At 51.7% G+C, this 95590-nt stretch carries 78 protein-coding genes; 27 read left to right on the forward strand and 51 right to left on the reverse strand.

What is annotated here, in order from left to right:
- Both V7051_RS07975 and V7051_RS07980 read left to right on the forward strand, forming a co-directional pair.
- On the forward strand, window positions 1-1790 hold a 1790-nt coding region (locus tag V7051_RS07975; RefSeq protein ID WP_333874490.1), incomplete at its 5' end, for an RHS repeat domain-containing protein.
- Window positions 1781-2107: an Imm58 family immunity protein gene (locus V7051_RS07980; protein ID WP_333874489.1), complete on the forward strand. Its 327-nt coding sequence runs from the start codon at window positions 1781-1783 to the stop codon at window positions 2105-2107. The genes V7051_RS07975 and V7051_RS07980, both read left to right, overlap by 10 nt.
- Before the next feature lie 356 nt (window positions 2108-2463).
- Here V7051_RS07980 and V7051_RS07985 read toward each other — a convergent pair whose 3' ends face one another.
- Entirely contained in the window at window positions 2464-3489 is a 1026-nt protein-coding gene (locus V7051_RS07985) for a zinc-dependent alcohol dehydrogenase family protein (protein WP_333874488.1), read from the reverse strand.
- A 406-nt stretch (window positions 3490-3895) separates the two neighbouring features.
- Between V7051_RS07985 and V7051_RS07990 the strand changes: the two genes are divergently transcribed.
- The 4 genes from V7051_RS07990 to V7051_RS08005 are packed head-to-tail and all read left to right on the forward strand — an operon-like array spanning window position 3896 to window position 7164.
- A complete protein-coding gene (locus tag V7051_RS07990) occupies window positions 3896-4579 on the forward strand; it encodes a protein-L-isoaspartate(D-aspartate) O-methyltransferase (protein ID WP_333874487.1) in 684 nt (227 codons plus the stop codon).
- Between the two features lie 13 nt (window positions 4580-4592).
- Window positions 4593-4805 (forward strand): adenosylhomocysteinase, encoded by a 213-nt coding sequence (locus V7051_RS07995; RefSeq protein ID WP_333874486.1) that lies wholly within the window; start codon window positions 4593-4595, stop codon window positions 4803-4805.
- 36 nt (window positions 4806-4841) lie between these two features.
- Complete coding sequence (locus V7051_RS08000) at window positions 4842-5471, forward strand: DUF6781 family protein (protein ID WP_333874485.1); 630 nt, start codon at window positions 4842-4844, stop codon at window positions 5469-5471.
- A gap of 16 nt (window positions 5472-5487) precedes the next feature.
- The gene (locus V7051_RS08005; protein WP_333874484.1) at window positions 5488-7164 is read left to right on the forward strand and encodes an ABC1 kinase family protein; all 1677 of its coding nucleotides are present in this window, start codon (window positions 5488-5490) and stop codon (window positions 7162-7164) included.
- 8 nt (window positions 7165-7172) lie between these two features.
- On the opposite strand, the gene V7051_RS08010 is transcribed toward V7051_RS08005, so the two are convergent.
- Window positions 7173-7502, reverse strand: a complete 330-nt coding sequence (locus V7051_RS08010; protein ID WP_333874483.1) for a DUF2845 domain-containing protein — start codon at window positions 7500-7502, stop codon at window positions 7173-7175.
- Window positions 7503-7866: 364 nt separating this feature from the next.
- On the opposite strand from V7051_RS08010, the gene V7051_RS08015 reads away from it, so the two are divergent.
- The 3 genes from V7051_RS08015 (at window position 7867) to V7051_RS08025 (ending at window position 9791) form a co-directional block, all read left to right on the forward strand.
- Window positions 7867-8148 (forward strand): type II toxin-antitoxin system TacA family antitoxin, encoded by a 282-nt coding sequence (locus tag V7051_RS08015; protein WP_333874482.1) that lies wholly within the window; start codon window positions 7867-7869, stop codon window positions 8146-8148.
- On the forward strand, window positions 8145-8642 hold the full coding sequence (locus tag V7051_RS08020; protein WP_333874481.1) for a GNAT family N-acetyltransferase: 498 nt from the start codon (window positions 8145-8147) through the stop codon (window positions 8640-8642). The genes V7051_RS08015 and V7051_RS08020 overlap by 4 nt, the downstream gene beginning before the upstream one ends.
- A 309-nt stretch (window positions 8643-8951) precedes the next feature.
- A complete protein-coding gene (locus tag V7051_RS08025; RefSeq protein ID WP_333874480.1) occupies window positions 8952-9791 on the forward strand; it encodes an SHOCT domain-containing protein in 840 nt (279 codons plus the stop codon).
- Here the strand turns inward: V7051_RS08025 and V7051_RS08030 are convergent.
- The 7 genes from V7051_RS08030 to V7051_RS08060 all read right to left on the reverse strand — a co-directional run bounded on the left by V7051_RS08030 (window position 9786) and on the right by V7051_RS08060 (window position 23397).
- A complete protein-coding gene (locus tag V7051_RS08030) occupies window positions 9786-10340 on the reverse strand; it encodes an HMA2 domain-containing protein (protein ID WP_333874479.1) in 555 nt (184 codons plus the stop codon). The two genes, V7051_RS08025 and V7051_RS08030, sit on opposite strands and share 6 nt — an antisense overlap.
- Before the next feature lie 211 nt (window positions 10341-10551).
- The gene (locus V7051_RS08035) at window positions 10552-14517 is read right to left on the reverse strand and encodes a hypothetical protein (protein WP_333874478.1); all 3966 of its coding nucleotides are present in this window, start codon (window positions 14515-14517) and stop codon (window positions 10552-10554) included.
- A 201-nt stretch (window positions 14518-14718) separates the two neighbouring features.
- Window positions 14719-16932 (reverse strand): hypothetical protein, encoded by a 2214-nt coding sequence (locus V7051_RS08040; protein ID WP_334181132.1) that lies wholly within the window; start codon window positions 16930-16932, stop codon window positions 14719-14721.
- Window positions 16929-18719 carry a cytochrome c3 family protein gene (locus V7051_RS08045; protein ID WP_333874476.1) on the reverse strand — a complete coding sequence of 597 codons (1791 nt, stop codon included), beginning with the start codon at window positions 18717-18719 and terminating at the stop codon, window positions 16929-16931. The genes V7051_RS08040 and V7051_RS08045 overlap by 4 nt, the downstream gene beginning before the upstream one ends.
- A 6-nt stretch (window positions 18720-18725) precedes the next feature.
- A complete protein-coding gene (locus V7051_RS08050; protein ID WP_333874475.1) occupies window positions 18726-19628 on the reverse strand; it encodes a hypothetical protein in 903 nt (300 codons plus the stop codon).
- Window positions 19628-22039, reverse strand: coding sequence for an NAD(P)-binding domain-containing protein (locus V7051_RS08055; RefSeq protein WP_333874474.1), 2412 nt, complete (start codon window positions 22037-22039; stop codon window positions 19628-19630). Before V7051_RS08055 ends, V7051_RS08050 begins: the two co-directional genes overlap by 1 nt.
- A gap of 2 nt (window positions 22040-22041) precedes the next feature.
- Window positions 22042-23397, reverse strand: a complete 1356-nt coding sequence (locus tag V7051_RS08060) for a multiheme c-type cytochrome (RefSeq protein ID WP_333874473.1) — start codon at window positions 23395-23397, stop codon at window positions 22042-22044.
- Between the two features lie 542 nt (window positions 23398-23939).
- Between V7051_RS08060 and sodC the strand changes: the two genes are divergently transcribed.
- On the forward strand, window positions 23940-24461 hold the full coding sequence (sodC, locus tag V7051_RS08065; protein ID WP_333874472.1) for a superoxide dismutase [Cu-Zn] SodC: 522 nt from the start codon (window positions 23940-23942) through the stop codon (window positions 24459-24461).
- Window positions 24462-24562: 101 nt separating this feature from the next.
- On the opposite strand, the gene V7051_RS08070 is transcribed toward sodC, so the two are convergent.
- The 5 genes from V7051_RS08070 to V7051_RS08090 form a co-directional block, all read right to left on the reverse strand.
- Window positions 24563-25732 carry an ExeA family protein gene (locus V7051_RS08070; protein ID WP_334181133.1) on the reverse strand — a complete coding sequence of 390 codons (1170 nt, stop codon included), beginning with the start codon at window positions 25730-25732 and terminating at the stop codon, window positions 24563-24565.
- Entirely contained in the window at window positions 25732-26394 is a 663-nt protein-coding gene (locus tag V7051_RS08075; protein WP_333874471.1) for an OmpA family protein, read from the reverse strand. The genes V7051_RS08070 and V7051_RS08075 overlap by 1 nt, the downstream gene beginning before the upstream one ends.
- 848 nt (window positions 26395-27242) lie before the next feature.
- A complete protein-coding gene (locus tag V7051_RS08080; RefSeq protein WP_333874470.1) occupies window positions 27243-27989 on the reverse strand; it encodes a DUF72 domain-containing protein in 747 nt (248 codons plus the stop codon).
- Window positions 27990-27996: 7 nt separating this feature from the next.
- Window positions 27997-29427 (reverse strand): RtcB family protein, encoded by a 1431-nt coding sequence (locus V7051_RS08085; protein WP_333874469.1) that lies wholly within the window; start codon window positions 29425-29427, stop codon window positions 27997-27999.
- Between the two features lie 12 nt (window positions 29428-29439).
- A complete protein-coding gene (locus V7051_RS08090) occupies window positions 29440-29874 on the reverse strand; it encodes an archease (RefSeq protein ID WP_333874468.1) in 435 nt (144 codons plus the stop codon).
- Between the two features lie 281 nt (window positions 29875-30155).
- On the opposite strand from V7051_RS08090, the gene V7051_RS08095 reads away from it, so the two are divergent.
- Together V7051_RS08095 and V7051_RS08100 are read left to right on the forward strand one after the other, a co-directional pair.
- Window positions 30156-30659, forward strand: coding sequence for a DUF1269 domain-containing protein (locus V7051_RS08095; protein WP_333874467.1), 504 nt, complete (start codon window positions 30156-30158; stop codon window positions 30657-30659).
- 106 nt (window positions 30660-30765) lie between these two features.
- A complete protein-coding gene (locus tag V7051_RS08100) occupies window positions 30766-31866 on the forward strand; it encodes an inorganic phosphate transporter (RefSeq protein WP_333874466.1) in 1101 nt (366 codons plus the stop codon).
- A 29-nt stretch (window positions 31867-31895) separates the two neighbouring features.
- Here the strand turns inward: V7051_RS08100 and V7051_RS08105 are convergent, their stop codons facing one another.
- A complete protein-coding gene (locus V7051_RS08105; protein ID WP_333874465.1) occupies window positions 31896-32432 on the reverse strand; it encodes a MarR family winged helix-turn-helix transcriptional regulator in 537 nt (178 codons plus the stop codon).
- A complete protein-coding gene (locus V7051_RS08110) occupies window positions 32429-34843 on the reverse strand; it encodes a sucrose synthase (protein ID WP_333874464.1) in 2415 nt (804 codons plus the stop codon). The genes V7051_RS08105 and V7051_RS08110 overlap by 4 nt, the downstream gene beginning before the upstream one ends.
- 318 nt (window positions 34844-35161) lie before the next feature.
- On the opposite strand from V7051_RS08110, the gene V7051_RS08115 reads away from it, so the two are divergent.
- From V7051_RS08115 to V7051_RS08125, 3 genes are read left to right on the forward strand one after another with little or no spacing between them, the layout of a single operon-like run.
- On the forward strand, window positions 35162-37621 hold the full coding sequence (locus V7051_RS08115) for a sugar phosphate nucleotidyltransferase (protein ID WP_333874463.1): 2460 nt from the start codon (window positions 35162-35164) through the stop codon (window positions 37619-37621).
- A complete protein-coding gene (locus V7051_RS08120) occupies window positions 37618-38424 on the forward strand; it encodes an HAD-IIB family hydrolase (RefSeq protein ID WP_333874462.1) in 807 nt (268 codons plus the stop codon). The genes V7051_RS08115 and V7051_RS08120 overlap by 4 nt, the downstream gene beginning before the upstream one ends.
- 12 nt (window positions 38425-38436) lie before the next feature.
- Window positions 38437-39711, forward strand: a complete 1275-nt coding sequence (locus V7051_RS08125) for a glycosyltransferase (RefSeq protein WP_333874461.1) — start codon at window positions 38437-38439, stop codon at window positions 39709-39711.
- Window positions 39712-40060: 349 nt separating this feature from the next.
- Here V7051_RS08125 and V7051_RS08130 read toward each other — a convergent pair whose 3' ends face one another.
- From V7051_RS08130 to V7051_RS08160, 7 genes are all read right to left on the reverse strand, one after another.
- The gene (locus tag V7051_RS08130; protein ID WP_333874460.1) at window positions 40061-41356 is read right to left on the reverse strand and encodes an MSMEG_0569 family flavin-dependent oxidoreductase; all 1296 of its coding nucleotides are present in this window, start codon (window positions 41354-41356) and stop codon (window positions 40061-40063) included.
- Between the two features lie 246 nt (window positions 41357-41602).
- The gene (locus tag V7051_RS08135) at window positions 41603-41890 is read right to left on the reverse strand and encodes an MSMEG_0570 family nitrogen starvation response protein (RefSeq protein WP_333874459.1); all 288 of its coding nucleotides are present in this window, start codon (window positions 41888-41890) and stop codon (window positions 41603-41605) included.
- A gap of 39 nt (window positions 41891-41929) precedes the next feature.
- A complete protein-coding gene (locus V7051_RS08140) occupies window positions 41930-42910 on the reverse strand; it encodes a sll0787 family AIR synthase-like protein (protein WP_333874458.1) in 981 nt (326 codons plus the stop codon).
- On the reverse strand, window positions 42907-43407 hold the full coding sequence (locus V7051_RS08145) for an MSMEG_0567/Sll0786 family nitrogen starvation N-acetyltransferase (protein WP_333874457.1): 501 nt from the start codon (window positions 43405-43407) through the stop codon (window positions 42907-42909). The genes V7051_RS08140 and V7051_RS08145 overlap by 4 nt, the downstream gene beginning before the upstream one ends.
- Before the next feature lie 43 nt (window positions 43408-43450).
- Window positions 43451-44554 (reverse strand): MSMEG_0568 family radical SAM protein, encoded by a 1104-nt coding sequence (locus V7051_RS08150; RefSeq protein ID WP_333874456.1) that lies wholly within the window; start codon window positions 44552-44554, stop codon window positions 43451-43453.
- Window positions 44547-45638 (reverse strand): Nit6803 family nitrilase, encoded by a 1092-nt coding sequence (locus V7051_RS08155; protein WP_333874455.1) that lies wholly within the window; start codon window positions 45636-45638, stop codon window positions 44547-44549. The genes V7051_RS08150 and V7051_RS08155 overlap by 8 nt, the downstream gene beginning before the upstream one ends.
- Before the next feature lie 155 nt (window positions 45639-45793).
- Window positions 45794-46276 carry an MSMEG_0572/Sll0783 family nitrogen starvation response protein gene (locus V7051_RS08160; protein WP_027149996.1) on the reverse strand — a complete coding sequence of 161 codons (483 nt, stop codon included), beginning with the start codon at window positions 46274-46276 and terminating at the stop codon, window positions 45794-45796.
- A gap of 594 nt (window positions 46277-46870) precedes the next feature.
- On the opposite strand from V7051_RS08160, the gene V7051_RS08165 reads away from it, so the two are divergent.
- A complete protein-coding gene (locus tag V7051_RS08165; RefSeq protein WP_333874454.1) occupies window positions 46871-48304 on the forward strand; it encodes an aminotransferase-like domain-containing protein in 1434 nt (477 codons plus the stop codon).
- Window positions 48305-48319: 15 nt separating this feature from the next.
- Here V7051_RS08165 and V7051_RS08170 read toward each other — a convergent pair whose 3' ends face one another.
- The 16 genes from V7051_RS08170 to V7051_RS08245 form a co-directional block, all read right to left on the reverse strand.
- On the reverse strand, window positions 48320-48565 hold the full coding sequence (locus V7051_RS08170; RefSeq protein ID WP_305270228.1) for a DUF2442 domain-containing protein: 246 nt from the start codon (window positions 48563-48565) through the stop codon (window positions 48320-48322).
- 5 nt (window positions 48566-48570) lie between these two features.
- A complete protein-coding gene (gene dhiT, locus V7051_RS08175) occupies window positions 48571-48819 on the reverse strand; it encodes a type II toxin-antitoxin system toxin DhiT (protein ID WP_333874453.1) in 249 nt (82 codons plus the stop codon).
- A gap of 306 nt (window positions 48820-49125) precedes the next feature.
- Window positions 49126-49563, reverse strand: coding sequence for a hypothetical protein (locus V7051_RS08180; RefSeq protein WP_333874452.1), 438 nt, complete (start codon window positions 49561-49563; stop codon window positions 49126-49128).
- A gap of 1 nt (window position 49564) precedes the next feature.
- Complete coding sequence (locus V7051_RS08185) at window positions 49565-49891, reverse strand: STAS-like domain-containing protein (RefSeq protein ID WP_333874451.1); 327 nt, start codon at window positions 49889-49891, stop codon at window positions 49565-49567.
- Window positions 49888-51060, reverse strand: coding sequence for a hypothetical protein (locus tag V7051_RS08190; protein ID WP_333874450.1), 1173 nt, complete (start codon window positions 51058-51060; stop codon window positions 49888-49890). The genes V7051_RS08185 and V7051_RS08190 overlap by 4 nt, the downstream gene beginning before the upstream one ends.
- A gap of 40 nt (window positions 51061-51100) precedes the next feature.
- The gene (locus tag V7051_RS08195; RefSeq protein WP_333874449.1) at window positions 51101-51478 is read right to left on the reverse strand and encodes a type II toxin-antitoxin system VapC family toxin; all 378 of its coding nucleotides are present in this window, start codon (window positions 51476-51478) and stop codon (window positions 51101-51103) included.
- Window positions 51462-51713: a type II toxin-antitoxin system Phd/YefM family antitoxin gene (locus tag V7051_RS08200; RefSeq protein WP_333874448.1), complete on the reverse strand. Its 252-nt coding sequence runs from the start codon at window positions 51711-51713 to the stop codon at window positions 51462-51464. The genes V7051_RS08195 and V7051_RS08200 overlap by 17 nt, the downstream gene beginning before the upstream one ends.
- A gap of 241 nt (window positions 51714-51954) precedes the next feature.
- On the reverse strand, window positions 51955-52731 hold the full coding sequence (locus V7051_RS08205) for an HpcH/HpaI aldolase family protein (RefSeq protein ID WP_333874447.1): 777 nt from the start codon (window positions 52729-52731) through the stop codon (window positions 51955-51957).
- Window positions 52715-53941, reverse strand: coding sequence for a type III PLP-dependent enzyme (locus tag V7051_RS08210; protein WP_333874446.1), 1227 nt, complete (start codon window positions 53939-53941; stop codon window positions 52715-52717). Before V7051_RS08210 ends, V7051_RS08205 begins: the two co-directional genes overlap by 17 nt.
- Window position 53942: 1 nt before the next feature.
- Window positions 53943-55766, reverse strand: coding sequence for an IucA/IucC family protein (locus V7051_RS08215; RefSeq protein ID WP_333874445.1), 1824 nt, complete (start codon window positions 55764-55766; stop codon window positions 53943-53945).
- 17 nt (window positions 55767-55783) lie between these two features.
- Window positions 55784-56956, reverse strand: a complete 1173-nt coding sequence (locus tag V7051_RS08220) for an MFS transporter (RefSeq protein WP_334168734.1) — start codon at window positions 56954-56956, stop codon at window positions 55784-55786.
- Window positions 56953-58770, reverse strand: coding sequence for an IucA/IucC family protein (locus V7051_RS08225; protein ID WP_333874444.1), 1818 nt, complete (start codon window positions 58768-58770; stop codon window positions 56953-56955). The genes V7051_RS08220 and V7051_RS08225 overlap by 4 nt, the downstream gene beginning before the upstream one ends.
- The gene (locus V7051_RS08230; protein WP_333874443.1) at window positions 58770-59975 is read right to left on the reverse strand and encodes an ATP-grasp domain-containing protein; all 1206 of its coding nucleotides are present in this window, start codon (window positions 59973-59975) and stop codon (window positions 58770-58772) included. The genes V7051_RS08225 and V7051_RS08230 overlap by 1 nt, the downstream gene beginning before the upstream one ends.
- 8 nt (window positions 59976-59983) lie before the next feature.
- The gene (locus V7051_RS08235; RefSeq protein WP_333874442.1) at window positions 59984-62119 is read right to left on the reverse strand and encodes a TonB-dependent receptor family protein; all 2136 of its coding nucleotides are present in this window, start codon (window positions 62117-62119) and stop codon (window positions 59984-59986) included.
- Between the two features lie 437 nt (window positions 62120-62556).
- Window positions 62557-64989, reverse strand: coding sequence for an SAM-dependent methyltransferase (locus V7051_RS08240; RefSeq protein ID WP_333874441.1), 2433 nt, complete (start codon window positions 64987-64989; stop codon window positions 62557-62559).
- Window positions 64990-65002: 13 nt separating this feature from the next.
- Entirely contained in the window at window positions 65003-65749 is a 747-nt protein-coding gene (locus tag V7051_RS08245) for a protein-L-isoaspartate(D-aspartate) O-methyltransferase (protein ID WP_333874440.1), read from the reverse strand.
- A 318-nt stretch (window positions 65750-66067) separates the two neighbouring features.
- Between V7051_RS08245 and V7051_RS08250 the strand changes: the two genes are divergently transcribed.
- The gene (locus V7051_RS08250) at window positions 66068-66538 is read left to right on the forward strand and encodes a YbhB/YbcL family Raf kinase inhibitor-like protein (RefSeq protein ID WP_333874439.1); all 471 of its coding nucleotides are present in this window, start codon (window positions 66068-66070) and stop codon (window positions 66536-66538) included.
- 51 nt (window positions 66539-66589) lie between these two features.
- Here the strand turns inward: V7051_RS08250 and V7051_RS08255 are convergent, their stop codons facing one another.
- The 8 genes from V7051_RS08255 to V7051_RS08290 form a co-directional block, all read right to left on the reverse strand.
- A complete protein-coding gene (locus tag V7051_RS08255; RefSeq protein ID WP_333874438.1) occupies window positions 66590-67588 on the reverse strand; it encodes an IS701 family transposase in 999 nt (332 codons plus the stop codon).
- A 15-nt stretch (window positions 67589-67603) separates the two neighbouring features.
- Window positions 67604-68209 carry an alpha-ketoglutarate-dependent dioxygenase AlkB family protein gene (locus tag V7051_RS08260; protein WP_333874437.1) on the reverse strand — a complete coding sequence of 202 codons (606 nt, stop codon included), beginning with the start codon at window positions 68207-68209 and terminating at the stop codon, window positions 67604-67606.
- A 37-nt stretch (window positions 68210-68246) separates the two neighbouring features.
- Window positions 68247-68660: a bacteriohemerythrin gene (locus V7051_RS08265; RefSeq protein ID WP_333874436.1), complete on the reverse strand. Its 414-nt coding sequence runs from the start codon at window positions 68658-68660 to the stop codon at window positions 68247-68249.
- A gap of 196 nt (window positions 68661-68856) precedes the next feature.
- Complete coding sequence (locus V7051_RS08270) at window positions 68857-70278, reverse strand: TolC family protein (protein ID WP_333874435.1); 1422 nt, start codon at window positions 70276-70278, stop codon at window positions 68857-68859.
- Between the two features lie 75 nt (window positions 70279-70353).
- Window positions 70354-73422, reverse strand: a complete 3069-nt coding sequence (locus tag V7051_RS08275) for an efflux RND transporter permease subunit (RefSeq protein ID WP_333874434.1) — start codon at window positions 73420-73422, stop codon at window positions 70354-70356.
- A 180-nt stretch (window positions 73423-73602) separates the two neighbouring features.
- Window positions 73603-74700, reverse strand: a complete 1098-nt coding sequence (locus tag V7051_RS08280) for an efflux RND transporter periplasmic adaptor subunit (protein ID WP_333874433.1) — start codon at window positions 74698-74700, stop codon at window positions 73603-73605.
- A 131-nt stretch (window positions 74701-74831) separates the two neighbouring features.
- On the reverse strand, window positions 74832-76010 hold the full coding sequence (locus tag V7051_RS08285) for a hypothetical protein (RefSeq protein WP_333874432.1): 1179 nt from the start codon (window positions 76008-76010) through the stop codon (window positions 74832-74834).
- Between the two features lie 168 nt (window positions 76011-76178).
- Window positions 76179-78149, reverse strand: coding sequence for a sensor histidine kinase (locus V7051_RS08290; protein ID WP_333874431.1), 1971 nt, complete (start codon window positions 78147-78149; stop codon window positions 76179-76181).
- 26 nt (window positions 78150-78175) lie between these two features.
- Here V7051_RS08290 and V7051_RS08295 point away from each other — a divergent pair, with 26 nt between their 5' ends.
- The gene (locus tag V7051_RS08295; protein ID WP_333874430.1) at window positions 78176-78790 is read left to right on the forward strand and encodes a response regulator transcription factor; all 615 of its coding nucleotides are present in this window, start codon (window positions 78176-78178) and stop codon (window positions 78788-78790) included.
- Window positions 78791-78821: 31 nt separating this feature from the next.
- Here V7051_RS08295 and V7051_RS08300 read toward each other — a convergent pair whose 3' ends face one another.
- From V7051_RS08300 to V7051_RS08310, 3 genes are all read right to left on the reverse strand, one after another.
- On the reverse strand, window positions 78822-79442 hold the full coding sequence (locus tag V7051_RS08300) for a glutathione S-transferase family protein (RefSeq protein WP_333874429.1): 621 nt from the start codon (window positions 79440-79442) through the stop codon (window positions 78822-78824).
- 30 nt (window positions 79443-79472) lie between these two features.
- Window positions 79473-79937: an amine oxidase gene (locus V7051_RS08305; protein WP_333874428.1), complete on the reverse strand. Its 465-nt coding sequence runs from the start codon at window positions 79935-79937 to the stop codon at window positions 79473-79475.
- Window positions 79938-80122: 185 nt separating this feature from the next.
- On the reverse strand, window positions 80123-80668 hold the full coding sequence (locus tag V7051_RS08310) for a flavodoxin (protein ID WP_333874427.1): 546 nt from the start codon (window positions 80666-80668) through the stop codon (window positions 80123-80125).
- A gap of 369 nt (window positions 80669-81037) precedes the next feature.
- Here V7051_RS08310 and V7051_RS08315 point away from each other — a divergent pair, with 369 nt between their 5' ends.
- Window positions 81038-81844 (forward strand): symmetrical bis(5'-nucleosyl)-tetraphosphatase, encoded by an 807-nt coding sequence (locus V7051_RS08315; protein WP_333874426.1) that lies wholly within the window; start codon window positions 81038-81040, stop codon window positions 81842-81844.
- A gap of 22 nt (window positions 81845-81866) precedes the next feature.
- On the opposite strand, the gene V7051_RS08320 is transcribed toward V7051_RS08315, so the two are convergent.
- On the reverse strand, window positions 81867-82220 hold the full coding sequence (locus tag V7051_RS08320; protein WP_333874425.1) for a hypothetical protein: 354 nt from the start codon (window positions 82218-82220) through the stop codon (window positions 81867-81869).
- Window positions 82221-83248: 1028 nt separating this feature from the next.
- Between V7051_RS08320 and treZ the strand changes: the two genes are divergently transcribed.
- From treZ to V7051_RS08360, 8 genes are all read left to right on the forward strand, one after another.
- Window positions 83249-85201 (forward strand): malto-oligosyltrehalose trehalohydrolase, encoded by a 1953-nt coding sequence (gene treZ / locus V7051_RS08325; RefSeq protein ID WP_333874424.1) that lies wholly within the window; start codon window positions 83249-83251, stop codon window positions 85199-85201.
- On the forward strand, window positions 85191-87254 hold the full coding sequence (locus tag V7051_RS08330) for an amylo-alpha-1,6-glucosidase (RefSeq protein ID WP_333874423.1): 2064 nt from the start codon (window positions 85191-85193) through the stop codon (window positions 87252-87254). Before treZ ends, V7051_RS08330 begins: the two co-directional genes overlap by 11 nt.
- Window positions 87255-87992: 738 nt before the next feature.
- Window positions 87993-88205: a hypothetical protein gene (locus V7051_RS08335; RefSeq protein ID WP_333874422.1), complete on the forward strand. Its 213-nt coding sequence runs from the start codon at window positions 87993-87995 to the stop codon at window positions 88203-88205.
- A 62-nt stretch (window positions 88206-88267) separates the two neighbouring features.
- Window positions 88268-90490: an FAD-dependent oxidoreductase gene (locus V7051_RS08340; RefSeq protein WP_333874421.1), complete on the forward strand. Its 2223-nt coding sequence runs from the start codon at window positions 88268-88270 to the stop codon at window positions 90488-90490.
- Between the two features lie 5 nt (window positions 90491-90495).
- A complete protein-coding gene (locus V7051_RS08345) occupies window positions 90496-92277 on the forward strand; it encodes a glycoside hydrolase family 2 protein (RefSeq protein ID WP_334168733.1) in 1782 nt (593 codons plus the stop codon).
- Window positions 92264-92728, forward strand: coding sequence for a hypothetical protein (locus tag V7051_RS08350; protein WP_333874419.1), 465 nt, complete (start codon window positions 92264-92266; stop codon window positions 92726-92728). The genes V7051_RS08345 and V7051_RS08350 overlap by 14 nt, the downstream gene beginning before the upstream one ends.
- Window positions 92725-93807 (forward strand): galactokinase, encoded by a 1083-nt coding sequence (locus V7051_RS08355; RefSeq protein WP_333874418.1) that lies wholly within the window; start codon window positions 92725-92727, stop codon window positions 93805-93807. Before V7051_RS08350 ends, V7051_RS08355 begins: the two co-directional genes overlap by 4 nt.
- A gap of 505 nt (window positions 93808-94312) precedes the next feature.
- A complete protein-coding gene (locus tag V7051_RS08360; RefSeq protein ID WP_333874417.1) occupies window positions 94313-94759 on the forward strand; it encodes a DUF4383 domain-containing protein in 447 nt (148 codons plus the stop codon).
- The last annotated feature ends 831 nt before the right edge of the window (window positions 94760-95590 follow it).

Genomic DNA, 95590 nt, shown 5'->3' on the forward strand with positions numbered 1-95590 from the left:
TCAATCGTATCAGCCAGATTGCCTACGACGACCAAACCGTCAACTACACCTGGGACACTTGCGCCAACGGCATCGGCCGCCTGTGCAGCCTCGGCAATAACAACAGCAGCATAACCTATAGCTACGACAACCATGGTCATATCACCAGTAAAACTCAAAGCCAAAACCAAGGCACAACCCAGCTGACCGTCAGCCACAGCTACAATGCCTCAGGACAACGCACCGCCAGCCGCAGTCCCGGCGGTCAACAGATCGACTACCAGTGGAATGGCAACCGTATCAACGCAATACTGATCAACGGCCAGCCGCTGCTCAGCCAAATCAGTTACGAACCCTACGGCCAAGTCAACGGCTGGCTCTGGGGCAACCACCAACAGAACGAGCGCTTTTACGACCTCGTCGGTCGTCCCGTGATCATCAGCATGGGTTTCGATGCTCAAGCCCAACTGCCCGACAGCCGCTACTACGGCTATGATGCTGCCGGGCGGCTGATCAACACCATCGCCGATAGCGATCCTACATTAAACCAGCACCACGAATACGACGAACTCGACCGGTTGATCGGCAGCCAACGCGGCGAACCGGAGCAAAGCCGGATCAGCTACAGTTACGACCTCAGCGGCAACCGTACCGGTAAGCTGAAAGACAACATTACCCAGTACACCTACACCACCGACCCGGACAGCAACCGGCTGCAAAGCCAGAGTGGTGCACAGATCGTCAACTACAGCTACTACCCAGCCGGCAACCTGACCGGCGACGGCACCTTCATCCACAGCTACAACGCGGCCGGACGGCGCATCGCCACTACGAACACCGCAACAACGCAAACCAGCTACTACAGCTACAATGCCCTCGGCCAGCGCGTGACCAAAACCGTCAACGGCAACACCATCCAGTACTTCTATGACGAACAAGGCCACCTGACTGGCGAATACGACGCAGCCGGGCAATTGCTCCAGGAAATCGTCTGGCTCGGTGACTTGCCGGTCGCTGTGCTGAGACCTGCGACCAGCCCAACCGCAACGCCGGACATTTACTACATCCATGCCGATCACTTGGGCACGCCGAGAGCCATCACCCGGCCCAGCGACAATCGAGTCGTCTGGCGCTGGGAGTCCGAAGCCTTCGGCAATAATTTGCCGGATCAGAATCCTTCTGGACTCGGCAATTTCACCTTTGACCTGAGGTTTCCGGGGCAATATTATGACCAAGAAACCGGGCTGTTTTATAATTACTTTAGGGATTACAATCCGGCTACTGGGAGATATATTGAGAGTGATCCGATTGGGTTGCGGGGCGGAATTAATACCTATGGTTATGTGAGGAGTAATCCATTAAATTCAATTGATCCGTTTGGATTAGATGCTATTTATATCAATTACGACTACTATCCTGTAACTACACCGTTTGGAAAAGTACCTCTGGGGCATGGTGCGGTTGTTTCTGTTGATCCTAGCTCTGGAGATACCAAATATTACGAATTTGGCCGTTATGGTGACGATAATGGAGTCGTTCGTGGCGGAAAAATTCCGAACGTTTCCTTTGGAGAAGATGGTTTACCTACAGAAGACTCACTCGACCATCTTTACGATTTCCTATCGCATAACTTTGGGCATGATGTTCATGTAACTGGAACGTACTATCCAAACTCTGATTACAAAGGAACAATTAATTTTGCTGAAAAGTTTAAGCAACAGCATCCTAAATACGATTTGTTTAACAATAATTGTAAAACTTTTAGCAAAGCGGCTGCTACCGCTTGTCAGGAGGGCGCTTCATGCAAGTAAGTATGCGTATTTTTTGGGTTATATGTGTTCTTCTAACTGGGATTATTCTTTGGTTGATTTTTATAATCATTGATCAATCTGTGACACTTGATTATCAAAACCAGCATGCAAGTCGCATCGTCGAGCAACGCAATCTGTTAGTACAAGTTGTAAATTCAACCTGTATTGGTACACCAGAGAGCAAAGTGCGCGATTTGATTAACTCGTTGGTAAAGGATTCCAGTTTCGAAAAAGGAAAAAATGAGATAGTAGCAGGGCAAATTATGTTTTTCTTTAAAGAGGGTAGGTTTATTCGCATTGAAGCTGATAGTGAGTAAAGTAACAAGAATGTGGGATGAAGCTAGAAAATTTAGGTTTGACACTGCGTCAGCAGGTTTAGCCAACAAGTTACACAGACTACAAGGACATAGAGAGGGCCGTAGGGCGGATTCGCATCAGCAATCCGCCATGATCGGGATAATCAAATCCGGTTTGTGATCGGACTTTTCCAAGCGAATGTTCTTTACGGCCAATTGTTTTCTATGTTGTGCGTAGATTGGCGGTTTGCTGCCGCAAATCCGCCCTACAGTTCTACTTAAGCATTTGTGACAGATATGCCATGAAGCCGCATATAAAAAAATACGGTGTAAAAGGTATCTTGATACGAATATGAGATTCAAACGTTATAGTTGAGTCAATCAATCTTCAGCACCTTGGCTCCGCGAATTTTTCCGGTTTTCAGTTCAATCAGCGCTTCATTGGCCTGTTCCAATGTAAACGCCTGAATTTCAGGCTGGAGTTTCATTTCAGCCGCCAAGTCCAGGAATTCAGTTACGTCAGTTCGAGTGATATTGGCAACACTCTTGATCTCTTTTTCCTGCCAAAGATGCAGGGGATAATCCATATTCAGCAAGCTTCGTTTGTCGCCTTCCTTGCGGATCGCATTGATCACCAGCCTGCCGCCGGAGTCCAGGTTTGCCAAGGCTTCAACGACAGGTTCCCATACCGGTGTGGTGTCGATGATAGTGTCCAGTTTATGCGGGGCTCGTTCGATAGTATCGCCTGTCCACACTGCGCCGAGTTCTTCGGCAAACGCTCTTTCTTTGGCGCTTCGGGCAAAAACATAAATTTTGCAATTCGGATATTGGTGCTGCGCCATTTTTAACACCAGATGCGCTGATGCGCCAAAGCCGGTCAGTCCCAGCCTTTGGCCGTCTTTTAGGCCCGTCAAGCGTAGTGAGCGATAGCCGATTGCACCGGCGCAAAGCAAAGGGGCGGCTTGCAGGTCGGAAAAAACTTCAGGAATTGCATAGACGAAAGCTTCATCAACAGTTATATATTGGGCATAGCCGCCATTGGCATCGCGACCTGTCGCTTTGAAATACAGGCACAGGTTTTCACGGCCTGTCAGGCAAAATTTACACGCACCGCAAGCAGAGAAAATCCATGCAACACCGACCCTGTCACCCAATTTAACAGTGCTGACTTTACTGCCGACGGCTTCGATCCGGCCTACCACTTGATGTCCGGGAATTATCGGTAAATGCGGCGGCGGAGTGCGTCCTTCAATTTCGTCCAATTCGGTATGGCAAACCCCGCAAGTTAAAACTTTCAGCAAGACTTCCTGTTCACCGGGAACCGGAACCGGCATATCCATCAATTCCAGCGGCGTGGGATGTTCTTGAAGGTTACAGAGCGCTTTTAATACCATGGCTTTCATTAATCTCACTCCATACGCATTAATTTTAAGCGTGAAATCCATTTATTCAACAAAGTCTGTTTGCGGCCTAGACTTTACTGGCGTTTCAACTCCTGACTGTTCAAAGCAAGCTTTGAACTCCAGCAATAATAGGCGTCAAAGTTCGCTTTGGATATACAAATCTGTTTTGTTTCGCAGCAACAAGATAAAACCGAATGGCCGGTTTGTTCAAGTGATTTAATCTTTAGCTGCATTTTGCTACGGCTTTGTGTTCAAAGCCATAAGTAATGTCACCAATTGAAACTTTATTGGAGCCATGTTTGAATCACGGTTCGTGTTGCTGGAAATAACCATTCATGCCGTGAATGGTTATAGAGCATTCCCACGAAGACCGTGAGAACGATAAATACACCCGGGAGCACAATTGATGAGCGGTCTGCAACGCATGCTGGACGATATCGAAATGGAAGTTAACCTGACCCGTCATCTGATCGGCAAGGATGCCTTGGACGACAGAGTCATGGCGGCTATAAAACAAGTGCCGCGGCATAAGTTTTTGCCTGCGAATCTTCGCTTTCTTGCCTATGATAACAGCCCGGCACCGATCGGTTCGGGACAGACCATTTCCCAGCCTTATATTGTTGCGCTGATGACCGACTTATTGAATACTCAGCCTACCGATACCGTTTTGGAAATCGGTACCGGTTCCGGCTATCAGGCGGCGATTCTTTCGAAACTGGTTAAACAGGTTTATTCGCTTGAAGTCATAGAAGAGCTGGCCGATAAAGCCAGTCTCCGATTTAAAAAGATGGGCTATAACAATGTCACGGTTAAAACCGGCGACGGCCACTTCGGCTGGCCGGAACATGCGCCTTTTGACGGCATCATGGTTACCGCAGCTACGCCGGATATTCCACAGCCTCTCATTGATCAATTGCGCACAGGCGCTCGCCTGATTATTCCTGTCGGTTCGCCTTACAACCATCAGGAATTAACGGTTATAGAAAAACAGGCCAACGGTAAAACTAAGAACCGTAGTATTTTGAGTGTCGGTTTTGTACCGCTTACCGGCGGTCATTACACGGAAGCAACCGGTAAAGATACGGACTGAGGTGACCTGCATTATGAATATTGATCATGATATAAAAAAACCCTCGCTGGCCGAGCAAGGACGTGAACGTATTGAGTGGGCACTGACTGAAATGCCGGTAGTGAGCGCGATTCATGACCGCTTTGCCAGACAACGGCCATTGGCGGGCGTCAAGATCAGCGGTTGCCTGCATATCACTAACCTTAATTCCGAAGCAGACAGGGTGAGTAGCCCCGATATTTTGTAACTTTTAAAAGTTTTTATATCAATCAGGAGAACGACTATGACTCAAATAAACCAAGAACAAAGCGTTACAGGTGATGTACGGGAAGCGGTTAGGTCTGGAACCGATGTTCACCAGCAAGTTAAGGATATAACGTTAAAAGCGCTGACCAACGGGGAGCTGGATATGAAAAATATCAAGAACGTTACTGAAGCGGTTGCTAAAGGTATTGATGAAGGCATAGCGGGCCAGGATGAGCATGCCAAAGGAACTTTTACCCATGCGGTCACGGCATTGGACGATGCGCTGGCGATTGCGACAGAAGCATCGACACTGGCCATTCAAGAAGCGGCTTCCAAAGTGACTTCCCAGCATGATTTTAAGGATGCGATTAAAGACATACAGAGCATGGAACACTTGTTTATCGATACCTTGGAGAAAGTCGCCAAAGGCGGCACTCAGGTTACTGCCGACATTGTTAACGATTTTATTGCTCATGCGCATAAAAGCGGAACGGCAGTCGGCAAACAAACATTCACCGCCTTGAAAGCGCTTAAAGACTTGCCGGATATCAGTACGGAAGTCATTATCTCCGGTACGGTTGCTACGGCTTCAACTCTAGCCAAAATAGGTAGCGGTATTTTATTGGGCATTGCAGAAAGCCTACAGCCGACTCATTCCAAAAAATAAAATTCAGCAGTGCAGCATGTTATGGGAAATGTTTAACGCAGTCAGGGATCTGGGCAGGGCTCATGATATTGCGTCGGTATTAATCCGCTACGGCTTCGGCGGCTTTGTTCGCGGATTGGGAATGGGCAAGGCAATAGAACGCGCGGGCAGGATGCTGCATTGGGAGCATGTCGAAGACTATGTAAAACTCGATACGCCGCAACGCATACGTCATGTGCTGGAAGAGCTGGGACCTACTTTCATTAAGTTGGGACAAATTCTTGCGACACGCGTTGATTTATTCTCCCCGCAATATATCGCCGAGTTTGAAAAGCTCCAGGACCAAGTGCCTCCGATGTCGCTTGAGGAGCTGCTGCCCCAGCTTGAAGAAGACCTTGGCGGTAGTATTGATGAAATTTTTTCAGAATTCGAAAGAGAACCGGTGGCGGCAGCTTCAATTGCCCAAGTTCATAAAGCCGTGCTCAAGGACGGAACACCGGTTATTTTAAAAGTTCGCAGACCCGGTTTGCGCAAACTCATTGAGGCCGACTTACGCCTGTTACACCGTATTGTTGACATTGCCGAATCCGAATCGCCTGAGCTTCGCCGGTTTCATCCGAAAGAAGTCCTGCGCCAGTTTAACCAGTCATTACGACGGGAGCTCGACCTTGCCGCTGAATGCAGGAATGCGGAGCGGGTAGCCGCCAACTTGGTCGATGATCTGAATATCAAGATTCCTAACGTCTATTGGCAATGGACTTGCGAAAGGCTCAATGTGCAGGAATATATTCAAGGCATTCCAGGCCGGGATCTTGCGGCTGTCGAACAAGCGGGGCTGGATAGGAAACTGCTGGCCGAGCGAGGTGCCGGAGCGGTCATGAAAATGATTATGGAAGACGGTTTTTTTCATGCCGATCCGCATGCCGGTAACGTATTTTATCTGGACGATAATAAACTCGCATTTATCGATTTCGGCATGATCGGCCGTTTAACCGAAGATCGCAGGGAGCAGGTTGTCAGCTTGCTGTACGGCATGACCAATCACCTGCCGGTTAAAGTAGCCGAAATACTGGAAGACTGGTCGGACAATATTCATACCGATGAGCAAGTGCTGACTATCGATATAGAAGCTTTTGTCGATCAATACAGCTCGCTGGCGCTCAAAGATTTAAGTCTTACCGGTATGATGAGCGACCTGATGGCCATATTAAGAGATCATAAACTGATACTGCCGGCCGACCTTGCCTTGTTGATCAAAGCATATATCACTATGGATGGTTTCGGCAGGCATCTTAATCCGGAATTTAATACACTGATTTTTGCCGCTCCCTATCTCCAAAAAGTCATGGCGGAACGGTATAAGCCGGAAGCTATGGCTCAACGCGGATGGCGCAACCTGATCGGTGTTGTCGATCTGTTATCAAGCCTGCCCAAAGACCTGCGTAAATTGTTGCGGGCATCAAGGAAAGGGGCCTTTCAGATTGATATCAACGTTAAGCGTCTGGGGCAGTATGTTAGTTATATCGATAATGCGATTAGCCGGTTAACCATGGGCATAGTGACAGCCGCGCTTATTATCGGCTCTTCGATTATTATGACGGTCGAAGGCGGGCCGAAATTATTCGGCTTACCGGCATTCGGGTTTCTGGGATATTCTTTTGCCACTATAGGAGGAATCTGGTTACTGTTTTCCATCTGGAAAAGCGGGCAATGATCCTTGTTTTAATATCCGCGTCCCAAACTTTTAATTTCTTTCAATCTGCCATTTTCGAAACGAAGGTATTGCTTGAATCGGAGGGAACCGAAATTGTATATCCACTCTTCTACTTGAACCTCTTCATATTCTTGCAGATAAAGGGTTCCGTAGGGGTAATTCATCGTTCTGCCGACTATTTTAGAGTGAGTTTCAATTGAATCCGGTTGCCCACAGCGGGCGATTACATCGCTTTTACGGTAGCCCGGCTCAACCAGCTTTTGTCCGCATCGCATAGCAAACGCGGCATCAATACAACATAAACTCAGAACTAAAACCCATGTAGCGCTAATTTTCATTGCGTATACCTTAAAGGATTAGAGTTGACCGCCAAGATGGGCACGATGACAGGAAAACCGGAAATTCATTCCATATTGAAGCAGAATGCCAGTAATGAGAGCATGCCTGACCGGTAGGACTTGATCAAGGAATTTATGCCGGATATTCGAGTGGAAAATGGGATCTACCTTCATAAGGCTCTTTAAGATCATTCCTCCCAATGACAAGACATAGGGATCAAATTATGTTTATCGATGTATGGCGGATAGTAGTTGGGGAGGTGGGGCAAGTGCTTTTCGTTGGCCAATATTTCGACTTGAGACAGATATTGCAATGTCCGTACAAACGGTGCACAATTTGATGTATTGGATTAGGAGATTCCCAATGAATACAACAACCGTCAAAGAAAATCGTCTCAATATTCGATGCGATAATCACGCCAGACAAATGCTTAATAAGGCGGCCGCTTACGCCCATGTCAGCGTTTCAGAGTTTATACTTTCCCATGCCTTGGCTTCAGCTGAACAAGTGATCCAGGCGCATGAATCGATTACTTTAGACCCGGCAGATTTTGAAGCTTTTCTTGCCGCTCTCGATGAACCTGTTCAAGCCAATGCCGCTTTAAACCGTGCATTCGATCGCCATAATGAACAGGTTGAGCGTTGACGACTTATATCATCAGGGCTCATGATGGAAAAGTTAATACAAAAGCCTTTAGTTGCGGACAATTGGCACTGGATGATTATATTCATCGGTATGCTTCACAGGATGTAAAGCGTGATCTTGCAAGAGTTTTTGTCGCTTCGCCGACGGATGATTCAGGCAGTCTGGCCGGTTTTTTCACATTGAGCGCGGGTAGTGTCAATTGCTCGGATTTACCCGAAAAACTGGCGCACAAATTACCGCGATATCCTGTGCCCGTGGCTTTAATAGGTCGTTTAGCAGTCGATCAAGCTTTTCAAGGTAAAGGTCTGGGCTCAATTTTGCTGGCCGATGCGTGCCAAAAAGTAAGACGGGCAAGAAACACTTTAGCTGTGGTTGGGATCATTGTCGATGCGAAAGATGATTCAGCCGCTGCATTCTATCGGCATTTCGGATTTATGGATCTTTTGGGTAAGCCTGGCCGTTTATTGCTGCCTGCCGCAGCGTTTTGCCAGTAAAAGTCGGCTAAGGAATTAAGCAGGGTAGGATACGCTCCGCATATGATTTCCCAATCGCCGCGAAATTAAATAAAGGCACGCAGAGCGTACCCTACCGGCTGATTTGCAGCCGGTATCTATCCGGCTAAAAACGAGCAATGGCAATTGAATGTAACTAGCGTGGTCAATTTACCCCGTAGGATTACTTAATGCTTTTAAGCGGTAGTTCATTTAGACTGGCTATAAATCCAAGCCCGGCTACAACCAGTAATTCCGGTTGTTTCCGAATCATTTTTTGTAACTTCCACCTTAACCAAGCGGACATTTCCAATGAAACAGCTCACACCGGAAGGCCAACAAATAATTAATAACATTGCACAGCGCTACAATTTTAGCCCCGATGCGGTATTCAGCATGTTGCAATCGGTAATCAACGGCAATGGTTCCATGGCCCAGTTTAATCATCCTGAATTTGGCGGCTCCGGCCAATGGATGAAAGGCGGCATGATTATGCTGGGCGATATGTTCAATAATAGCTTGAAAAACAGTGTATCCGGATTGTGCCAGGAACTCTCCAACCTGATAGCCAATCAACCGGACCTCATTCAAAGCGGCAGTTTTCAGTCGCAGCAGCAAGGCTCCCAGCAACAAAACAACTCCGGGTATCATCAACAACAAAATAATTCAGGCCCTACAGGAGCGGTCAGTTTGTTTGTGCCTCCGCCTGCCGGTAGTTCAGGCAATTGGTGGCCCGCAGGCCTGCAATTCCCGAACAGCACCGGTGCGCAAAACAATGTGCGTTATGCGTACTTTGCGACTATTCGACGCCTGGCTATCGAAGTCAACGGCCATGTAACGCTATACGATACACTGGACCATCAGATTGGCGGTTTCTCCCAGCAACAGTCGGTAGGCGGCTCTATTACATTTACCAGCCAATATGGATTGGTTGATGTTAATACGCTCCCAATCATTTCTATCGATAATGTGCCCCTGCAAACGCCGACGCAATCCGAACCGTCTGCTGCAAACCCAGTTCATACAAGCGTTACAGGGCAAGAGGCGGATATTTTCAGCGCTATCGAAAAATTGGCTGGTCTGAAAGATAAAGGCATATTGACCGAGGCTGAATACAATGCCAAGAAAGCGGAGCTGTTAGCCAGGTTATAAGTTTTCCGGTTTATCCGGACGAGCTGAATGCAGTTTTACGAACATATCGAAAGCAAGCCAGAGAAACAGCAAGCCGGGAACGCTTTCGATCATCAAGCCCTTTTTGCTTATCGACCAGGCGCCGGCACCGACGAACGCCAGAGGAAGCACCAGTTTCAAATCGACAGGAAGCCCGGTGGTTACATGGATGCGCCGATTCAGATCGTTTACGGCCGCAACAAATTCCGGAACTTCGCCGTCGTGCCCGGCATATTCATTCTCGTCAATGTTCGGTAAATGCCCTATGGAGTCAATAATCAGATCCATATCTTCCAGCAAACCCAGAATGCCGGACATCGAATGGCGATCGTGATCGTAGCGAACGGTCATGCTACCGCAAGCCGGATTCAGACGGACATCGTTTATTCCCTCTTGCGCCTCCAGATTTTTCCTTATCTCTTCCATTGTTTGTTTATCGCGGTTTTGCGAATGAAGTTTGACGCGGATGCGCCCCGGTATATGGCTCGCCACAATGGCAGATTTGTGTTTGTGGTGTTTGGCATGGTTCATTTCATTCTCCGAAACCTTGATGATAAAAAAGTTCGTCGCTCGGGCAGAATAAGGATTCCAGCATATTGGTCGTATCCGGCTATACAAACAATAAGCTTGATTACGTAAGAGAATGTCTTTGGTTATACAGTCACGCAGGGCAAAAGATGGCAACATTTTTGTCGCCCAATAGGGAAGTTTCCGCAAAAACTTTCAATTTGCCGGACTCTGATTATTTTTCATGTTCTGCTTTGAACTGATCTTTCTCCACGTCGTCGGTTACAGTCCAGACTTCTCCTTTATCATTCAGGTACAGGCGCTTCATTTCTTCCGAAGTGAATGGCCGTGAGCCGATTCTACCCATCACAGCGATTTGCCCACCGGTTTCGTCCACGGCCCTATCACGATCCAGGCCTTTGGATAGCGACAGGGCAGGGCTATCGGAAGGATAGGTGGCGATCAGTTCCGGGCGCGGCTCGGGGCTAAAGCCGTAGAAGCCCGGCTGCGAATCAGGCGAGGTGAGTTGCAGGACGCGCAGTCCGTTTTTCCCGTCGGCGATATAGGCAAACAATGACGCATTGGTCGTGCCGACAACGACATCCCTGGCGTCGTTGATCTGCCCGCCTGCGTTGAATTTTTGCATCAGTTTCGGCCGTTCCGGTTTTTCCACGTCGACAATGGCGAGTCCTTCGGAACCTGCGGCCACATAGGCATAAGTCCGGGCTACATAAATCCGGTTGGCTTGCTTGAGCGGCACCCGCGCATCTTTAACAAATCGCGGTTTGGCCGGATCGGTCACGTCCACAACCTTCAAGCCTTCCGCGTCGGTGACGAACAGGTAGCGAAACTGTAAGGCCGATGCCCGCACGTCGCGCATTGGAATAACCGCTTCCACTTTCGGCTTCAGCGGGTTATCCATATCGAGAATGACCATTCCGACATCAGCGGCGATATAAAAGTAACGGCCGCCGATTGTCAGGTGGCGGGCTCCTTTCAGGATGCCGCTCTCATTCCAGGTCAGCGCGCGTTCAAGAAAATTGTTGCGCGGCTCGCCGTCGGACAGCGTGTTGACGTCGGTCAGTATCAAGCCTTCTTCCGCGTCGGTGATGAATGCGTAATTGTAGATCGGGTGAAACTCCTGCTCCTGGTTGGTCTTGGCTATCAACTCATGCATCTTGTCGCCGGTCATGGCGAAGTTGGGTAGATTCCGGCGTTGTGGATGGATAGGCTGGTTCGTGGGCAGGACCACGCAGGTGGCATTCTTGCTGGCGATACGCGTGCTCTGGCCGAGCGGCGAAACCGGCGCGGTAACGATGCGCTGGGAAACGCCCTTGTTGGCAATGTTGGCGACATCGTAAACCCGCATGCCGTCTTCGCCTTCCGCGATGAAAAGATACTCGCCCCGAAGTTGCAGGCATTGCGCCGGGCCTGAATCATGACCATAAGCATCTTTCAGCACGCGGCCGTTTTGCTGATGCTGCCGGTACCAGTCGGGATAAGCGTATTTATCGAGGAAGCTTCCGACTACCGCCTGGGGTTCGTCCCATTCCGTGACTCGCACCGCAGTGATTTCGTCTTCTGTCCCCAGCCAGGCGTTATAGCCGATGAAGTTGACGAAGTTGGTGCCCTGGAGCAGCAGCTGGGCCATGATCGCGTTATTGTCATTATCTTTGGAGATGTGACAGTCGGTGCAGGTCTTGGTCTCGGTTTTGCGCTCGGTATGCGGGTAATGCGGTGCAAAAGCTTGCGAACTGAAGCCGCTGGCTGCAATCGGCGGTTGCTGTATGTAGAGCATCTCGCGGTTGGCGTTCTGGACACTCAGAACCAATGCCGATGAGGAACGCACCGGCGCGATGCGTCCGCCCTTGGCGGGGCCGTGGCGGCCGAGCTGGAACATCTCGTCGCGGGCCACCTGCGGGTTGTAGGTGGCGAAGTTGCGGGTTTCCTCGAAGTCATAATGATGCCGCCTGGTTTTCCAGTTGGCCTGCATCGATAAATGGCAGCCGCCGCAGCTCGTGGTCCATGAGGTATGGCAGGTGTAGCAGGTCATCTTCTCGTTTTGGTGCGCGCGGTCCTCCGGCGCGACGCCGGGCCCCCAAGCCTGGTTGTCCTTGGCGATGGTCTTGGCCCGCGCGGCTTTCGGATTGTAGTGGGGATGTTCGGGATTGACGCTGTCCTTGACCAGCGAAACCTCCCATTCCTTATCCGGCCACAGCGCCGAGCGTTGGAACAGTTTGCCGCCCAACCATTGGAATCGCGGCCGTCCATCCTGCGTGCGCAACGCGCTCAGGTCGGTGCCGCCCGGTGGAGCCGCGGGGCCGGAAGTTTTGAGGGAAGGGTAGTTGTCGGTCGTGCCGTGACAATCCACGCATTCGATCTCCACCGCTTGCGCGACTTCGCCGTAAAGGTGGCCGTTGCCGTGCGCATCCTGCTCGAAATGGCAGTCCACGCAATGCATGCCTTTGTCGACATGGATAGAAGACATATGCACCGCTTTTTTGAACTTATCGGGATCGTTGTCGGCAACCACTTGACCCTCCTTATCCAATAGTTGTCCCTTGCGGTCGCGCTTGAAAATTGCCCGGAAGTTCCAGCCGTGACCGTGATAATCGGCGAACTGGGTGTCCTTGTTCTTACTATTGTTGTCCCAGACTTTTTTCAGGAAATCCACGTCGCCCCAAAGCCCGCGCTGGGCCGCTTCTTCCGGATTGCGCATCGCGATATCGAAAGCTTTTTTATGTCCGATAATCTGGTCTTTGTCGTGTTCAACTCCGTCCGCGTTCCATTCGCTGACATAGCGCTGCTTTTTCGGCCACATATTCGGTGCGTCCGATTCGTAGTCCCACATCGTATAACCGAGAAAAGTATTCACGAAGGAGTTGGGTTGGTGCATGTGGCAGATAATGCAGGTGCTGGTCGGAATAGCTCGGCTGAATTCGTGCTTCAGCGGATGGCCGGACTCGCCCTTGGGTATGGTGGGATCGACCGATGCACTGGTGCCGTCATGGCCGAACTGCGCATAGGGGCCGGAGTGGCGCGAATCCCGGTCATTGGAATAGACCACGTGACAGGCTGAGCAACCGGAAGAGCGATAATCCCCCGGCTGGTCGTTGGTCCCTAAAAACCAGGTAAAAGGATCGTTTAGCCGGGTTTTGTGAATATTGATAACCGGCACCGCAATTCGCGCCCCGGTGGAAGGGCCGCGATTGGACTGGCGGGTATCGGGCCGTCCGGGTTCATCCAATAACTGCATCTGGCCGCTGACGTTGGGCAAGCCTGTTTCCGGAAAAAGATTGCTCAGAATTCGGCCGCCGCGTTCGAAAACCCGGAATACATCTGCCGGCGGTAAAGACTCCCAGGCAGGCAAGGGCGCCAACAGCGGAAGCACGCCCTTGGCTTTCATATTGTCGTCGGGTTCCTTGTCGCTTTTTAAGATCGCCCCAATCGACGTCAATCCGCCCTGCGCTTGTTTCGCTTCGTCGCCTTTTTTGGTCACATAATATTCGCCCGCAACATACTGTTTGAACGGCAAAATGCCGTTATTGTAAGCAGCGCCGCCCCAGAGCATGATCCCGGTCGCCATCATGCTGCGCTGGGCAGCCATGACTTCCTTCAAATGACAAGCGCCGCAGGATTCTTGTGCGACACGGTAGTCGCCCGGATTGATAAAACGGATGAATTCGGGACTTTCCATATTCAGCAGGCTGTAAGTGCGCTCCGGCGTCGCGCTGGACGGATAGCGCCAGGCTTGCGGATAAAGCGGCTGGATGTGGGCTTTGTCCAGAGTGGCGGAGTATTCCGGACTGCCTTTTGCCGCTTTGTACGGGCGGAATGCCGTTGAGTTGCCGCCGTGGCAGTCGGTGCAGCCCAGTGTCACTCCGGCGTTGACATGCATCGTTGGTGTATCGGTCTTTCTGTGACAGCTCAGGCAGCCTTCGCTTTTGGCGTCCGCTTGCGCCTTGGTTTGTTGGATTGGCGCAGTAGGGGTGAGGGCGTAAGTCTGTTTATGAACGGGGCCAAGCTCATCGACAGGCTCTGCATGTGAGTATGGAGTCAATAAGATCAGCAATAGGGAAATAAGCCATAACGCTATCGTGCTCGGTCTTGATTGCTCAGTACAACATTCTTTACTGCAAGCAAGAGCAGCCCATTGAGAACAGTAATAACCAGGAAATTTTTTTTCGGATGTGTATTTCATCTTGTTATTCCTTGTCTGGCTGTAACGGTCAAATGAACGAACATTAGCTGTTAAGCGTCGTAGGAGCGGGCCATGCCCGCGACATTTGAGCGGCGATTGCCGAGTTATTGCGCCCTAATCGCGGGCACGGCCCGCTCCTACCGGCGTCATTGTGTTTAACTTAATGGCAGCTCCCATCGCGAATTGCAAAAAAACGGTTCTTTAAAACGCTAAAATCAAATTCGATAAAACCGAATAACCCAGATGATCTCCGTACAAATCCTTAAATCCATCCCCCGGCACCAATACCGCGCCGGACAGCCGGAAGATCACGTTCTGGGTCTGGAATGGCCGATAAATAAGACCTATCGAGGTATCCAGACCAATGTTACGGCCAATATGCCTGCCGTTTTGCGTTGCTTCCAGAACGGCGGTATCGTCGAAAAACAGCTGGTTGACGTTTACGCTGATTCTTAGTTCCGGCAGCACGTCAAAATCGGCGCCCAAGCCAAAGAGCTGAATGCCGGGGTTGGCAAAATTGGACTGCCCCTGTTCTTTCGACGGACGCATCGCATTGAGTATGCCGTTCCGACCGTTGAGTTTGATGCCGTTGGCATAAGGCATGGATTGTCGCGACCAGAAGCTGGTATCGCCGCCGGCGAAATTGGCGTTTTCAAAGATCGCATCGAAGCCATGTTCGGTGCCATCATAAGGATTGCCGTCACCGCTGGCATAGAGCACAGAAAGCCGCGGCTTGATCCAGTCGAAGTTCATCGACGCTTCAAGAGCGCCAAACCAGGCCTGGATATCCGAAGGCTTGCCGGTGAATGGACTGGCCGTCTCCCTGCCAAGCGCCAAATAGGTGCTGCCGGTAAGATTAAGCCGGCCGAAATGGCCGTCGCCGTTATAGCCGATATAGCCGACGTCGTAGTTTCGCGCATAACCTCCGCCCAATACCGACGGCCGCAACGGGAAGCCGTTCTGGTCGAAGTATTGCCGGTTTGAATCGCCTTCCCGGTTGCGGTTGTAAATCACGGTGCCTTGGGAAGTGAAGCCCCGTACCGGAAAGTCCTGGCGGTAGAGGTTGGCGACGAATACATCATCGTCGCGGATGCCATGTTCGACGATCTCGTTCAGGCCGCTGTTGGTGCTCTTCTCTGCGCGACGGAACCAAGCGAGGTTATATTGCCAAAGATTGTTGTCGCGGTTGCCGTAGAGACGCACCCCGACCGGATTGTCAAGAAACAAGAAACCGCGAAAATCGGCGGTAAAAGGTTGAATGCCTACCCGCAGCCGGTCGAAGTCGTAGCGGTCGGACACTGTTCGCAGGTGCATGTCGACGGACAGCTGCTGAAGGCTGATATCGTAGTCCCAGCGGTTGGTTCCCTTACTCTGATCCTCGTATAACACTCCCGGTGCGTTGGCTTTGGTGAAATTGGTGTTGAGGACGGGATTGAAACGGAACTCGAAATCCGGCGGCCGGAAGACCGTTTCGCCTTTGTACAGATTAAAAGCAAAGCTCAGGCTTTGCGTTAACAGGAACTGATCGCCCGCCGCTGTTGAACCGGAAGCCAACGTCGGCGGTAGCCGCCGAGGTTCGGCGACGGTATCGGACAGTATGCCCAGATTGAAGAACCAGTCTTTTCCCGCAAACGGCCGGTCGGCCTTCAGGACGTTGAAGTTATACGGATCGAACCAGCGTTCATTCATCAGGCCGAGGTCGATGGGCAGCCGCCAGCGGTCCTCGATGGCTGTGTATTTGGGCGGCGCTTGGTAATCCGGCGGTGCGACGGCCTCCAATCCGGTCATGCGATTGGGCTGCTCGGGCAGGGGCCCGGTTTCTATATTTTCTTCTTCGCCGGGCCTGCGCCGGGTAATCTCCTCACCGTCTTCCGGCTGTGCGACTTTGATTTCATCGGTTGCCGCTGATATATCCTCGGACGTGGATAGTCCTAAAATGATTATTAGAATAAGTTTTATCCATGGCGAGCAAACGGTTCGGGTTTTATCGTTTCCACGCTCGGCGTGAGAACCATAAGCATAAAATATAGGCCGGAATAAGCGGGTTCGAGCGATAGCGAGAATTGGCGTTTCCGGCAAACGCCTCCCGAATTCGCCGGAAACGCCACCTCGCACTACGCGCCGTTCGGCTTCGCCCAAGAGAGACTTGGATGGCTTATTCCGGCCTACATCCTGGAGCTTGGGAACCAGCGTAAGACGATGAGATCGTAGGAGCGGGCCGCGCCCGCGATATTTAGGCAGAGATTGCAGGATTGTAGCCCTCTGATCGCGGGCATGGCCCGCTCCTACAACGCTTAACTTAATGGCCATGGAAACGAGAGCAACTTCCAGAAGTCCGGATTTATGCTTCCCACGCGCAGCATGGGAAGCATAACCGGAAGTTATTTTTGGCGAAATTCTTGGCAGCGTCGTCATCGGGTGTCCGGCCTCGGGTTCACGTTATTGCCGACGGGAGGAGGCGATTCAGTGCCGGGTGAAGAGTGCACCTTTGAAGGTGTCTCGATCTTTTTGCCTTCCATGGTAAGACTCGGGGATGTATGAAACCGGTGACAATCGATGCAACTGGATGCGACTTTATTCTTGGCATCGGCGCCGCCATGGCATGTCCGGCAGTCGGCTATGCCTTTGAGCATTACATCCTCACTGTGCTCGGACTTGTCCGCCTCATGGCAATCGGTACATTTCTGGGTCTTGTGTTTGTCGTGATCGAATTCGGCCATTGGCAATTTGCGCTGGTTGAATCCTAAAGGCTCGATCTTCCAAGGACGGCTATTCTCTTCGCTGCTATCCCGGTTTTTTGTCACGGTGTGGCACTTGCCGCAGACGCGAAAGCGCATGACTTCGGAATTCACATCGCGGGCATAGTCAACCGCCCACGCCTTGATTTCCAGGTTCTCCTCCGGTGTAAGCTCCTCGCCCGGCCGCAGGCGTTCCCGTATAACCTGGGGCGCGGACAGGTGTCGATAGTCGCCTTTCAGCGCCCGGGCCGAGTAATAGCCTTCGAGAAAAGTCAGTACGATAGCATCGTTACCATGAGGTATTTCCTGTTTGGGATCTTCGGCTTCAAAATTCAGCTTGTGGCATTCGTGACATTGGCTTTCGAAATCGAGCTTCGCCATGTACTTGCCGTCGCGTTGTTCCGGTTTGTGGCAGTTAGCGCAGTCAAGCTTTACCTTGCCGCGGTCGGGAGTCTTGACGCCTTCTTTGTTGAGATGGAGAGCGTGGCTGAATTCTAGATTGGAAAGTTCCATCAAGCGGTCTTTTTGGTCTAGAGCAATGCGTAGCGGCTGCGACAGGTCGTCCGCGAAAGGCGTGACAGTAACCTTGAATTCAGGATGATTCTTGCCGAAGTCCGATACATCGGAAAGTTGGGTATCCGGTGCTATAGCTTTGATATCTTTATGGCAATCGGTGCATAGCGTTTGGTCATGGCGGATTAAAGATGAGGCCTCAGAGCCGCCGTGCTCTTTATGGCAAGAGGCGCAACGATTGGAATCCAGCGCGGCAATGGATTGCAAAAGTTTTTCGTTGACATGATGAGGCGTGTCCTTGTGACACGTGGTGCAGGCGGAGTTTTGCACCGACACAAAAGCGTGTTCGTGACAGCGGTTACACTCGGCGCCGAAGAAACTATGGGCTGAAGAGATAGGCCCCGGACTCCAGCTAAGGTCGGATACCACCGGCAAAGTGCGCAGCCAGATGCCCAAGGGCTGGTAGATAAAACCGGCCAGCGGCAACAGCAAAAACAGGATGACTATCGCCAGGGACAAGAACCAGGCGGCGCGGCGCATTGAAAAACCGCTTAGCCCGTAATCAGGATTGACGGTAGCCAGCAGCGCATCTTCCAGCTCTTTGCTCTGACGACCTGTCGGCTCTTTGATTTCAAGATGTAAATGATACGGTTCCGCAGCTTCCCGCACCGTGAAATAAACCGAGCCGATGCTGAATTCATCGCCGGGGTTCAAAACGGATTCGGTCAATTTACGGCCATTGTAGAGAATGCGATGGGGGGCGAGTGCACGAATATGCAAATTCCCATCGCTTTCTTGTTCGATGACGGCATGGCTCAGCCCCGCCAGCCGGGTTTGCAGATGAATATCCTGGTCAGCTCCGCGGCCCAGGCTTAGGCGTTCGGTATCGAACTCCTTTGTGTCGGATACCTCATTCCGACGACGCCGAATGGTTTCTACCAGGCAGCGCATTAACCGTCACCAATAAAAGAACACTGAGACTACATGAACTAAAACAGCTGCCAACAGGGCGCAGGAAAGAGGCACATGCAGAAAGAGCCAGCATTTCATAAAAGCATGATAGCGGATGTCAAGCTGGACGCGGTTGACCATGGACTGGCGTTCGTTCAATACTTTGAGTAGTTCCACCACCCGGTGAATCTCTGCGGTGCTCTCTGACTTTCGAAAATACTTGCGTAGAAAATCCTCGGGGCTAAGTGTTGTCACGGACGAAGAAGCTTGCTCCGATGCGACGAAATTGCCGGCAAGCTTCCATTGTAAAAGCGGCATGGCCGGCAGGCCGGAATTCATCGTGATTTGATGCCACAGCGTACCGCCCAAGTGGGTTTCCTCCACTTCCCGTAATACCAGGTGATACGCTTCCGTACTCAAGTCTTCCGCTAAAGTCAGGCCGGTATCGTTAAGCTTGGCGATATCCGCAATCATTTCCCGACGGCTGACCCCGTTACGGTTGGCAGTGAGCGCTTCCGGATACACTAGATAAGCATAAAGGCCGTAAAATCCGCTGACCACCACCAGCATCATCAGCGTATAAGCCAAGGTATGAACATTCCAGCCAAACTGGAAGCCGCAATGCAGGGTCACCGCCACCGGCAGCGAGATGCCAAGGTAGACATGGGCGGAAGCCCATCTGGCCAGGGAGTTTTTAGTGCAATGATACTGGCGTTTGCGAATACCGAACCAGAGCAAAATCAGTATCAGCGCGGCGCCGATAACGCCTAGCGTATAGCCTTGCCAAGTGCCGCCGTTGGGCGGTTCATCCGATAGTGACGAAAAATAGAGCAACAAAGCAATAAGCGCTAACGCTGCCGCCTGCTTCAGGTAGCGGTAATTACCATAGTTCAGTATTGAGCCGTACATCAGGATTCCTCCTGCAATTGTTTGCCGGAACGTTTAAGCGTATTGAACAGCGTATGTTCCGGGTCGCCACGAAAGGCGGCTCCGGTAGGGCAGGCTGAGACGCAGGCAGGGCCGCCGGAAAGATCTTTGCACATATCGCATTTGACCGCTTTTTTGTGACCGCCGCCTGCTCCATTGTCACCAAAGGCCGTCTCGTCGAATCCGAACAGTAAGCGCGCCCAAAGACCGGGTTTGTTTTCGGGCTGATCGGAAGCCAGGTGAATCACGTCATACGGACAGTTTTGCACGCAATTACCGCAACCGATGCAGGTATCGTCAATGAACACCTCGCCGTTAGCCGCGCGGTGAATTGCGTTGGGCGGGCATTCGGTCATGCAGTGAGGCTGCACGCAATGGCGACAGGAGGTCGGCAAGTGGATGGAGGCGAATGTCGGTCCGGCTTCGCGGTTCAGGCGGGAAATGCCGCCGTGGGTATCGGCGCAGGCTTTTTCGCAGTTATCGCAGCGGGTGCAGATAGACTCGTCGATAAGCAACACATCAGTGCCTTCGCCGACGCCTTGCTCCATCAGAAAGGAAATGATCTCTCCGTTCTGTTGGATGGCTTCGGTATTATCGGCATGATAGGCCAGAAAATTGGCATGAAGGTTCCGGCGCAGTTCCGGGTGCCGCTCCAGCAGCCAGCGAAAGTCATCGCCGGGAATTTCCACGGTAGAGGTCTCGGCGGTCGCGCACGCCGTTGCCCTGCGGACGGAGTCGGCCAGCGCATCCCAGCCGCCCACGTAGTCCCCGGCGGTTACCAAGCGGTACGGTACTTCGTGTCCGTCGACAGTACGCGTCACCGTCACTGCTCCGCTACGGATGAAATGGACGCTGTTGCCGGCATCTCCGGCCTGGAACAGGTTTGTTCCGGTCTCAAAGCAATGACAGGACACGCTACGTTCCAGCGTTTTACATTCGTCGTCAGGTAGTCCCGGCGCCAGATACCAGCGGATGGCCCGCTCAACGCCGGTTTTTTCAAGAATGTCAGCCACGGTCCGATGAGTAGCGCCGAGCTTTTTTATCGCGAGCCGTGGTGTTTCAATCAGAATGCAGTTTTCCCCGGCGACAGCCGTTACTGTACGTCTTCGTCCGGAAATCAGCTCTGAATCGCCAAAGAACTCACCGGCTTCCAAGCGGATGATCAGATCCGGGTTTTCTTCGGGAAGATGTATGAAAATCTCGCCACTGAGGATCGAATAGAAAGAATCCGAGTAATCGCTTTCACGAAAAACGGTAGCGCCCGGATCGGGATAAAGAACCAGGCTTTCAAGGAGAAGTTCCCTGAGCGGTCGAGCGCCGGTCGAGTCGAACAGGGGAATCGTGCCGCTGATCTTGATCAGGGCCGTTTCCACCGTGTCAGCTCCCGGCATGCCGATCAGCTTGTCCAATAACAGCTGATCTTCGACCGGTTGCACCGGCTTGCCGCGAATTTGCTCGATAACCTCGAAGCCCTGGTTCAGCGCTTGTTTGATAAGCGGATAACCGGCCAGCGAACCGATTACGTAGAGGTTTTTGACAGTGGATTGGTACCGGGAGTCAAGCACCGGCAAGGCTGTGGCCTCTTCATCGGAAAATACGATGCCGCAGGATTCGAGGAATGCCCGCGGATGACTGGCGCCGAGCCGGGCGATGATTTTGTCGCAGATAATTTCCGCCATCTCGCCGGAAGTGTCGATCTCCAGACGGGCGCGGTCGTCTTGAGCTTCGATAAGCCGGGGTACGCTGTTATAAAAACATTCGATCCGGCCATCAGCGATGGCTTCTAAAATAGCGTTGCGGTTGCCGGCGGCGGCACGGTAAAAGTCGTCGCGCCGGTTGATTAATATCACCCGGTTATGTTCGGCAAGATCCAGTGCGGTTTCCAGGGCCGAGTCACCGGCACCGACCACGACTATCGCTTGATCGTCGAATTCGTCCGGGTCGTCGAGATGGTAATCCACGAATCCAAGTGTTTCTCCCTCAATGTTCAGCTTGTTGGGTTGCCCTTGCAGGCCAAAGGCGAGAATGACGGTTTCTGCGCAGATGATGTCGCCGTCAGCCAGTTTTACCGAGAAATTTTCGGCGTCTTTGTCAATAGATGTCACCGGCGAATTACGGCGCACGTTGACTTCCAGCCTGGCGGCCTCGCTGCTCCAGGCTTCGAGAATGCTTTCACGACTGCCCGCTTCGAACGCCAGCGAACTGCGCAGTGGCAAGCGCACCGGCTCGGCCATCACGTACTTGCCTTTCTGAAAGCGATGGATGGTGTTGGAAAGGTGGGATTCTGCTTCGAGCAGGATATGCGAGAGTCCTGTTTCCGCAGCGCGAATTGCGGCGCTCAGGCCCGCCGGGCCACCGCCTACTATAGCTACGCGATAAACAAAATTTTTCATAATTATCTCAAAATAGTTTCTATGTTTTTTAAAGTCTTGGTCATCCGTTCAGGGTCATAGCCGTGTTCGTCCTTGAGCACAGCATCTATTTCCTTGAGCGAGCCTTGCATTTCTGCTGACTTGTCTGCGGATAGGGCGCCGCTCGCCTGCAACGCTTCGGCTATTGCACCAAGAGCCATAGCCGCTTGTTCGGCCGCACCATAATCATTGTAAGTAGCGCGAGTTCCTTCCTGAGCGAGATCGGCAGCGACGGCATGCATATCTGTTGGGGTGAACTGCCGTTGCACTATTGTTTTACGAATGTCGGCCAGCAGCGGGCGCATTGCCGCCGCCTCTTTGCGGGCATCGGCGAGGCTGACAGCCGCAGCCTGATGCAAGCGAAGTATCGCTTTGTGCAAATGTTCGCCTTGCGCAGGCGAAATGTGTCGCAGTAGGCTCCGAAGCATCAGCAGGTTGGCGTCGTTTAAATGGATGGTTCCCGGCTGGAGCCCCGATGATTCGCGGAAAGTCCAATGTGGATGTTTCATAGGCCGGTGGCAGGCGTGGCAATCGAAGAAAGCCAATTCAGGCAGAATGCCTTCCGACTGGTACTTGGGGTCCTGGAATAAATCCAGTAAGCGCTCGGCGGCCGACATCTGCCCGACAGCCCATGTCTGCATGCCATTCAAGCCGCCTTTGCGCTCCTTGTAATCTTTATCGAGTTTGAAATGCATCGGCTCGATATGGGTGAAAGTATCCAACTCGAAGCTGATACGCGGATGCCCTGCGCCCAGGATTCGGTGAGTCGCCAGTTTGTCTTTGGTGCCGAGATGGCAGGAAAGACAAAGATTGGCTCTGGCTTCCGGCTCATCGGTAGGATAAAGCCCCAGCTCGACATTTTCAGCGTGAGTCCGGGTGCCGGAGACATGCGGTCCCAGGTAGCGCTCGCCGCCACCGTGACAGGTTTCGCAGCCGACACCGTCCTCAATCTGGAAACGCTTGCCCCGGCGTTCTATAGGAACATTGTCGGCATGGCAGTCGAGGCACAGTTTTTCGGTATGGGCGGCCTTAATGCCAAGATTACCGGCGATGCGCTTGGACGCATCGTTGAACAGCACCGTGTAAGCTTTGGCGTGCTTGTCCTCCCGATGCCAGATGATGAATTCGTTCTGCTGTATTCTGGAATCTTTGAGCGGTGCATTCGCTCCATGACAGGTATTGCCGGCACAAGTGACGACGCCAAGATGCATGTCAATGCCTTGCCGAGGCTCGGCCAGGACTTCCTGACCGACACTGGTAAAAAAGATAGTCAGTAAATAAAGTGCTAAGAATTTGCAATAAGGCCTCCCTGGGTGGTTGTTTTTTTGAAATATATTCATATTCAACAGGTTGTAATAATCAGGATGGCATTTTTTGCGAGTTATCCCAAGTAGATAAAATTGTGCTTCGTTATAAAAGCTCCTAGTCAACATTATCGTTTTCACCTTAATGGACACTTAAACTCAAGGGGAGCTCTCGCTCACCGGTTGTGCCACTCTGTTACATTTAATGGATGAGATTCCGGTAGCGTTTTGAATGTACAGGTTCATTGCGAATGCCTACAAACTCCTAAATCCGGGACGGTTAAGAAAAAGTTAATCTGGAACTGTTATAAAGCATTATTTGAAATATAAGTAGGTAGTACAAATACTTACGAGTACGTCTACTTACTTGGGCCTTGCTTTGGAACTTGCCGGAGAATATGGGCGCAAGTCCCCCGGCCGGTAGAGAGGTTTGAGGGCGGGGCAAATGGTTGAGGCTGCCGCGCAGGGAATCGGCACTGATAATATTTTTTAAATTGATTTAATATAGTTTGCGACTATCAAATTAATTCAAGTTGGCTTAATGTCTCATACCATTCAATTATCAAGAGGAGCAGCAAATGAAAATATCGTCCGCAATAGTATTATTTATTTCGTCAGTAGGGTGCGCTACAGCGGCTGAAGTCATTGTCCCTATGAATACGGTCAACGCAGAGGGGGTAGTGAAGTCGATCGGGAATGTTACGATAACCGAATCGCCCTATGGCCTGGTTTTTTCGCCATCACTAGAAGGATTGGGGGCCGGCACTCATGGATTTCATGTGCATGAAAATCCAAGTTGCGACCCGAAAGAGAAAGAGGGCAAAGCTGTAGCCGCTTTGGCCGCAGGAGGCCATTACGATCCTAAAACGACCAAGCACCACGGAGCGCCGTGGGGGCATGGTCATTTGGGCGATGTTCCTGCATTGGTTGTCGGGCAGGACGGTAAAGCCAATTACGCTGTTTTAGCGCCAAGGTTGAAACTCGATGATATTAAATCGCGTGCGCTTATGATTCATGAAGGCGGCGATAATTATTCAGACGAGCCGACTCCTCTCGGCGGTGGCGGCCCACGCATTGCTTGCGGTGTAATCAAGGGTTAACGTTTCATAACATACTGCCCGATGAAGCTTCGGGCAGTGTCAAAAATATTAAGCGGTTGCGCCGGAAAACCTATGCTTATGGCAAGCCTGCCCGCGTAGCCCTACTGAGTTGAATAAGTCAGTGAGACAGACTGGAAATCCTGTGGCGCCGGGGCTCGGTGATAAAAGAATAAAATGCTTAACGTGAGTGCGACTATTGAAAATAACAGTAATGTAACAGGCAGTTTTAAACCTTGTTGATCTATAGAGGACAATTCGGCTACCGCCCCATTTATTTCATAAATGTCAGGAATTTCGGTTACCGTCTCCCAGCTTTTCTGTTCTGCTTTTCTGGTATGAGACGGTGAGGGTTGTTCAGTTGTTTCCGAAGCAGGATTGGCTGCTGTTGGCTGCGGTTCCGGACTTGGTATTTCTTTTTCTCTCGTATTTAACAAACAAATATAATGAAAGACGTCAGTTACCAATCCCATTCTCTGCGTTGCTTCATAGATATCCCGGGCGTCAATGACTGTTTTTTTGCGTTCAAAAGCGACGTTGAATGACCTGTCACATAATGAGTTGATCGTACGCGGTGTTCCACCGCTACCAAATGCAATAGAGAGCGCCTCCCACCCCGTATCTGAAATGAGGGCAGGGGAACCGCCTGCCACCTGAATGCGATGCGAGATATATTTGAGCACGGTATCGACATTCATCTTTCCCAAAATTTCGAGTGTAGCGATGCGCTGCTTAAAGGGTTCCATCTCAGGCCTGTTTATCTTTTCCATCATCTCTTCCTGACCGAGCAGCAGCAACTGGATGAGTTTAATCGATCCTTCTTCAAGATTGTTCAGTAAGCGGATACCGTTGATAACATCGTCCGACATCAGATGCGACTCATCCATGATGATCAAGCATTTCTTACCTTCAGAATTGATCTTTAAAAGAGCGTTTCTGATGTCCCTCATAACAAAAGTCTTTTCCGATGATGACGGCTGTAACCCGAGTTCCTGGGCCAGAAACAGAAACAGGTTAGCGCTGGTTGTAGGCGGTTCACCCATCCATATTAATTTGATGTTTTCAGGGAAATCGAATTTTATCATCTGGCTGAGGGTCGTCTTGCCGGAACCGATAGGCCCGATGACAACGATTAAACCCCGGCCGCTTTGTAAAGACCCGGTTATCTGTTTACGTATAACGGCATGATCCCCATAGCCATAAAAAAACAGCGGATCCGGTACATTCTCGAATGGGAGTAATTTGAGGTTAAAGTGTTCTGTGTACATGTGCATTAACTTTTTCCTTCTATAGGTTCTTTAGGCATAAGCTTTACTTCGACTCTGCGGTTTTTTGCTCGGCCTTCTTCGGTATCGTTGGAGTCTATCGGGTGAGCGTCGCCATAACCGATTGCTGATATCCGGTCGGGAGAGACACCATGAGAAACCAAAATATTCGCGATGGCTTTTGCCCTGCGTAATGACAAGTCCATATTGTCAACATTTTGCTTGCCGGTCGGTATATTATCGGTATGACCTTCTATAATGACGCGACTGCCTTGGGATGCTGATATTTCCCCGACAAAATTTTCAATCGTTGATAAAGCAACGTCATTTAAGGCAATCTTCCCGGGACTAAACGTCCCGCCGCCAAAGACGGCCAGAGTCTTTGGCTTATTATTGTCGGTATCTGCGGTTTTGATGCTTTCAATGACTTCTTGTTTTGTTTTGAGTTTGTCCTCAAGTTGGGAAACTGTCGCTTGTAAGTTTGCAACAATGGCCTTGTTAGCCTCTTGATCTTCGGTCAATCTTTTTATGACATTGTTTAATTCAGACGTTTCGTCTTTCCGGTTGTCCTGATGAGAAGTGTCGTGATCCGGGATCTCCAGTGCCTTAAAGGTGATAATTGTTGATAAGGAAAAAAATAGTATAGACAGTCCAATAATAAGGAAACGCATAATAAAATACTCGAATTAAAATGAGGCTGAGGCGTAATGTGTAACTGCGCCGATTAAGTTCTGTTAGTCCTTTGTTGTTCTATGCCAAGAATAATAAATGTCTGCAAAAATAGCCTAAGCCAGTACCCTCAAGCCGTAAATCGGTTTGTGTGCCCTTATGAGTCAATCTCTGTTGTTCATTAGCAATATTCCAAGCGGTATAGTTTGGTTTCAGGCTCCTCCAAAACACCATTTTTCGATTATCGATCCAGACAGTTTTTTGATTTACGCCAGTTCGACAACGCCATTTATCCCTTTAATTAAACAATATAAGACGTAGGGCAATAAAACAATTAGTGCTAACACCTAATCATATGGGATGGAATATATAGAAAAAATGGAGATACTGAGGGCTGATGGCTGTCTTTAACAATTAATAAAGACAATATTATTTTTTGTTGGGTGTCCGCTGGGGCAATTGCGGCTTGGGTTCGATTTTGTTGTAACTGTGTTTTTAATTACTGATGTTACGCATTTTGAATTTAGATTTAAGGCGTCGCTAGCGCGACAGTTTATTTGAATCGGGTTCTCGCACCCGAAGGAGAGATACTTTTCTTTGCTCCGCCTCGGCAACTGCTCCTTGCGTTGCTCTACCTCCTGCATCCATGCAGTCGAAAGAAAAGTATCCAAAAGAAAGGTGGCCCGGTTGCCGCTTGCGCCCGGTGCGGCAAACGGGAAAAATACGGTCCGTGCGTAACATCAGTTAATTAAATGCGTTTTATTTTTCCCGTTACGCTCTGCTCTGCACATGTTTTTCCATTACAGTCTTAACGCAGACTGTTATTTAAGATAAATATTTACCGCTCATGCTATAAATTTTTCAGCATCGCCTGTAAGTCCAAGGCATTAAAAGGCGCGGCGCATTCGGCGGTATTGTCGAAATAAATATGCACTTTTTTACCTTGATTGGTCCATCGGGCAATGCGCTCGGCCCAATAAGACAGTTCGGAATTGCTGTAAGAAGAAACGTAAGTTTGTGTGTGCCCATGCAAACGAATATAAACCAGGTTTGAGCTGATGCGATCCCACATCGGCCACGTTTTTGCATCCGACAGGCAAACAGCGATTTCCGCTTGAGCCAGGCAATCCGCCGTTTGATCATCAAACCAGGATAGGTGCCTGAACTCTATGCTGTGGCGTACTTCGGGCCATTGTTGCAGAGCGTCGATAAATCGTTCCAGCCGGGCCGGATCTTTTTTCAATTGGCCGGGCAGTTGCCATAACACCACGGCCAGTTTGTCGCCTAGCACTTTTGCATGGTTTTTTTCAATCAGTACCGACGGTTTGGGATCAAGTAACTTTTTGTTATGCGTTAAGTAGCGATTGGCTTTCAATGCGAACCGGAATGCTGCCGGAGTTTCATCGAACCATTTTTTAAAAGTGTCGGGGCTTTGCAATCGATAAAAAGTGCCGTTGATTTCTACCGCGGAAAAATGTTCTGCGTAGAATTTCAGCCAGTTTTTCCGGGCGATGCCGGTGTAAAAATGCTGTTGCCAGTCCGGATAACTCCAACCGCTAGTGCCGATATAAACATCACCGATATCAAAGGAAGACACTTAATCTTTAACCTTTAATACAAATCACCGGTTCCAGTTTGGCAACTTTTCGGGCCAGACCGGCCCGGTCCGCCACATCCACCACCGCACTGACATCTTTATAAGCCAACGGCGCTTCTTCGGCGACACCGCGCATCGACGGGCTGCGGATAATAATGCCCCGCGCAGCCAGTTGTTCGACTACCGTTTTACCTTGCCATTGCTTGGACGCCTGGCTGCGGCTCATCGCCCGCCCCGCACCATGACAGGCCGAGCTGAACGAGCGTTGTTCTCCGTCTTTGGTACCGCACAGCACGTAAGAGCTGGTGCCCATCGATCCGCCGATCAGCACCGGTTGCCCAACTTCTTTGAATATGGCGGGTAAATCGGGATGGCCGGGACCGAAAGCGCGGGTTGCGCCTTTGCGATGGACATACAAGGCTTTTTTCCGGCCGTCAATTGTATGATGTTCCAGCTTACAGGTATTGTGCGAGACATCGTATAACAGGCCGAGATGAATGCCTGGAAACACTGTTGCAACGGCCTGCCGGGTTAAATGGGTGATAATCTGGCGATTGGCTAATGCGCAATTGATAGCTGCCCGCATCGCTCCCAGATAGTGTTTGCCTAAAGGTGAGTTTAACGGTGCGCAGGCCAGTTCGCGATCCGGCAATACGATCCCATGCTGAGCCGCCGACATCACCATGTCTTTCAGGAATTCGGTGCCGATTTGATGACCCAAACCCCGGGAGCCGCAATGAATACTGAGCACAATATCGTCGACGCTTAAACCGAAATTTTTGGCGACGGCCGGGTCAAAAATTTCCGCGACCCGCTGCACTTCAAGGTAATGATTGCCGGAACCCAACGTGCCCATTTCATCTTTTTGCCGTTCACGGGCCTTGGCGGAAACATACCGGGATTCTGCACCGGCCATGCAGCCGTGTTCTTCGATGCGTTCCAGGTCCTGCTGCTCGCCGAAGCCCTGTTCGAGCGCCCATTGCGCGCCGCCTGTCAACATGCCGTGCATGCTTTTATGATTTAAGTGAATCTTGCCTCTGCTGCCGACGCCGGCCGGAACCGTGCGGTATAACGCATCTGCAAGCGCCTGTTTGTGCGGCTGCAGCTGGTCGATGGTAAGGCCGGTATGCAAGGTGCGGACACCGCAGGAAATATCGAAACCGACGCCTCCGGCCGATACCACGCCGCCTTGATCGGGATCGAAAGCGGCGACGCCGCCGATCGGGAAACCGTAGCCCCAATGCGCGTCAGGCATTGCATAAGCGGCTTCAACAATACCCGGTAAAGTCGCGACATTGGTAATCTGCTCGTACACTTTCTGGTCCATCGCCTCCAGCAATTGCGCGTCGGCATAAATAATCGCAGGGACGCGCATGGCTCCTTTAGGCTCGATTTCCCAGCAGGTTTCGTCGCGTTGTATAAATTGACCGGCATCCATTGAGCGATTCCTTTAAACATCGACGACGCATTGGGCAATCCATACGTCATCAGACTGCTGATAGACACGCAGTTCGGTAAAAGTAGCGCCTTTGATTTCCACGGCGGGCTGGTGTTTTTGCCGGTCGACGGCTTCGCCATAGGCTATCGCCGATAATATGTCGTCATCGATAACGACTTCAAAACGATTGAACAGCAAACCCTGTGTAGACATTTCATAAACCAGTTCATTGATCCAGCTGACGAACAACAGTTCGATGTTGGACGCTTCGCAATTGATCGAGATGACTTTTGATGAAGAAACCAGGTCAAGATCAGTGATCACTGCGGTCATCGCGATAGCGGCTTGTTCGAATGCCTGCTCAAGCGTCGGTGCAATGCCGCGTATGCCGATATCCGCTTCGTGTTCAAAATGTTCCCAGTGGGGTGTTATCGATTGACTGTTCAATGGCGGCCTCATTTTTTTATTATTAGTAGATACGATATTTTGCAAAATATCGTAAGCGGATAATGCCAAGACGAAAAGAATGCTTATACCACAGTTATAGCGGGGTGCTGAGAATATACTATCAATAAGTATCGATAAATACGTATTTCAACTTATTGAAAAATAATTAACTAAATTTATGATAGTTATAGTGATTTGTCATCCCGGCAAGCCAAATGAATTAATCTAAGCTCTCATTGGACTTCATCGTCAATGTGAATTTCACTGAAAAGGAGAACGCTGTGAGTAGAATCTATTTTTTAGTTCCCAATATTGCTATTACCCATAAAATCGTCGATGAACTCCGGTCTGAAGGTATAGACGATAGCGAGATCCATATCCTGGCGAAAAGGGACACGCCGCTTGAAGGTCTACCCGAAGCCGGGGTCACTATAAAAACGGATTTTCTGGCCGCAGTTGAGCGGGGACTCGCATTAGGCGGTACCACGGGTTTATTGGCCGGTTTAATCGGTTTACGCCTTGCCGGGTTTGCGATTGCGGGAGGGCCGCTTCTGGGGATCGTGATAGCAGGCGCAACGATCGGCTCGATGATGAACGGTTTAATGGGAATGAATTCGGGCAATACAAGATTAAAACAATTTGAAGAAGCTATCGAACAAGGCGAACTTCTGGTTCTGGTTGATATTCCTACGGAGCGTATAGAGACCATCAAGCAACTGGTTATAAAACATCATCCTGAAGCCGAGTTTGAGGGCGTCGAATCGATTTTGCCGCCACCTTTATAATTAAAGAACCGTTACGGCTCTTTCAGCCAAACGGTCTGAATATTTTTGTAAGATTTATATTCTCCTACGACTTACTATAATATCCAGGCCGATAAGGAGAACGACAGTGGCTACCGTCTTATTTATTACCGTCTGTTTTCTGGCTTATGCCAACGGCGCCAACGATAACTTTAAAGGGGTTGCGACCTTATTCGGCAGCGGCATGGCCAATTACCGGCTGGCTTTAAGCTGGGCAACGCTGACTACTCTGGCCGGTTCGAGTTGCGCATTGTTTCTGGCGCAAACCCTGATGGTCAAATTCTCCGGCAAAGGCCTGGCGTCTGATCAATTGATTCAATCACTGCCGTTCATGGTTGCGGTAGCCGGCGGCGCCGGGATGACAGTCATTCTGGCGACCCGATTCGGTTTTCCGGTTTCAACCACGCACGCGTTGTTGGGTGCGATGGTGGGCAGCACATTATTGGCAACTTCGGGCCATGTGAATCTCGCACCCTTATTAAGCAATTTTATGTTGCCGCTGCTATTAAGCCCGTTTGTCGCGTTGTTGTTGGCGGCGCTGCTGTATCGGCTTCAACCTAAACTGCCTGTCTTTAACCAAGATTTATGCGTGTGCGTGGAACAACCTGACCGCCTCTTGCTTGTGGATGCCTCCAATACAGCAATGATAGCCGGTCTTTCATCCACGCTCAGTATAGCCCCGCAAACGCTTTGCGCTGAACGCGACGTTGGCTTCGTAGTGGGTTTTGATGCGCGGCGTATGCTTAACAGCCTGCATTTTTGCAGTGCCGGGGCCGTGTGTTTTGCCCGCGGCCTCAACGACACACCGAAAATTGCGGCATTATTGTTGCTGGCGCCCGGTTTTAGTCTGCAATGGATTATTGTCGTGATTGCTGTGATGATGCTGTTGGGCGGGTTATTTAACGCCCGGCGGGTGGCGGAAACCATGAGCCATAAAATCACCGCGATTACACCGCCCCAGGGTTTTTCAGCTAACCTGACCACAGCGCTGCTGGTGATTTTTGCCAGTCAGTTCGGCATGCCGGTGTCCACTACCCATGTGTCGGTCGGTGCGTTGTTCGGCATAGGCCTGTGTGGCGGCAAAGCCAACACAGAGGTGATCGCGTCCATTGCATTATCCTGGCTGCTGACGCTGCCTTGCGCGGCATTATGCTCAAGCGCAATCTATGCTGCTGTTGTCGGTATTTAATTTACTGTAAAGCTCGACGTAGCAATGGCTCAGCAACCCTTGTCCTCATGCTCGCCAAATAATAAATCCAGATTTTTCTCGATGTTATCTGCTATTGCCGCACTCTGTTTTTGAGTATTGGCATAGCCGATATCCATCATTCCCGCCACTCGTTGCAAGGATGAAAGAATCATCGTCTGCTCCCAATCCTGAAGCTGGGAAAAGCTGTCCAGAAATTCCAGGTGCATTGGCGAAGGCGCACCCTGGAAAGCCTCCAGGCCGACATCGGTCAACGTTACCCATACTTGCCGTCTATCGCCTTCGCGCCGGTTGCGTTGGATTAAACTCTTGCTGACCAGGCGGTCCAAAACACTGGTGACCGTTCCCTGGCTGAGTTCGACCGCCCGGCTGAGGTGGTTTGCGGGCATCGGGCCTTGGGCGGCCAAAGTGCGCAGAACCGCCAGCTGCGAGCTGGTCAGTCCCGATTTTTGCAATTGCTTCGAGTACACGCCCAAAGAGCGGGCGATGCGACGCAGCTCTAACAACACATGTTCCTGGATTTCCAAGGCGTTTTGTTCGATTTTCAAGTCATACTCCGGGCAAGAGGGCGCAGTTGCAAACTGTACAGCAACTGCAAATAACGTTGGGTTTCCCGGCGTTCCAAGTCGGTTACATGGCGCCAGAAACCGTACACATGCGACAGTGTTATCATGCGTTCGGCATAATGCTGCCAAGTATAGCGTTCGGCGACCCGCTGCAAAGCATGGTCGGAAATTTGCCGCCAATAATCGGGCTCACGCAGACTGCGGTCAAAAAATGCGGCAATGGACTCGGCCGCTTCGTCGCCGTGGTTAGGGTCGATATGGAAACCGGATAGGCCGTCTTGGATAATTTCCGAGGGTCCGCCGAAACAGGTTGCGAAACAGGGCAGGCCGGATGCCATGGCTTCGACCACGGTCAAGCCGAAAGCTTCGAACAACGCCGGCTGGACGAACACGCCGCGCCCGTCGGCTATGTAGCGGTATAACTCCCCGGCAACATCCTTGGATAAGCGCAGTCCGAGCCAGCGCACTTGATGGTCCAAGCCGTAGCGGTCGAATAGTTCATGCATATGCCGGGCTTGGTCCCGCTCTTCGGTATCCGTGGAAAGATCAGGGTTTACATGGCCGGAGATAACCAGCAGGTTCGCTACGTTACGCAGTTTTTCCGAGTTTCCGTACCACTCGACCAATCCGCTGATGTTCTTGATGCGATCCAGGCGCGCCATTGTGAATATCAGGGGTTTGTCGCGGTCGGCGAGGCTGCCGCGAGCTTGGTCGCCGAGTTCGCCGTACAGCCATTGCTCTATGGTTGCGTGCAAGTGACGCAGCCTCTGGTCCTGTTTCTCATAAGAAAAATAGGTGGCGGCATCAGCGCCCGGCGAAACGATATTGAACTTGGGGTCGTAAACATTGATGCCGTTGATGACCCTGAACAGGCCGGGCATCGTGAACGCGGTATGGCTTTCGTATTGGCCCACGCTGTCGGCTGTGCCGGCAATTTCCTGGTAAGTGCTGGCGATGATGAAATCCGCCGCGTTCATCGAAATCAGGTCGGCGGTGAATTGGCTGGAGAAATGGTATTGCGCTTCATTTTGCTGCCAGTGCAGGTCGGAATAAAGGTATTTGGTTTTTTCGAGCGCATGAGCGATGTTGCACTGAGTGATGCACAGGCGCTGCGACAGCAATGTGGCCACCAAGTTGCCGTCGGAGTAATTACCGACGATCAAATCCGGCGGGCCGCCGATTTCCGCGAGCAGCTCACGCTCCGAATCCAGGGTAAATTGTTCCAGATAAGGCCAAATCTCGAAACGGGAAATCCAGTGGGGAATGATTTCGCCGCTGGGATTTCGGAACGGTACGCGTAAGATGCGGGCGGCGCGCGTACCCAGTATCGGCTCGAGAGGTTGGTCGCAGGTGCTGCCTTCAGCCTGGGGGATCAGTCGGGTGAGTACGATGATTTGCGGTTCGATATCCAGGCCCTGCTCGTAAAGACGTGAACGCATCTCCGTCTCCAACGCGCGGACCTGATCCAGGATGTAGACCACTTGCCCGCCGGTATCCGGGCGGCCTAAAACATCGGCTTGTCCGAAATAGCCATGGGGCGACACAATGGCTACTGAAAAAATCATCGGCAGCCGCGCCAGAAAAGTTTCCATGATGCGTGGGTCGGGAGCTTCCAGCAAATCACGCAATAAACTCATGGTGTCGCGAATACGCGCTACCTGCCGTCCCCAGCCCGGTTCAAAACCCAGGGCGCGCAAAGCTGAAGCAACATCGGTCCAGGATAATTCGGGATTGAGCGGAGCGAGGAATTCTTCGGCATCGGCCAGTGCCCGCTGTAACTCACGCACCCTGCCGATTTGCTCGTTAAGCATCAGCTGTTGACCCCGGTAAGCATGCATGTTGAGAAAGTTCACAATCCGCTCCTTACCGTCGCGCAGATCTCCGAACAATTGGCCGGATAACTGCCGGTTCAGGAACTCCACGCCGCGGCCGATAGAACGGGCTTCCTGCATTTTAGGCGACTCGTGGTAGAAAGGCCCGAAGTCGATTTCAGTCAGCCACTCGTCGATCCCATGTTGTCCGGTCGCCAGCATCTCCTTGAAATGCAGGAAATCGCGCACATCGATCTCTTCGATGCGCAAGCCGGCGAAGGCGATGCGCAAATAGCGCCATTGCCCGATAGCGAGACGAACCGCCAAGTAAATCCATGAGCCGTTGATAACGGCCTCCTGCGTGCAACGGAAGAGCTTGGCCCAAGCAGAGACGGCCAAGTCGGCCGGTGCATCGGGAGCCGTGCAAACCTCCGCGAACGCATCGTATACGTCGGTATGCAGCAGAAAGGGCCGTTCCTGCTTCTGCAATTGATGAAGAATCTGATGCGCGACTGCCGGTGCTGCTACCGCATGATCAATCAACTGCCTGACCAAATCATCGGGTCGTCGTTTCTCTATCATGTGTGTCTCCCGTGTTCAAGAATGCGATGGACAAGACCCATCGCATCGGATTGTGCCGGAGTTGATGCAAATCGCCGGTAATGAAGGCGCATTCGGAAAGCCGCCAAAAATCACTGTTGATATAATTTGATATCAAATTACTTTATCAAAATAAACATGGGCTGACAATCAACTAAGTCCTTTAATTTTTTTAATGTTTATTTAACTATATAGTAATAACCTGTCGGTTGACAAAGCGACGATAATCATTTGAAATCAAACAATCCATTGAGGTAAACAGTCTATGCAACCGAAACGATTAGGACAGGAAGCAAACTAATGAAAGCTGTTATTCTTGCTGGAGGGCAGGGCACACGCCTGCACCCGCTGACTGAAAATATTCCCAAGCCGATGGTCAACCTGTTGGGGCGGCCTATCATGGAGCACATCGTGCATCATCTGCGCAGTCAGGGCTTTACCGACCTGCTTGCCACGCTGCATTTTCGTCCACGCGTCATCCGCGACCATTTTGCCGACGGCAGCGATTTTGGGGTCAATATGACTTACACGCTGGAACACATGCCGTTGGGCACGGCCGGTTCAGTAAAGCTCGGCGCCGATTTCCTGGGCGAAACTTTTTTAGTCATCGCGGGCGATGCGTTGACCGATTTCGATTTGGCCGATTTTTGGGAATTTCATCGCTCAAACAACGCCAAGGTCAGCATCTGTCTTAAGCGCGTACCCGATCCCGGAGAATTCGGCGTAGTGGTGACTGACGAGGAAGGGCACATCCTGCGCTTTCTGGAAAAACCGGGCGTCAGCGAAGTTTGCAGCGATACGGTTAATACCGGCATTTACCTGATCGAACCGGATATTCTGGAGCGCATTCCTGAAGGTACTCCCTATGATTTTGCCAACGACCTGTTTCCGCAGCTGATGGCGGATAACATTCCTTTGTTCGCCTATGTGGCCGAAGGGTATTGGAACGATATCGGCACTATCAGCCAGCTCAAACAATCGCATTGGGATTTCCTGGATGGCAAGCTCCGGCTGCCGATATCAGGCCATCAAATCGCCGACCGGATCTGGCTGGGCGATGGCGCGCGCGTCGCCGCGGATGCGGAACTGATAGCGCCCAGCTGGATCGGCGACAACGTCCGTATTCATTCTGCTGCGAAGATCGGGCCCTATAGCGTCATCTGCCCGGATGTGGAAATCGACACCAGAGCCGCCGTTACCCGGAGTATCGTGATGAATAACAGTTTCATCGGCGAGTCGTGCGATGTGCGTAATTGTATTATCGGTAATAATAATATCCTGGAAGTTCAATGTGCAGTCGGCGACGAGGCGGTCATCGGCATACATTGCCATTTGGGCCGTCAAGTATCGGTACTGCCGGGGGTGCTGGTGTGGCCCGACAAGGAAGTGGACGCGCACAGCACCCTGCGGGAGAATCTGGTCTGGGAGTCGTTACTGAGGCCCTCCATTTTTGCCTCTCGCGGGATCAGTGGGCTGGCGAATCTGCATATCACCCCGGAATATGCCGTTACCTTGGGCAAGGCTTTCGGCGGTTTTCTGGGGCGTGGTAAGCAGGTGATGGTTGCACGCGATCTGCATCCTTTCTCCCGTTTGATCAAGCGCGCTTTCATATCAGGCTTATTGGCAGTTGGCGTCAGCGTCGACGATCTTGAAGAAGCCAGCCTGCCGGAAACGCGCTTCATCACCAGTTTCAGCCGCGATACCGACGGCGGCACCCATATCCGCATGTCCGACGCCCACGCCAGCGTAGCGATTATCGAACTGTTCGACAGCAACGGATTACCGTTGATGCGTCAGGCCAGGCGTAAAATCGAAGCGGTGTTTTACCGGGGCGAATTCCCGAAAGTCGCCGTAGACAGTGTGGGCAGCCTGGGCTATACCGGCCGGGTGCATGAGCGCTATGCAGAACATCTTACTCAATTTACCGATCAGGACGCTTTGAGCCCTTGGCGCGGCCGGGTATTGCATTACTGCACTGAACACAATCTGAGCCGCATCCTGGCCGACGTGTTGGGCAGCAGCGAAGTTCCGTATCTGGAAAGTCAAGTCGAAGAGAGCGTGCCATTACAGACCGCACCTTACGAATGGATTGCCGAAATTGCCAAGCTGAACCATAAAATTGCGCTGATTATTGAAAAAAACGGCGAACAGCTGACGCTGGTGGATGAACTTGGAGTTATTCACCGGACTCAACGCACCCAGGAATTGCTTGCAGCTGCTTTTATTATAAGTGCGCCGCCCGATGAGCCGATTTTTCTGGAGCCCGATCACCCCAAGTTTCTCGACGCTTTGGCAACAACACATCGCCGCCAGATCGTTATCACGCATAAAGATGTGGGCGCCAAGCTTAATACCGTCTATGAACACACTCACAACCATGACTGGATGCATCTGACTCATTTCTATTTAGGTTATGGAGCGGTATCGGGCGCTTTGCGTCTGCTGGAATTTTTGGGCAACGAACAGCTTACCCTGCATGATTTCGAGCGGCAAACTCCGCTCAGTTACCGGCGTTATCTTTCTATTCTTTGCCCCTGGATCGATATGGGGCGGGTTATGCGTGAGCTGGGCGAATATCCTGAGGTAGAACGGGATAGAATGCCGGAAGGCTTGCGTCTGGTTCTGGAAAACGGCTGGGTCTACGTGTTGCCCAGTTCGGACTCAGCACAGCTGGAAATCACGCTGGAAGCCGATAATGCAAGCGTTTTGCCGGAGTTGGAACAACACGTCAATCAGCGTCTGCGGAGGCTTGTCCCATGATTAGTACACTTTTCCTGTTTGCCGTCGACCTGGACGGCACCCTGTTGCCGAACACCTGTAAATTGCCCGCTTCGGGCTGTTTGGAGCGAACTCAGCGCTTACTTAATTGTTTGAGGGAACGCGGAATTCCGATTTGCTTCGTCACCGGACGGCATCTTGACTCGGCGAGAAAAGGCGTCAAAACTTTCGGCCTGACGCCACCCGATTGGTGGATATGCAATGTCGGAACGGAAATCTATAACTCGGAAGGCGAACGGGATATAGAGTGGGAGCAGCAGCTGGGTCCAAAGCTCGATCATCAAGCCTTACGTAAAACCTTAACCAAAATTCCGAGACTGTTAACGCAGGAGTTGGATAAACAGGGGAGATATAAATTCAGTCTTTATTATCACAAAGCGGCATCAAAAGAATTACAGGCGGAAATCCGGTATCGAGTTGACGCATTGGCCGACAATTTGAAATTGGTCGTCAGTATCGAAGAAGGAAGCGGACGGGCCTTGCTGGATATTATCCCTATCGATGCCGGAAAAAAACATGCAGTCGAATACATGGCGCATTGTTACAGGCTTGCCAAGGCACGGGTGTTTTTCGCAGGAGATTCCGGCAATGATTTTGACGTGCTGCTGTCCGGTATCTGCGGCACGATGGTGGGTAACGCGCCCAATGACGTGCAATCCCGGCTTAGAGTTTTGCAAACGCAATTTTCCGAGGCGCAGCTTTACATGGCTAATGCCCATTACGGCGACGGCATAATCGAAGGTTTGCACCATTACGGCTTTTGGTCGCACCCGGTAACAGCTTAGCGAGATTAAATCATGCGAATAGCTTTTTTTTCTCCTCATTGCGATCCTTTGGCAGCTACCGGCGAACCGGATGCAGGCGGGCAATGTGTCTATGAAGCCCAGGTAGCGCTTGAACTGGCTGCAATGGGGCATGAAGTCCGTGTCTTTAACCGGCAGTGGGGCGATAAACCGGCTTACCGGAAACTCGCAGAAAATGCCGAGATATTTCGTTACCCGATGGGGCAAACCGGATTCCTGCGTAAGGAAGACATGGGGCCGTACTTGGCCGAATTTGCAAGCAACGTGCTGGCAGAGCAGGGCGCTTGGCTAAGCGATGCCGACCTGTGTCATGGTCATTATTGGGATGGCGGTGCGACTGCTTTGATCGCTGCCGTATCGCTCGGTAAGCCGCTGGTGTTTACCAGCCACTCATTGGGACTACTCAAGCGCGATCAGATTCCCGACGGGACAGTGGACGGTTCGCGATTTCGTTACGACCTGCGTATCCGGGCGGAACGAAAAATACTGGATGCGGCAGATAAAGTCATCGCCTTGAGCAGCAACGAGAAGACCGCTTTGGCCAAACGCTACCAAACAGTAAGCGACAAAATCGCGGTAGTGCCGGGCGGCGTCGATATCGATAATTTTGAGGCTTGTTCCGACAAACGGGCGTTGCAGCGTCAACTGGGTTTTGATTCCGATTTTCTGTTGTTCACTGCCGGACGCTTGGACCCGCGCAAGGGTTTTTTGGAATTGCTGGACGCTATTCCCATCGTATTGAAACGACTGCAAGCGGCAGGCAAGTCGGTTATTTTTTGCCTTCCGGCCGGACCGCAGCAACCCGATGCCGAGGAGCGAATTTATCGGGATGCCTTGCAAGATAGAGCTTTACAGTTGGGCCTGACAAAGGCCATCCATTGGTTCAACCGCTTGGACGATGACACGCTCAAGCGCTACTACCAAGCGGCCGACCTGTTTCTTTGCCCGTCGCATTACGAGCCGTTCGGTTTGGTGCTGGTGGAAGCTTTCGCCTCCGGTACGCCGGTCATCGCGACCTGCCATGGCGGTCCTGTCGATATTGTGACGCCGGGCGTCGAAGGCTATCTCGCCGACCCTATGAATCCGGATGAGTTCGCAGGACGGATTATCGATGTGCTGCTCGCCCCGGAAACAGAAATCCACGCTATGCGCGAGGCTGCGCTTAACAAAGCGCGAAGCTGTTATTCCTGGCCCGCGGTGGCGGCGGCGATAGCGAATGTTTACCGGATAACAAGCGAGCATAGCCGGGCGAATAAGGTTAGGGCTTGATCTAATCAAACCGTTTTTCGAATAAATTTTTGGGCAAAGTTCTAGTACTCAGTCAATCTTGTTTTGTCGGGTAATAATTTAATTGTGGGAGCGGCTTTAGCCGCGATTGTCGCGGCTAAAGCCGCTCCCACATAGCCTTCTTCACTCGACATTATAAATTTGACTGATTACTAGCTATTCAATAGATTAAACGTCCAGTCATATTGGCCGATTCGCAAAGGTTTGGTTTGTCCGCCTGGCCTTAATTTTTATTCACCACAAAGACACCCAGTTTATGCGTGTCTTCGTGGTGAATAATAAAATCTGATTTATGGGCAGATGGGTTATCGGACACGCCTTAACGCAACTTTCAAACCGCTGCTGGTTTGCGTGAAGTGCAAGTCTGGCTTTGCTCCGCCTCTAACTTGTTTCGAATCACACCAGCCAGATATTGCGCATCCTCGGCAATTCCCAGAAAGCGGCCGGAACCCCAGGTGTTGAGCCAGGGCAAACCGATAAAATAGAGCCCTTCTTCGTTGGTTACTCCGCGATGGAATTGCGGATGGCCGTGGACATCGAAAGCCGGTAGTTCTATCCAGCTGTAATCCGGCCGAAAACCGATCGCCCACACGATGGAGGTGATGCCCGCGGCATCGGCATCTACAGTCAATGGATCGAATTCGGGTTTCCAGACTTTCCTGAACGGCGGTTCCTCCGGCGCATCGATGCCGTTCTCCGCAATATAGCGGTCAATATCTTTGCGTATACGCACATACACGTCATCGGCCTCGTCGAGGTTTTGGGTTAAATCCGCTTTGAATTCCAGCGTGGCGCCTTGGATATTGGCCATGCTGCCATACAGACTGACGCCTTCCAGCGCAAACTTGCGCAGATCGATTTCATGGCCGCCGTCGCGCCCGGTTAAATAGTGGTTGGTCTTGTGACGAACCGCATCGCCCATTGGGTGATTATCCAAAGTCAGTTGGTAAAAGCCCAGGTCGTACAGCCACTCCGTCGTTTCCCGGCCGCGATACATGCGCGGCGAACGAGGTGCGTTGCCGACTGCCAAATGCACTTTACGTCCCGCCAAATGCAGGTCTTCCATCAGCTGAACACCGGATTGCCCTGTCCCTACGACCAGCACCTCACCGGCAGGCAGAGATTGCGGATTACGGTATTGCACGGAATGGATTTGGGTAATGTGGTCGGGAAGGTTTTGGGCATAATCAGGGATAATCGGAATATCATAGCCGCCGGTTGCCACGACCAAGTGATCGGCGGTGAACTCGCCGATGCTTGTGGTTACCTCAAGCCAGCCCTGTTTGCCCCTGCGGACGCGGGTCACGGCCACGCCTTCGTTCAGCGGTGCGTTGATCTTTTGGGCAAAAGCTTCGACATATTCGACAATCTGGTCCTTAAGCATGAAACCTTGCGGGTCGTCGCCTTGATACGGAAAATCCGGCAGGCGGCATTGCCAGTTCGGGGTCACCAGGCAAAAGCTGTCCCAGCGATCATTGCGCCAGGAATGGGCGACCCGGTTTTTTTCAAAAACGATGTGGCTGATGTCCAGTTTTTGCAGGTGATAGCTCACCGACAAACCGGCTTGGCCGCCGCCGACGATGATGACTTGATAATGCGGGTGTGGATTGTTTTGTTGATTATTCATGTGTTCTCTCTTGTTGTGTAGTTTGTGATTCCTGAGTGCCGGGTCGGAAGTTCACCCTGCTCTCGTTCCCACGCAGCGCGTGGAGCGAGACAAAATCCTGTTTGCTTATGGTTCCTACGCAGAGCATCACTGCCAAGTAGGAGCGGGCCGCGCCCGCGACATTTGAGCAGCGATTGCAGACTTGTAGTTCCTTCATCGCGGGCACGGCCCGCTCCTACAATGTCCTTGGTTCAGTTCTGGATAGACTTACCCGATAAACTTTTCCACCAAAACCTTTGGATTTTCAATATCCGAAAATAGTGCGGCAATAGATTCAATCTCGGCCAGCTGACTCATTGCACTGGAGCAGGTGTATCCATACTTTTGGCGAACCCGCTCGCTGGCGATCTGTAAAGCCGCACGGCTACGGGCGAGAAAATCTTCCAACTCGTAGCTTTCGCCCGGATTGAAAAAATCCTTGATCACCTGGGATGGCGAATAGCAAAGGGTGGCGGATTGGTCCGGCCAACGGACGCGAAAACGCATTTCAGGCATGGGTAAGTCCTCTTCGATGAGTGGAATGGAGGAACATGGCTAAACCTCCGGTTTGAGTGCTATGCCGCAGCCGGTCAACGGTTCTGCGTGCAAATCCCAGAGCAGTTCCTCGCTGTCGGCATCGGCAAGGCGCAGGCGGCCGGAAGCATCGGTTTCGCCGATCACCAAGCAGGCAATGCCGCGCCGCGAGAAGCGTTCAATAATGGCTTCGGTATGTTCGACTTCCGCGCTCAGCACGAAGCCGTAGCTGGGAAAACAGCAAAGCCAGCGCTCCAATGGGATGTCGGGCGGGCAGGGTATGGAAGCCGTGTCGATCGTACCGCCCAAGCCTGAACACTCCAGCAGCATCAGCACCGTGCCGATCATGCCCGCCATGCTGATGTCTTTCGCCGCGGCGCACAGCCCGATTTCTGCGAGTAGCGGTAATAGTTCCAGATCCTCGCGCAATCTTTCGGGCGGCGAACCGGTGCTCGCATCCCACCAGGCATAGGGTTCGCGAAAATGTCCGCGCAAATCGACCGCCGCCAGCAGCTTTTGTCCGGCTTTTGCCTCGAAACTGCTGAGCAATTTATTGGCGCGGCCGAGAATCGCCACCGACAATTGCGAACGGTCGTTACGAAGATTGCTATGTCCGCCGACGATAGGCACGCGATAAATCTCTGAGGCGGCGGCCATGCCTTCCAGCACCGGCCGGGCTTTTTGTTCGCCGTCGCTCCAGATCGCATCGACCACGGCAATTGGACGGCCGCCCATCGCGTAAATGTCGCTGACGTTGACCATCACGCCGCAGTACCCGGCAAACCAAGGGTGGCTGTCGACAAACTCGTTCAGGAAACCTTCCGTCGCCAACAATAAAAAACCGTCCCGGTCGGGTATGGCGGCGCAATCGTCACCCAGCGGAATTTCGCTTTCATGAAACGGCATTCGCTTGAGCCTATCCGCTACGAAGGCGATGTCGCGCTTATGCATCAGGCCGATGCTTTGTTTTATATGTTGAGTCAGTCGGTTTAAATCGCTCATGCGGCAATCCTGCCGGTAGCAATAAAACCGGTCGCGCCATCGGCATAGGCCGGATAGAAACCCAGATCGGCCTGCATCAGGTGATGCGGCCGACCGTGCAGTTCAATTTCCTGTAGCGATCGCCAGTGCAGACGGCGAAACAACGGTACATTGCGGCTTTGCACTTGTGCCAGAAAAGTGTGGCAGTCTTGGGCATGGGCGGTGGTGACCGCCAGACGGATCAGCGCGGCACCCAGGTTGCCCTGTTTGCGGTAGTCGGCCGCCACCGCCAGCCGCGAGCCCCACCAGATTCCCGGTTCGGCCTGGTGAATGCGGACGGTTCCGACCACTTCATCGGGCAGCCCGCCGACGCAGGCGATAGCGACAATAGGGGTGGCGATCCGGTCGATGTCGTCACGATCATTGCCTTGAAAAACGCCTTGTTCCTCGCAAAATACTGCTTGCCGCAAGCGCAGCATTTGCTCGCGTTCCCAGTCCTGGGTTACCCATTTAACCAAGTACTCGTTGGGAACAAAGTGGTTGATGGATTCGTTCAGCATGTCAGGCCTCGTAACTGGAAAGGGCGGAGCAAGCACCGCATTTCGCGCAGCCTGCTTTCATGTCGGCGGAGCGGAGTCCCGCTTGGTTTAGCATAGCGCCCAGCGGTTGCAAAATATCCTGCATAAAACGCGGATCGGGCGACGGATGATCGGCTAAGGGCGTCCCGGTAATCGGTATAAAAGGCACTACGAACGGATAAACGCCTTTATCTATCAGCTGCTTGGAAACGGACAGGATGGCCTCTACGGTATCGCCGAGTCCAGCCAGTATGTAGGTGCTGACTTCGCCCCGGCCGAACACCGCGACCGCCGCATCGAAAGCGTCCATGTAACGTTCCAGCGGCACACTGGCCTTACCGGGCATGATGCGGGCGCGGACTGCCGGGGTGACGGCTTCCAGATGCATGCCCAGGCTGTCGATGCCTGCGGCTTTCATGCGTTCGAACCAACTATCATCGTCCGGCGGTTCGCATTGGCCCTGAATCGGCAAATCGACGGCGGCTTTTACCGCACTAGCGCTTTCGCACAGAATCGAAGCGCCGCGATCGGTCAGGTTGGGCGTGCCGGTGGTGATCACCATGTGCTTTACGCCGTCCAACTCTACCGCGGCTCGGGCGACTTCGGCCAATTGCTCCGGCGTTTTGCGAAGAATGGTTCGGCCTGCTTTCAGCGATTGGCCGATCGCGCAAAACTGGCAGGATTTTTTGCGGTTGCTGTAGCGTATGCAGGATTGCAATACCGTGGTGGCCAGCACATCCGCTGCATGCAATGTGGCAATATGGGAGTAGGACACGCCGTCCGCGGTTTGCAAAGCGTAGAAACGCGGCTGGCGAGGGAACGCGATGGAAGCTATGTTTTTGCCATTAAGACGAATAACGCTGTTCCCTTGATTATTCGGGTGGTCTGCGACGAACGGCGAGTTGACCGCTCCGGCGGTGGCGATCTGCACCATGATGGTCTTGCCGCCGATAGTAACGGCTTTGTGGTCGGAAGGACCGGCGCCGCCGCGACGAACGCCAATGGCGGATTCGGCGTCCTCCAGCCGTAATCCCAACGATTGCAGTTCGGTGATCAGCTGTGACGAAATGGCTTCGGCTTTATTCATGGCTGGGTTGCTCGCTGCTGTGGAGGATTGGAAAAGGTGCTTTTGCTCCTTCTCCCTTAGGGAGAAGGTTGGGATGAGGGGAAATAAAATCGTTACTCTCATTTCCCCTCACCCAACCCTCTCCCTCTGGAGAGGGCTTTATTGCATTTAATTCATCAATAAACATCGGTGCAGTCGGTCTGTCATTGATCCTCAGGCTTAACAGTTCGGGGCGGGCATAGTGGCCGACCGAGTCCATCATGCGTTTGCGTTTGGTGATCAGCGCCATATCCAGGTCGGCGATGACCATGCCTTCGCCGGAACGCAAGGGCTCGGCCAGATGTTGGCCTTCGGGCGAGATAATTGCCGTGCAACAGCCGCCGCGCAGGGCTTTTTGCAAAACGGGATCGGGCGTTACCGATTCGATCTGCTGATCGCTCAACCAGCCGGTGGAGTTGATCACGAAGCAGCCGGATTCCAGTGCATGATGGCGGATGGTGACTTCGATCTGTTCGGCGAAAATCGGCCCGACCAAGGAGCCGGGAAACTGGCTGCAATGGATTTCTTCATGCTGCGCCATCAATGCGTAGCGGGCCAGCGGGTTGTAATGTTCCCAGCAGGCCAGCGCGCCGATTCGGCCGATGCCGGTATCGACCACTTTCAGGCCGGAAGCATCGCCTTGGCCCCAGATCATGCGTTCATGGAAAGTCGGTGTGATCTTACGCCGCTTCAATACCAGACTGCCGCATTCATCGAAAATCAGTTGGGTGTTGTAAAGGCTGCCGTGGTCGCGCTCATTGACGCCCAGCACCACGACCACGCCCAACGAGCGGGCTTGGGCGGCAACCGCATCGGTGACCGGTCCCGGCACCACGACGGCGTGCTCGTAAAGCTTAAGATGCGCGCTGCCGGACGCGACCGGCGGCAGCACGAACGAAAAGTACGGGTAATAAGGCACAAAGGTTTCCGGAAATACTACCAGTTGCGCGCCTTCCTTGGCGGCGTCGCTGATGGCCTGACAAACCTTGTCGACGGTGCCGGTGGCCGAATCGAACACCGGTGCAATCTGTACCGCTGCCGCCCTGACGATTTTTTTCGATGTCACAATCTGTACTCCTGTTGCTGATTATTCTGGGAAAAGCAGTGGGTCCACGAAAGGCACAAAAAGCACGAAAATATTAACGGTAGATGTACGCGGTTTATTTCGTGTTTTTTGTGTCTTTCGTGGACAAAACCGCCGTTTTTAGTGTTCCGAATGATTTACATCGTCCAGGTATCCAGGATGAAAGCGTTCTCGCGGCGATGGATCAGCACGATGTCCAATACATCCAGCGGGCTGACCGGGCGGATGCCTTCGATCAGGCTGGGTTCGCCGTGTCCGTACAAGGCTTGCAGTGCGAACCGGCAGGCATAGACTTTGCCGCCTTCGGCCATGAATTTGTTGATTTGGGTGGTGTAGTTCTGGTGTCCCGGAAAAGCCTCGTCGCCCAAGCGCGGAAAGCCGCGCTGAATGCCGAGCGTCACGCCCGGCCCGTATAACAGGATCGAGGTTTCAAAGCCTTTGCGTTGCAGACGGGTCGCCTGCAATAGATTCACGAAGCCGATGGAACCTTCAAAGGCGACAGTGTGGAATTTCACCAGGGCTTTTTCGCCGGGTTGGGCTTTGACGTCCTCGAATACTTTCTCTTCGTAATCCACAAAAAAATCGCCGTTGACGTGGGCTGGTTTTTGAACTGCTGGCATGGAATGCTCCTTGTTATGAGTAAAAAACCCTGCATCAATGGCGCGATGCAGGGAGAGTTATAGCTGTCAATAAATGAGGGGGATTGACGGAAGATAGTTTACGAGCGAGGCAGTATTGCTGACAGATTCAGGAAAAAACGATTTTTAGGGTACAGATTACGGTTTGAATGATCTGTTCCGCTTAATAAAGCGGATAACTGTTATGGATAAGCTGGATTAATCGCAGTTTGCCTCGTTCCCACTCGCTGCGTCACTGCCATTAAGTTAAGCACAATGATGCGGTAGGAGCGGGCCATGCCCGCGAAATTTGAACGACAATTACCGTTGCGCTCCCTCATCGCGGGCATGGCCCGCTCCTACAACGCTTAACTTAATGGCAATGACGCGCTGAGTGGGAATACAGTTAAAGGCGCGCTACGCCGCGAGTTACGGTCAACGGATCGAAAAATGCACGTCGTGTAAATACTGGGTGTAGCGCGTGGGAACGAGGGATATCAGATGGGCTGGAGAGATACAATATAAAAAAATTAAATAACTAAGCGGTACAGTTGTGCTAAATTTGCCGGGCAGACAACCCGCAGAGACCTAAAATCGATGAAACATCTTTATGAAACCGTAGCGGACAATATCCTCGCCCATATCGAACAAGGCGTTTATCGTTCAGGCGAACGCTTACCGGGCATACGCCGTTTAAGTCAGCAACTGAACGTGAGCGTATCGACCGCACTTGAAGCCTACCGGCTGCTGGAAGACCAAGGACGAATCCAGGCGCGTGCGCGCTCCGGATACTATGTCAGCGCCTTTCATCGACTAGCCGTCACCGAACCCGATATTTCCGAGCCGTCAACGATGCCTTCCCGAGTGACAGGCCAGTCCCTGACACGGCAGATTCTGCTGGCCGCGAAAGATCCTTACCAGATCAATCTGGGTTCTTCCGTACCCGCGCCTGATTTTTTGCCGACGCGCGTTTTGCAACAGGCCACCCAAAAAGTGGTGCGCCTGTTTGAAAAACGCTGTTTCGACACCGATGAATTGCTCGGCAATCAGGAGCTTCGCCGCCAGATTGCCAAACGCATGGTCGAATTGAATTGTGCTGTCAACCCTGATGATATTGTCATTACGCAAGGCGCCAGGGACGCCGTTCGGCTCGCGTTGCTGGCGATCTGCAAGCCGGGCGATGTGATCGCTATCGAATCGCCGACGTTTTACGGATTGTTGCAGGTCATCGAGTCCTGTGGCATGGAAGCGCTGGAAATCCCGACTCATCCGCGCGACGGCATTTCTGTTGAAGCGCTGCAACTGGCTATCGAACAGTGGCCGATCAAAGCCTGCCTGATTATTTCCAACTATAACAACCCAGTCGGTTCTTGCATGTCGGACGAGCGGAAAAAAAACCTGGTGGCGTTACTGGAAAAAAACGGTATTCCGTTGGTCGAGGACGATGTCTATGGCGATTTGGGCTTCGGATTGAAACGGCCTTCCGTCGCCAAGGCTTGGAGCCAACAGGGCGAAGTGCTGTATTGCTCGTCCTTTGCAAAAACCTTGTCGCCGGGCTTGCGCGTCGGTTGGCTGGTTCCGGGCCGGTTTATGAAAAAAGTGGAAAATCTCAAATACATGCTGCATCAGGCCACGCCGACGCTCAATCAACTTGTTATTGCCCATTTGCTGGAGCAAGGCGGTTATGACCGTTATCTGCGTCAGGTCCGGCAGGAATATGCCCATAGCGTGGCTCGCACGGTGAAGGCAGTGATCCTGTCTTTTCCCGAGGGAACTAAAGTGACGCAACCGGAAGGCGGTTTTGCGTTGTGGGTGGAACTGCCGGAAAGCGTCGATGCGATGGAATTGCATCGGCGCGCGAGCCTGGAAGGCATCATCATCGCTCCCGGGCCGCTGTTCTCCGCTACGCAAAAAAAATACGGCAACTTCATCAGGCTTAGTTGCGCCGTGCCCTGGAATGACCGATTGGAACGGGCGTTGAAAAAGCTGGGGGATATGGTTGGGGAGTTAATGGCGGGATTAAACAATTAGCAAGGCTGGGGTAGTTCAGTCAGCATAACCGTTACGCCATAACTCATATTCGCTAATATCAATATCATCGTTCCAACTCACCGCATAACCACCTTGCTCGACTTTAACGCTTTTAAAAAAAGCGGCATTTTTTAACGCGGCAAACATGGTTTTGTTTAATAACGGTTTTACATCGTAGCGACGTTTTTCGTGGGTTGTAAATTCAACTAATAATTGGTAATCGTCCATTGGCTGGACAGCGAGAATTTTAGGATAGTTCATGATAATTACTCCAGCGGCGGCAGTTTATGGAACTGTTGCTTCGTCCACATGGCCATCAATTCGGCTTGATAGCGTGTCGCCCATTCAACAACCATCTTTTGGGCGCGATTGGGTAAATCCCCTTCTATTATTTCCAACGTTTCAATATCAAAAAGCGCGTTGTACTCGCCATAAACGACGTGAAAGTGTGGCGGTGGATGATCACTAAAAAACAATTTAATAATAATTCCGTAGAACCTCGATATTTCCGGCATTTTATTTCTTCCCCATAATCAAAATTTGTTTGGTTAAATCGGCTCGCTCCGGTTTAGCAAAATACTATGGTATACGGGGCGTGAACATAATCAATGATACTGGTGTATTGAATTGCACAATGCAAGACCTGGAACTTTTGTTCTTCTGGAACTTTTGTTCGTTGCGCCGTGCCGTGGAATGATAGGTTGGAACGGGCGGCGAAAAAGTTGGGGGATATGGCTGGGGAATTGATGGCGGGGTTAAATAATTAGTCAAGATGTCGGGCAACGGAAAGAAGTTGATCAATTTGCTAGACTTACAAAATCTTAGCGATATCGAGTTGCAAAACTATTTTCAAGTTCTTGACTTAACTTATCTTTAGCAAGCCAGATATTTTTTATTAAATCATCGCTAAAATTTTGAGGTTTAAAACTGGAGGTATCAAAATTTTCCAGCGTAACCGCTTGGCGGAGCTTTTTTAAATGCGGATAACATTTTTCAACGTTAAGATTTCGTAATTTCAGAATATCGAGTTTGTTACGCAATTTTTGATTCAAATTTCGTTTCAGCTGAAAAGCCGAATCACTGGATTCTTGGCTTGTATGATACTTTATAGCTTCGATTTCAATTTCATCCAAAAAAGATTGAGTTTTATCAAGTATAGCTCGTATCTCTTTGCGCTTTTCACGAACATTATTTTGATGGTTTACCAATAGCCATCCCAAAATAACCAGTAACCAAGTTACTATTTGTGTCCAGCCCATATTAGCCTTGCTCCGCATCGAGAATATATTCTTCAATCTCCTCAAGCAAACTGGGATCTTCTGAATGTAAAGTTATAGTATTTTTTATTTGTGTTGATGAATAACCCAATCGAACTAGTCCTCCAAACGCTTCCTCTAGAAATGAGGAACCATATCCGGCAGTCTCATCTAATTCAATGGTTACATGCCCGTTACTGTCTAAGACAGGGACTAAAAATTTAGCTCGGAAAAGTTCACCGCTGAACGGCCCATCGGTTTCATACCGTCCAGCAGGATACCGGGAAAAATCTCTCCCAATATCAATAATCGTCGTAGTGATGGTATTCATAATTTTACCTCTGTATTCCGACTTACTGGTAAAGACCAAAGAATCAAGGTTCCAAAAATGGAATCCTTATAGTTTTTAACGTCTTCGGATGGATTAGAATTGTTTAGATTATACAGATAACCGCCCTTATTACTAAGAATTACCAACCTGCCTCCTTGAGTCGTGTCTATTGCTTTAATCATATCCAGTAATCCTTTCCCGCGATGACGCTTTTGGGTTCGACTCCTTTTAACTTCTATCGCTGCACGAATTAATTCGCCATCTGAATATTTCTTCTTATCCGTGAACAATTTACACAAAATTGATTTGAACATATTTTCTTCATGATTTTCTTCTATTGTCTTCGGCAGCGTAATTGGAATACCTACTCCTAAATCGCAAAAAGCCACAGAAATATGGTTCTCTTCTTCACGACAAAACATCCACCATCCCTTATCACCTATAATTTCTGCACCGTCATTTCGTAAATCCATATAGGCATGCTGCGAAACATTAGTCATTGCTTCAGAGACTCCCCGATATAGTTTCTTAGCTTTGGTTTGTGGCAGCCTGCTTTCTGCTTCCAATATCTCGCCAACCTTTGTAGCATCTGTAAGTTCTCCGAATGCAATTTTCCAATTGATTACATCGGAGCGCTTTGGAATAATTGAACAACTGTTTTTTAACATCTTCAAAATTCCTAGATGTTGTAGTACCTGAGCAGCTGTTTCATCTTTCGGTGGAATGCAAGATACTAAATTTAATGACCCAAGTTCTCGTTTAATTCGATGGAGCTCAGAAAAAAACAGTAAGGTTCCACAAACAACCATTCGTTTAGCGTTTGAAAAATCAATTCTTACAGGTCTTTTCTGGATTAGCACTTTATCCCGAAGTTTTCCAATAAATTCAAGTAGCAACTTACGATTAATACTGCCTATTAGCTCGAATATTTCAGGTGATTTTAGAACGAAAGACGGCTTGGTCCCTTTTCGACGGTTATGACTCTGTTTATTTCGCTTTTTATCTAAACGTTTCTTTTCTCGTTTATTTCGTTTATGGCTAAGTCGTATCCAAGCTATACGATCATCAGAATTTAGCAGTCTCATAAATCTATTTAATTGAGTTTTTTGAAAACCATGGGGCATTATCTGAGATTGGGCAATGCTTTTCTGCCCAATAACTAAGATCAAGTGGTGCGTAGTGTGTCATAGTACGGGCCATCAAGTTTATCTATTTCCTAATAAACATCACATCATCAAGATAATCCTGAAACACCCCATCGTAAGTCACAATACACAGCTTCTCGTACTTGGCCTGGGCAATCAGCAATCGGTCGAACGGGTCTTTATGATGATCGCCCAATTCGAGAACGGTTTGGGCATGGTAAGGCGTGATATTCAGCCATTGAAAACCTTGCGCTTCAATGTCTTCGGCAATATGTTCCGAGGGCAAGGGCATTTTACCCAAGCCGTTTTTAATTGCCATCTCCCAGAGCGTAACCGAACTGACCAATGCGCCTTCGGTTTGAATCCGCTCGATGATCGGGCGGTCCTTGATTTCGCCCGTCAGCCAATCGTAAACAATGCAGGTATCAAGCAGCAGGCGCATTATTGCTATCGGTGAATAATTGCTCTACTTCGGCGTTAGTCTCGGCGGAATTCCAGTCCGCCGCATAAGCGGCACGACCTTTCCAGGCACCAGGGGGAGCGACTTTGTTGGCCGTGTATTTAACAAGTTTGGCGACGGGTACGCCATTACGGGCGATTACTACTTCTTCGTCTCTCTCGGCGGCAACGATGAGGCTGGATAAGTTGTTCTTGGCTTCGAGTATGTTGACTTGCATAGAGGGCACCTAGTCTTTGTTGGCTAATGCTAGCCAACTTAGTTGGCTTGGTCTTTATTGTCAAGAGAAAGCCCTTTCAATAAGGACTGAGTCATTAAAGATAAATCGAAGGTTTTCATACCGGCTGCGCTTGTTTTATTACTTGGTCGCGAAATTTGTCGGGTAGGCTCGGGGAGTCAATAAATCGACCGTGATATTGAGCAAGCGGGTAATTTCAAGCTGAATTTTGACAATAGTGCCGTCAAGGCAATGGCGGTTTTTTCCAGTTTTGCAGGTGCGTTTTGAATGACCGAAAAGCGACGCCCCGGTCATCGCCGAGCAGGAACGCATGAACGCCGCGCTGAAGCCAGTATTCTCGCTGTTCCGGCTGACGCGGCACGGCGCAAAACGGCACAGCGTGTTTGCGGCAGACATCGGCGACGGTCATGATCGCGGCCTGAACTTCAGGGTGTTGAGCCTGGCCGGGTACGCCGTAAGATTGGGACAGGTCGATTGCGCCTTCCAGCACCAGGTCGATACCCGGCACGGAGACGATCTCGTCGATGTTTTCTACGCCGAGCCGGTCTTCGATCATGACCGCGACCAATAGCTCGGCGTTGGCCTGTTCGAAATAGCTCGGCAGGTCCAGGCGGCCGAAACCCGTGGTGCGGCCGCCGCTGATGCCGCGTTGGCCCAACGGGTGGTAGCGGCTGGCGCTGACGGCGGCTTGGGCTTCGGCGCGGTTTTGCACGTGAGGGACGACGATGCCTTGCGCGCCGCTGTCCAGGGCGCGCAAAATCGCAGCGGCATCCATACCGGGGACGCGCACCAAGGCGGTAAGACCTGCGCATTCGGCGGCCCGGATCATGTTTTCCAGGGTTTCCGGATTGGTGTTCACATGTTCCAGGTCCAGGATGACGAAATCGTATCCGGCATAACCGAGCATTTCCACCAGCAACGGCGCCGGTATTGAATTTAGCAGCCCGTATACCGTCTCGCCGTTACGCAGGGATTGTTTCAGTTTATTGGTTTGCAGCATGAACCGGCTCCTGTGGCGATAGATAGATATGCTGCGGGTGCGGATGGCGCAGGAAATCGTGATGGGAGATATGCCAGGCGTAGGCTCCGGCATAGCTAAACACCAGCAAGTCGCCGACCCGCAACCGTTCCACCGGTGCGGCAGTGGCTAAAACGTCCTTGGGCGTGCAGAGCTGGCCTACCACGGTGATTTCGGTCTGCTCCACGCCGGGCCGGGGAAACGGATAAGGCCAGTACTCGCGCGGCACTATGAAAAACGGATGGCTGTGCCCTTGGGCATAAGGTGTGCGGAAATGGTGGGTGCCGCCGCGGCCGACCGCAAAATGGCGGCCGAAGCATTGTTTGATATCCAAAACCTGCATCGCGTAATAGCCGCAGGCCGCGGTCAAGTAACGGCCCGGTTCGAAGCGGATGCGCCAGTCCTCCATATTTTCGCTTTTTATCAATGTTGCGAGTCCGCTGCTGAATGCCTTCCAGTCGAATTGCCGGTCGGGTTCGCGGTAGTTGATGCCGATGCCGCCGCCCACGTTGAGGTGGTTAATGCTCAGCCCGAATTGCTCCCGCCATTGCCGCGCTTGGCGGAAGTAACGCGCAAGCAAGTCCAGATGAGCGTCGGCATCCAATTGGTGGGACATCAGGTGAAAGTGGAAACCGTGTAAACGGATTTCCGGGTGCCGCGCCAGCCATGTCAGGCATTCCGGCAGTTGGCCGGAATCGATACCGAACGGGGTGGCTCGGCCGCCCATGGTCAATGTTGTGGTCGGCACGCCGTCCAACGCAAGATTGATACGCAGCAGCACATCGGCCTGCCGGTTCGTGTTTCGGGCCAGCCAAGCCAGCCGACGTAACTCGCCCAGGCTTTCAACGTGCAGTAATTCAACGCCAAGCTCCAGCGCGGCGGTCAGTTCGGTATCGAGCTTGCCGGGTCCGCCAAAAATCACCGGCGTATCGGGGAAATGGCTGCGTACCCAGTCCAGCTCGCCGCCGGATGCGACTTCGAAACCGTGCACATGCGGTGCAAGGGTTTGCAGAATCGGCAGGTCCGAGTTCGCTTTGACCGCATAAAAGAGTTCGCAGTTGTACGGCAGCGTAGCGGCCAAATCGGCGGCATGCTTATCCAATGCCTCCAAGTCATAGATATAGGCGCATAAAGGTTCATCGGTGCAGGCGAGATGAACGGCTTCCGTCACTCGTGCTAACGATCGGTTCATATTACGCATCTCCCAGATAAGCCAACGGGCTGGGCAATGGAATATAGCTGGAATCGCGATCAGGGCGTTTGTAAAAGCGGTTGATCAGGTTGGCTTTGGCGGGGAAGGGCGCGCCTGCCAATAAGGCATTGACGCGCCGTGTCGCGTTCGGGTTGCCGTGTTGAGCCAGATAACAGCGTAACTGGTGACCGACAATACGCCACAGGCGAGGTTCCAGCGACGGGTGCAAGGCGCTCAATTGCGCTATCGCCTCGCAGAAGTTGTTGACCAGCAGGCAGTAGGCGATGCGGTTCCAGCCCTGATCTTCGCTATAAAACAGTGCTTGCCGCACTCTTGCGCCGACGCCGTCGAGCGCAACCGCGTTAAATCGTCCCGTTACCAGTTTGACGCCTTCGAAATCGCGCAGCCAGACGTGGCTGGGCCAGTCATCGGTCAAGCCGATCAGTACGTTCTGCAAGTGCGGTTCGAACACGATGCCGTGATCGAAAAAGCAATGCAGCACCGGCGGCAACAGTTGTTCGACATAGGCCGAGAACCAGTCTTCCGCTACCCTATCCCACGGCGAAGCTTGTCTTCGCGCCAATCGGCCGATAATGTCCGCCAGCCGTGCCTGGCCCCGGGTGTGATTGCCGAACAGGGAACCGGTCAGTAGCGGCGTCGTTGCGGCGGTGTCTGCCGGGTCCAGTCCCTGGCGCAGGATCAAGCCGAAACCTTCCGCCGCTTCTTGCGCGGCCGGGAATTCATCGCCGCCAAGGCGTATAGAGGCGTAGGCCGGTTCCTCCAGTATCCGCAGGCTGGGGAATTGCGCGGCCAGGCGCGGTCCGACGGTCCGCATGATGCGGGTGACTTGCAGCGCTCCGTTCAGCTCGTAAATGGCGTTCTTGCGCACACAATTGGTGATGCGCACATGCAGGGAACATTTGTAAAAATAGGGATTGTCCGGGTGGAACAAGGTACGTATCGACGACGTGGCGAAATAAGCCGGTCCCTGCGGACCCAAGTCGCGCACTCGGTCCTGTTCGAGAGCCGCCTGCACGGCCGGTCGCGACAGTAAATAACGCGCTTGCCAGGGATGCGCCGGCAACAGCGCGAAATCGTCGTCCGTTTGCAGGCCGACGGGCGCTTGGGCGGCCAGCAACGCATCGGCGGATTCCGGCAGCAGCGATTGCTGGAGCCAGTGTTCGCGGCGCACGGCGAAATAATGCAGCGGGAAGCTGGCACCCAACTCTGGAGCATAGCGTTGCACATCCGCCGCCGAAAAACCTTGCCGACTCTTCGGTGCCGGATGGAATGGGTGGCCGAATGACAAAGACTGTTCGGAATCGAGATAGGCGGCCAAGGCTTTGCCGGGTAATGCCGGTTGCGGTACGGCGAGGATGGCCTTGGTTACCGCAACGCTGTCGCGGATTTGTTCCAGTAGTTCCTGATTGAACGGCACGTTGTTTTGGTTTGCCAGATCGTGCAGCAGCAACGTGGACAAGGTGTGCCAGTCCAGCGGCGCCCAGGACCGCCCCGGTAATTTATGATAGAAAGGCGAGCGATAGCGGTAGTTGCCGGTAGGCGAAGCCTGGTCGACCGCCACTAAAAGCCGTTCTCCGCTGTGCGGCAACAGGATATGCATCGCTTTTCCACCGCCGTGCCCCAGCGCCGTTCGTAAAGCCAGAGGCCAATCGCCCTGGCCGAACAGCGGACCGATACCGATTTGCCCGGCCGGTCCGGCGACTTCCCGGCAATAACAATTGAGCAGTGTCTCCAGGCTGCGCTGGCCGGCTTGATCTTCGGCGGAGCAGGTTTGGTAAAAAGTTTGCAGTGCTTGATGTCTCATGATTAGTCTCCAAAAAGTCAGATATTTTCGGTGCAGTGGCGGCAAAAGTTTGAAATTGCCAGCCAAGCGGCGGCCACGGTCATAATCCCGGCGCCGAGTAAAAAAGGTGCATGCGGGCCGAAACCGTCGACCATGGCTCCGGCGGCCAGACCGGCGGCTACCGCGCCCCATTTCGAACCGCTTTCCAGCCAGCCGAAGGTGCGTCCGGCGTTGTTTTCGTGAACCAGCGCCGCCACCAAGGCGTGCAGCACGATAAAGCCGCCGGTCATGGCCAGCCCCATCAATAGCCGCCACAGGATCAACCCCGACAGGCTTTGGGTCTGGGCTTGCCCGAGCAGGGCGACAGCCATTAACAGGAACATCCATACCGGCCCGGCCGGCGACACCCGTTGCCCGAAACGGCCGGTTAAAATGCCGGCTGTCGCCAGGTAAAGCAGGTTGGGTACGCCGAACAGCAGACCGGCCTGTTCGATAGAGACCGACCCTAATCCTTGGGCATAAGGGATGAAATAGGGGAAGGTGGCGACGGTGGCAAAAACGAATGCAAATTGCAGCAGGTAAACGTTATTTGCCGACAGCAGCGGCCGGTTTGCGGCGGTGCTTTTCGGTCGATAGTCGTCGTGTGCGGTTTTCGCCGGTTCTGGCAGTAGCCAAAGCAGCAAGGCCGCAGCCAGCGGCAGCAGGGCCAGGTAGCGGTAAAGTTCTATCGGCGAAACCGAAGCGGCGAACAATCCCAGCACGGCGGGCGCGACCACCAGGGCGGCGCGCGCTGAGCCCTGCATCAAGGTCAGGCTGCGGGCTAAGGCCGGACCGCTGGATAGGGTCGCGAGATAAGCATTGGACGCGGCGAAGGTACCGCCCAGTATTCCCTGCAATGCCAAGGCCAAAAAGAACAGTCCGGTGTCATTGCTATAGCCTGCCAGCAGGAAACTCGCCGAAAGTCCCAGCTGCGCGCGCAACAATGAGATTTTTTTGCCGATCCGGTCGGCAAACGCACCCCACCAGGGGCTGGATAGCGCTGTGAAAAACGTCGGCACGACGTAAAACCAGCCGACCAGGTAAGCGTTGCTGTTGTGCAGCGACTTGCTGAGTATCAGAGCGAAAAACGGCGGCATGCCGAGAGCGGCGAAAGCCGCGATAAAATGACAAAACATGACAACCATCACCATGCGGCGTTGGGCGATAGTCACACGTTCTCCTTCAGGAAGTTAGGCCCGCTTTTGCCGTAGAACTTATTGACGTCGGCGGCGCCGGTTGCGGCTTTGGGTTTCAGGCTGGCCGCGGTCAGCAGGTATTTGACGTATTGCCGGTCGTCTTCGAGCAGGATGCGGCGCGCCAAAGCGGTGTCTTCCCCTTGCCCGGCAAGTTCTGCGAGCAGCGCCGCTATTTTGTCGCGCACGTAGCCGTAAAGCTGCTTGCGGGTCAAGTGGCCCAGACCTGACAAGCCTTCGATTAGAACGGCGATATTGAGCTGCAAGGTGATGGTGGTGAACATCTGCGCCAGCGGCAATTCGTCGTCCACTACGATGCGGCGGTCTTGCAAGCCGTCGATAAACCCGGCCAGCGTCGGCCAACGGGCGGCAAGGTGGGCGCCATGGATGCGCGGCGCGTCGTTATCCTTTAGCAACAGGCGCAAGGTCGGCATTCCGGTGCCAAGCACCAGCATGGTATTTTGCTGGTTGGATTCCAGCGCGATGCCGTAGCGCAACCATAGAACCAGATGAATGCGTAATGTGGTCTCCAGATAGGCGTCGAGAAAATGCTCCAACCGGCCGGCAAAGAAATGTTGCGCCAGCTCTTCGGCCACAGACAAGCCTTGCGGAGTTGGCGCGAGCAGGCCCGCCACCGGCACCACGGTAGCCTGCTCCAGTCCGGCCGGGTAGCGGCGCAAAATATAACCCAGCTCGGGCAGGTGGTTGATATGGGCGCCGATGCTTTCGTCGGTCAGCAGCAAGCGGCCTGCAATATCCGCGTCCTGAGCCGCTATCCGGCCCAGCAGGCTTTGCACGGCATGGCCGTCGGCAATGGTGCTAGGCTTGATGGTGCGTATGTTTTTACCGCCCAAGGTGCGGATAGCCATCGGCAGTTTGATGTGCAGCCCCGGTCTGCCTTGTATTGCCAGGGTGCGCACCGACAAGGTGGATAGAACATTCAAATGAGGTTTGGGCGCAAACAGGAGCTTGCCTTGCAAGCCGTGCGCTTTAGCTAGCGCATCCAGCATCTGAGGCATAAACAGCGGATGAACCGGCAGCAGCGCATGGTCGTCGCTCACCCGGGCGTCGAGCCCGACGTCTGTAAAACTTGGAGAGAGTTCTTGTAGACTTATCGCAGCCTCCGGCCCGAAATGAATATCCTTGACTACCGCTATCCAGCGTAATTGAAAAGGGCGCTGGAATTCAGGCGCGTATAAAGCAAGGTCGTCCGGGCCAAGACCCAGTTTTGCGCGCGCCGTCGGATATAAAGGATGGTCAAGAAACGCGGCCAGCCGCTCATAGTGCAGCTGCCGGTCTTGCCAATGCGGGCTGAGATGAGCGCCTCGGCCGTTACTTTGCACTTCGGCAAAATAGCGCTCCTGCTCTTTTGCGCATAGAACGCCGTGCTCGACTGCGGTTAGGCATTCCAATTGGTAGCTTTCAAAGTCAGCCGCCAAGGCTTGATCCAATCCGTGCCGGAATAGCGTGAGGATGGCGGAGATGTCGTTCAACGGACGATATCCGCTGCTATTCTGCCAAATTAATGGAAGATCGTGTAGCGACCATTCCTGCATGAAGGTACAAGGCCGGACCGGAATCCACAGGCAGCCGTCAGCCAGGTGATCGACAGCCAGCCAGTGGCTGGGCTGCACCGGCAAATCGGGCAACAGTGCGTCTTCAGCAAAGATAATTTTCCCCCGGCTTAGTGTTTCCCGTACATCTTCCCGCAGTAGTGCATCGACGACGCGCCGACAGATATAGTCCTGCTGAATTTTATTCGCGCTATCCGCGATAAGGTGAGGTACGCTCATCAACGGATCTCCCAAGCCAAGCCGGCACCGGCTTGCGCTAGAGCTTGATGCACCGCAGCCGCGTCTGTGCCGACGCCGGTCAATACGCCCAGGTAATCCTTATTGGAATGGGTGATTGCAATCGATTCACCGGCTTGGCGCAAGACACGAAGCACGATGTCGGCTGCCGCGCCGCTATGGCTGAACGGTGTGGGAGCGCTGACGATTTGGCCATCTGTAGAGGGCGTCAGATAACGTATCGCTGCTGCGCGCGGCGCCAACGCCAGGGCGGACAGCGGCTCGCCCAAATGCAACCGCAGCACGGTTTCGAACAGCGGGATACCGAGCGTCTGCTCCAGCAGGAAATCGCGCCGATCGCCGATGCAGCGGTAATTGATTTCGATCAGGCGCGGTCCCAGGGCGGTCAATACGAATTCGGTATGGCAGGCGCCGAAGCCGACGCCGAAACGGGTGATCTGGTTCAGCACCTGCTGCTGCTTCGCCAACTCGCTGCTCCAATCGGCTTCCAGTTCGACAAAATGCGGCGGCGCGGACAGGCGGACATGAAATCCGCCTAGGGCGCGCAATCCTTCGCCGTCACCCAGCGTTTCCAGGGTACATAAAGGGCCTTCGAGGTATTCTTCCAATAGCATGACTTGGCCGGGTCGCGCTTGCCAAACCGATTGGCAATGGGCGGCGAGTTCGGTGTAATCCCGAGCCAAACCGACTTCCTGGCTGGCGACTCCTTCGCGTGGTTTGACCACGCAGGGGAAGCCTACTTCGGCTGCGGCCTTTGCCAGGCTTTCCGGTTCCGATGCGACGGCGTGCCGTACCGTTTCTATACCTTGCTCGCTCAGGTAGCTGCGCATTTCAGCCTTGTTTTTAGCGCGATAAGTCACATGCCAGTTCTTGCCGGGTAGTCTGAAATAATCGGCGACAATCGCAGTACTGGTTTGCAGGTGATCGCTGTTGGAGAAAACCGCTACCGGTTTTTGCCCGCGCCGGCTGACCGCTTCAATCACCGCTAGCGGATTGAACACATCGCAGGCGATGATGGCTTCAGGATAGGCCGGGAGCCCGCTTTGGCTAAAATGCCGACGATGCGCTTCGGCCTGGTCGGTCAATAGCACAGGCGACAGGCCGAGGCGGCGAGTCGCCGGTAGAAAACCGTCATTGACCGATTCGGTCGAGACATGAGTCAGTAGAATTAATTCTTGGTTATGCATTTTTTTCCTTATATATCCATTTGCACGCTGAGCATTACGGAGCGTCCCGGTCCCGGCATTCGGCCAAGGCTGGTATCCACTCCGCGGAAGTAGTAATCCTGGTTAAACAGGTTGTTACCGGCAAGGCCGACCCGCATGTTGGCCTTGTCTACGCGAAAGTCCTTGGTGATTTGGGCGTTCCACAGCCAATAGCCCGGTATCTTGCCTCTGTCGCCAATGGCGTTTTCCGCCACGGTGTTGGCCGCATCGGTAAATGCGGAACTCAGGTACGAGCCGTTGACGTTGAGATTGACAGTGTTGATGCGGTAATTGCCTTGCAGGGTAATTTGATGATGCGAGCTGAACGGCACTTCGTTATTTTTAAACGCGACTTGCGAGGTGCCGCTGAACAGGTTGTTCAACTGCTCTGTGTCCACATAGGTGTAGCCCGATTTAAGATTGAGGCCGGCCAGGAAAGATGGATGCCAGTCCAGTTCGGTTTCGTAGCCTTGATGCTTGGCTTGGCCGAGGTTGCGGAATAGGGTTGTGCCGTTTTCGACGACGCCGACGATTTGGTTGTCGAAGTCGAAACGGAAATAACTGAATGTCGTGTCAAGGTCCGATACCGGCGATACACGCAAACCGGCTTCGTAATTCCAGGCTTTTTCCACGCCGGTATCGCCGCCGAGCGTAATTTGGGTGAATTGCACCGGTTGTAACGATTTGTGCACGTTACCGAACAGGAATATTTTATCGGGCCACAGTTTGATGCCCACGTCGACGCCGGGCAGCAGTTCGTTGCTGGGACTATCGAGGACCACGCCGGTCAGCTTGTTGTTGCTGGATTGGTCTATCCATTCCGAACGTAAGCCCGGCGTGACGCTAAGGCGTTCATTCCACACGCTCAAGGTATCGCTGGCATAGAGTGCAAAGGCGTCGGTGCCGAAATGGAAGTCCTGGGCAGTGAGGACGCTGCCGGTACTCAGGCGGCGGCGGTCGACTCCCTGCTCGACGGCTTCGCTGACGTAACGCCCGCCCAAGGTGACTTTGTGGTCCAGCCAGCCGGTTTTCGCGCCTACGGTTAGACGCGGTTCGGTGCCGAAAACGGTAAATGTGCGTGGGCTGGTTTGTGCGCCATTGGAGGTCAGGGAGGGATCAAGATTACAGGAGGTCGCAGCAGTATTAAGTTGACAGCCGACAGTGAATTCGCGGTCGCTGGTATGAGCGAAACTGGTCCAGTTGAATTCCGCCGGGCTGCCGAAAAGGTCGAAGTTTTGGTTATAGACCAAATGTCCGCGTACGGTATCGCCCTGGAATTTATCGTACGGCCGTTGCGACTGGAAACGGTCCTGATCGTAGGCTTGGGGCGACAGGCTGCCGGGTAGTTGGGTGTCGGTGTTGTAATACTGCAACCCGGCCTTGATATCGGCGTTGTCAGTGACGAACCAGTGCGCGTCCAGCGATATGTTTTCCACTTCGGTGTCCGAATGGGCGCGAGATGAATCGCCCATCACTGTATTGGCCTGGAATTGCAGGCCTAATTTGTCATTGACGAAACCGCCGGCGCGCAGGTAACTATCGGTCAGCACATTGCCGGTATCGGTGGAAATGGTTAACGCCTCTCTTATGGTGGCGCTGAATTTATCCTGGATCGGTTTGCTGATGAAATTGATTACGCCGCCCACATTGTTCGGTCCATAGCGTACAGCAGCTCCGCCGCGCGCCACATCAACGCTTTCTACTGTTTGCATGGTCATCGGGAACATGGATAAGCCCGTTTGTCCATAAGGCGCCAGGGCGATAGGAATGCCATCGACCAGCACCAGCGTGCGCGTACTGCGTCTGGGGTCCAATCCGCGCACGCCGATATTCGGCAATATGCCGGTACCGGTTTCATCCTGGGCGCGGACGCCCTGCACCAGGCGTAAAGCATCTTCCAAGGTACGGGCGCCGGCCTGTTGCAATTCGGTATTAGTGACTACGGAACGCCCCCCTGGATAGGTACGAACGTTATCTTTGGTCGGTGCTCCCAGCCAGTCTCCTTTGACCGTAATTTCTTCCAATACAGTAGTGTCTTGATTTGGCTCAGCAGCAGCTAACGGTAATGAAACCAGATAAGCACTACCGGCCAAAGTCAGCGCCATACAAGTGGTCGCACATTTCATGATCAAACTCCTTGATAACTCAATTGTTGTTCGTATAAATATAGAGAGGCATGTTTCAACACATGATCACGGGATATAACGACTTTTAAGATGTCATGGATCAGACGTGAGTGTTAAGTGCGAACAACTTTAACGTTAATGAGAATTATTGTCAATTACATAAAATAAAGAATTTATTTTGCATCCATTACGGCCTAGCGGGCATATTGTTTATCTGATTAGGTCTGATTGTGGTTTGTAAGATAATGAGGAGGGAATGAAAGGTCATTTGCGGGATATCTCGTTTGCTTGGTGGCAAAGATCAATGCATACTTGGTGAATGAGTCGAATGAGCGTAGATACATTTCCATGCGGTATTTAACTAAAGTGTCTAAGCGTTATTTTGGTATGCTCAAGATACAACTGATCAATAAACGGCAAAAGTGTGACTCAAACGATTATCGTTTTGGCTGTACCTGCTTTGGAAAACACCACGCCGCAACTCCATACAAAATGACAGCCAGAAAGATCAATGCGCTAAAGCCGAACTGCATCGCAATCAGGGTTGCCAGTATCGCACTGATGACCGAGGCGCAGCCGTTAATGCCCCAGGCCCAGGGTATCAATGCCGGAGTGGTCTGGCTGATTTTGTTCAGCGCCATCGGAAACGGAATGCCCATGCAAAAACCCAGCGGTGCTATCAGTATTATCGAAAACAGGTAACGGCTTAAGCTCCCCGTTTTCAATAAAAATCCGGTGATGGCTTCAAAGCCCAGACTGTAAGCGATGCTAAGCAAGATAATGGCGGCTATCGGCAGCATAAACGCATATTTTTCAGTTCTGCACGACAGGCTGGTTGAAAAATAACTACCTGCGCCCGCAGTTAATAAAAATGTACTCAGCACCACGGTAATGGCATAAAGCGGATGATGCAGAATCAGGATAAATTTCTGGATGAAGGCGATTTCGATAAACAAAAATGCCAAACCCAAGCAGAAAAAATACACCAGCATGCTCAGATGGTTTCCTGATTCCGACGTTATGCCCAGCTTGCTTTTCCAAAGCCGCAGAGGCAACGCTATCAGTAACAGGCTGGCGAGTATCGCCTGCACTAAGGCCGCGATTAGCAATAAGTAGCCGCTTTCCAGCAAAAAGCTTCCGCCGGTACCTAATAACGACAAAATTTCGGGTAGGGTTCGCCATTTAAAAAAATGAAACAGATAGGGGCTATCGTCGGTCGCGGCTTCAATATTGAATTTATAAGCATCAATAAACGCCTGGCTCTGATCGCCCAATAAAGCCACAGCGGCTTGGTACAGATAAGGCTGCTGTTGGATATTAAAGCGATTGACTTCCGATTCCGATATGCTTGGATAGTAAACCAAATCAAAGCTGCGTTCGTCGCAAAACTGTTTTAGGCGGCTGGTTTCATCGGCGGATATGACACCGTTTTTTATGATTAAGGTACTGGTTTGCCAGCCGCGTATCATTGTGAGCTGTTGGCCGGGCTGCCTGATATCGGCTTTTTTTAGTGCGCTGATAACGGTGGTCAATAGTTTAGGTTCATCGCGCGGCGGAATTTTAACCCAACGGGTAATGCTGAGATAACCGTCCGGGCTTACATGACGCAGATATTCCTGTACGGCCTGTTCGGTATAAAGGTAGTTTTCAGCCATTGAATACAGGCCTGCCGCCGATGCGCCGAATGCATCCAGCAAGGAGACATTAATCAGGTCATAGCTTTTATCGGTTGCAGCAAGGTAGCCGCGGGCTTCATCAATATGCACATTAACGTGAGCGCCGGAATAAAGATAACCGGCAAAATCGGCATATTTTCGTTGCACCAGATCGATGATTTGGGGGTTCAGCTCAACGGCATCAATGTGCTTAACAGCGTGAAAGTTTGCCTGTAAAACATCGCTGCCGGTTCCGGCCCCGAGAATCAGGATGTCGGTCAATTGTTTCAGGTGATAGGGCAGGGCCGACGTGGTTTGATCCAGGTAGCCGAGCGTTACCGGATCGCCGTTATAGCGGGTGATGGCGGTCATGTTATCGGCATCAGTAAACACGGCAAGTTGTTCCGGCGGTTCTGCCGTTGCGTTAAGGCTGAGGCCGGGCGCATGGCGTAGCGGGGTAATCTCGCTCTTGACCACGCTGATCAAACCCATTGGGCTGGAATAGCGGTCTATGATTTTGGTGCCGGGTATTTGCAATAATTGATTCAGGCTTTTATACGGCGAAACTTTCAGCGTCATCCAGCCGGGCGGAGTGAAAATAACCGCCAGCCCAATGATAACGGATAACATAGTCCAGCGTTTTTGGGCAGAAAAAGCATAATGCGACACCAGCAGCGTTGCGAGTAGTCCCGATAACATCGGTAGTATTAATATTTTTTCGGGAAACAGGGCAAACATCAGCAGAATGACACCGACACTACCCAAGCCGGCGCCGAACAGGTCGGCTGCGTAGATCAAAGATACCTGGTTCTTGTAGTGGTAAAGGGACAAACCGACGACATTGGCTGCAAAAAAGAAAGGCAATGCCAGCATCAGGTAAATACTGCACAAATACAGCAGTTGTACGGGCGCCCACAGCATTTCCGGCGGGTTGAAATGAATCTGCTGAGCCAGCAGAAAACAGGTGGGTGCCGACAGACTGAACAGCAACATACAGGTCATTATCGCAGCCGGGAATAGTTGCGCCAAACGGTCGCGGTTAAGCGCCAGGAACACGCCGCTAACGCCGTAGCCTAATAGCGCCAGACTGATCATCATATAAGCGAAATGATGCCATTGGATAATCGAAAACAGACGCATCAATGAAACTTCATAGGACAAGGCAGACGCCGAGATCAGTGCGATAGCTGCGAGTAGCGATAAGCGCGGTTTCATCAGTATGCCTCCGTCAATGCTTACCGGTGAGCGGGACGAAATTGACCGGCAAAATCTGGCGAGTGGTGACTTTTCCGTTAGCATCTTTAGTGACCAAAACCAGGTACTGCGTCATAAACTGGGCGCCGACCGGGATAATCATGCGGCCGCCGGGTTTTAGCTGCTTTATCAACGGCGGCGGTATATGGCTGGCAACGGCGGTAACGATAATGCTGTCAAAAGGCGCCGCGTCCTCCCAGCCGTAATAACCGTCGCCGGTTCGGGTATGAACGTCATCATAATCGGTTCGCTTAAGGTTTTCCGCTGCTTGTTTAGCCAGCGGTTCAATAATTTCTATGGTGTAGACGCTATCGGCAAGTTCGGCGAGAATGGCCGCCTGATACCCCGAACCGGTGCCGACTTCAAGAACCCGGTCGGTTTTTTTCAGCTTAAGCAGATCGGTCATAACAGCGACGATGAAAGGCTGGGAAATAGTTTGTCCATGACCGATAGGAAGAGGCCTGTTTGCGTATGCAAAGGGGCGCTCGGTATCGCGGACGAATTCATGCCTCGGGACCTTGAGCAGCGCGGCTATAACCTGCTGATCGAGCGTTTCCTGATCAAGAAAACCGCGGACGGTCATTGCCTCGTCCTTGATAATGCTCACCAGTGCATGGCGTTGCTGGGAAAAATCATTTTCAGCGATGACATGGGTGGAAAACAACAGCAAGACAATGCCGATGACCACAAGCCAAAAGATGATATGTTTTACTCTTTTCATGATCACAACCTCCTGATTTCTTGGAGCAAGAACCGGTTGTAGACGTTGGAGTTTAAACGAATGAAAAGTTGTTTGTCTGTAGGTTATTTCTACAATAGGCAGTGAGGAAAAATAGGTTTATTGTGAAAAAACAAGCGTGTGATTGTACGGTTAGCTCATTTGCCGGCCCCATGGTGGAAGCCGGCAAACCCGCAATGACAATTTTACCCTGAGAGGTGATTAATGAATTCGATCAAGCAGCTTCTTTTTATTCGCCTGATTTGTTTAGCTTTTAGTATCTTTTTTACTACAGTCATCCTGGCTGAAGGAGAGCAAAACATGACTTTAGTCCTCAAATCGCCGGACTTTGCCCATCAGGGAGAAATTCCCAAAGTTTTTACCTGTGACGGCAACGACAGTTCGCCCGCTTTAAACTGGTCAGGACTTCCGCAAAGAACCAGAAGCCTAGTGTTGATCGTTGATGATCCCGATGCGCCGGATCCGGCCAAACCCAAAATGACCTGGGTGCATTGGCTGCTTTACAACATGCCGCCGACTGCTACAGAACTACCGCAAGCCGTTACTGCCGGTAATTTGCCAGAAGGAACTCAACAAGGCAAAAACGACTGGAAACAAACCGGGTATCGAGGCCCGTGCCCGCCTGTCGGTAGGCATCGGTACTTTCACAAACTCTATGCCCTGGATATTGAGTTGCCTGATTTGCATCATCCCGATAAGGCTAAGCTGGAAGCAGCAATGGTGGGACATATTGTTGGACATGCAGAACTGATTGGAACTTATCAGCGTTAGTGGGGGTATCGTTGCCGTTATGTATCAATTTAAGCTTGGTTAGGACTTTCGCTATCCCCCCGAATAAGCCTTAATTCTAGGGTTACGCAGTTCAGCTCGCAAATAGTCGGAAAACAAGTCGGCCCGGACTTGATAGAGGGACTTTGTCAAGGCGTTCGCTTTGACTTTTAAGGAAACCCACACGTGGTAGCAGCAAGCGATGTGATTCCGTTGAGAGCGGGCCTTGCGACATTGGCATTTTTCGGAGCCGGTCAACTGTTTAAGTTCGCGGTGAAATTCTTCAACCTGCCAGCGCACGTCGTTCGCGTCTTGAACGACCTGCGCGGTCAGGTTGTCATCCAGCTCATTGGTTAGAGCTAAGTCAATGTCACCGTCTGGGGCGACCAGCTTGAACAATTTGACCTTGAACGGTACTTTTTTCAGTTTGACGACGACGCCGGCTTGGAGCCGTTCGGGCGTCCACTCGATCGCATCAAGATGTACATAACCTTCTTCCTTACTGAGGCTGACCATGCGGTTGCTTTTTAGAGTCGTGTAAAAGGTTCGCTTGAGCGTGTGAACCAGCTTCAGGTTTTCCCAAGAGGCATACCAACTGTCGAACAACACCGTTTTCGCCTTGAGTCCTTTGTCGGCAATGGCGTTGACGAGCATGTCCTTGAAATGGTCAGTCTTGGTCTTGCCGTCGGCCGCGTTGTGATAAATCCGGTAATCCACCGGATAATGTTCCTGGCCGTCACTGTGAACCAGGTTGACGACGCCGATGCCTCGCACCAAGCCGCCCACCGCACCGCTGTACTGTGTCTTGACCAACTCAATCGACTTGGAATAGCGCTTATCTTGTACGCTGTCGTCAATGATCAAGAACGAGTCCTCGGTATTGTTGATCAGCCCCTTGACCAGCTCCCACACCTGCCGCGCCGTTATCCGGCTCTGTTTCAGAAAGTTGCTTACCACATCGTGGCTGACATCCAAATGCTCGGCCAAGTTGAAACAGGTGTAGTTGATCGGCGTGCAAATTAAGTATTCTACATAACGTTGTTTCGTGATCATGCCTGTTAACATAACCTATTCGGCTAGGGTTGCGAAAGTCCTAATACAGTTACTTGCAGGGATAACTTTACGGAAAGTTAAGTTGATTCGTCCTTCCGTGACGCTTTGATCGATGGGAACGCCATGTAGCCAGTGGTGTTGAAAGTTTGGCTGCATGATCAGCAAGGTGCCGCTACGTAATAATACCCGGCCATTTTCAGAAGATTTTTTATGCCGGAACTCAAATTGACGTTCCGCGCCGAACGTCAAGGACGCGATAAAGGGGTGTTCGCCCAATTCAGGCTCATTATCCGAATGCCAGCCGACATAATCGTTGCCGTTGCGATATAAATTAGCCAATACCGAATTAAAGCAGAAATTTAAATACGTTTCGATTTTAGCTCTAATCTCGGACAGCAAAGGTGTCCATGTCCGGGTTTGTAATAGGTTGTTACTATAGCTGTAGCGGATTCCCGGATCGGCATGCCAAGTCTGTAATCTGGGCAGGATAAATTGCCGTCCGGCGACAGCGTATCGATTATCGGGCCATTGATGTTCATGCAGAAACTGCCGATAGATGCGTTCGCATTCGACGGCATCGTAAAAGTCTTCAACGATCTCAAGTTCGGGGCAGGGCGCCATCTTATGCTTGAGGGTATTTGTTAATGTGGGCGAACGGTTAAGCCTTGCACGTGTCAGGCTTTAAGTCGGATGCTTTAAGATGCGTCGCCAGCGCGCTGTCCATGGTCGTCACATGCAGACCGAACCATTGCGGGAGGCGGTCTTTGACAAACGAACGGCCAAAAGCAATCAATCCTTTATCGACCCTGGATTTAAATTGCTTGAACTCTCCAAGAACACGTTGATGTTCGCCTTTGTGCTCGGTCTCTCCGGGGTAAGAAGATTGTTTCATCAACTGGTTTTCCCGGTCAAAATGCTGTTCGGTATGTTCATACAATTGCTGGAACAAGGCCGAAAAATTCGCATTGTCGGCAGAGTTCAGCTCGTTTAACAGCTTGATAAATTCATCATGATCGTTATCAATCAGTTCGTAGCCCACGATATGTACGCTGTCTTTTTCAATCAATGCCATCTTAAGTTCACCTCATTATTATTAAGTCGCAAGCATAAATATCATAGGGATGTTGATAACCCTGCTTTTATTGTTCTAATAAGCAATTAAAATGCCATGTCGTTTTTATAGCCGACATGCCGCTTATTGCTCCGTTTGTAGCCGGTAGGGCTTGATGCTTTTCGGAACAATTTGTCGGTAATCCATCAATTCCGTACTACGGCGCTTGTTCGTTTGTCCAGCCTCCGCCGAAGGCTCGGTAGAGAGAAACAATCGAAACTTGCAAGGCTGCTTCGGTTTGGGTTCGTTCGTCTTCAATCGCCAGTTTGTTATGTTGGCTGTCGAGTACGGATAAATAGTCTTTCGCTCCGTGCCGGTATAATACTTCTATCCGCCGGTACGCTTTATCGGCCGCCATTTCGGCCTCCGATAGTTGCTTGTGGCGTTCTTGCGACGCTGTATGCGCGACAAAAGCATTTTCAACATCCTCCAGCGCAAGCAGGAAGGTTTTCTCATAATTTGCCGCCGCCTGATCGAGTCGTGCATCTGCCGCGTTGATCTGCGCCCTTATGCGTCCGGCAGTGAAGATCGGTGCGCTAAGACCGGAACCCAGCGTATAAACGCTCTCGGCAAGGCTCGGGAAACCTCCTGCCGCCAATGCGCCTAATCCGCCGCTTGCAGATAATATCAATTTTGGAAACAGGTCGGCTCGTGCAGCGCCCAGACTGGCGGCCGCAACGCTCACCCCGGTTTGAGCAAGACGCAGATCGGGCCGTTGTAACAGTAAAGTCGAGGGCAGCAATTGGGGAATATCAGGCATGACCGGAGCTTGATCAAGCGCATGAAGCAGCCGGTTTTCCAGCTTTTCCGGCGGTTTACCCGATAACACGCCAAGCCGGTGAATCAGCGTTGCCTCAGACATTTTGAGTATAGGAAGCGAGGCTTGTGCATTATGCAGTAACGTTTCCCGGCCGGCGACAGCGGCTGAGTCGGCTAGACCGTTTCGATTAAATACCTGCAATGCCCGAAATTGCTCCCGTTGCAGGTCTATGCTTTTCATCAGGATGACTATCCGTTTCTGGATGCCGCGCAGTTCCAGGTAATGCGTCGCCACTTGAGCCAGCAGTCCTACCTGCACCGCCCGGAGTGCTTCTTCGCTGCCCTGAGCTTGGGCGGATGCAGCTTCCGCCTCAAGGTGCCTGCCGCCGAACAAGTCGATTTCCCAACGTGCGGCCAATCCGCCGCTGACCATATCGGCGGTCGGTGCTTTGAGTTCGATGCCTTGGTTGCCGGGCACGCCGACGATCCTTTCTATTCTCTTTTCCCGGCCGCCCGACGTAAACAGTTCAATGCCGGGATAAAGCGCCGATTCGGCGACGGTAACCATCGCGGCAGCTTCGCGGATGCGGGCTTTGGCAATCTGAAGGTCTTGATTGGCGGCCAATGCTTCGGTAATCAATTCGTTTAACAATGGATCGCGAAAACTTGTCCACCATGTTTTCAAATCTGCCGAAACGGTTTGGGCTGCGCTGCGATGATGCCACTCTTTGGGAACGGCCAATGGCACGCTGTCGTTAACCCGCGTAGGTGTACACCCTCCGGTCAGTAAGGCAAGCAGCAGTAAATGTCGCTTATTCATAGTCATCTCCTGCATTTGCTGCGAGGTTTTTTTATTCGTTGCACATCATTTACCGTAGGGCGCGCCGTGCGCGCCCTACGGAGTCGACTTAATCTTTGCCGGATTGCGCTTTACCTTGAACCAAACTGCATAAAGTACAGGCAGGAAAAACACGGTAAGCAGCGTCGCTACCGTAAGCCCGCCCATAATCGCGATGGCTTGCGGTCCGAAGAAATCATTTTGGGACAGCGGAATCATCGCCAGAATTGCCGCCGCCGCTGTCAATAATATAGGCCGGAATCGCCGGACGGTTGATTCGACGATCGCAGTGCGAACATCCAGCCCGGCTTTTTCGTCCTGCTCAATCTGGTCGACCAGAATGACCGAATTGCGCATAATCATGCCCGAGAGTGCAATAACGCCAAGCAAGGCCACAAAGCCGAAGGATTGATCGAACAGTATCAGCGCAAAGGCGGCGCCGATGACGCACAACGGCGCAGTGACGAACACCAGTAATGTCCGGGATAAATTCTGCAATTGCATCATCAGCAAGATCAGCGTGACGACGATGACCGCCGGAATCCAGATCAGGATCGACTTTTGGGCAATCCAGGCATCTTCTTTGGTGCCTCCGGTTTCTATTGAATAACCGAAAGGCAAGCGGTTTTGGATGGCTTCCAGCTCGGGCATGATTTGCGCGGCGACATCGGGCGCGAGCATGCCGTCCACCACGTCGGCGCGCACCGATATAGCCGGAAAGCGGTTGCGCCGCCAGCGAATGCCGTCTTCGAAATTCATTTCCGTGGACACCAATTGCGACAGCGGAAGCCACCGGCCTGTTTCCGTCGGAACATTGATATCCGGCAATTCATTTACGGCTACCCGCAGATCCCGTTGCGCCCGCCAGACGATGCCGATCAGATTGTCGGCCTCGCGAAACTGCCCGACCGGAATGCCGGTGTAGTGCGCTTGCAATGCCTGGGACAGGCCGGCGGTGGAAACGCCCAGCGCCAGGGCCTTGTTTCGATCCAACGCAAGACGAACAGACGGTATGCGTTCGTGCCAATCGTCGTTGACATCGACAGTGTTCGCATTGGCGCGCACCACAGCGCTGACTTGGTCGGCAATCTTTCGAAGCATTTTTGCATCTTCGCCGATCACCCGGAACAGCAACGGATAATCCATCGGCGGCCCGATGTTCAGGCGCATCACCCGGCCGCGCGCTTCCGGGAAATCCGCCGCAAACGCCTGCCTGATACGTTGCATGACCCGCTCGCGGGCGGCAATGTCCTTAGTCGTCACGACAAACTCGGCCAGATTGGTATTGGTCAATTGCTGAACGATCAGCAGAAAAAAACGCGGACTGCCTCCGCCGATATAGGCGGCGTAATTAAGCACGTCTTCATCGTTAGCCAGCATAGCTTCCATGCGCTTGGCGACCTGCTCGGTCTGCGTGATCGAACTGCCTTCCGGCAGCCAGAGATCGGCGATCAACTCCGGACGATTCGACAGCGGGAAAAACTGTTGCGGGACTTTCGTTAAAGTCATAACGCCGATAACAAACAGCGCCAACGTAGCGATGATGACCATGTTGCGATGTTCCAGGCAGCAATCAAGCCAGCGGCGCAAGCGGTTGTAAAACGGAGTATCGAAATGTTCGAGGCCGGGGGCGGCATCATCCTTGACCTTGAGTATCAGGTAACCGAGATAAGGCGTGAATATGACCGCGCCCAACCAGGAAACGACCAGCGTGATGCTCATGACCTGGAAAATCGCGACGGTATATTCGCCGGCTACCGATTTTGCCAAACCCACCGGCAGAAAACCGGCGACCGTAATCAGGGTGCCGGTCAGCATCGGAAAAGCCGTGGCTCGGTAGGCGTAAGTTGCGGCGCGCATGCGATCCCAACCTTGTTCGAGTTTGCGCGCCATCATTTCGACCGTAATAATCGCATCGTCCACCAGCAAACCCAGGGCCAGAATCAATGTACCCAGCGAAACGCGGTGGATTTCCAGGCCGAACAGCCACATGCACAGCAAGGTCCCAGCCAGCACAATAGGGACCGTCAACGCAACGACCGAACCGGTGCGCAGTCCCAAACTCAAAAAACTGACGACCAGCACGGCAATCAAAGCCTCGAAGAAAGTTCCCGTGAATTCGCCGATCGCTGTTTTGACCACACGCGACTGATCGGCCACTTTCTCTATATCAACGCCGACCGGCAGGTTGCGTTCGATATTGGCGATAGCGGTTTCAAGCACCTTGCCCAAAGCCAGCACATCGCCATGCTTGTTCATCGTGACGCCCAAGCCAATCACGTTCTTGCCGTTAAAACGCATTTTGAGTTCAGCGGGATCGGCATAGCCGCGCGTCACCGTGGCGAAGTCGCCGACTTTGAACGTGTGTCCGTTAATGCGCACCGGCAGGTTGGCGATGCTAGCCACGGAATTTAACTTGCCGCTGAGACGGATCGGCAGGTTGCGTTCCGCCGTCAATACCGTTCCAGCGGGTAGCATAGCGTTTTGCGCCTGGAGCAGTTGAGCAAGCCCCGCCGCATCCAAGCCCAATTTGGCTAACTTCTTGTCGGAAAACTCGATGTAGATTTTTTCATCCTGAACGCCGATCAAGTCGACTTTTTCAACATCGTTAACACGCAGCAGCTGTTGGCGAAGCGATTCGGCCGCAGCTTTCAATTCGGCGTAACTGAATCCTTCCCCGGAACAGGCATAAAGCAGGCTGTAGGTATCGCCGAACTCGTCATTGAAAAAAGGGCCTACCACGCCCTGCGGCAGTGTCATGCGGATATCGTCGGCCTTTTTGCGGACCTGGTACCAGAGCTCGGGAATTTCATCCGGCGGAATCGCTTCGCGCGGCGTGATGAAAATAACCGATTCGCCGGGTTTGGAGTAACTGCGCAAGTAATCCAGGTTCGGCAGTTCCTGGAATTTTTTTTCCAGTTTATCGGTAAGCTGTTGCTCGACCTCCTGGGCTGTCGCTCCAGGGTACAAGGTTTTTACCACCATCAAGCGGAAGGTGAATTTCGGGTCTTCCCGCTGTTCCAGCCCGAAATACGCGATAATCCCGCCTAACAGTATCAAGCCCATGATAAAACCGGTAAACGCTCGGTGTTCGAGCGCCCATTCGCTCAGGTTGAATGATTTCATTTCAAAAACGCCGATTTATCCATGAAAGACACGAAAAGCACGAAAAATACGTTATACATCAACATGCCTTAATAATTGGGACACTCATTCATTGAGTGGTGATATATAGTTTGGCATCTGTTTGAATGTTTTCGTGTCTTTCGTGGGCAAAATGCTTGTTCTTGAATCATAGTAATCTCTTTAATCGGCTCCGGTTAAGCGCACAGCTTGACCTTCTACCAAGCGATGCACACCGGCGCTGACAATCAACTCCCCTCCCGACAAGCCGCTTACCGCAACGCGTTCACCCGGCAATGCCGCTCCGGTCTGAACCGGCAAGGCTCTGACCGTAGCGGCTTGTTCGTCCACTTTCCATACTTTCGCTTGTTTCGGTTCACCCTGGGTTGTGAATACGGCCGAAAGCGGAACAGCCATATGCTCGGCTGCATGAGAAGAGATCCAAACGGTAGCCGTCATCCCCAAATGCATACCGTCCTGCTTTTCCGGCAATGCCGCTTTAACGCGAAAAGTGCGGCTGGCCGGGTCGGCCGCTGCTGCAATCTCTCGGATTTGCGCTTTGATTTTTTTATCGCCGTCAGCCCAGAGCGTCACGCCGACCTGTTGACCTGTTTTAATGTCGGCAATGCGCTGTTCAGGCAAGTCGAAGCAAATTTCTTTATCATCAATCTCGGCCAATTTGACAATGGTCCGGCCTGCCGCGACAACCTCCCCAGTCTCCACTTCCAGCGCAGTCACCACACCATCGCGGTCGGCGACCAGAAGCGTGTATTCCAATTGATTAACGGCTTGAGCCAACTGGGCCTTGATTGCTTCAACCCGCTCACTGGCGGCGGTGTCGGCGGCTTCATGGCGGTCGTAATCCGGTTGGCTGATAACTTGTTGCGCCAGCAGTTCGCGATACCGTTTCAGTTCGTCCGCTGAAAACCGACGCTCGGCATCGGCGGATTTAAGCTGGGCTTTCAGGGCTTGCACGGCAAGTTGGTAATCGCTTTGATCCAAAGCGGCCAGCAATTGTCCTTTACGAACATGATCCCCGGTTTCGACCGGTCTTGTTGTCACCTTGCCGGATACCCGGAAGGATAATGCCGTTTCATGACGAGGCCGTACTTCTGCCGCATAGGCCGCAGTGTTATTGCCCGGCTCGTCATCAATGCGCACGACTTTAACGGGCCGCGGATGCGATTGGGGTTCCTGGCTTTGTTGACTGCATCCGATAACTAGGCTGAACAAGCAAAGTCGGCAGACTGACATAGACAGCTGGGCAGGGATGACAAACATTTTTATCGGCATTTTTAGTTAATGTAGAGGTTTACAAAACAGGCCCGTCGTAGGGCGCGCCGTGCGCGCCTTGACTTGCTAAGTGCAGCTTAGGCGCATAAAGAACGGCGCGCCCTACGACGCGAAGTGACTCAAGTATTCAATGTGACCAATTTTGATGCTTTTGCGATATTCGTCTGTTCGCAATATTCCAATTTGAACGAACTGACCGGTTTATTAAAACAAGTCGGCTGGGGACTGGTAATTGATACAGACTCAAAAGCATCGGCTATCAATGCGCGGTTAGCCGAATTTACCTGGAACCAATCCTGATTCAGCAAGACATGGTTATGCTCATGATAAATGGCATGATATAAAGTCAGCGATTCGGCAAAGCAGCCGAACGCCACATTGGGCAATAAATTCAACATACCGGAGGAAATACCGCCCAAAACATAGCTCAACAACGGCGAATAGGCGTTACCGGCATCCTGGCGAATGACCCGGTCCCGGCAAAGTTGATAGCTGGGTTCATCCAAATTGGCCGGTTCGGCGACATCGATAACCAGCAACTTACGGTTGTGTTTTCTTAAGCGTTCAATGCTGCCGATGTTTAAGCGGGCATTAGCGTTATGCGTGCAGGCAATCACCGCATCGACTTTACCAATCTCGTTAATATCGGTCGCAACCGTGATCGCGTAATCTTCCGCCATTTGCGCCAACGCTTTTTGGTTCGCGCCAAAACCTATCAACTCGTACTGTCTAGCCAATAAATGCTCGGTCACCGCAGTACCTAAAATGCCATAAGGACCCAGCACCAAAATCCTGGAATTGCCTCGATCCAGACGCGCATTCGCTAAGGCGCGGTCTATGTCTTTACATAACAATGTTGCGGTGCCGTTATCGCCGATAGTGAACAATATGTCGGGGAACAGCTGTTTCAATTCGTGCCCGTCGCGGCCGAATAAACGCTTGGTTGAGGCCGCCAGCAGCACGACTTTGGCGCCGCGTTTTTGTGACCAGGCGACCGCGTCGATAAAATGCCTTTTGGCACGCACCCGGCCGCTCTTGGTCATCAGTTCTTCGGCGGTAATGCAAATGCCCCGGACTTGGGCGGATACGCCATTCAGATAAATGCGCGCGCCATTGGAATGTCCCGATTTCGGCCGCTTGTTACCCCAAAACACATTGCCTTCGGCCTCGTCGCGGATATTGGTAATAATTGCCACGTCAATTCGCTGTTGTCCCGATAACCGGCGATACCAAGCGCGGTAATCGCACAGCACCATCGCGATGCGCCATAAAGTCGCCAACCAACTTGCTATCATCATTAACCCTCATATCATTAAAAATCATCAGGGTTTCAGTGTAAAAGTCGACTAGGCTGGCAACAATAAGGTGATTTCCGTAATTTAACGATCAGCCCTTTGTTCACGAAAAACACGAAAGACACGAAAAATTACCACGAAGACACGAAGAACACAGAGGAAAAACAACTTCTAGTGGTTTTCGTGAGCCAGCTGTTTTTGGCGATAGAATATAGCGTTATCGATTGGGATTTTAATCGCAAAAACACTGCCCTTGCCCAATGTGGAAGCAACTTGCAGCTCATACCGGCATTGATGGCACAAGGTTTTCACGATAAAAAGCCCCAGGCCGTAACCGGCGCTGTCGCCGTTCGGGCCTTGTTGAAAAGGAGCGGTTAACGCTCGGCAATCGGCTTCAAACAAACCGACGCCGGTATCGAGCACTTGTATTTCAATATATTGCGAACGGCGGCGCACGCCGAAAACGACGCGGCCTTTATGGCTGTAACGAACCGCGTTGCTCAGCAGGTTGCTGAGGATGCGGTGCAGCATTAAGGCCGAGCCTTTTAATTCAATGTCGCTGCCGATATGGTTTAGCCTTAAGCCTTTTTTGACGGCGGCAGCTTCAAACTCGTTTTGGAGCTGGCCAAACAACTCAAACAATACAATGCTGTCCGATTGCTTGCCTTCCTGCTGGTGTGCCTGCCGGATTAAATCCTTTATCAAGCTTTGCGCATAATCCAGTGTGGTGTTGATATGTTGCGCGATTGGGCTGCCTTCTTCCATAGCGCGTAACGCTTCCATCGCGAAACGGATAGAAGCTAGCGGTTGCGATAAATCATGGCTCGCCGCAGCCAATAGCAACTGATGACTTTTGGCTTCCTCCACCGCCGCCAAACGGTCTTGCTCGGCTTTTATCAACAACTCGGTTTCGGCCTGCCGTTTAACGCGAAGTTCGGCTTTTTGTTCATTCAAGCGCTGTAGCTGATTAATCACAGCAATCATAAAGAAAATCGGTTCCAGCATATAAGCGATTTTCGGATAAATAAAAATCGATAGCTCAGGAAAAGGGTTACGCCAAAGAATACTCAGCGACATCAAAATGACGTTGAAAATAATTAAGGAAATGCTACCTAATAAGTACAACGGCGCAGCCGGTACTTGCCAGCGTACTGCCGAAATACCGGCGGCCATCGCAAATGCGGCGTAGACGACGGCCAGTATAAAGTTCCACTCGGTAAAGTGTTCGTACGCAGCAAACGGTAAGCTGAGAACAGCTAAAGATATAATAATGACGAAAGCATAAAAAAACCGTCGAAACCGCTTTCGCATCTGTAAAAAGCTGATACTGAACAGCGCGTGGGCAATTAATAAGCCTATAGCAATAACGCCGGGGGCCAGCATATTCCAGACGGCTTGCTCCGGCCATAAAAACTGGAAGTTGTAGCCCTGAATTTGGCTGAGGAATAATAAGCTGAAAACAATCAATAGCGCGTAATTGAGGCTATCGGCGTGACGTATTCCTTGCCGATTAAAAAATAGAACCGAGATTAAAACCAGTAACACGCCAAAAATAATGCCGTTAAGCACATCATTTTGAGTGTCCAGTTGCGCCAGTTTTTTAGCGGTTAACACAACGGGGTGTAAAGGTGTTTTACCGTGTGTGCGATAGTAAACATAAAAAGTCGTAATGGTTTTTGCGGCCAAATCAACGTCGGCATATAAAAACCGGTTGGGTACCGGGCGTTGGGTAAACGTCGTTTGTTGATCCAGGCTAAACAGTGTTTCCAGCCGGTCGTCCCGGACTTTAAACAGGTACAGAAAAAACGTATCAGGGATGCCAAAAGCCATTAAGCGGTTGGCTGTTTCGTTGGCATTGTTGACAGAGATTTTTACCCACAGCCCGGTCGCCGCTTCGAGATTATCGGCAAGCGCGGTGTTGGTAGCTATATCCGGTATGGCTAAAAGGGAAGGGCCGGTATGCGGGTCAAGCACTTGCATACAACTTCGCAGAGCCAGCTCTTCTTGCGCTTGCAGCTGACAGATACCATTATCATGAGCCATAATAGACCGGCTGATAAGTAAAAGACCTATCAGCAACATACTATTAACTGCATAGTTCAACACTGTTTCCGGCAAGCAGTTAAATGCGCTATTTTTCACAACATTCCTGATTTCAAGTAAGCTCAATGCGTATTATTTTGGCAGACGATCATGCTATTTTTCGTGAAGGATTAAAACTGTTGTTACAGAGCCAGTACGATAAAGAAGTTATTGCAGAAGTTGATAACTTGGAAAATCTCAAAACCGAAATACATAAACAACACGCAGACCTATTAATATTAGACTATCACATGCCTGGCGGCGACGCGGTAGCTTTGCTCAGCTATTGTAAGAAACGCTATCCCGAGCTCAAAATCATTGCCCTGACCGGGGCGCAATCCGGTCAGATATTAAAACAGCTGGTCAGTGCAAAAGCGGATGCGGTGTTACTCAAAGACGGCGTATCGGCTGAATTATTGTTTGCGATTCAACAGGTCATGCTCGGTAAAAGCTATTTTTCCGATACCGTTAAAAACAATATTGCCGATATAGATTTGCCGTTAAGCTCGCGCGAATTACAAATCTTGAAACTGATTTTCTCAGGCTTTGTCAATAGGGAAGTTGCCGATAAACTCGCGCTGTCCCCTAAAACCGTCGATAAGCACCGGGAAAATATCATGCGCAAACTGCATGTTAATAATCTGGTCGAATTGATCAATAAAGTACATCAATTGAAGTTGTTTAGCGATGTCTACGATTGAGCGGATTTACAAGCCGGTTCAATGCTGGAGGTTAATCCAGACGATAGCCTTCTTCCATCAAAACCCGCCTTACTACCGGACGCTGAAGCATCAAAAGATAGTGTTTTAAGCACATTTCCGGCAGCGAAATCCCGGTTTTATCGGCCCAAAATTCGACATAAAACAAAGCCGCATCGGCGATGCTGAACGTATCCATGACATAGCCTTGAGGCGACAAACTGTCGTTAACGACCGCAAACCCTCGTGTAACGATATCCATTCCTTGAGCTTTCACCGCGTCAAAATCGGCTTCGTGCAGCGCAAACTTGTCGGTTGTAAAGATCCTGGTAAAGCCCAGGCCATGAATCGTGCCGACCACGTAATCCATCAGTTCGATGACGCGCGCGTCGCCATCCGGGTCGCCGGGCAACAGTCTGGCTTTGGGGTAGCTTCGCGCCAACCAATAGGCTATCGCTGGAAACTCGGTCAGTGCAGTGCCGTCGTTGCGCACCAGCGTCGGGATCGTGGCTTTCGGGTTCATTGCCAGATATTCCGGCGTATTTTGATCTCCATTCAGTAAGTTCACGAGATGCGCTTCGAAAACCAGGTCGAGTTCTTCCATCAAAATATGAATGCCGGTCGAGCAGGAGCCGGGCGTTAAATACAGTTTCATTCGATTTTCCAGTGTGTTTAATGGATTGCGTTACCGGCATTCCAGAAAGTGAGTATTGACAGTTAAAGCAAAGTTTTGCCAAAGCCCGGCGATTTCGCGCATTACTTCGTTGACGTAAGTTTTATCCGGTTTATGTTCGTCGGGGAAATTGGATAACGCGCACGAGGTACGGTGTTTATCGACGACAAACAATAAAAAATCGTCGACAAACCCGTCGAAAGCGCCCAGAGCCTGTTTGGTCAAATCCGATAGCCCTTGGTTAACAGGACTCGCGGTGCTATCGAACGGCAGCGTCTGTACAAAAGCCAGCGCCTCGTCATAAGCCTGTTCCAAGACGGCCAGCACATTGCGTTGAAAGCAGCCATCCCATTGTTGCCGCGAAAGGTCTTGCGCGAGCAACTGTTCGTATTGATTTTTCAAGACCGGTTTTTGTTCGGCGATATACCGGCAGAATTGCCTGATGCTGTCGGCGTTGTTCCGTTCGTTCGTCATCATGAATATCCTTTGGTTAAGAATCCGTCCTGACCGTTTTTTGCTAAGATGGCTAATTAATATTGTGTGGGAGCGAATTCATTCGCGATTTTTAAATGCCACTGCGCGAATGAATTCGCGCCCACCAATAACCGACAATAACTCATTCCGGCTTAACTTGATGCCGGTGACTTGGCAGGGCGAAAGCATTAATTTAATTTCTCCAACAAGCCCGGCTTAATCTGTTCCAGCCAGCTTATGATCCGGGTTGTAGTCATTTCCGGTTGGCTATGATGATCCAGCACCAGGCCGACAAACTTATCGTCGATAACCGAGTGCGAGCGGGTGAAATGATAGCCTTCGGTACTCCAGGCACCGATAACCTCTGCGCCGTAAGCAACAAAGTGCTGATACAAATGAATCAGGGAACTGGCAAAGCGATCATAATATTTCTGTTGATTACCCAGGCCAAACAGGGCAACGCGTTTTCCGGACAAATCGGCATCATCCAGCCGGAATAAAAACTCTTCCCAGTTGCCATACTCGCTGCCTGTCTTTCTGCCGGGCAGTTCGCCGACCCCATAACTGGGCGCTCCCAGAATGAGCGCTTTATATTGCAATAGTTCCGATACTCTTGCCTGATTAACATTAGCCGGTTCACTGGCAATGTCATCGCCTAAAACCCTGTACATGATCTGAGCCATCGCTTCTGTCATACCTGTTTCAGAGCCGTAAAATATCCCGATCTTATTCATAATGAAACCTGAGTTAATTTGCCTGTTAAATGCACAGCAATATTTAAACCAACCTCTATTTTTTTCATAGCAGCGATTGGCAGCCCGCTTCAGAAGCAACATGCGATGAAGAACGACCGGATAAGGCGAGGTATTTCCTGGTCAACTTCGTAACAATATGACTGGAAACTCGGCGGTTTTGTTACAAAGTAACGACTCATAACTGTGACGGGCAGGTCGCCCGGACGCGATTCAAAAAATATTTATTTTTTTATAGTTAACGTTTATCAAAGGCTTATTGTTAGTTTTGTTTCCTATAAATAAATGTTCTTGGGCTATGGCACCATAATTGATATTCCATAAGCAATACGGACTTGGAAGCTAAAAATTATGACCACCTACGCCATCGGCAGTGTAAAAGGCAATTATCAGTTACTGTTAAAATTACTGGAGAAAATACAGTTTGATCCGGAAAACGACTGCTTATGGTTTACCGGTAATTTGGTTAATGAAGGGCCTGAATCGTTGGCTGTACTCAGGTTCGTCAAAGACTTGGGCAAAAAAGCCGTTACCGTGCTGGGCAATCAGGAAATGTATTTGTTGGCGGTGGCAGAAGGCTTCGAACAGACGGAAGCGGGTGATACGCTGGACGACATTCTTAATGCCCCGGACCGGGACGAACTTCTAAAGTGGTTGCGCCGCCGTAGCTTTATTCACCACGATTCGAAGCTCAACTTTACTCTGGTCCATGCGGGTATTCCTGTTGAATGGAGTTTCAGTCAGGCGTTGACCTTTTCCTATGAAGTTGAATCGGTACTATCGATGAATAATTACATGGCTTTACTCGAAAACAGGCAGCGGGACCAATCGCGTTGGAGTGCAAAGCTCAGAGGCTGGAGACGGCTGCGGTTTATCGTTAATGCCTTTACTTTGATCAAATATTACAAAGAACCGGGGAGATTGGATTTCGACACAAGCGGTGCAATCGTATCGCAAGAGCAGGGTTTGCTGCCCTGGTACCGGTCGCCCGACCGTCTTACGCACAATTTGAATATCATTTTTGCCGATAACGCCAATTTTGAAGACGATATTTTCCCCGGCGTTTATCCCTTACCGGCGCAAGAAAACCTTTCCGCATTGAAGCTGGCGGCAACGCCTGAAAGGATCAGCGTCGCTTGTTCGGAAGTAGGCAAATAAGCGATTGTGATTAATCCGGTGCTTACATCCCCCTATCTTCTTTAATGAGGTCGTTTACGATGTCTTTATAGTGATGCCTTAACAAGTTGTCTGTAATGATATCGCAGTCATCATCTTCATACTCAGTTACCAGAATACAGACTTCCTGTAACTCTCTAATTTCTATCTCACAGCCGCTTGTAATCAGCGGCCATATTCTTTTGTCGTATTTTGGAAGGAATAAATTATCCCTGACAACAAACTCCTCACAAGAAACCAAAGGCAATATGGTCCTTATCACAATCGGATTATTGATTGCATCTCCAAGCGTAGGCTGTGCTTTTGCTCCACCGATGAGTCCCAGAAATAGAATCGCTGCGAAGATTAATTTTTTCATTTGCATCACTATAGATAATGCCGTGGAACGCTATTAAATGAATAAAAAGATGACTTTTACAATGCGTAGGAATACTTAATCCGACCTGATCCATAGTTCCACTTTTTGGCTTTGATAAGGAAGCATCACCGTTCCGCATGACCGGTAAGCTTTCGGGAATTCGGCTAATTGCTTGGGCATACTTGAATCATAGCTCTCTGTGTCACGATCGATCCCGAGTACGGCCGATCTTATCTTTTCCGGGGATAAATACTCCAATATTGCTTCAGTGGATAAGCGATCTTGCAATATCGGTATTCCAATCGGAATCGCTTGGAGAATCAGAGCAATTCCCGGAATATTATATAAACCAAGAAACCATTCACTCTGCTTAATATCGCAGCTATCGGTCAACTGATTTAGCTTGAAATAACTATCCCGGGTTTCAGGATCAACCCGAAAAATCCCCAGCGGCGGAATATCTATAGTTTCGGTTTGTTTTTCATACTATTTTTCCGGTTGGCTGTTTAAGTATTGAAAAGTTGAAGGTATTTTGCAAAGTATACGGATATCTATCATTACCGGAATGTGGTAATTAATACTGACTAAAGTGTGTGGCTTGGTAGGTTTAAGTCGGCATATGCCGACGCTGGGCAATCGCGCCCAATGAGCATGACTTGATTTTTACCGCAACGCCATCATAAGGGTTGTTATGACTTTTAATCGATTATCTGTGATATCGCCATCATTAGTGAGCTTACGGTGATGTGATTCACGAAAAACACAACACCGATTATACCTATGTGATGTATTGAAACGGCTGTGATAGGGGTAAGTTGTTCAGTTGGAAGGACGTGCTGTGCTCGTCTTAGCATTTAAGGCGCTACGTCTAACGGATTAGATTTGTGTATTATTTTTTCGTGTTTTTTGTGGTTTTCGTGGACAAGCGTAGTATCAGTTAGGGGGCGATTGGCTTTTTGAGTTTCTGAACCGTAGTAAAAATTTAAAGTGACAATAGTTTAATTTTTAATGACTTACAGGGAACAATAATGATGAGCGAACAGATAACTACCGAATTGAATCATAGTCGGAGATTTCCGGTCGGGGCAGAGCGAGTGCCGGGAAAAGGCGTACATTTTCGAGTCTGGGCGCCTCAGAGCAAGAAAGTCAGTCTGGTAATGAATGCTCAAGGCGAAGAGGTTGATCCTCTTCATCCGCCGATTGAAGTTGAACTGCAAAGCGAAGAAAACGGTTATTTTTCGGTCATTTCGCAACAAGCCGGCATAGGCACCTTGTACCGCTACCTGCTGGATGATGAGCCGCAACCGTGTCCCGATCCCGCCTCGCGTTTTCAACCCCAGGGGCCGCATGGGCCCTCGCAAGTCGTCGATGCTTTAACGTTCGATTGGACGGACGCCGCCTGGCCGGGAGTTGAAGCCCACGGTCAAGTCATATACGAGATGCATATCGGCACCTTTACTCATGAAGGCAGTTGGGTCGCAGCGGCCAAAGAACTGCCTGAACTGGCTGCGCTGGGCGTGACGGTTCTGGAGATCATGCCGGTGGCCGATTTTCCGGGCCGGTTCGGTTGGGGGTATGACGGCGTCAATTGGTTTGCGCCGACACGGCTTTATGGAACTCCGGACGAATTCCGGTATTTTGTTAACCAGGCGCATGCCGTGAGTCTTGGCGTCATTCTGGATGTGGTATTCAATCATTTGGGCCCGGATGGTAATTATCTGGAGAAATTCTCAAACGATTATTTTTCTACCCGCTATCAGTGCGATTGGGGCGATCCGCTGAATTTCGATGGGCCGAATTCAGGCCCAGTGCGAGACTATATACTGGCCAATGCCGCCTATTGGATTAAAGAGTTCCATCTTGACGGCTTGCGTATTGATGCAACCCAGCAGATTTTCGATAGCTCGGCTAAACATATTATTGCCGATATCGTTCAGGCCGTGCGCAAAGCAGGGGCGCCGCGCCTTACCTTTATCATTGGCGAGAATGAGCCGCAAGATTCCAAACTGTTTTCGCCTCCTGAACACGGAGGCTTCGGCATAGACGCGTTATGGAACGACGATTTTCATCATACCGCCATGGTGGCGATGACAGGGCGCGCCGATGCTTATTACAGCGATTACCGGGGGTTCGCACAGGAATTTGTATCCACCTTGAAGCGGGGTTTTTTATATCAGGGTCAATGGTACTCCTGGCAAAACAACACGCGCGGAACTCTGTCGCTGGACATGCCTCCGGCCAAGTTCGTCAACTTTATACAAAATCACGATCAATTGGCCAACTCCGGTAGCGGCAAACGTATCCATTTATTGACCAGTCCTAATCGCTACCGGGCAATGACTGCGTTGCTCTTATTGGCGCCGCAAACGCCGATGTTGTTTCAAGGCCAGGAGTTTGCCGCCACCAGTCCGTTCTTTTATTTTGCCGACCATAAAGATGAAATTGCTCAATTAGTGGAGCAGGGCCGCTCTGATTTTCTGGCCCAATTTCGCGCCTTGGCAACACCGGAAATGCAGGCCCGACTGCCTGATCCCGGCGATCCGCTAACGTTTACCCGTTCAAAACTGGATTTGAACGACCGCAATCTGCATAAGGAAGAATATGACTTACACCGCGATTTGTTAAACCTGCGCCGTAATGACCCGGTATTTCAGGCCAGTCAGCAAAGCAACCGTATTGATGGGGCCGTGTTAAGCCCTGATGCCTTGGTGATACGTTTTTTCGGGGAGAATCCGGGCGATGACCGGCTTTTATTGGTTAACCTGAGCCGGGATATTCATCTTGTGCCCGCTCCGGAACCGCTGTTGGCCCCACCTAAAGATTGTGTTTGGGATGCAATGTGGTTCAGCGAGGACCCGCATTATGGCGGCATGGGCATGCCGCCTTGGCCCAGAAAAGGCAACTGGTATCTTCAAGGCGAATCCGCTGTTGTGCTAAATCCTGTCACCCAACCGAAGGAACCTGCTAACCATGAAAAGTGACATTGTTATTCGAACGAATTGGACCGGGGACCCTGACGAACAGGAAGCCTTACTAAAACACGAATGGTTAGTCACCAACGGTCTTGGCAGCTATGCGTCGGGGACGATCTCGGGGGTGCCCACTCGCCGTTTTCACAGCTTTTTAACCGCTTCGCTTTCCGATCCCCAAGGCCGCTACGTGATGCTCAATCAACTGAGTGAACTGGTTCGGTTTCCTGATGGCAGCAGCCAGAAAATAGGCGGTATCGAATTGGCAGGCGGCGCCCTGGATCTACACGGCATGTCCAGTTTGCGCGAGTTCCGGCTGGAATCCGGGTTGCCGGTATGGCGCTATGAGCTGGCCGGTCATGTGATTGAAAAATGGATATTGATGCCCTACATGAGCAATACCGTTCATGTGGGCTATCGCCTGGTTTCAGGGACAGGACCGGTACGGCTTAAGATTCGTGTGGCCGTGCATTTTCGTCGCCATGACGCTTCGTTGAACGAAGGATTACCGGTGGAGTCCTATGATCTTCAAGCATTGGCCGGACGTCTTGAAATTCATGGGCTTTCGATTCCGCCTTTACGGCTTTACGTTAATGGCGAAAACCCGGCATTCACGATTGAAACCAAACGCTTTAGCGATATTCTTTACCGTATAGAAGAACAAAGAGGCTATGAAGCCCAGGGTAACCTTTGGAGTCCCGGTTATTTTCGCGTTGATCTTGCCGCGGGTAAAGATGTCACTTTGATCGCTTCAGCTGAAAGCTGGGAAAGCATTCTGGCGCTGTCTCCTGCGGAAGCATTTCAGGCCGAGCTGGAACGGCGTCGACGTTTACTGGCGGCGGCACGTCCGGAATTGGATATAGGTTTGGCAAAGCAGTTAGTGCTGGCAGCCGATCAATTTATTATCGCGCCGATAGAGCGGATTGCCGAAACTACGCGTGTCCGTGCAACCGGCGGCGATGTGCGAACCATCATTGCCGGTTATCACTGGTTCACCGATTGGGGGCGGGACACCATGATCAGCCTGGAAGGCCTGACCTTGACTACCGGGCGGCATATCGAGGCGGGACATATTCTGCGCACTTTTGCCCATTATCTGCGTGACGGCCTCATTCCCAACATGTTCCCGGAAGGTGAAAGCGAAGGCGTATATTACACCGCCGATGCGACGCTCTGGTTTTTCCATGCGCTGGACCGTTATATCGAGATCACCGGAGACAGGGGAATGCTTAAGGAACTGTTGCACAAGCTGCTGGATATTATTGATCATCATATTCAGGGCACTCGCTTCGGTATTCATCGCGATGCCGATGATGGCCTGCTGATCCAGGGTGATCCGCGTTACGCGTTGACCTGGATGGACGCCAAACTAGGCGATTGGGTGGTTACGCCGCGCCGCGGCAAAGCGGTTGAAATCAATGCGCTGTGGTACAACGCACTGCGCATCATGGAAAAGTGGATGAACGAGGAAAATCAGCACTCACATGCAATCGAGATGGCAAAGTTCGCCGATGCCGCCCGGCTTAGCTTCAATCAACGGTTTTGGAATGCACAGGCCGGGTGTCTGTATGATCTGGTCGACGGCGAAAACGGCCAAGATGACCCGGCATGTCGGCCCAATCAGTTGTTTTCCATAGCGCTATCCTATCCGGTATTGGACCAAGAACATTGGCAAGCTGTATTTCAGACGGTCAAAGACAAGCTATTGACGCCTGTGGGTCTGCGCACACTGTCCCCGGATCATCCCGATTATAAAGCCGATTATCATGGCGACCTTCGCACCCGCGATGCCGCTTATCACCAAGGCACTGTTTGGCCTTGGCTGATAGGGCCTTATGTGGATGCCTGGCTGCGCGTGTATCCCGAACAGCGCAAAGATGTGCGTGATTTTCTTGATCGATTATTGGAGAGGCACCTGCATGAAGCCTGTATCGGTTCGGTCAGCGAAGTTTTTGATGCCGAGGGTTTATACGCCCCGCGAGGCTGTATCGCTCAAGCATGGAGCGTAGCGGAAATTCTTCGTAGCTGGGTAAAGGTAACTGAAGACCACAACAGGAGCGAGTAAAGCGCTGCTCTCTATTCGTTGTTGAAAACAAGTCCGCATGATTTGGGTTGATTAGCGGTATAGCAAAATATATAGCCGCTATAGGCCCAATAAATTATTCTTGTCCCCACGCGCTGCATTCCGGAGTCCGTACGAACGAGAGCGAAGTGTTGTAGGAGCGGGCCGTGCCCGCGATAAGAGCACGACAAATCTGCAACGCGGCCTAAAAGTCGCGGGCGCGGCTCGCTCCTACGGGGTATTGAAGAACCGTAAGCGAAAGTTATTTGTCGAGGAATCCTCAGCCGAGAAAGATATGGCTCTTTATTTTTTCGTGCTTTCGTGGACAGTGCGTAACATCAGTTAGTAATAGATCATTATCGGAACCCACCCAACCGGCCTATCGCCGGGTCTTTTTGTTTATCCATTTAAGGCGGGATTAATCGGAGTACAGGCTGCCTGTTCGCAAGCGAGGCTTGCACGCCTGTAGAACCTGTCCATGCTGTCGCCCATCGCTAAAACTCAACTCTCAGGCCATTCATATTCAAACAGCTGTAACGTCGCTTTGTCCATGATTGGTGCGCTGTGTGCCTTATCCGCCAAGGCGTACCTGCACATCCTACATTCCAATAGCAGAGGAATACCCTTAATCGGTTCTTAAACTTGTTCATGTTACAAACTTTGGCTCAAATTAAACGAACGGTGAGTTATGTACGTCAACGTACAGACGTTGCGGCAGGGTAATCCTATTCTGGCCTTCACTTGGGTGAGCAGCTTGGTACGGGTAATAAACGTGGACATCTGCCGGAGGCGGTAGCTATCCAGGCCAAGGTGGGTGTTGCCGGTTACTGCAAGGCGGCGCCGATACTACGTTCCATACTGGTGCCGCCGCTAACCGGCACCAGTATGGCGCACTTTAAATGGCGCTACTTAGAAGTGGTGCGCACGGATAGTCAATCCGGCAGCCGATCCTGAAATCCACGATGTCGCTGATCGGCTACAAAATATTCAACTGCATCTATTCCTAAGGAGGGATTATGGATAAGACACCTACGATCATTGTCTTCTCACATCTGCGATGGAACTGGGTATGGCAGCGTCCGCAACATTTGCTGTCACGCTTGGCAAAGCGTTTTCGTGTTATGTTCATCGAAGAGCCGGTACTCTGCGAGACTTGGCAAGCCGCGCACTGGCGCTTCGAGCGGTCGGTTTCTTCCGTGTTGGTTTGCACGCCGTACACGACCATTCCCGATCCGGGCTTCAACGGCAACCAACTGCACCAGCTCAGCATTCTTCTCGACCAACTGGTTGATCGAGAAGCCCTGCAAGACCTTCTGGTCTGGCTCTATATGCCCATGGCCCTGCCGCTGGCCCGTCGGCTCAAGCCTTTGGCGATGGTCTACGACGTGATGGACGAGTTGTCCGCCTCTAAGTATGCACCGCCGGAATTTCTGGAATGGGAGGCGGAAGCTTATCGCTGTGTGGACCTGGTGTTCACCGGAGGTCCAAGCTTGTACCGGGCCAAGCGCGACCGCCACCCCAATGTGCATTATTTTCCGAATAGCGTTGATGCAGCCCACTTCGGAAAAGCCCGCGATACAGCGCTTGACCACGTCGAGCAGGCAAGCCGGCCCCGACCGCGTTTCGGCTTTTTCGGCGTTATTGACGAACGCATAGATCTGCCGTTACTGGACCAAATGGCCCTTGAGCGGCCCGAGTGGCAACTGATGATGGTAGGGCCTGTCACCAGAATCGATCCGGGACAATTGCCCCAACATCCCAATATCCACTATTGGGGGCAACAGAGTTACGATCAGCTGCCGGCTTTTCTGGCGGGTTGGGATGTCTGTCTGCTTCCTTTCGCCTGCAACGAGTCGACCCGTTTCATCAGTCCAGCCAAGACGCTGGAATATATGGCGGCGGAGAAACCCATCGTCAGTACGCCAATTGCCGATGTGGCCGAACCTTACGGCGATATTGTTTATCTCGGCGATACCGCCGATGCATTCCTCTCCGCCTGCGATCTTGCGTTGAACCAGAGCGCCGAGCAGTTTAACCAACGGCTCACCGGAATACGCAAAATCTTGTTGAACACATCTTGGGACATGACTGCCCGAGCCATGGTGGAAGAAATCGGCAAAATTCAAAAGGGCCGGGTGCGGGGAGCGCCTGCCAAGGCACGGGCCAGGAAAGATCGTACTAAGGTCGCTATTATCGGCGCCGGCCCGACCGGATTATCCGCGGCTTTTCATGCCCAGGATTCAGTGCTGCTGGAGGCGAATAACACGGTTGGCGGATGGTGCAGCTCTTTGGAAGAGAATGGCTTTACCTTCGATTTTGCCGGTCACATCATCTTTTCCAAAGAGCCTTACGTGCATGAGATGTACCGCAAGCTGCTGGGCGACAATGTTCATTGGCAGGATCGCGGGGTCTCCGTCTACAGCAACGACCTGCACACACGTTATCCGTTAAAAGGCGGTTTCCAGTCGCTGATGAATGGTTTTCTTCCATACCTGAAGACCCGGTTGCGCCTGAACTCCAAAGTCGTGTCGATTTCACCGGGCCGGCATAACGTGACCCTGGCTGATGGTTCTACGCTGGAATACGGTCATTTAATCAGTACCATGCCTCTGCCGATTCTGTTTCAGAGCCTTCGCGGCGATGTGCCGGTTCGTATTCGTCAAGCGTCGGAGGCGCTACGGCATGTCTCTGTCCGATCTGTGAATCTCGGGATCGGCCGGCCTAATCTGACCGAAAAATACTGGATTTACTATCCGGAGGATACCGTATTTCATCGTATATTCGTGCAGGGCAACGCCAACCCCCACTGTAATCCGCCCGGCGGTTTCGGTCTGACTTGCGAAATAACTTATGCGCCCGGAAAACCATTGCCCTGCGATGGCGATGCGCTGATTCAGCAATGTATTCGGGATTGTCATAAAGTAGGCATCTTTTCTCCGGAAGATCCGGTTTGGGCCGCCAATCAAGTGGACATGCCGTATGCCTATGTGATTTACGATCATGCCCGCGCCGCCAACCTAAAGCTGGTCCGGGACTGGCTGGCCGAGCGCGACATCATTCTTGCCGGCCGTTACAGCGAATGGGAGTACTACAATGCCGACCATGCCTTTTTGGTAGGCAAGCAGGCTGTCGAGTCCGTGCGGGGACTCCAGGCCAAACGGATTGCTGTCCCGGCTCGCAGGGTTATCAACTCCGGCGTAATTGCAACCGGGATTTCCGAAGGGCCGGGGCAATATTGAACGCCATGATGGATGACATCTATCCAAGACCTCAATTTCGCCGAGCCGGCTGGATGTCGCTTGACGGCCCGTGGCGTTTTGGTTTCGATAATGAAATGAAATTCAGGACGCCGCGAGACGTTTCCGACTGGCCGTTGACGATCAACGTGCCATTTGCCCCGGAAAGCGCCTTGAGCGGGATTGGCGATACCGGATTTCACCGGGCCTGCTGGTATCAGCGCGAATTTAATCTGCCTGATGATTGGCGCGGATCACGGATTCTGCTACATTTCGGCGCTGTCGACTGGCAGGCGCGGGTCTGGGTCAACGATCTGAAGGTATGCGAGCATCAGGGTGGCCATACGCCGTTCAGCGCCGACATCACTTTCGCTCTGGCTGCGGGGCCACTGCAACATATCGCGGTATGGGCCGAAGACGATCCGCATGATTTGGAAAAGCCGCGCGGCAAGCAGGACTGGCTGCTGGAACCCCACGGCATCTGGTATCCCCGAACGACCGGCATCTGGCAGACTGTGTGGCTGGAATGCGTCAGTGCTACTTATATCCAGAATATCCGTTGGACGCCCAACCTGGAACACTGGGATATCGGCTTCGATGCTTATGTGGTCGGGAGTCAGCCTGAAGGAACTTCGGTCTCGGTTTGCCTGCATTGCCAAAACCGATTACTGGCCGAAGATACTTACTACGTCACCGCCGGTGAAGTACACCGGCGAATCGGGCTGTCCGATCCTGGAATTGACGATTTTAGAAATGAAATGCTGTGGTCGCCGGAACATCCGACTTTGATCGACGCCGAAATCAAATTGCTTCGTGACGGCGAGGTGATCGATGAGATCATTTCTTATACCGCATTGCGCTCGATAGGCGTCCAGTCCGAGCGCATCCTGCTGAACGGTCGGCCTTATTCGCTGCGGCTGGTGCTGGACCAGGGTTACTGGCCGGATTCGCTGATGACCGCTCCCGACGCAAAGGCATTGCGGCGGGATGTCGAGCTGGCCAAGGCCATGGGCTTCAACGGTGTGCGCAAGCATCAAAAAATCGAGGACCCGCGCTACATGTATTGGGCCGATGTGCTGGGCCTGATGGTCTGCACCGAGATGCCCAGTACTTACCGGTTTACCCACAAGGCCATCAGCCGGTTGTTGGCGGAATGGATCGAAGTGATCGAGCGCGACATCAGTCATCCCTGCGTACTGATCTGGGTGCCGTTCAACGAATCCTGGGATGTGCCCGATCTACCGTCCCTGTCGGCCTCTCAGGACGCGGTCCAGGCTTTTTACCACCTGACCCGTTCATTCGATCAAACACGCCTGGTGATCGGTAACGACGGCTGGGAAAGTTCCGCGACTGACATCATCGGCATCCACGACTACGATGCCGATCCTGATCATATCCGCGCGCGCTATGGGCCGGGAGTGAAGTTGCAGGATTTTTTCGATCGACGCTGGACAGGCGGGCGCATTCTGACTCTCGACGGCCATCCCCATCGAGGTCAGCCGGTTCTGCTTTCGGAATTCGGCGGCGTCGCTTTTATCCGCCCGGACGACGAGCGCTATAATCAAGGCTTGGGTGATATCCGGATTGACGATCCGGAGGAATTCCGGAAACAAATCCATGCAATCATCGAAGTCGTACGTTGCACGGCGATGCTCAGCGGTTTTTGCTATACCCAATTCGCCGATACTTTTCAGGAGGCCAACGGGCTATTGTTTTCCGATCGCACCCCGAAGATAGCTCTTGAAGACATCGCCAACGCGGTCCGTGGAGAACCTCATGAACAGCCTTGAATTGGAGAAAATCGATGGTCGTAAGCTTAGTCTATACAGCCGTCGGCCTATTGATGTAGCCATCAAGCCTTCGCCATTGGAAGCTCCGAAGGGCAGCCATCCATTGCGCGGAGAATCGGTGGCTTATGTGGCTTATCGTCAGACCCGTATATTTCATCCTCCGCCGGAATGCAATCCTTTTGGGCCCTCGGGTAATACAGCCAATCCTGCCGAATTGCCGGTCGGTGATTACAATATCGCAGTGTTTGACAACCGTTTTCCGACTCTGACCGGTTTAGCGCACGATGTGCCTGAGCGTTTGGTCGAAACGCTACTACCGATCAAAGCGGTATCCACGTTCGATCGGTTGAAATATCCAGCCGGTACGGAGCTTGCCGCAGGAATGTTCGCTAACGATGCGTTGACGGAGGACAAGGTGAAGGCGTTGCAGGCGGTAGAGGCTGACTTATGAATTATCGTGAGCCCAACCTGCTGAAGTTTGCTGATTTTTTCGGTGCCCATCCGGAGGTCGAAGCCAGTGCGCCAGGCCGGGTCAACCTGCTGGGTGAGCACACCGATGACAACGACGGTTTCGTGCTGCCCATTGCCATTCCGCAACGCACTTGGGTGGAATTGTCCCGGAGTCCCGATCAATGGAGCCGGTTCCGTTCAATGAACATGGACGGGCTTTTCCATTACCAGGCGGGCGGCGCCTTTCCGTCCGGTTTCGCGGCTTATCTGGCGGGCTGCTTCGAAGTACTGCGGGAAGAAATGATTAATGTGATGGCTCCGGTTAATGTGCTTATCCGTTCGGACGTGCCAATGGGCGCAGGGTTGGCCAGCAGCGCGGCGCTGGAGGTGGCTGTACTGCGGGGATTGCGCGCGTTGTTTCATCTTCCCGTGGATGACATCGATATTGCTCTTCTCGCCCAGCAGGCGGAGATCCGTTTTGCCGGTGTGCGTTGCGGGATTATGGACCAGATGGCGGCCAGTCTGGCCGATCAGCAACATATGTTGTTCCTGGATACGCGGACTCTGGAACGTCGGTTATTGTCGCTCCCGGAACAGAGCGAACTTGTCGTACTGGACAGCGGCGTGTCGCTCAACTTTCATAACCAGCGTCGTGCGGAATGCGAAGACGCGGCCCGCAGGCTGGGTATCGCGATGCTTCGTGACCTCGACGATCCGGCAGCTGCGGAAGCTCTGCCGGAACCGCTGAACCGCAGGGTGCGCCATGTCGTGACCGAAAACCGGCGCGTACTTGATGCGATATCCGGTGTTTCTGCGGACGAGTTCGGTGCGTTGATGAACGCATCCCATGCGAGTTTGCGCAACGATTTCGAGGTTTCGGTTGCCGAGCTCGATTGCCTGGCGGAACTTCTGCAAAATCACCCGGACGTTTACGGCGCTCGTCTTAGCGGCAGCCTCTGCGTCGCGTTGGCGCGGGCAGGGCGAGGCGGTACGGCGGGGGACGAGGTTTTGGCCGCCTATCATGCCAAGGGCTATCAAGGCCGTGTATTGGTGTCGGGACCTATGCGAAACCCGCTGTAAGTCCTGATTTTGATGTTGGGGAAAGACAGGATGTACATTTCTCCCGACGTAATACACCCATTAAACGAACGAGGTTATGTACGTCAACGTACAGACGTTGCGGTCGGATAACCGTATCATTTTTCCAGTCGGATGAATTCGTCTTTTGTCACTGCTGCGGAGCAAGTTGTATTGTCGTTGGGCTAAAGTGAAACAGAAACGGAACATGCCGAGGCAATAAAGTTAATCTCACAGCCACAGTCTAGGGATCCCATCGACGACCATTACAGTGCCGAGATCAACACATTCGGCGAAATGATCGACCCTCAACGAGGAAGAAGAAAAGATTTTCATCAAGGAAAAAGCAGGCATGGATATAGCCGCGTTAGTCAAAAGGATGATCCGGCTGCGCAGATGGAAACGGAGAAGGATACGGACACGGTGGAAAGCGATGAAGCGGAAAATGGTTGCATAGCTGTTCCGATTTATATCTCGATATCAGGTTTTAAGTTAGCTGGAGGAAACCATGAATATACGTACGTTTACCCTATCGATTGGTGTTGTTTTTGTTGTTGTTGGTGTACTAGGCTTTTTTCCAGCCTTAATGACGCCTCCGGCCCCAGACGCTCCGGTCATATCGACCGAATATAGCTTGCTGTTCGGCATGTTTCCGGTCAATTCCCTGCACAATATCGTGCATTTGGCGATCGGTGCGTGGGGCATCCTGGTTTACAAGGATCTTGACGCCTCCCGTCTGTACGCCCGCAGCCTAGCCGTTTTATATAGCGTGCTTGGCGTGTTTGGGCTTATCCCCGCATTGAGTACACTATTCGGACTGGTGCCGCTTTTTGGACATGATGTCTGGTTGCATTTTTTGGTAGCTTTGGCTGCGGCTTATTTCGGATTTGTATCGCCTGTAACGGTGGAAATGGGGCATTCAGGACATGCGGATAGATCGGGCGGGATCTCCTGACGTTTTGCAGTTTAGGTTAGTTTGATCTTGAAGCGTTTTCAGGACGCTCTTTTAGGTTAATCAGGAAAGTACAGTTGCAACGGTATGTAAGAGGAGCCGGCAGTGAACAATACCGATATCCCAAATACGTTAATGGCTTGATGGTCAAGCTGGCGGATGGGATTAGCGGTATTCCTGCCGGTTCCTTTTTTTACGAGTAACGTAAAGAACTTGCAATCAGCAAGTTTCCTTTTATTGTTTTACCCAAGACAAAGCAGCCTGTCGTCTGGAAAAAAGTATTCAGTAAGGCTTGTGTGGCATTTTTGTATATTATTGGCCGGATTTTGATTCGCAGCATTTTGAATAGGTACTCGGCTGGTTTAAAAAAAACAGGACCGGACACTTGGCGGTTAACCTTATAAGCAATTCGGCAATCAAAAAAATCAGTGGTTCAAGTTATTAACTGATGTTACTCAGTTATTCGAATTTAGAAGACTGTACTAACAATTTTATTAAAAGTGTCGCTAGCGCGACGGTTATTTGAATCGGGTTTGTCGCACCCGAAGGCGAGTTACTTTCTTTTGCTCCGCCAAAAGAAAGTAACCAAAGAAAAGGCGGCCCGGTTGCCGCTTGCTTCCTGCGCTCCTCGCTTTTATCGAGGGTCAGCAGAAGGGGCTCCTGCCCCTCTGCTGACGTGCGGCCTCCCTGCCGCACCCCTAACGGGCTGTTCTCGATAAAAGCTCCGGTGCTCGGCGCGGCAAACGGGAGAAATACGGTCCGTGCGTAACATCAGTTATTAACTGATGTTACGCACTCGCCCCCCAAAAGGCGTATTATTCTGGAATGGATAAA

The organism is Methylobacter sp. (assembly GCF_036845245.1).
Classification (GTDB): domain Bacteria; phylum Pseudomonadota; class Gammaproteobacteria; order Methylococcales; family Methylomonadaceae; genus Methylobacter_A.

What these genes read in the sequence shown, in the direction of transcription:
- V7051_RS07990 (WP_333874487.1), top strand. Translation starts at nt 3,896, where the DNA reads ATGAGCGGTCTGCAACGCATGCTGGACGATATCGAAATGGAAGTTAAC.
- V7051_RS08360 (WP_333874417.1), top strand. Translation starts at nt 94,313, where the DNA reads ATGAATATACGTACGTTTACCCTATCGATTGGTGTTGTTTTTGTTGTT.
- V7051_RS08135 (WP_333874459.1), bottom strand. Translation starts at nt 41,890, where the DNA reads ATGCCTGAAATGCGTTTTCGCGTCCGTTGGCCGGACCAATCCGCCACC.
- V7051_RS08285 (WP_333874432.1), bottom strand. Translation starts at nt 76,010, where the DNA reads ATGATGATAGCAAGTTGGTTGGCGACTTTATGGCGCATCGCGATGGTG.
- V7051_RS08025 (WP_333874480.1), top strand. Translation starts at nt 8,952, where the DNA reads ATGAAACAGCTCACACCGGAAGGCCAACAAATAATTAATAACATTGCA.
- V7051_RS08200 (WP_333874448.1), bottom strand. Translation starts at nt 51,713, where the DNA reads ATGCAAGTCAACATACTCGAAGCCAAGAACAACTTATCCAGCCTCATC.
- V7051_RS08130 (WP_333874460.1), bottom strand. Translation starts at nt 41,356, where the DNA reads ATGAATAATCAACAAAACAATCCACACCCGCATTATCAAGTCATCATC.
- V7051_RS08260 (WP_333874437.1), bottom strand. Translation starts at nt 68,209, where the DNA reads ATGGCGCCCTGCCCCGAACTTGAGATCGTTGAAGACTTTTACGATGCC.
- V7051_RS08165 (WP_333874454.1), top strand. Translation starts at nt 46,871, where the DNA reads ATGAAACATCTTTATGAAACCGTAGCGGACAATATCCTCGCCCATATC.
- V7051_RS08340 (WP_333874421.1), top strand. Translation starts at nt 88,268, where the DNA reads ATGGATAAGACACCTACGATCATTGTCTTCTCACATCTGCGATGGAAC.
- V7051_RS08140 (WP_333874458.1), bottom strand. Translation starts at nt 42,910, where the DNA reads ATGAGCGATTTAAACCGACTGACTCAACATATAAAACAAAGCATCGGC.
- V7051_RS08170 (WP_305270228.1), bottom strand. Translation starts at nt 48,565, where the DNA reads ATGAACTATCCTAAAATTCTCGCTGTCCAGCCAATGGACGATTACCAA.
- V7051_RS08355 (WP_333874418.1), top strand. Translation starts at nt 92,725, where the DNA reads ATGAATTATCGTGAGCCCAACCTGCTGAAGTTTGCTGATTTTTTCGGT.
- V7051_RS08040 (WP_334181132.1), bottom strand. Translation starts at nt 16,932, where the DNA reads ATGACGACGCTGCCAAGAATTTCGCCAAAAATAACTTCCGGTTATGCT.
- V7051_RS08320 (WP_333874425.1), bottom strand. Translation starts at nt 82,220, where the DNA reads ATGAAAAAATTAATCTTCGCAGCGATTCTATTTCTGGGACTCATCGGT.
- V7051_RS08160 (WP_027149996.1), bottom strand. Translation starts at nt 46,276, where the DNA reads ATGCCAGCAGTTCAAAAACCAGCCCACGTCAACGGCGATTTTTTTGTG.
- V7051_RS08255 (WP_333874438.1), bottom strand. Translation starts at nt 67,588, where the DNA reads ATGATCACGAAACAACGTTATGTAGAATACTTAATTTGCACGCCGATC.
- V7051_RS08245 (WP_333874440.1), bottom strand. Translation starts at nt 65,749, where the DNA reads ATGAAAAGAGTAAAACATATCATCTTTTGGCTTGTGGTCATCGGCATT.
- V7051_RS08215 (WP_333874445.1), bottom strand. Translation starts at nt 55,766, where the DNA reads ATGAGACATCAAGCACTGCAAACTTTTTACCAAACCTGCTCCGCCGAA.
- V7051_RS08315 (WP_333874426.1), top strand. Translation starts at nt 81,038, where the DNA reads ATGACCACCTACGCCATCGGCAGTGTAAAAGGCAATTATCAGTTACTG.
- V7051_RS08230 (WP_333874443.1), bottom strand. Translation starts at nt 59,975, where the DNA reads ATGCATAACCAAGAATTAATTCTACTGACTCATGTCTCGACCGAATCG.
- V7051_RS08300 (WP_333874429.1), bottom strand. Translation starts at nt 79,442, where the DNA reads ATGAAACTGTATTTAACGCCCGGCTCCTGCTCGACCGGCATTCATATT.
- V7051_RS08110 (WP_333874464.1), bottom strand. Translation starts at nt 34,843, where the DNA reads ATGATAGAGAAACGACGACCCGATGATTTGGTCAGGCAGTTGATTGAT.
- V7051_RS08005 (WP_333874484.1), top strand. Translation starts at nt 5,488, where the DNA reads ATGTTATGGGAAATGTTTAACGCAGTCAGGGATCTGGGCAGGGCTCAT.
- V7051_RS08085 (WP_333874469.1), bottom strand. Translation starts at nt 29,427, where the DNA reads ATGGATGCCGGTCAATTTATACAACGCGACGAAACCTGCTGGGAAATC.
- V7051_RS08000 (WP_333874485.1), top strand. Translation starts at nt 4,842, where the DNA reads ATGACTCAAATAAACCAAGAACAAAGCGTTACAGGTGATGTACGGGAA.
- V7051_RS08070 (WP_334181133.1), bottom strand. Translation starts at nt 25,732, where the DNA reads ATGCACATGTACACAGAACACTTTAACCTCAAATTACTCCCATTCGAG.
- treZ (WP_333874424.1), top strand. Translation starts at nt 83,249, where the DNA reads ATGATGAGCGAACAGATAACTACCGAATTGAATCATAGTCGGAGATTT.
- V7051_RS08225 (WP_333874444.1), bottom strand. Translation starts at nt 58,770, where the DNA reads ATGAGCGTACCTCACCTTATCGCGGATAGCGCGAATAAAATTCAGCAG.
- V7051_RS08350 (WP_333874419.1), top strand. Translation starts at nt 92,264, where the DNA reads ATGAACAGCCTTGAATTGGAGAAAATCGATGGTCGTAAGCTTAGTCTA.
- V7051_RS08120 (WP_333874462.1), top strand. Translation starts at nt 37,618, where the DNA reads ATGATTAGTACACTTTTCCTGTTTGCCGTCGACCTGGACGGCACCCTG.
- V7051_RS07980 (WP_333874489.1), top strand. Translation starts at nt 1,781, where the DNA reads ATGCAAGTAAGTATGCGTATTTTTTGGGTTATATGTGTTCTTCTAACT.
- V7051_RS08035 (WP_333874478.1), bottom strand. Translation starts at nt 14,517, where the DNA reads ATGAAATACACATCCGAAAAAAAATTTCCTGGTTATTACTGTTCTCAA.
- V7051_RS08185 (WP_333874451.1), bottom strand. Translation starts at nt 49,891, where the DNA reads ATGAATACCATCACTACGACGATTATTGATATTGGGAGAGATTTTTCC.
- V7051_RS08265 (WP_333874436.1), bottom strand. Translation starts at nt 68,660, where the DNA reads ATGGCATTGATTGAAAAAGACAGCGTACATATCGTGGGCTACGAACTG.
- V7051_RS08060 (WP_333874473.1), bottom strand. Translation starts at nt 23,397, where the DNA reads ATGAATATATTTCAAAAAAACAACCACCCAGGGAGGCCTTATTGCAAA.
- V7051_RS08310 (WP_333874427.1), bottom strand. Translation starts at nt 80,668, where the DNA reads ATGAATAAGATCGGGATATTTTACGGCTCTGAAACAGGTATGACAGAA.
- V7051_RS08205 (WP_333874447.1), bottom strand. Translation starts at nt 52,731, where the DNA reads ATGCTGCAAACCAATAAACTGAAACAATCCCTGCGTAACGGCGAGACG.
- V7051_RS08250 (WP_333874439.1), top strand. Translation starts at nt 66,068, where the DNA reads ATGACTTTAGTCCTCAAATCGCCGGACTTTGCCCATCAGGGAGAAATT.
- V7051_RS08210 (WP_333874446.1), bottom strand. Translation starts at nt 53,941, where the DNA reads ATGAACCGATCGTTAGCACGAGTGACGGAAGCCGTTCATCTCGCCTGC.
- sodC (WP_333874472.1), top strand. Translation starts at nt 23,940, where the DNA reads ATGAAAATATCGTCCGCAATAGTATTATTTATTTCGTCAGTAGGGTGC.
- V7051_RS08030 (WP_333874479.1), bottom strand. Translation starts at nt 10,340, where the DNA reads ATGAACCATGCCAAACACCACAAACACAAATCTGCCATTGTGGCGAGC.
- V7051_RS08270 (WP_333874435.1), bottom strand. Translation starts at nt 70,278, where the DNA reads ATGAATAAGCGACATTTACTGCTGCTTGCCTTACTGACCGGAGGGTGT.
- V7051_RS07995 (WP_333874486.1), top strand. Translation starts at nt 4,593, where the DNA reads ATGAATATTGATCATGATATAAAAAAACCCTCGCTGGCCGAGCAAGGA.
- V7051_RS08235 (WP_333874442.1), bottom strand. Translation starts at nt 62,119, where the DNA reads ATGAAATGTGCGACCACTTGTATGGCGCTGACTTTGGCCGGTAGTGCT.
- V7051_RS07985 (WP_333874488.1), bottom strand. Translation starts at nt 3,489, where the DNA reads ATGAAAGCCATGGTATTAAAAGCGCTCTGTAACCTTCAAGAACATCCC.
- V7051_RS08180 (WP_333874452.1), bottom strand. Translation starts at nt 49,563, where the DNA reads ATGGGCTGGACACAAATAGTAACTTGGTTACTGGTTATTTTGGGATGG.
- V7051_RS08295 (WP_333874430.1), top strand. Translation starts at nt 78,176, where the DNA reads ATGCGTATTATTTTGGCAGACGATCATGCTATTTTTCGTGAAGGATTA.
- V7051_RS08075 (WP_333874471.1), bottom strand. Translation starts at nt 26,394, where the DNA reads ATGCGTTTCCTTATTATTGGACTGTCTATACTATTTTTTTCCTTATCA.
- V7051_RS08115 (WP_333874463.1), top strand. Translation starts at nt 35,162, where the DNA reads ATGAAAGCTGTTATTCTTGCTGGAGGGCAGGGCACACGCCTGCACCCG.
- V7051_RS08150 (WP_333874456.1), bottom strand. Translation starts at nt 44,554, where the DNA reads ATGAATAAAGCCGAAGCCATTTCGTCACAGCTGATCACCGAACTGCAA.
- V7051_RS08195 (WP_333874449.1), bottom strand. Translation starts at nt 51,478, where the DNA reads ATGCGCCTGCTGCTTGATACCTGCATTGTTTACGATTGGCTGACGGGC.
- V7051_RS08050 (WP_333874475.1), bottom strand. Translation starts at nt 19,628, where the DNA reads ATGTACGGCTCAATACTGAACTATGGTAATTACCGCTACCTGAAGCAG.
- V7051_RS08125 (WP_333874461.1), top strand. Translation starts at nt 38,437, where the DNA reads ATGCGAATAGCTTTTTTTTCTCCTCATTGCGATCCTTTGGCAGCTACC.
- dhiT (WP_333874453.1), bottom strand. Translation starts at nt 48,819, where the DNA reads ATGCCGGAAATATCGAGGTTCTACGGAATTATTATTAAATTGTTTTTT.
- V7051_RS08045 (WP_333874476.1), bottom strand. Translation starts at nt 18,719, where the DNA reads ATGCGCTGCCTGGTAGAAACCATTCGGCGTCGTCGGAATGAGGTATCC.
- V7051_RS08280 (WP_333874433.1), bottom strand. Translation starts at nt 74,700, where the DNA reads ATGTTTGTCATCCCTGCCCAGCTGTCTATGTCAGTCTGCCGACTTTGC.
- V7051_RS08345 (WP_334168733.1), top strand. Translation starts at nt 90,496, where the DNA reads ATGATGGATGACATCTATCCAAGACCTCAATTTCGCCGAGCCGGCTGG.
- V7051_RS08275 (WP_333874434.1), bottom strand. Translation starts at nt 73,422, where the DNA reads ATGAAATCATTCAACCTGAGCGAATGGGCGCTCGAACACCGAGCGTTT.
- V7051_RS08055 (WP_333874474.1), bottom strand. Translation starts at nt 22,039, where the DNA reads ATGAAAAATTTTGTTTATCGCGTAGCTATAGTAGGCGGTGGCCCGGCG.
- V7051_RS08240 (WP_333874441.1), bottom strand. Translation starts at nt 64,989, where the DNA reads ATGAAACCGCGCTTATCGCTACTCGCAGCTATCGCACTGATCTCGGCG.
- V7051_RS08330 (WP_333874423.1), top strand. Translation starts at nt 85,191, where the DNA reads ATGAAAAGTGACATTGTTATTCGAACGAATTGGACCGGGGACCCTGAC.
- V7051_RS08015 (WP_333874482.1), top strand. Translation starts at nt 7,867, where the DNA reads ATGAATACAACAACCGTCAAAGAAAATCGTCTCAATATTCGATGCGAT.
- V7051_RS08010 (WP_333874483.1), bottom strand. Translation starts at nt 7,502, where the DNA reads ATGAAAATTAGCGCTACATGGGTTTTAGTTCTGAGTTTATGTTGTATT.
- V7051_RS08305 (WP_333874428.1), bottom strand. Translation starts at nt 79,937, where the DNA reads ATGATGACGAACGAACGGAACAACGCCGACAGCATCAGGCAATTCTGC.